The sequence below is a fragment of the Synechococcus sp. BSA11S genome (assembly GCF_014224355.1).
GTDB lineage: Bacteria > Cyanobacteriota > Cyanobacteriia > PCC-6307 > Cyanobiaceae > Regnicoccus_A.
This window is the reverse complement of record NZ_VNWP01000002.1, coordinates 1-109,084: the sequence shown is the minus strand read 5'-3', so window position 1 is coordinate 109,084 and position 109,084 is coordinate 1. Positions and strand designations below refer to the sequence as shown.

Sequence of the window (109,084 nt, the reverse complement as noted above, 5' to 3'; positions counted from 1 at the left end):
CAATGGCGAGGTCTGTGAGGTCAGCGTAGGGGGTCCGGTGCTCCAGCAGGCCCCGCAGGGCCTTGGCCTCATCGCGGCCCAGCGTCCCATCACAGGCCACGGCGGCCAGGGCGATGGCGGCGAAGGCCTTGCTGGCTTCCATGGCGGGAGATCGGAACTGCTCCCCATTCCAGCAACCCATGGCCAGGGAGGGCCCGCCGGAGACTGGAATCCGTGTCAGCGTTCACGCCAACGTCGTGGACACCGTGACCACCATGCCCACCCCGGCCCGTTTCACCCTGGCGGCAGGGCTGCTGGGGCTCGGGCTCTGTCTGCTCAATCAGCTCACGGCGCCAGAGCTGAATCCGGCCCTGGAGCGTGCCGGGGTGCTGGCGAGCCTGATGGCGGTCGGTCTGATGCTGGTGGCGGTGCTCTGGACCAGGGCCCTGCCCATCGCCCCCGAGCGCGTGGAGCTGGAGGGGGAGCAGGGGCTGGAGCTCGCCGCCGAGCTGCCGGAGGAGTTGAGCCTGGAGCTGGCCTGGGGGAGCCGCCTGCTGCTCACCGCCACTCCTGCCGCCAGCCTGCTGATCCACTGGCAGGGCAGGACCCTGCTACGGCGTGGTCTGCTGGGCCACACGCCTTTCGATCCAGGGGAGATCTGCGGCAGAGCCACGGCCAACGGCCGCGCGGTCTCGCTGGTGAACCTGAAGCTCTACCCCGGCCGTGAGGAATTCAGCTGCCTGCCGGTGGGCACACCGGCGGTGCTGGTCCAGCCGATCGGCAGCCAGGGCTGGCTGCTGGCGGGAGGCTGGTCGCCCCGCTGCTTCAGTCGCAGCGATGAACTCTGGATCGAGGGGTGGGCCGAAAAGCTCAGAACGTCACTGGAGCGGGCTGACGTCGCTCTTTCGAGGGGGGAGGCACTTTCAGCTCCGAAAACACCCGCCCCCCCGGGGTCGTGAACTCGGCCAGTCCCTTGGGGCCCACCTTCCCGAACAGCTGCTCACTGCGCGTGATCTGCTGGTTCTGATCCCGCTCCAGCTGAACGCTTCCCCGCGCCTGGATGTCCTGGGTGTCCCAGTTCCAGCGGCATTCCCTGGCCTGAAGCCGTTCACCAGGCTGGCGAAGGCGACAACCGCTGGGGATGATCGCCGTTTTCTCTGCCAGCACCAGCCGCAGGGAGTCGCCCGCCACGTTCAGCTGATCGACCACGCCGGTGAAGGGGAGAGCGGTGCTGAGGACCTGGTCCTTGGCATTCCAGCGGGTGCGCTGGGCGTCAAGCACGGCCTTGCGGGAGGGGTCCGTGAAGCGCACCGGCGCGAGCAGATCCACCACTTCCTGGCGGGTGTTCCCCTGCAGCGACGATCCCGTGACCGTCTGGACAATGCCCTTCTCAGCGGCGGGCCGCCGCTCCCCCTTCACCGGACCCGCCGCCACCAGAGCGCCGGTGTTGGCCTGCCAGTCAGCCCGGCTCGCGCGCAGATCCAGCTCTGGTTGCTGCACGCGGGTCTTGCCGCGCAACTCCAGCTTGTCCTTGTCGAGCAGGAACCGGGCCGTGGTGGCACTCAGGCGGCTCTGACGTTCGGTGAGCACGGGGCGCCGGTCGATCTCCATCAGCTGCCGGCCGGGCGTCCAGCGCACCCGATCCCCACTGATCACCGAGCCCCTGGGACCCAGCACCAGGATCCGCACCTTCCCTTCCAGCTGGATCACCTCACCATCGTTGATCACCAGGCCGCTGGTGGCCTCCACCTTGTACCGCGGCTTGCCGCCGACGTAGATCACGCCCCGGGGATCCGTGGCGCGGGCGATGCGCCGCTGCAGGTCGTAGCGGGCCTGCGGGCTGGTGAGCTCCCAGGCCGGGCGACCCTGACCATCCTGCTGGCGCAGGTTGAGCGAGCGGAACACGAAGGGCTGGGGCTCCTTGGGCTTGATCGGTTGGCGCGTGCAGCCCAGCAGGGCCACCAGAGGCAATCCGAAGATCAGGGCGCGGACCGGGGGGGCCTTCACAGCGGTCCATCCAGTTCCAGCCTGGCCATCACAGGCTCCGGCTCGGGGAGGGGAGTGCCGGCGATCAATCCCCCCCAGCCCAGGCGCTGCTGCCACGGGGCGGGACCGCCAGGACCAGGGCCTGGAGCTCCGAGAGAGGAATCACTGGGGGCCGGGGGCTGGTTGAGCTGAAGCAGCATGCGGGTGGAGAGATCGGGCAGGATCGGCGCCAGCAGCAAGGCCACCAGCCGGGCGGCCTCCAGCACCGCATAGAGGTCGTCAGCCACCTGCTGCCGCTGGCCCTCCTGCTTCATCCGGCTCCAGGGGGCCTGGTCGTTGAGGTAGCCATTGGCGCTGATGGCGAGCTGCAGGGAGGCTGCGGCGGCCTGACGGAAATCAAGCCGTTCCAGTCCCTCGATCACCTGCTGCCGGGCTGTGTCCGCCGCCAGGGCCAGGGGATGGCTCCCGTCGAGCCCATCACTGGGTGGCGGAACCGCCTGATCGAACCAACGCCTGGCCATTGAGGAGGTGCGGTTGAGCAGGTTGCCGATGGTGTTGGCCAGATCGTTGTTGACCAGATCGCTGAAGCGCTGCTGCTGCACATCGCCGTCGTCGCCGAAGGGAATGTCGCGAAGCAGGTACCAGCGCACGGCATCGGGACCGCAGCGCTCCAGCAGCTCACCAGGATCAAGCACGTTGCCCAGGGATTTGCCCATCTTCTGCCCCTCCCGGGTGAGAAAGCCGTGCCCGAAGACCCGCTCGGGCAGCTCAAGACCTGCCGAGAGCAGCATCGCCGGCCAGTAGACCGCGTGAAAGCGAAGAATGTCCTTGCCGATCACGTGGATGCTTGCCGGCCAGCCCCGCTGGCTGAGGAGCCCCAGGTCGGGCGGATCGCCCGGCTCCAGCAGAGCGGTGAGATAGCCGAGCAGGGCGTCGAACCATACATAGAACGTGTGGCCGTCGTGGCCGGGAACGGGAATTCCCCAGGGCAGATCCAGCCGGGAGATGGAGAAATCGCGCAGCCCCTGGGCCACGAAGTTCTCCACTTCGCGGCGGCGGCCGGCAGGAGCGATGAAGCCCGGTCGCTGGATCAGCTCCTCGATGGCCTGCTGGTAGCGGGAGAGCCTGAAAAAGAGGTTGAGCTCATCGCGCCACTCCAGGGGTCGCTGGTGGGTGCCGCACTGGGGCGCTCGGGCCTCGGGGGGATCCTCCTTGAACTCTTCACAGGCCACGCAGTACCAGCCCCTCTGGCGCCCTTCCACCACATCGCCGGAGGCTTCAACCCGCCGGAAGAACTGCTCCACCAGCAGACGGTGGCGCGGCTCACTGGTGCGGATGAAGCGGTCGTGGCTGATCTGCCAGCGGTCCCACAGGGCCCTGTACTGATCACTCACCTGGTCGCAGTGGGCCTGGGGGGTGAGACCGGCCGCCTGGGCGGTGCGCTGGATCTTGAGACCGTGCTCATCACAGCCGGTGATGAACAGCACCGATCGGCCCATCAGGCGCTGGAAGCGGGCCAGCGCATCGCAGGCCAGCGTGGTGTAGGCGCTGCCGAGATGGGGCTTGTCGTTGACGTAATAGAGCGGAGTGGTGAGGGTGTAAGTCATCGGCGGTGGTGAAGGGCCCGCTGCGCCGCCAGAGCGGCCCTGCGCCGGGGCCGGATCCTACCGAGTGCCATCCCAGCCCATCCTCAGGGGGGTGCGGGCGGATCGGCACAATCGAGGTCGTGGAGTCGGCCACCCCGATGCGAGCACGAGACGATCAGGCGGCCGTGGTGGTCTGGGGTGGCGGCAGTGGCGGAGTGGCGGCCGCCCTGCAGGCCGCCCGTGGCGGCGCCGACACGCTCCTGCTCACACCAGGACCCTGGCTGGGGGGCATGGTGAGCGCGGCGGGGGTCTGTGCGCCCGATGGCAACGAACTCAGCCCCTGGCAGAGCGGACTCTGGGGCGCCCTGCTGCGCGCCCTGCAGCGGGAGGAGCCCGAAGGTCTCGATCACAACTGGGTGAGTTGTTTCGGCTGGAGGCCAGCCAGCGCCGAGCGGGTGCTGCGGCGCTGGCTGGCTGCCGAACCGCGGTTGCGCTGGTGGAGCGGCTGCCGTCTGAGGCAGCTGGAGCGCACCGGCTCACGGCTGACGGCGATGGAGCTGGATCACCAGGGCGAGCTGGTGCGCCTGAGCCTGCAGCTGGTCATCGACGGCAGCGATCGCGGGGATCTGCTGCCGCACGCGGGCGTGCCTTTTCATCTGGGCTGGGACGCCAGCGACGACTGGGGGGAACCCAGCGCACCCACCCGCAAGCGGCTGAACACCGATCCGTTCTTCCAGCACCAGCCGGTGCAGTCCCCCACCTGGGTGGTGCTGGCCCAGGAGTCGAAGGGGCCCTGTCCAGGCGGGAGCACTCCTGCGGCCCCGTTCGAGCGGGCCACCGAGGCATTCGGACTGGAGCGCACCCTCAGCTACGGACGCCTGCCCGGTGGGTTGGTGATGCTCAACTGGCCACTGCACGGCAACGACTGGCACGACGGCCTGGAGCGGGCCTTCAGCCCTGATCTCACCGCCCAGGCGGAGCTGGCGCGAGCCATGCAGCAGCACAGCCTGGCGTTTCTCGGCGCCCTGGGGGAAGCCTCCGGCGGCTGGCTGCAACCCGCCGGTGTGTTTCCCGAGGCCCCCGGGGGAGGCTCAGCGCTGGGAGGACCATCGCCCCTGGCCCTGATGCCCTACTGGCGCGAGGGCCGGCGGCTGGTGGGCCACCGCCTGGTGCTGGAGCAGGATCTGCTGCCCCTGGCGCCTGCCGGGCTCAGAGGCACCCCCGACGACGACGGGGCCTGGATCGGGCCGATCCCCTTCGATGGGGAGGGTCGCTGCAGCTCGATCGCAGTGGGCAACTACGCCAACGATCACCACTACCCTGGCGACGACTGGCCTCTGGCCCCCAAGAGCTGCCGCTGGGGTGGCCGCTGGAGCGGTACGCCGTTCATGGTTCCCTACGGAGCCCTGGTGAGCGCCGATCTCGACAACCTGCTGGCGGCCGACAAGGCCATCAGCTGCAGCCACATGGCCAATGGCGCCACCCGGCTGCAGCCACTGATCCTGAACATCGGCCAGGCCGCCGGGGCGGCGGCGGCCCTCTGCTCAGGCTCCGGCACGGTTCCGGCCACCCTCGACGTCCGTCATCTGCAGGAGGCACTGATCAGCGACCCCCTGGCACCGGCCGGGCCGATGCCCCTCTGGGACACCCCCTGGCATCACCCGGACTGGCAGCGGCGCCAGCGGCGCGCCCTGCTGGATCCAGCGCTGCTGCAGCCGCGGGGGACCCTGGCGGCAAGCGAGCCAGCCAGCCCCTTCCAGGCCCCGGAGGAACCCCATGAGCGGGTCTTCGATGGCACCCTCGTGCCCGATGGAGACGGTGGGTACACCCTTGAAAGCGAACACCGCGCCTGGCCGCTGATCAGCCTTGAGCCTGGCCTGCACCACTGGCTGCAACAACAGGAGGCTCCCAGGCCGGTGCGCCTGATCGGCGTTGCCAATCCCTGGGGGCCCTGGCTGCGGGTGTCGCGGCTGGAGGCTTGATCGGTGCAGGCTCAGCGGGCCTCCAGCCGCAGCAGATCCGAGAGGGAATCCACCTGCTGGACCTGAACCGTGAGTGCATCCCCCGGCTGACACAGCTCCGGTGCCCGCACGGCCTGGTCCATCGCCAGTGACTCCAGGTGAACCAGGGCCAGGCGGTCCTGCTGGCGCAACCAGCGCAGAAAGACAGCGGGCCAACGCTCGCCGCGATGCTGCTCGAACCAGACCTGCTGCCAGTGGCGCTGATCCTCACGGCTGATCTGGATGCCTTCGCGAATCACCGGATCAAGCTCCTCCAGAAGCTCCCCCATCCGGGCGGCGTCGAGGGGCTGATCGCCGGTGAGGGTGGCGGCCAGCTGGCGCTGGGCCACCAGATCGGCGTAGCGGCGGATCGGCGAGGTGGCCTGCACATAAGACGGCAGCCCCAGGCTGAAATGGGGGCTCACTGCTGCGCTCGTGCAGCCGCGGCTGAGGCAGCGGCGCAGGGCCGCATGGCGGACAGGCCCCTCCTGGAGACTCTGCAACTCACTCTCGGGTGGCAACTCGCTCACCGGTTGGCCGCGAAAGGGCATGGCCAGGCCGAGGTCGACGGCATGGGCAGCCACCACAGAACCGGTGAGGATCATCGCTTCGGCCACCAGGGCCCGAGCCGGCGAGGGATCGGTGATCTCCAGTTCAGCGTGCTCGTCGCGGCAGAGAATCCGTCCCTCGCTCTGCTCCATCGAGAGGGCCCCGCGGGCCTCCCGCCAACGGCGACGGCACTCCAGCAGCCCCTGCAGCTTGGCCAGGTCGGGCTCCTCGGGCGGAGCCATGTCGATCAGGGCATCAGCATCGCCGTAGGTGAGGCGGTAGGTGGGGCGGATCCAGCTGCGCAGCAGCTCGTGGCTGGCCACGCTGCCATCCTCCGCCAGCTCGACCGCGCAGCTCCAGGCGGCACAGCGATGCCCCTGGCGCAGGCTGAAGGGACCCACCGCCAGGGCCAGGGGGAACATCGGCACCACCCCTGAGGCCAGATAGAGGCTGGTGCCACGGCGCCGGGCCTCCAGATCGAGGGGGGAGCCGCTGGCCACCAGGCGGCCGGGATCGGCGATGTGAACCCACAGCCGCAGGCCGCCCCCCGCCAGGGGCTCCAGCGACACGGCGTCATCGATTTCCTCGGTGTCGGCGTCATCGATGGTGTAACTGCGCAGGGCGGTGAGATCCCGCCGGGTCTCATCGCCGGGTTGATCCTGCTCGGCCTGAGCCAGCAGGCCCTCGGCGTCCTCCAGCAGGGCCGGCGTGAACCCCTGGTCCCAGACGCTGCTGCGCAGAGAAGGCAAGGCATGGGGCTGCCACTGGCCCAGGTCCACCAGCAGACGGCGCACCGGTCCTGGTTCGGCGGCGCACTGGGCCTGCTGCAGGCCGCGACGCAGCTCCGGATCGGACAACGCCTCGATCTCACCGCCGGCGAAGGCCAGCAACTGCTGCAACTGCTCAACCTGGGCGGGGGCGAGATCGGAGGTCTCCAGAGGCGTGCGTTGACGCAGCAGGGCGTGCCACTGCTGCACCCGTCGCTGCTCGAGCGCCTGTCGGTGACGGTCGTGACGGAGCTGGCGGAGATCACGCAGGGAACGGGGATGCACCCGGCCCTGGCGCCAGCGAAACAGGTGCTGCTCTGGCTGGTGCAGCCAGCACCAGCAGGCGGCCCGGGCTGCCGGACTGTCGCCGCCGGCCACCAGTTCGGTGAACTCCGCCAGGCTGACCCCCTCCTCGGGTGGCGCCTCCACCAGCAACAGCCAGGCGGCACCGAGATCGTGGCGACCGGGGGAAGCGGAAGCCAGGACCGATGGCTCCAGCAGCCAGGGGGATTGATCCAGACGGACTGGCGGCTCATGCACTCCCGGCAGGGGGGCCACCAGATCCAGCTGTCGCAGGGGGACGTTCTGGGAACGGGCGTCCCAGCCCGCCCTGAGACGGACACGGCTGCCGTTGATGGCTTCGATCAGAGCCAGTTCCGGCCCCTTCGAGCCGATCAGACCGACGAGATCACCCGGTTGCAAACGCCATGCTCCTCAGGGGCAGGGAAAGGGCGGCTCAGCCTTCGGGGTTCACGAAGGGGAGCAGGGCCACGATCCGGGCCCGTTTGACGGCGTTGGTCAGGTCCCGCTGCTGCTTGGCGGTGAGACCGGACAGACGGCGGGGAAGGATCTTGCCGCGCTCTGTGATGAATTTCTTGAGCAGATCGATGTCCTTGTAGTCGATCGGATCACCGGGCTTGATCGGTGAGAGGCGCTTCTTGAAAAAAGAACTGGACATGGGTGGACGAAAACGGACAGGGGACGGAAGGACGAGCTGCTGGGGTCAGCGCCGACGGCGACGACCCGGGGACCTCACTTGATCTCTTTGTGGACCGTGCTCTTGTTGCAGTGAGGGCAGAACTTCTTCAGCTCCAGCCGTTCAGTGGTGTTGCGGCGGTTCTTCTCTGAGGGGTAACGGGACACCCCAGGAGAGCGCTTGGCGGGATTGGACCGGCATTCGGTGCACTCGAGAGTGATCACGATCCGGACGCCCTTGTTCTTGGCCATGGGAAGGACGTGCGCCGCTAGATGCGAGGCGTAATGACAATCCGACACCCTACCCTCCCGGGCTCCGGCATTCCGATCCTTAGGATCTGGGCCTTGATCGATGCAGGCGGATGCGGGTCTCGCTCCAGTGGTTGCGGGAACTGGTCTCCTGCGATGGTCCGGTTCAGGAGCTCGCCGAGCGCCTGTCCATCGCCGGCTTCGAGGTGGAGGCGATCGACGACCTCGCCAGCCAGGCCGAGGGCGTGGTGGTGGGCTACGTGGAAGACAGGCAGCCCCACCCCGATGCCGATCGGCTGAGCGTCTGCCAGCTGCGGGTGGGACCGGCCAGCTCCGGCGAGCCCTGCTTGCAGGTGGTCTGCGGGGCCGCCAATGTGCGTGCCGGCATGCATGTCCCGGTGGCCCTGGTGGGTGCTCATCTCAGCGCCGTGGATCTGACCATTCAGGCCAGCGAATTGCGGGGTGTGACCAGCACCGGCATGATCTGCTCCCTCAAGGAGCTGGGCCTGGCCGACAGCTCAGACGGCATCGCCGTACTCGATGAACTCCTGGAGGCCGTGCCGCCCGTGGGCACGCCTGTGGCGGCCTCTCTGGGCCTCGATGACCAGGTGCTGGAGCTGGCGATCACCGCCAACCGCCCCGACGGACTCTCGATGCTGGGCATCGCCCGGGAGGTGGCGGCCCTCACCGGTGGCCGGCTCAGCCTGCCGCCCGCCGCGCCGGTGATCCCCGCTGAGCCCCTGCCCGTGGGAGAGGCCAGCGCCGCTGCGATCGAAGCTGGCGGCCTGTTCAGCCTCACCGCCCTCACGGGTGTGCGGGTGGAGCCCTCGCCACCCTGGTTGCAGCGTCGCCTGGAGCGGGCCGGTCTGAGGCCGATCAACAACGTGGTCGACATCACCAACCTGGTGATGCTGGAAACCGGGCAGCCCCTGCATGCCTTCGATCAAGGACGCCTGGCAGCCCTGGGGGGCAAGCCGGCGGACCCGGCGGCCCTCGGCCTTCGCCCCGCCCGGGCTGGCGAGAGCTTCGACGCCCTCGATGGCTCCAGCCATGCGCTCAGCCCCGAAGCGCTTGTCGTGACCTATGGGGATCGGCCGATCGCCCTGGCCGGGGTGATCGGTGGCGCCGAGACAGCGGTGCATCCCGGCAGCGACGCCCTCTGGCTGGAGGCGGCCATGTTCAGCGCCGAGGCCGTGCGCCGCAGTGCCCGCAGCGTGGGCCTGCGCACCGACGCCAGCGCCCGCTTCGAGAAAGGCCTGCCGAGTGAAGTCACGCTGACGGCCGCCGACCGGGCGGTGCAGCTGCTCCAGGAGCTGGCGGGAGCCCGGGTGGAAGGTCGCTGGCTGCACCGGCGTCCCCACCAACCGGCGCCACCCCTTCAGCTGCGGCGCGATGCCCTGCACAATCTGCTTGGTCCGGTGCTGATGGACGGCCTGCAGGAGGATCTGCCCGACGGTCGTATCGAGCAGACCCTCACCGCCCTGGGCTGCAGCCTCGTGGCGGAGAGTGAGGGCTGGCTGGTGACGGTGCCCCCATCCCGCTCCATGGACCTCACCCGGGAGGTGGATCTGATCGAGGAAGTGGCCCGGCTGGTGGGCTACGACCACTTTGCCAGTCACCTTCCCGACCCGATCGAGCCGGGGGGGCTCGAGGCCGGGCAACAGGCGGAGCGGTGGTTGCGCCAGGCGCTCTGCCACGCCGGGCTGCAGGAAACCTGCGCGTTCTCCCTGGTGCCAGCCCAGGGATTGATGGATCATCCTCCGCGGCTGGGCCTCACCAATCCCCTGCTCACCGACTACGGCCACCTGCGCGACAGCCTGCTGGATGAATTGCTGCTGGCGGCACGGCGCAACCTGCAGGCCTCGATGCCGGGTTTCTGGGCCTTCGAGATCGGACGGGTCTTCCAGGTCGAGGGGGAGAGCCTCAAGGAGCAGGCCGAGCTGGCCGGGGTGATCTGCGGCGAGCGACGCTCGGAGCTCTGGAGCAGCGGCGGCAAAGGGCGCAGCCTCGACTACTTCGAAGCCCGCGGCATGCTGCAACAGGCCCTCGCCGCCCTGAAGTTGCCTTGCGAGGACCGGCCAAGCGGTGATCACCCCCTGCTGCACCCAGGCCGCTCGGCGGAGCTGCTGGTGGAGGGCCGGGTTGCCGGCTGGTTCGGTCAGCTGCATCCCCAGCGGGCGGAAGACCTCGATCTGCCGGAGGCCACCCACCTGTTCCAGCTCGCCCTATCTCCCCTGATCAGTGCCGCCACCCGGCGCAACCGCTGGCAGCCGGCCTTCACTCCCTTCGCCACCGTGCCGGCCTCAGAGCGCGACCTGGCCCTGGTGGTTCCCGATACGGTCACCGCCGCCCAGCTGCTGAGCGCGATCCGCAAGGCGGGCAAACCATTGCTGGAGAGAGCGGAACTGATCGATCGCTACCAGGGCAGCCAGGTGGAGGCGGGCAGCGCCAGCCAGGCCTTCCGCCTGCGCTACCGCGACGCCCGCCGCACCCTCACCGAAACGGAGGTGGAGCAGGCCCACACCAAGATCCTGGGGGCCCTCCAGAAGCAGTTCGGGGCTGCCAGACGCTCCTAGGGCTGTGAGGCCCGCGCCGCCCGGAGCTCAGCCGGTCGGTGTCTCCCAGGTTCGCTCCAGCACGGCCAGGGCTTCCACATGCTGGGTCTGGGGGAAGAAGTCGATGGGCTGAACCCGCTGCAGGCGCATGGTTCCCGCTGCCGTGAGCCGGGCCAGATCCCTCGCCAGGGTGGCAGGGTTGCAGCTCAGGTAGGCCACCCGCTCGGGTGGCGAAGCCAGAATCGCTTCGCAGACCCGCTCCGGCAGACCCTTGCGCGGCGGATCCAGCAGCAAGCCATGGGCGCCCTCGAGGGCTTCAGGCAAGGCCAGGGCCACATCGGCAGCCTCGACGGTCAGGCCATTGAGGCCGTTGAGACCGGCATTAAGCCGGGCCTGCTCCACGCTGGAGGGCTGCTGCTCGAGACCCAGCACCCGGGCGCCGGCGGCGGCCAGGGGCAGGCTGAAGGTGCCGATCCCGCAGTAGGCATCCACGAGGTTGCGGCCAGGGGACGGGCGAAGGACCTCGATCAGCAGGGGCACCAACCGCTCGGCCTGGGCGGTGTGAACCTGGAAGAAGGTGTCGGGCCCGATCCGGAGCTCAAGACCGGCGAAGCGGTCGTTCAACCATGGGCGGCCCGCCACGACCACCGTGCGCGGCCCCATCAGGGTGTTGGTGGGCAGGGGCTGGATGTTCAGACCGACGCCCACCAGCTCCGGCCAGCGCTCCATCCAGATCTCCGCCATCGCCGCCAGATCGGGCAGATCGCTGTGGCTGCTGATCAGGGTGAGCAGCACTTCACCGGTGTGGTGCCCGACCCGCAGGGCCAGGTGGCGCAGCCCCCCCCCTTCGCTGAGATCCACATCCACCGGCCAGTCGCTCTGCTCGAGATCACGCTTGAGGGGGGCGATCAGGCGATCGATGCGGGGATCGAGAACCGGGCAGCGGTTCATGTTCACGATCCGGTGGGTGCCGCTGCGGTAGAAGCCGGCCCTCAGCTGACCATCAGGGCAGCGTTCCAGGGGAATCGTGGTGCGGTTGCGGTAGCCCAGGGGGGTGTCCGAGGCCAGGATCGGCTCCACCGCGAGGCCCTGGCCGCCGATGCGGCGCAGGGCCTGCTGAACCAGATCCTGCTTCCAGATCAACTGGGCCTGGTCCTGGAGGTGCTGGACCCCGCAGCCTCCGCAATCCGAGGCAAGGATGCAGGGTGGCTGGCGCCGCTCCGGGGCATCGTTGCGCCGCTCAAGGGGATGAGCCACCAGATGGCGCTGGGCCCTGTGGTGCACCCTGGCCAGCACCCGCTCCCCAGGCAGGGCCTCGGGGACGAAGACCACCAGGTCGCGACCTGACTCCTCGCTCGAGCTGATGCGTGCCACCCCCTGGCCGTGATGGTTGAGGCCGGAAATGCACAGATCCAGGTCCGTACCTGGGACCGGCAGGGGAAGTCCCATCTGGATCGGAGCGCCTTGGACGTTGAGCAAACCCTAGATGCAAAGGGGCGTTACATCTGAAGACGTCCTCCGGCGCGGAGCATCACGGCTCGATAAAGTCATCAGGCGCCTGGTGTCCTTGATGAGCGTCGTTCGGGATCTGATCCTCCAAGCCGATGATCAGTTGCGGTATCCCAGCGGCGGAGAACTCCGCTCGATGGCGCAGTACCTCTCTGGAGGCCCCCAGCGCATCCGCGTGGCCCGCGCCCTCGCCGAGAACGAGAAAAAAATCGTCGATGAGGCGGCGCGCCTGCTGTTCTCACGAAAGCCTGAATACGTGGCCCAGGGCGGCAATGCCTACGGCCAGAAGCAACGGGCCCAGTGCCTGCGTGATTTCAGCTGGTACCTGCGCCTGGTTACCTACGGAGTTCTGGCAGGCAGCACCGAGAAGATCCAGGAGATCGGTCTCAACGGAGCCCGCGAGATGTACAACAGCCTCGGAGTGCCCATGGCGGGCATGGTCGAGAGCATGCGCACCCTCAAGGAGGCCTCCCTGGCCCTGCTCTCCACTGATGATGCCGCCAGCGCTGCCCCTTACTTCGACTACCTGATCCAGGGCATGCAGACCCTGGGCTGAGCCAGACCTTGCCCCCTGCTCACGCACCAGCGGAAGCGCTGCTCAACCAGCGGCCAGGGGGCTGATCCCAAAAGCCCTTGCATCCGTGGCCCAATGAATTGGCGATGGACTGGAGCAGCCACGAGGCCCTTGGCCGAGCCTGCCAGGGGACTCACTTGTGTCTTGGCACAGAACTAGATGTGTGTCTCACGTGAGACCCCTGAACTCACAGGATGACCTGACCTGGCGGCAGCCGGAAGCCTGCGTTGAGCGAAGACCTAGGGGCCCAGGCCAGTACCACCCCTCGCCACCCCGACATCGGACGATCTGACAGCGATCAGCGCAGGCCAGACACGCTTGAGGCCAGAGCGTTGAGAGCGTCTCAATCAAGACTTCCACTGCGTCCAGAGTAGAGACACGGTCGAGACCATTGCACAATTCCAGCCCGGCGCCCTCTCGGAAGCGACGGACAAGTCCCTGATGGCTTCGGCTGCATCGAACGGCATCCGCTGGCTCGGGTAGCGGATGAGAGGCCGGATCACCAAGGCAGGGTGCTCAGGCAAGACCAGACTCTGGACTCAGCGCAGGTCTCATAAAGGACTGCTCAGTCCTGAGTTGGACCGAATTCAGGTCCAAACTCCGCTCACAGATGAGACACCAGGGACCAACAACACGCGAGCCTCAAAGGCCGTGTTTTCAGCTTCCGCCCAGGACCCGATTCATGACCCCTGCAACCAGAAATGATGGCGTACCTGTGTCTGCAGCAGGTACGCAGGAAAGAAAACACCTGCCACCACAGGCTTCTTGCGCTGCTTTGCGCCCCTGGAATGCCTGTCCAGGCCCGACTGGACACAGCCGTTCCCATGACCGCTGAGAACAGGACCGAAGGCGCGGAGCCAGCTCCAAATCCAGCGAGACACACCATCAGTCGCATTCGGGTCTCGCAGCCGGACCAGACAAGAGTCTTGGATGAGAAGAGCGGACCAGGAGCACGAGTGGGTTCAGGCCGGTCGGCGGTAGAGCTCCTTGAGCAACTGATACGCCTCGTTGAGGCGGCGCATCGCATCGGCACTCCCACCGGAATCCGGGTGGTGACTCATGGCCTGCTCGCGGTAAGCCTCGCGGATCTGGTTGAGGCTGAGCTTGTGCCCAGGCGCCGTGGGCAAGGCCAGCACCTTCAGGGCTCCCTGCAAGGTCATCGTGTGCTCCAGGGTCTGGAAGGAGGTTCCCCGTCGTCGCCTGCGGAAGCGATGCACAAACCGGCGGATCAAGGTGGGCACCCGCAGCGTCAGGGTGTCAGTGCTGAAGGGGTCCTCGAGCAAGCCTGCCGCCACGATCACCCGGTTGAAACTGGGCGGCCCCGCTGGCCAGCCGCTGACGAACCCGGTGACCCACTGTTCGATCAGGGCCCAGGTGAAGGGCCGTCCTTCCGCCTGATCCGACTGGACCCAGATGTCCCGGGCCAGCCAGACCATGGCGGCTTCCAGCACGGCCTCGTTGGCCACCGTGCCGTAGAGGCTGAGCCAGTGCTCCTCGGCGGCCAGCAGTGCCTGATCCAGTTCTGATGTCTTGACGGCAGGAAGCGGTTCCCCCTGGGCCGCCGGCCTGGGATGCAGGCTGCGGCGCAGGCGCGCCGATGACTGCCTGACGAAGCCCGGCAGATCGATTCCGGCTGGGCCCTGAGCTTCGCGCAGCTCCTGGATCTCTGGGTTCCGAGGGCGTCTGGGAGGGATCTGCAGGGAGGAAGGCCCCAGGGGGTCGCTCGCTCGTGCGGCAGAGGAGGCCTCACCTGCCTCAGCAGGCCCATCGGGTTCCTCCAGCTCACCCAGCCCATCCAGTCCCAGCTGACCCTGATCAGGGGAGATCAGTCGGTTCTCCTGACCTGTGACCAGGACGAGGGCCCGGCAGGAATCCAGCTCCTCCTCAGCACCGGTCTCCTCCCCATCCTGGTCACCGTCCTGGCCATCGGTACCAGGGAACAGATCATCCAGCAGACGCTCCAGCAGGGCTCCGCGGCTGCGGTGGCCGAGCTGCTTGCACAACTCATCGATCTGCTCCACCTGGGCGACGGGGAGGATCAGTTGAATGCGCTGGCGATCCGCTTTCGTGTCGTCGGGTGCCACGGCAACCTGATCAGGACGGGCTAGCGGCCCATCAACTGCCTGAGGAAGCGTTGCTGAGCCTGGGCGGCCTCGCGGTAGCGATCCCGCAGCTGCTGAGTCTCCTGGGGGGAGGCCGAAGGAGTTGTGCCCACGGGCACTTCCGCCAGGGAGGGAGAGGCCGGGGGGGTCTGATTCAAGAACTTCAGCGGTGGCAGGGGCGGCAACCAGGCCGGGATGATCGGCGGCCGGGGCAAGGGTGGCGGAGTGGGCCGTGGGGCAGCGCCGGCGGGTTTGACGGGGCGCCTGACGGGCCTAGCAGGGGCCGCAGGAGTCGGCGCGGTGGCCTGGGCTGGTGGGGTCGGGGTCACCACGGCGGGCAGTGTCGTCGCTGGCTTGGTCTTGCGCTTGGCTGCGGCCGCTTCAGCGGCAGCCCGGGCGACGGCCACCTGCCGCTCCCGCTCGCGCAGCTGCGCGAGCTGATAGGCCGGCACAACGCTGAGCAGATGTCCAGGGGTGGCATCGGCCGGGTACACCATGCTCACCTTGACCCTGTTGTTCACCCCTGGTCGCAGGTTCAGCTGCCTGAGGGAGAGACTTTCGCCAGAACGCATGCCCACGTGCACTTCGCCGTAGCCCTCGTCGGTCTCGATCCCGATCGATCCCCGAAAGGCGGTGAACTGAGCGCCATCGGCGGTGGGATGGCTGAAGACCAGCTCGTAAGGGCCAGCGCCCTTCAGATTCAGCTCGACATCGAAGCGGACGCCATAGGTCCCGACATTGTCGAGAGAGGAATCGATCATGCGGCTGGCCAGGGCATTGACCTGAACATCACCGGTGCCGAAATGGTGCCGGTTGGTGCTGGTGAAGGGAACGTGCAAGGGGGACTGGTTGAGGTCATGGCTGAGGCTCGCTTGAAAGGCATCGCCGAGAGCCACCCCACCGACCCGTGAGAACACCTGTCGGTTCCGGATCTTGGGAAGCATGCTCAGGTAGGTGCGCCCGGGTGCCAGCACCCCCTGATCGAGCACCGCGAAGAGATCGGCATCGCTGCGGGGATCCTCGGCAGCCACGACGGCCATCTGGAAAGGCCCGTCACTGCGGCCGCTCAGAAGTCCGTTGGCGATTCCCCTGGCTGGGAGCTGAGTGTGGAAGAGGACGGCCCGGCTGTTCGCGGGAATGGTGAAGCGCTCAGGCAGTTTCGGATCGAGCTGGTTGCGCAGCATGATCACGGCAGTGGCGTCACCGGGACCGGTGTTCCAGGGCCTTGGGCCCAGCGGCTTGACCCCCATCAGGTGGTTGGCCAGATAAGGCGCCTGGAAGCTGTTGCGCACCGCACCGCGATCGAATTCCAGGGTGACCGGCTGGGGGCCTGGGTTGATCACGATCGTGGCCAGGGTGAGCTGCCCGCGCACCAGGCCATAGCCCAGACGGGTGGCGTCCTCCGGGTAATACTTGTGGTGCATGTGCAGGCCAAAGTCACCGTTGAAGGTGAAGGTGGCATTGCGCAGGCTCTGGCGGTTTTCCCTGGCGATGGCTGATCCAGGAGCCGTGTTCACCAGAATCCCCGGGCCGAACACTTCCTCGGGCTGGTTGGAGTGCAACACCGGCACAGCGTTGAAGCGTCCCCGCAGAGGCCGTGCCGCCTGACCGGCCATCAGGGGCACAGCGGCGGCCTGGGCAGCTGGCGCCACCAGAACAGCACCGGAGAGACCGGGAAGAATGGCGACGGCGGCGAGACCAATGGGACCTGGATTTCTCACGCTGATTCTCGGCTGGGACGGGATAGCTGGTTGGCGCGGATCGCTCCTCGTGGCGGCGGGTCCGGACCCTTGGCCATCGTGAAGTCTCGCTGACCCTGCGATGCAGCCCCCGGCGGGGAGGTGACATCACATCAGGGGTGGACCGCTCGCTAGAACCGACCCTACCCGCGACATTTTCTCATGTTTCCGCCGTTGCCCTGCTTCGGGGCTTCCTGCTGCGACCCCGCCACCAGCCGTCGTCAGCATCAGGAGCGCAAGCTGCGCATGCTCACGTACTGGCGAGACGGAATCGAGCGGCAACTGGCGGCGGTGAGTGCCGCGATCAGCACGCTGGAGAAGCAGATGGACCGCGATGGGGCCCCGGAGCAGGGCTGAAGCCCAGCCCCTCCCTTTCCAGCTGCTGACGCAGGGTGTCGAGCGCGCGGGCCAGCAGACGGTGAACGGTCATCGGGCTGACCTGCATCAGGCGGGCCGTGCACCTGAGGCTCTGACCGGCCAGCACCACCTCCCTCACAACGGTGCGCTGGCGCTGATCGAGCTGAGCCAGCATTCCAAGAATCCGCTCAGCCATCTCGGCGGCATCAGGATCGTGCTCCGCTTCGGTTTCGGGGGCGGCAAGCTGCACCTCCTCCGCGTCCAGGCTCACCAGCCGTCCCAGTTGGCGCAGTTGCTCAAAGCGGCGCCACTGGGGTTCGCTCAACCCCAGCAGCTGGCGCAGACCGGAGTGTTCCATCGACTCCAGGGGGCTGGCGGGGCTGCCGGCGGGGCTTTGCTCCAGTCGGCGCAGGCGGTCTTCCAGCTCCTTCTGCCGACGCGGAAGCCGGATCACCGGGGCCTGGTCGCGGAGGTAGTGGAGGATCGCTCCGCGGATGTGATGGCGAGCGAAGGCCTCAAACGGGGTGCCCTGATCGCTCCTGAACAGTTCAGCCGCCCGCAGCAAGCCCAGCAGACCCACCTGGGTGAGATCGTCGCGCCCCTCCCTGCAGAGGGTGCTGTAGTGATGGGCGATCGGGCGCACCAGCTCCAGGTGCCGGGCCACCCGATCGTTGCGTTGGCGTAGACGCCGGTTCAGGGCAGAGCGGCGTGTGCGGGGTTGAAGCAGGGAAGAGCTGGTCATCGGACGCGTGATGGTGGATGTATCTGGAGCGATAGAGGGAGCCGCAACGCCAGGTCGCCGCTCCTTTTCCAGATACGGACCGACAACCGGATTCCAGCAACCGTGGAATCACTGAATCCTCCGCAAGACTCCCGTCAGCGCTCAGCCCTCAGATGGGAGGCGTCAGGACCTCAGTCCCTGCCGCCACAGCCCGCAACAGGGACCAGGGGCCCTCGCGCTGCAACCAGGCCAGGTCCGAGCGCTCGCTCAGCAGCAGATATCCCGCAAACCCCAGACCATTGACGCTGAACCCGGCCACGTGTTCCCGCTGCCGACGCACCGTGAGGAACCAGTGGTCACTGAAGATCAGGTTGTAGGGATGGAGGGGCCTGATGTCGCTGACGGGGTCGCCGAGACCGAGCTCCAGGGCATGGGCCTGGTACGTGGACGCCAGGTCCTCGGCGCACTCCCCTGGCCGCCGGGGGCTGAGCCGGTAGGCCCAGGGCCAGGATTCCCCATCTCCGGCCGACTGAGCCCTCAGCAGCCCGTCCAGCGGACAGACGATCTGGTCGCTGTGGCGAGGAAGCAGCTGCAGGTGACGGTGGGGCTGACTGGCGCCGGCCTCGGCGCAGCTGTTGAAGAACCACAACCCGCCCGTGTCGGCATCCACCCTGGCCACGGCCGCCCAGTCGCCGCTCTCCAGCCAGCTGGACTGGGGCGCATAGTCCTGGGTGATCAGAAGCACATGGCCCGCCTGGACCGGATACTTGTTGAGCAGGAGCAGATGGCTGTCCCCCAGCAGGCGCACCTGGAGCTGGGGGTCCCAGGGGTGGAAGGGGTTGGGCTTCGGTCCCGAGGCCCTCAGGTGCTTCGGGGTGGCCGAGAGCAGCCGGCGAAGGTGAAACGGCTCCCAGCCCTGGGGGGGAATCCACTCCGTTTCCAGGGGAACGAGACTGCCGCCCTCGAGGGCCCCACGGCTGCGCTCCAGCGCCTCGCTCCAGATCCGCTCAGCCCGCTCCACCGATCTGCAACCGCGCCAGGGAGGCTCCCGGGTAGTAGTGGCCGAGGATCTGGTTATAGGGCTGGCCCTGACGGGCCAGTTGCTGGGCACCCTCCTGGCTCATGCTCGCTCCCAGATGGCCATGGGCTTCCACGGTGATCTGGGAATTGGCGGCATAGAGGCTCTCCACAATGCCCCCCTGGTAACTGAGGATGAGGCCGTTGGTGCGCTGGGTGGCTTCGCGCGTCCGCGCGCTGACCGATTCCAGCCCCCGGTAAGCCTGCCAGCGGGTCGTGTCCCCCAGGTGCCAGTAGCGGTTGGCGGGCCGTGCCAGATGGGCCAGGGCATAGGAGCGGGCCGCCACCGCCTGGGCCTTGAGGGCTTCCATGGACCAGGAACTGGGCATCTCGGCCCCCACCACCGAGGCGATGTAGCGCTCCAGGGGCAGGTGGTTGATCGGGGTGATGCCGCCGCCCTCACGCAGCAGGCGCAGCCGTCCCTCGTAGGGGAGCCCATTCACCAGCAGGGCGTGGCCGCCAGCGCTCTCCAGCCAGAGATCCGCACTGCTCTGAGCGCTCCAGTTGACCGGTTCCCCCCCGCTGCCTCGAAGCAGGACCCGACCCTCACCATCCAGCAGGCGCCAGGGGCCCCCGGCCGAGAGCGTGGGCCGACCGGCCTGGCGCAGGAGGGCCACCCGCGCTTCCAGGGGCACGGGACGACCAGCGGCCGGCTCCGCAAGCGCCAGCTCCCCGCGGGGAGAGGGTCCCGATGGAGGCGGGGCAGTGCTCACGTCGGCACGACGCGCCTGAATCTCCTCCAGCTGCCGGGCCTCGGCCTGACGGTCGGGGTCGTCGGCAGCGGTGGCCGGCAGCAAGGCCTCCATCACCTTGGCATCGAGGCTCGAGCGGGGCTCGGTGAAGGATTGCTGGGCCAGGAAGCCAAGGCCCAGGGCCACCACACTCAGGGGGGCGGTGACCAGAACGCGGTTCAGGCTGGTCCGGGGAGGCAGCAGCTCCAGTCCACGGGTTCGGCAGCGTCGACACCAGCGCTCAAGCGGCCATCCCACAGCAGTTGCCCCGAACCCGACAGGCGGATCATGCCTGAAGACAGCCGATCGCACACCATTCCGCCACCCCGGGGAGAGGGTTGCCAGCCCACGACCCGCTCGCGGCCCAGCAGATCACACCACCAGGGGGCCACCAGGGCGTGGGCCGAGCCGGTGACAGGGTCCTCATTGATGCCGAGGCCCGGTGCCAGGAAACGCAGCTGATAGTCGGCCTTGAGCCCCTGCAGGGCAGGGGCATCAGCGCTGTCCCCCAACGCCTGCATCAGAACCAGACCCTGGCGCAGCTCACCGGACAACTGCCCCGCGAGGGCGTCCCCGTCAAGGGACGGCAGGTCGAAGTCCGGCGGCAGCAGGGCCACCCGGTAGCCCAGGGCCGAGCGCCAGCTGCGCAGCGGCTTCATGCCAAGCAGAGGGCCCAGCTCGACGGACAAGGGTGACGGCTCCAGACCCGCGGAGGGGAGCACCAGCTGGGCGCAGCCCGCGGCGGCCGGGCTGAGGCTCACCAGCAGCGGCCCCGAGCGGCTGTGCAACCGAGTGGTGCCGCCGGGCTGCAGGAGGCCCCAATGGCCCAGGGCCAGGGCAGAGGCCAGGGTGGCATGGCCGCAGAGCGGCACTTCACAGCTCGGGGTGAACCAGCGAAGGGCCCACTCTCCTGCGGCTTCAGCCTCAGGCAGAAGGCCCTCGAGAGGCAAAAGAAAAGCCGTCTCCGACTGCCGCAGCTGGGCAGCCACCGCCTGCATCCAGCCGCTCGACGCTGGCCGCGCCAGGGCCACCACAGCGGCTCCATTGCCCTGAAGCGGCCTCTCGGCGAAGGCCGTGATCAGGACGGCAGGCAGACCACCGTCGTTCATCGCTCCTCGGGCTTGAGATCCCGGTCCATCAGGGCGCGGACGGCCTCCTGGGGGGTGAAGCGGCCCTCGATCAGGCCAACCACCTGGGCGCAGATCGGCAAAAGGGCCTCGCCTCCATCGGCCATGGCGAGAGCCGCCACGGCCGTTGATGGACCCTCCACCGTGGCGCCGATGGCCTGGATCGCCTGCTCGGCGGTGAGTCCTTCGGCGAGGTGCACACCGAAGCGATGGTTGCGGCTGAGGCGACTGTTGGCCGTGGCCAGCAGATCCCCCAGTCCGGCCAGGCCGTAGAGGGTGTCGGACTCACCACCCAGCTGCTGGCTGAGGCGGCCCATCTCCGCCAGCCCGCGGGTGAGCAGAGCGGCCTTGGCGTTGGCACCCAGGCCCAGGCCGTCGCAGACTCCCGCGGCCACGGCCATCACATTCTTGAGGGCACCGGAGAGTTCGGTGCCGATCGGATCGGTATTGGTGTAGAGGCGCAGCTGCTGGCTGCTGAGTTCCAGCTGCAGGGCCTGGGCCAGATCGGAGTGGGACGAGGCCAGCACACTGGCCGCAGGCAGACCGCCATCCAGCTCTCCGGCCAGGTTCGGCCCACTCAGCACCAGGCTGCGGATGTTGGGGATCGAGCGCTGCCAGAGCTGTGAGGCGGTGAGCCTGAGACGATGGTTCAGGCCCTTGGTGCAGCTGATCAGGGGCAGCCCCGATGGCCACTGAGAGGAGAGCCGCTGGGAAAGCTCCGGTACGCCGGCCATGGCGACGGCGCACAGCATCAGATCCTGATCCGCCAGCAGGTCGGCAGGATCACCCCCGTCGCGGCGTGACCAGCCGCTGAGCTGGTGGCCAGCCTGCCGGAACACCTGGTGAAGGGCGCGGCCCCAAGCCCCCTGCCCGAAGATGCCGATGCGCAAAGCCATCGGCCCATCATGGGCCACCCTCCCTGTTGGTCCCGCCGATGTCCATGCCCCCCGAAGGAGCACCGGCTCCTGAAGCCGGCCTCGATCTGGCCCACTGGCAGGGGGATGCCCTGGTGGTGGGCTGCGGAGGCATCGGCATGGCGTTGCTCCAGGCTCTGTCCCAACGGGCCCCAGGGCTGAGGCTCTGGGGCACGAGCCGGCGGGAATGCTCCCCAGGAAGGCTGATGCCACCAGGTCGGGTGCTGCCCCTCGACCTCACAGACGACACCAGCCTCTCGGCCTGCGCGAAGCAACTGCAGGCGGAGGATGTGCGCCTGCGGCTGGTGATCAACACCGCCGGCTTGCTCCATGACGGCGGCCTGCGACCGGAGAAACGGCTGCAACAGCTGGAGCGCGTCTCCCTCGAGCGTCTGTTCAGCGTCAACGCCTACGGCCCGGTGCTGCTGGCACGGGCCCTGGAGCCCCTGCTGCCCCGCCAGGAGCCCGTGCACTTCGCCAGCCTTTCAGCGCGGGTGGGCAGCATCGGCGACAACCGGCTGGGGGGCTGGTACGGCTACCGGGCCGCCAAGGCGGCCCAGAACCAGCTGCTGCGCTGCCTGGCCCTGGAATGGGAACGACGGCTGCCCCAGGCCTGCGTCACCTTGCTGCATCCGGGCACCACCGCCACGGCCCTCTCCGCACCTTTCCGCCGCTCGGTGCCGGCGGAGCGACTGTTCAGTCCGGAGCGGGCCGCCAACCACCTGATCGACGTGCTGGCGGCCCAGACGCCCGCCCACTCCGGGCGTTTCCTGGCCTGGGACGGGACGAGCATTCCCTGGTGACCATTCAATACTGAGGGCTCAACCCTCGGGCGCAGGGGCCTCGCCGAAAGACTGGAGCAGCTCCAGAGGGATCAACTCCAGGGTGGACGCTTCGGTGGCCTCCAGCCGCACCGGTGGAGCCACGCCGTCGTCGTGGGCCTCCAGCCAGCGGGCGGCACAGACACACCAGTGGTCTCCGGCCTTGAGGCCGGCAAATCCATAGGCGGGCCTGGGGGTGCTCAGATCATTGCCCTGGGACAGGGAGTAACGCAGAAACAGGTCGGTGACGACGCAGCAGACCGTGTGGCGTCCATGGTCCGAGGGATCAGTGCGGCAGTGGCCATCGCGGAACCAGCCCGTCATCGGCTCACAGCCACAGACGACCAGAGGCTCTCCCAGCACATTCCGCGTTTGAAGACCTGGGGCCGACGACGACTGATCCACGTGAAATCCAGGACATGACAGCTGAGTCTGACCATTCGCAGGCACGAAATCCAGCCGGGAGGTTGACGGATTCGGGGGGGCAGGCGTTAAAGGTCATTGAGCCGTGGTGCTGGAAGGCCTCCTTCTGCCGCCCTTCCGCCTTGCCTTCACACCTTCATGAGCTGGGATTTCGCCGAAGATGCTGCCTTCATGGCCCTGCATGACGCCTTCAGGGAAAGCGGTGAAACCTCCGCGATGGAATTCCTCGCCCATGGCGAAGGCGCCTTTCACTTCCAGGAACTCCTTCAGAATGCAGCCGGTGAAGGATTCGATCTGAGCGACTCCACCGATCTGGAGGCTTTCCAGCAGGAGGTGATCGACAGCCTGGAGTCCCTCTGAGCTCCAGTGCCGGGCCAGGCAGCGCAATGGCGCAGCCTCAGCCGTAGAAGAAGTCGATCTCCTTGGACTTGAGCCCTTCCCAGCCGGCAGCCTTGAGACGAGCGTCAAGGCTGGCCTGATCCAGGTGCTTCGAGCCGGTCTTCACCACCCGGTTGCGCATCGACTTGCGCACGCCGCTGCGGGCCCGCTGCGATTCGAGCAGCATCACCTCGTTGTAGAGGCTGAGCATCTCGGCAGGGATGGGACTCCCATCGAGATCGACGCCCGCGGCAATCGCCGCATCAACACCATCGGGACCGGCAATCGCCATGGAAAGACAGGCAAGGACCCCCTCAGCCTGCCATCGCCTCGGACGAGCGGCCTTCAGCGGCCTCAGGCACTGAAATAGCGGGCGCGGCTGTGCACCGCCACCAGGGCCGTGGTGCTCTGCTCGGGCTCAAGCTGATCGCTTTCGTCCATGCTCAGTCCGATGCTGCCAGCATCGAGCCAGGCCAGCTGCTGCCGGGAATCGGCCACGTTGGGGCAGGCCGGGTAGCCGAAGGAATAGCGGCTGCCGCGGTAGCGCTGGGCCAGCACGTCGCGCAGGGCCGAGGGTTCTTCTTCGGCGAAGCCCAGCTCCCGGCGGATGCGGGCGTGGGTCCACTCCGCCAGCGCCTCGGCCATCTGCACGCCCAGCCCGTGGAAGTAGAGGTAGTCGGTGTAGCGATCGGCGGCGAAGAGCTCACGGGCGAAGGCGCTGGCCTGTTCTCCCATGGTCACCGCCTGCATCGGCAGCACATCACTGGGCCCGCCCTCCCTGAGATCACGGAAGAAATCGGCGATGCAGTAGCGGTTGCCGCCCCGCTGACGGGGCAGTTCGAAGCGGCCGAGCACCCGGGTGGTGTTCACGGGATCAAACACCACCAGCGCATTGCCATCGCGGCCGCAGGGGAAATAGCCATAAGCGACCCGGGGCGTGAGCAGGGCCTCCCGCTGGCAACGCTCGATCCAGCTCTGCAGCACCGGCTCGGCCTTGTCCACCAGCATCGCCTCGTAGGCCTGACGGCTCTGGTCCTGGCTCTTGCGCAGCTGCCACTGGCCGGCGAAGAGGGCGTTGCGATCGAGGTAGGCGAACACCTCATCGAGCGGAATCTCACCCTCATGGATCAGGCGACTGCCCAGAAAGGGAGGTTCCACAGCGGGCTCCTCCGGCACCGCCGCGGAGCGATCGCTGGTGATTTCGGGGGCGCCGGATTTTGCGGGCGTGGGCTGATCGTCCAGACTTACCCCTTCAGCGGCAGTGGCTCTGGGCTCAGCCGCTGGCTCGAGCTCCACCTCAAGGCCCAGACCCGCAGGGGCACCGGCGAGGAATCCGAGCTGGTCATCCCACTGACCGGCCTTGCGGGCATCCGAGAGCGCATCCATGAAGCGCAGATCGGCGAAGGCATCGCGGCCATAGATCACCTGGCCGTTGTAGACGGAGCGGCAATCCTTCTGCACGAAGCGGGGAGTGAGGGCTGCTCCGCCGAGGATCACCGGAGCGGTGATGCCCGCCTCGTTGAAGGCCTGGAGATTGTCTTTCATGAATGCTGTGGATTTCACCAGCAGCCCACTCATGGCGATGCAGTCTGCCTGGTGCAGCCGCTGGGCTTCGATGATAGCCTCCACCCCCTGCTTGATGCCGAGATTGATCACTTCATAACCATTATTCGTCAGGATGATGTCAACCAGATTCTTCCCGATATCGTGCACATCGCCCTTAACGGTGGCGATCAGGAATTTTCCCTTGGCACTGCTCTCTCCCTCCACCTTCTCCATGTGGGGCTCGAGATAGGCCACCGCCGCCTTCATCGTTTCAGCGCTCTGAAGCACGAAGGGGAGTTGCATCTGTCCGGAGCCGAACAGCTCCCCCACCACCTTCATGCCATCGAGCAGAAAGGTGTTGATGATCTGAAGCGGTGGGTGGTTGGCCATGGCCTCCTCAAGGGCAGGCTCCAGTCCGATGCGCTCGCCATCGATGATGTGTTGGCGCAGCCGTTCCTCCACGGGCAGATCGGCCAGGCTGGGCCCCGATGCCCTGGCCTCCTTGGCGCTCACCCCCTCAAACAGTCCAGTGAGAACCGTGAGCGGGTCGTAGGTGCAGATCGCGCCCACCTGCTCCGACTCGAAACGACGGCGGTCGTGGATCAGATCCCGGCAGACCTGCTGATGCTCCCCGCTGATCTTGGCAAGCGGCAGGATCTTGGCAGGGCTGACGATGGCGGCATCCATGCCGGCTTCACAGCAGTCGTGCAGGAAGACGGAATTGAGCACGATCCGTGCGGCGGGGGAGAGCCCGAAGCTCACATTGCTCACCCCCAGAACCACATGAACTCCGGGCAGGCTGGCGCGAATCCTGCGGATGGCTTCGATCGTGGCGACGGCATTGCGGCGGTCTTCCTCGATGCCTGTGGAGATGGGCAGAGCCAGGGGGTCGTAGAAGATCTCATGGGCCGGAATTCCATACTCGAGGGCGTCCCGGTAGGCCCGTTGGGCAATGGCGAATTTCCGCTCAGCTGTGCGGGCCATGCCCTCCTCGTCGATGGTTCCCACCACCACGCCCGCGCCATAGCGGCGAGCCAGATCCAACACCTTGAAGAAGCGCTCATCGCCGTCTTCGTAGTTGGTGGAGTTGAGGATGCACTTGCCTCCAGCCACCTTGAGGCCGGCTTCCATCTTCTGCCACTCCGTTGAATCCAGCATCAACGGAAGATTCACATTGGTGACCAGGCGACTGACCAGGTCGTGCATGTCTTTCTCGCCATCGCGGCCGACATAGTCGACGTTGACATCAAGAACATGGGCATTCTCCTTGATCTGGCCCCGGGCGAGGGCCACCAACCCATCCCAGTCCTCGGCATTGAGCAGATCACGCGCCTTTCGAGAGCCGCTGGCATTGAGCCTCTCGCCGATGATCAGGAAGGAGTTGTCCTGGTGATACGGCGTGATGCCGTAAATCGAGGCCGCCGCCGGTTCGCACTGCAGGGCCGGCCGCTGCCGCCGTTGCTCCGGCAGCCGCACCGGGCGGGGTCTGGGGTGGAGATCCACCGCCAGCTCGGCGAGGGCCGCAATGTGGCTGGGGGTGGTCCCGCAGCAACCACCGATCACCTGGACCCCCAGATCCTCAACGAAATGCAGCAACTGCAGCCGCAGTTCCAGGGGGGTGAGACGGTAATGGGCCACGCCTCCCACGTTCTCCGGAAGTCCGGCGTTGGGAATGCAACTGATCACGAACGGACTGTGCTCGCTCAGGTAGCGGATGTGCGCCTTCATCTGCTCCGGACCGGTGGCGCAGTTGAGCCCGAGCACATCGATCGGGAAGGGCTCCAGGATCGAGACCACCGCGGCGATGTCCGAGCCCACCAGCATCGTGCCGGTGGTTTCCATCGTGACCGAAACCATCAACGGCCTGCGCTCGCCCGCCGCCTCGAAGGCCTCCTCCAGTCCCTGAAGTGCCGCTTTGATCTGCAGAACGTCCTGGCAGGTCTCCACGATGAACAGATCGACATCGCCGGCCAGCAATCCCGCCGCCTGCTCACGGAAGGAGGCCTTCATCGTGTCGAAGTCGATGTGGCCCAGGGTGGGCAACTTCGTGGTGGGGCCCATCGAGCCCGCCACGAAACGGGGCTTGGTGGAGGTGCTGTAGCGGTCGGCCATCTCACGGGCCAGCACAGCGGCCCGCTGGTTGAGGGCGAAGGCCTGATCCTCGAGTCCGTATTCCGCCAGCACAATCGAGGCGGCACCGAAGGTGTCGGTTTCGATCACATCGCAGCCAGCCTCGAGAAACTGACGGTGCACCGCCTGCACGACATCAGGGCGGGTGATCACCAGGTTCTCGTTGCAGCCCTCGAGGGCTGCGCCGCCGAAATCCTCGGCATTCAGGTTCATCTGCTGCAGCGAGGTGCCGGTGGCGCCGTCAAAAACCAGCACAGGACGGCCAGGGCCATGGAGGCGCTCCAGAAACCCGATCCTCTGGGTCCCCGTCATCGCTGCCGCCGCCGTCCCGCCTGCCAGTGCCGTCATCGCGTGATCGTGCCAGCAATCACTCTAGAAATCAGTCGCGCAGGCGGATGCGGGTGACCCAGTGGTCATAGCCGGGGTCGTTGCCCATGGTGATCCGGGTGAGACGCTCCCGCAGCAGCTCCATCACTGGGCGCTCCGTGGGCAGATCGGTGGTCTCCACGCGGCGCACTGGAGTCACCCGGGCCGCGGTGCCGCTGAGGAACACCTCCTCGGCCACGAACAGCTCGGTCTTGTCGACCGCCCGCTCGATCACGGGGATGTCGAGGGAGCGGGCCAGTTCCAGAATGCTGGCGCGGGTGATGCCCTCGAGGATGTCCTGGTCGACCCCGGGGGTGATCAGCACGCCATCGCGCACGATGAACAGGTTCATGCCGCTGGCCTCGCTGACCTTGCCGCGGCTGTTGAGCAGCAGGGCCTCGTCGAAGCCGCTCTTCACCGCCTCGGTCTTGGCCAGGGAGCTGGTGATGTAGGCCCCGCTGATCTTGCCGCGCAGGGGCAGGGAGCGGTCTTCCTGGCGGGTCCAGCTGCTGACACGGCAGCTGACCCCATCGGGGGAGAGGTAGTCCCCCAGTTCGATGCCGTAGATCAGAAAATCGGTCTCGATGTCGTGCAGGCGCGGCGCGATGCCGAGATCACTGGTGTAAACGAACGGCCTCAGGTAGATCGGTGTGGTGGGTCGGTTGGCCTGAAGGAAGGCTTCGATGGCACTCAGGATCGTGCTCTCGTCCAGTTCCGTCAGCAGCAGGCGGGCGCTCTGGCTCAACCGGCGGGCGTGGCGGTCGGCACGGAAGAGCAGGATTTCAGCCGGATCGGCTGGATTGGGCAACGCCCGCATCCCCCCGAAGGCCCCGGTGCCGTAGTGCAGGGCGTGGGTGGCCACCGAAAGGGTGGCCTCCGCAAACGGAACGCAACCGCCTTGGAACCAGGCATAGGGAAGAAACTTCTGCATGCGGAGACGCTTGGGATGGGGGAGGGGCGGGCGGCACCGCACCGTGGACGGGCCTCGATCTTCTCACCGTCAGGAACGAGGATGGATCGATGCATCGGCTTGCGGCAGTTCCCGGCGCCTTCGGCGAAACGGATGGTCCCCTCTTCGTGGAGCAACCCTCCGCGCCCCTGTTGCTGCTCAGCAGCGCCGACACCGACCTGACCACCCTGGCGGGCCTGCTGGGCGATGAACCGACGCTGCTCAGCCAGGAGGTCCGCGGCCTCAACCTCGCGGCCCTGGATCACCCGGCCGTGATCGACCACTACCTGGCCTCCAGCCTGGAGGCCACCCAGCTGGTGCTGGTCCGCCTGCTGGGGGGACGGGGTCACTGGAGCTATGGCCTCGAGCAACTGCGCCACTGGGCGGACGGCCCTGGCCGCCAGCTGATCGTGGTGGCGGGCACCAGGGAGGAGGAGGGCGACCTGGAAGGCCTGGGCAACGTGACTCCAGCCCTGGCGGTGGCGATCGGCCGCTGCCTGCGGGAAGGGGGTCGCGTGAACCTGCGCCGGGTGCTGCTCTGCCTCGCCGCCCTGCTGGATGGGAAGCGGCCGGAGCCGCCCCTGGTGGTCCCTCTGCCCGATCCCGCCCCCCACGACTGGCGGGCGGATCCCGGACCCCGCATCGGCCTGGTGCTTTACCGCGCCCTGCTGCAGGCGGGCGACACGGCCCTGGCGGAGGCCACCCTGGCCGCCCTGCGCCGACGGGGCCTCTGTCCCAGGGCCCTCTGGGTGAGCGGCCTGCGCGAGGCCGGGGTGCAGCGCGGTGTGGCCGACCTGCTGGGGCGCGAAGGGGTACAGGCTGTGCTCTGCACCACCTCCTTCGCCTCGGTGCAGTTCGAGGAGGCGGGCCTGGGCGCACCGCTCTGGGAGGCCCTGAACGTGCCGGTGCTGCAGTTGCTCTGCAGCAGCTCCAGCCGCGAACGCTGGGAGAGCAGCAGCATCGGCCTGGGACCGCTCGACCTGAGTCTGCAGGTGGCGCTGCCGGAGCTTGATGGTCGCCTCACCACCCGGATCGGGGCGTTCAAGCAGGCGGCGGAGCGGGCCGATGCCCGGCTGACCACTGCCCTGCATCGCTACGTGCCGGATGAGGAGCGCCTCGACTGGATCGCCCATCTGGTGGGGGCCTGGGTGAGCCTGCGGGAAACAGCCCCTGCGCAGCGGCGCCTGTCGCTGGTGCTCGCCAACTACCCCACCCGCAACAGCCGCCTGGCCAACGGCGTCGGCCTGGATACCCCCGCAAGTGCGGCGTCCATGCTGCATTGGCTGGCCGCCGCCGGTTACCACCTGGGGGAGGGGGAGGCAGCCCTGCCGCACGATGGCCAGGAGCTGATCGAGCGGCTGCTGGCGGGCCGCAGCAACGATGCTGAGAGCGGCCACCGGCCACCCCTGGACCACCTCCCCCTGGCCACCTATCACCGCTGGTACGGCGGCCTTCCGCAGGAGGGACGGGAACTGATCGAGCGGCGCTGGGGCCCCGCCGATCAGGACAGTGGACTGGAAACAACCCCGAGCGGAGCCGGTTTTCCGATCCGGGGTCTGCGCTTCGGCCACGTCCATGTGCTGATCCAGCCGGAGCGGGGCTACGACCGCGACCCCAGCCTCAGCTACCACAGCCCGGATCTGCCGCCCACCCACGCCTACCTGGCCCAGTACCTCTGGCTGCGGGAGGTGGAGAGATCCCAGCTGGTGGTGCACGTGGGCAAGCACGGCAACCTGGAGTGGCTGCCCGGCAAGGGACTGGGGCTCTCAGGCCGGTGTTTCCCCGAATGGGCCCTGGGGCCCATGCCCCACCTCTATCCCTTCATCGTCAACGATCCCGGCGAAGGGTCCCAGGCCAAGCGCCGCGCCCAGGCCGTGATCCTCGACCATCTCACCCCACCCCTGGGCCGGGCGGGGCTGCACGGACCGCTCCAGGCCCTGGAGGCCCTGCTCGATGAGTACTGGGAGGCGTGCCAGCTGGGCAGCGAGCGGAGAGATCCCCTGCTCCAGCGGCTGGCCGAGACCCTCGAAACCCTGGAGCTGCCGCTGGAGGCCGGCGATCTGGAGGGCCGCATCGATCGGGCCGATGGCTACCTCTGCGAGCTCAAGGAGGCCCAGATCCGAACCGGCCTGCACACCTTCGGCCGGCTGCCCTCTGAGGAACCGCTGCTGGAGCTGCTGCTGTGCCTGGCGCGGCCGCCCCTGGCCGAAGGGCCCGGGCTGACCCAGGCGCTGGCCCGGGACCTGGGGCTGGCGCTCGACCCCTGGGCGGACCCGGAGGAGGAGCCCCTGGATCCGGTCGATCGGCAGCTGCTGCTCTCAGCCGTTGCAGCACCGGAGCCTGCCGACGGGGCCTGTCGCCGGATCGGTGATGGGGTGGCCCTGCTGGAGGACTGGGCCCTGCAACTGCTGCGGCCTCTGCTGGTGGAGCCCCTGGCGGCTCTCCCCCCCTGCGGCGCCATCACCCGCTCTGTGCTGGAGCGGGTCCGTGGCGATCTGCTCCCTCGACTGCTGCGCTGCGGCGAGGCCGAACAGCAGGCCTTTCTGGCGGGGGTGGCGGGGGAGCGGATCGCCGCCGGGCCTTCCGGAGCTCCCACCCGCGGCCGACCCGACCTGCTGCCCACCGGCCGCAACTTCTACAGCGTCGATCTGCGCGGACTGCCCAGCGAAGCGGCCTGGGACCTGGGCCGGCGCAGCGCCGAACTGCTGCTGGAGCTGCATCTGCAGGAGGAGGGCGACGACCTGCGCCACCTGGCACTCTCGGTCTGGGGCACCGCCACCATGCGCAACGGCGGGGAAGACATTGCCCAGACCCTGGCGCTGATGGGTGTGAGGCCCGTCTGGGATGGACCCACCCGGCGGATGGTGGACCTGGAGATCATCCCGCTCTCCCTGCTGGGGCGCCCCCGGGTGGATGTGACCCTGCGCATCTCGGGGCTGTTCCGGGATGCCTTCCCCCAGCTGGTGGGCTGGGTCAACCGGGCCACCGCCCTGGTGGGGGGCCTGCAGGAACCGGAGCCGGACAATCCCCTGGCGGCAGCTCTGCGCCGCGAGGGCCACTGCGCGAGGGTCTACGGATCAGCCCCCGGGGCCTACGGCGCTGGACTGCAGGGGCTGATCGACAGTGGCCAGTGGGAGGAGCGCAGCGATCTGGGCGAGGCGTATCTCAACTGGAGCGGCTGGCGCTACGAGGGCAGCGGCGAGGCGATTGCCGACCGCGGCGGGCTGGAGCAACGGCTGCGCCAGGTGCAGGTGGTGCTGCACAACCAGGACAACCGGGAGCATGATCTGCTGGATTCCGACGACTACTACCAGTTCCAGGGTGGGCTGAGCGCGGCCACCGAGCGGGTGCGGGGGTCAGCTCCGGCCCTGTGGTTCGGCGATCACTCCCGACACCAGCGACCGCGTGTTCATCGGCTGGAGCGAGAACTCGACAAGGTGCTGCGCTCGAGGGTGCTCAATCCCCGCTGGATCGAGGGGATGCGCGCCCATGGCTACAAGGGGGGCTTCGAGCTGGCCGCCAGTCTCGATTACCTCTTCGCCTACGACGCCAGCACCGGTCGGGTGCCTGACTGGAGCTACGCCGCCATCTGCGACACCTGGCTGGGGGATGAGGAGATGCTGGCCTTCCTGCGCCAGGCCAACCCCTGGGCCCTGCGCGACATGGCCGAGCGACTGCTGGAAGCCCACAACCGCCAGCTGTGGGAAGGGGCAGGCCCGGAACAACTGGAGCGGCTGAGGCAGCTGGTGCTCAGCAGTGAGAGCCTGGTGGAGGGTTGAGGCTGCAGATCAGGAATTGATCTCCTTGGCCATGTCCTTGAACGGGTCGATGGCACCGGGCTTGGCCTGCTGGCGGCTGATGGCCGGCTGGCCTTCGCTTGAACTGCCGTCGGGCTTGCGAGCGGCGGGCGCTGTACCACCAGCGGCGTTCACACCACCCACGGCGGCACCACGCAGCCGATTGCTCAGCTCGGCCGAGCTCATCTTCTCGACAAAGGTCTTCTTGACCGGCTTGGGCACTCCGCCACTGGGGCTGGTGGTGGCAGTGCTGACCTCGGTGCCGGGGAGGCCGGTGCTGGCTTTCTCGAGCCGTGCGGCCATCGAATCCACTTCCTGGATCATTTCCTTGCCGCCGGGGTTGTCGGCGTTGCCGGGGAAGGTGTGGCGGATCTTGTTCGAACGGCGCATGAACTTGACATCGCCCAGGCTGCTGGAGGCGTCTGGATCGAGGTAGAAGCTCTCTTCCTGCTTCGCCTTGGCCGGTTTCTCCCTGGCGCCCTTGGACGAAAAGGCTCCTTCGGAGCGGTTGCCGAGCAGACGATCAAGCAGACCCATGGTCAGGGAACGGAAACCTATGGATGAGCCTAGCGGCCACCGAGCCCCAGCCCATGGGTATCGGTACCGCAACTTGTCAGCAATCCCAGCCGACTCAGCTGGGCCGCGATCGCATCGCACACCAGAGGAGACGGGCGCCAGCGCTGCCCTTGTTCGTAGTCGTAGAAGGCCTCGGCGCCATCGAAGCCCAGCTCGGCCGCCGCGGCGATCAGGAGGTGATAGGGCAGCCGATAGCGGGCTGGGTGGGCCAGCAGGGCCAGTCCGCCGGCGGCATGGATCGCCCGGCGCACGGCCCCGGCCCGCAGCGCCTTGCCCACCACGGCGCTGCCCTCGAGGTAGGGCCCAAGGGCGGGGTGATCCGGGTCGAAGCCAAGGCCGAGCACATGAACCAGGCAGCCTTCCAGCAGGCAGCTGATCTCCACCCCGCTCCAGAGGGTGGGAACCCCCAGGCCCCGCTCCCGGTGCAGCGCCAATCGTCGGCGAAGCGGTGCAAGGGCCGCGACGCTGTGGTGATCGGTCACCGCGAAGTGCTCAAGACCCAGATCCACCGCCTGGTCAGCCAGCCCCTCCGGCTGGAGGCTGCCGTCGCTGCAGATGGTGTGGCAGTGAAAATTGAGCCGCCCGGGGCAACAGGAGGCACCCACCCCCCGGAGCACGGGCACCAGAGGATGCTCAGGCGCCACCGGCGAGGGCCTCCTGCTCCAGGCGCAGCCGCCGCCAGCGGGCATAGAACTGGATCGAGCCGGCCATCGCCACCACCAGGGCCACCAGGAACCAGGTGGCCGCTCCGGTGGGGAACTGCCCCTTGAACACCACCAGCATCACCACCAGCACCAGCATCAGGGTGGGCAGCTCGTTGAGGGCCCGCAGCTGCCGGCCGCTCCAGCGGCAGGTGCCCTGGCTCAGCTGACCCATCAGGCGATAGCAGAACCAGTGATAGACGAGCAGGGCCACCACCACGGCCAGCTTGGCGTGCATCCAGCCCTGCTGCAGCCAGGCTGGCTGGGCGATCAGCAAGCCCGCTGCCATGACCACGGCCACCACCATCCCCGGGGTGGTGATGATGCCGGCCAGCCGGCGCTCCATCAGGGCGTACTGCGCCTGGAAGGCGCTGCGCACAGGGTCCTCCAGCCCCTCGGCCTCCACGTGATAGATGAACAGCCGCACGAGGTAGAAGAGCCCGGCGAACCACACCACGACCCCCACGATGTGCAGGGTCTTGAACCAGAGATAGGCCTCCGGGGGCAGGGCCGGGAGCGTCATCAGGGCAGGAAAGGGCAGTGCCTCAAGTTAGGGGAATCCGCCACCGGGCTTGGCGGGCTCTCGATCGGAGCATGCCGCGACGGCGATGGCTGAGAACAGGCTGGGTCAGCCCCGGCCGACGAGCCCCTTGAGCGGCTGGCTCGAGGATTCGCCGCCGGAATCCTGCTCGTGGTCCCCGGGATGGAAGTAGCTCCACACCTGCTGGGCCAGGGCCGGACCCACCCCTGGGGCCTTGGCGATCTGCTCGGGGCTCGCCAGCTGGATGGCATCGATCGAGCGGAAATGGGCCAGCAGGTCCTTGACCCGCTTGGGACCCAGCCCCGGAATCTCCGAGAGCCGCGAGCGCTTCATCCGCTCCCCCCGCTGCTGGCGGTGGAAGCTGACCGCGAAGCGGTGGGCCTCGTCGCGCAGCCGCCGCAGCAGCAGCAGCCCCAGCTGGTCGGGCTCGCTCTCCAATGGCTGGCTGGCACCGGGCAGAAACACCTCCTCCCGCTGCTTGGCCAGGGAGCAGACCACCAGCTCCTCGTGCAGATCCAGCTCGCGCAGGGCCTCCATCACCGCCGAAAGCTGGCCCTTGCCGCCATCGATCATGACCAGATCAGGCCAGTCGCCCAGACCGCCGGTATGCAGGGCGGTGTCGGTGCTGCGGCGCAGCTGCCCCAGGTCGGCCCCCTCGGCCTTGGCCTCCGACCAGCGGCGAAAGCGGCGGCGCATGATCTCCGCCATCGCCATGAAGTCGTCGCTGTGGCCGGCGCTGATGCTGCTGCTCTGGATCCGGTACTTGCGGTAGTGCTGCTTGGCCGGCAGCCCGTCGACGAACACCACCTGGGAGGCCACCGCATCACTGCCCTGGATGTGGCTGATGTCGTAGCCCTCGATGCGGCGGGGCGGCTGGGGCAACTCCAGCAGCTGGGCCAGATCTTCATTGGCCAGCTGATGCTGCTCGGCGCTGCGCTGGGCCCGGCTGAGCTCGAAGGCCGCGTTGCGCTCCACCAGTTCGATCAGCTCGGCCTTCGCCTGGCGCTGCGGGTGCAACACCCGCACCTTCCGGCCCCGACGTTCGCTCAACCACTCCTGGACAAGCTCCTGATTGGGCAGGGTGACCTGCACCAGCACCTCGGGGGGAATCTCCACCGGCTCCACCTGGGCGTAGTGCTCCTCGAGCACCCGCTGCAGGATCGCCCCGGGGCTGGCGATCGAGGCCTCCGCCGTGTAGCCCAGCCGTCCCACCAGCCGACCGGCCCGCATCTGAAAGAGCTGCACCGCCGCCAGCCGGTGATCGGCCGCCAGGGCCAGCACATCCCGTGACACCGAGGCGTCGGGAAGGGTCATCTTCTGCTCGGCCGTGAGCTGCTCGAGGCCCTGCAGCTGATCGCGCACCCGGGCGGCCTGCTCATAATCCTGACGCTCGGCGTAGCGCTCCATCTGGCCGCGCAGCAGCTCCAGCAGCTCATCGCTGCGACCCTGGAACACCATCGCCACCTTGCGCAGCGTCTGCTGATAGGCCTCGGGGCTGATCTTCTCCTGGCACACCCCCGGGCAGCGGCCGATGTCGAAGTTGAGGCAGGTGCGATCGCGGTAGAGGGGCTGGGGCCTCTGGCGCAGGGGAAACACCCGTTTGACCAGAAAGAAGGTGCGCCGCAGCAGGCCCACGTCCACATAGGGTCCGTAGAAACGGTCGAGCGGGCTGCGCAGGCGCCGCCGCCGGGTGATGAAGATGCGCGGGTAGGGCTCGCTCCAGGTGATGCAGAGGTAGGGGTATTTCTTGTCGTCCTTGAGCAGTACGTTGAAGTGCGGCTGGTGGGCCTTGATCAGGTTGGACTCGAGCGCCAGCGCCTCGGCTTCACTGTCGGTGACGATGAATTCGATCTCGCAGACCTGACGCACCATCAGATGGATGCGGGGGCTCAGATCATGCGAATCGCGGAAGTAACTGCGCACACGGCTGCGCAGGCTCTTCGATTTACCGATGTAGAGAATGCGGTCATCGACGTCGCGCATCAGGTAACAACCCGGTTCGGCGGGCAGCTCCCTGAGGCGCTGGCTGAGGCGATCGGGATCGGTCAGCAGGGGCTGGGCGATGCGGCCCATGGCGGCTGACTCCGGGGCCCGGCTCAGCCTCCGTACTGCCAGCCGGTGGGACCGAGCTCGAGGGCGGCTCCGTCGCGCTGCAGCACGGCACTTTTCACTTCCGCCACGAACACGGTGTGATCGCCATGGGCCACCTCACCCACCAGCTCACATTCGACGGCGCCGAGAGCAGCCTCCAGGATCGGCAGACCGAGGGGACCCAGGGTGTAGGGAGCGGCGTCGAAGCGGCCACCGACTCCGTTCTGGGGCTTGAAGAAGACCGCCGCCAGGTCCTTCTGGTCGGCCGCGAGCACGTTGAGTGAAAAGCGCCGGGTGCGCTGGATGATGCCGTTGCTGGTGGAATCGGCCCGCACGGCCACCACCACCAGGGGTGGTTCGAAGGAGCCCTGGGTGACCCAGCTGGCGGTGAAGCCGTTGACGGTGTCGCCCTCTGCCACGCCGCAGATGAACAGCCCGTGGGGGATCTTGCGCAGCAGTGTTTTCTTGGCGGCGGCATCGAGGCCGCCACTGGCGGGGCTGGTGGGAGCGTCGGTGGCCATCTGCCCTGTCGCGGTCGATACCCTGACTTTAGGCAGTGCCATCGCCTGCAGCGGCATCGTCCATAGGATCCGCGCCAACGCTTCCCTGCAGGGGGCCCCATGACCGACCTCCCATGAAGGCCCTGTATCCCGGAAGTTTCGATCCCCTCACCCTGGGCCATCTGGACCTGATCGAGCGGGCCGAGCGGCTGTTCGGAGAGTTGGTGGTGGCGGTGCTGCAGAACCCGAGCAAGCAGGCCAGCTTCCCCCTCGAGCAGCGGCTCAGCCAGATCCGCCAGGCCACGGCCCACCTGGAGACAGTCGAGGTGAGCTGCTTCGACGGCCTCACCGTCGACTTCGCCAGACGCTGCGACTCCACCGTGATCCTGCGCGGGCTGCGGGCCATGAGCGATTTCGAGTTCGAGCTTCAGATCGCCCACACCAACCGCAGCCTGGCCGCGGAGGTGGAAACCCTGTTCCTCGCCACGGCCGCACACCACAGCTTTCTCAGCAGCAGCGTGGTCAAGGAAGTGGCCCGCTTCGGTGGGGATGTGCGCCACATGGTCCCGCCAGGAGTGGCGGATGACCTCGCCAGGCTCTTTAATCGGTAATCCTCTGCCCCGTTGAGATGGCCGACACTCGGATCAGCGTGCTGGATCAGATCGACCAGCTCGAAGAAATCGTGTTGGAGGGCAGCCGCATTCCCTTCAGCGGGGGCCGCCTTGTCAATGAGCAGGACGCGATCGAGCTGATGGACGCGGTCCGTGAGGCCATGCCGTCGCAGCTGGATCAGGCCGAGGAGTTGCTGCGCCAGCGGGAGAGTTTCATTGCCCAGGCCCGCCAGCAGGCTGAGGAGATCATCGGCCGGGCCCGCCAGGAGCGGGAGCAGCTGATCAATTCCGCCGCCGTTCGCCAGGAGGCCGAGCGTCAGGTCACCGAGCTGCGCGAGCAGGCCCGGCAGCAGTGCGAGCAACTCCTGCTCTCGGCCCGGCAGCAGGTGGCCCAGACCGAACAGGAGCATCAGACCCGGCTCGCCCAGACCGAGCAGCAGTTCAGCAGCCGCCGCCAGCAGCTGGAGCAGGAGGCCATGCAGCGGCGACAGCAGCTCGACCAGGACTTCTCCGAGATGAAGCGCCAGCTGAGCGAGCAGCACGAACGCTCCCGCCAGCAGAGCCTGCAGGAGCTGGAGAAGATCCGTCAGGAAGGGCTTCGCATCCAGCGCGAAAGCCAGTCGGAAGCCGAGCGCCTCCACAACGACGCGCTGCAGTTCCGCCAGCAGACCCAGCAACAGTGCGAGGCCCTGATCAGCCGCACCCGCCAGGAGGCCACCACGGTGCAGGACGGCGCCAACCGCTATGCCGAGCAGGTGCTCACCGAACTGGAGGGGCGACTGGGAGAACTGAGCAAGGTGGTTCTGGCCGGACGCCGCGAACTGGTTCGTATCCAGAGCACCGAGGTGTCGGCGTCGGCCGAGAGGAGCCCCGCGGCACAACCGCCCGCCGGTGAGCAGGCGGCCGTGCCGATCAGCCGCGCCCGGCGAGCCGCCTCACGGCTCAGGCAGGTGGCTGGCAGAGGTTGATGTTCTGCACCTGACGCAGCACCCTCCCGATGGTGGTGTTCGGAGTCCGAGCACCATTCGAGATCAGGCTCACGTAACGGGGTCCATCACTCGTGCTGAGCACGCCACTGATCGAGCGCACCCCGGTGAGGGTGCCCGTCTTGCCGCGAAAGCGGCCCGCCAGGCTGGTGCCCTTGTAGAGATTGCGCAGGGTGCCCCGCTGACCGGCCACCGCCATGGAGGCCATGTAGTACCCGGCATAGGGGTGCTGCCCCATGGTCAGAAGCAGGGAGGTCACGAAGCGGCTGGTGAGCCGATTGGCCCGGTCGAGGCCGCTGCCATCGGCCACCCGGATGCCCTGCAGAGACAGGCCCTGCTCGGCCAGCCACTGCATCTGGGCCTGGCGGCTGACGGCAAGATTCCAGCTGCCGCTGGCCTGACGCATCAGCACTTCGGCGGTGAAGTTGTGGCTTTCGGTGTTGGCCAGGCTGAGCAGGTTGTGCATCGGAGCTGAGGGCTCCTCATGGATCAGCACGGCATCGCTGGAGAGGGGTGCGTCGGGGGACACCACCGTCATCTGAATGGCCTTCCCCCCCTGGCGCACCAGTTCCCGGTTGAGCAGAGTGCGCAGCCGGGAGGTGGGGTTGGCCACCGCCATGTTGATGGCATTGCTGGTGAGGGCCAGGCGGGTGATCGGAGCGCCGTAGGCATAGGCGCGATCACCGGGATGCCAGCCCTGGGGCCACCAGGCCTGGGGTGGCATCTCGGCCAGTTGGAGCCGCACCGCGCTGGGGGGGGCTCCATCGGCACCCCCGGAGCCGAGAGCCAGCTTGGCGAAGCGCTGCAACTGGGGCAGGGCAAGGTCGGGATCGCCTTCTCCGGTGAGCCGCAGGGTCCCATCGGAGAGGCGCCAGAGGCGGGTGGTGAGGCGATAGTCAGGGCCGAGACGATCCAGAGCGAAGGCCGTGCTCAGCAGCTTCTGGTTGGAGGCGGGCACCCTCGGTTGCAGGCCGTTCACATCGGCCAGCAGCCGGCCGCTGCCATCGGCCACCGACACACTCCAGACCCTGGCTTCACCCCCCAGGCTGGCCTGGACCCGTTGCTGCAGGGCCGGGCAGCTCACCTGGCTCTGGAGCCGTGGCAGTCCGGCCGCTGCCGGGGAACCGGGAAGCCGGGCCAGGGGGTCGGCAGCCAGCACGGGCAGTCCTGGCGCCAGGGCCAGGCCGAAGGCAAGGGCCCTGACCAGACGCCGAGGGGCGCGACGGGTCTGGGGTTGGGAGATCATCACCATCATCTCAGGACTCACCAAGGACAAGACCACTGACAGAACCATTGAGGCGGTAGTTGCGACCCTCAAGCTCGATCGGGGCTCCGATCTTGAGGTTCTGGTTGCCGAAGACCACCCCGCCTTCGGTCTTCCGGCCCTGGCCCTCGAGAACGAAGCGGGCATCCAGGGAGCCGACCCTGGCCTGGTTCGGATCCTCGGCGGTCACGACGCTCCCGTCGGGTTGCAGGGCCACCAGCCTGCGCTGCAGCCGCTCCAGATCTTTGAGCTTCACGCTGCCGTGGGGCTGATTGCGGATCACGATGCTGACCTTTCCCTCCTCACGGGCCGCGGCGATCAAGCCATCGGGATCAGCGGAGGGAATCCCGCGCACGTCGACGATCACTGTCACCGGCTGCATCGCTCCGGTGGCGGTGGCCACGGCACCACTGAGTTTCGGGCTCCAGACAACACCTGCGATGGCCAGCAGCACGGCGCCTGCGGCGCCGATGTCGACCAGCCCCCAGCGGGAGGACCCACCCGGCGCCGCGGGGGTTGACTCAGGGGGCATGGGCAAGGGGCAGACGCGCAACTTTAAGGAGCCTTCACCGCTCCGGCCAGGGGGGGTCAGTTGCGCAGGCTGCCGATGAACCGGTCGAGGGCCTGCAGACCCGCCACCACATCGGGGCCGTCCTCGGAGCTGAGGGCCTCAGCCTGCTGTTCCGCATCGGGCTTCTGCTCGAAGCTGGCGGCTGGACGGTAGCCGTCGGGATCCAGGCGATAGAGCTCCCATGGACCGGGAAATGCGAAGCGAAGGGCGCCGCAGTCCAGAGGCAGAAGGGCATAGGCCGCTTGCCAGGAGGCGAGAAACCCGCGCCGGCGCTCGCGGGCCACGCTGCCGATGCCCACGGCGGCGTCCTCCAGGCGTCCGTTCAGCAGCACCACCCCGGCGGGATGGGCCTGACAGAGACGCTCCACCTCCTCGTACTCGGCCTGGGCGGGCTCCACCATGATCAGCAGGTCGGCGGAGGGGGGATCACTCTGCTGCTCCTGGCGCCGCAGCTGATCCCCGAGCGAGCCCAGATGCGGCGCCAGCTCAGGGGCATCGCGCCGGGCCAGGGCGGCGGCACCGGCGTCAGGGAAGAGCAGGCGCACAGGCCGCTCCGTGGGATCCAGGGCCGCCAGCAGCCTCAGGGCCAGGTGCAGCACCTTGAGACCCTCGAAGCGCAGCTCCACCGTCCAGCGCCCGCGGGGGGTGTCAGCGAGGGCCGCCGCCAGGGCTGAGAGGGCCTCAGCTTCGGCGCTGCGCAGATCGGGAGGGAGCACGCAAAGGCACGGCAAAGCTCGGCGACCCTACCCAAGGTGGCCGTCGACCACAGCCTGCCGGGCCCGCTCGAAGCGGACGGGCACCGCGTCGAGCTGATTGGAATCAAGCCAGGGGCCCAGGCTCAGGCGCAGGCCACTGGCGGCCAGTTCCGGGTCGTAGCCCATGGCCATCAGCACCGGACTGGCGCCGGCGCGCCCCCCCTGACAGGCACTGCCACTGCTGACAGCCAGCCCCTGGCGCCAGAGGGCCTGCACCAGACGGCGACCTGGCAGGGGGCGCCCGGCACCATCCCGCACCACCAGGCTGAGGTGGTGGGGCAGACGCTCATCGGGGCAGCCACTCAGCTCCACACCGCCCAAGGCCAGCAAGGCCTCCAGCAGGCGGTCACGCCATGGCTGCAGCGGATCCCGGCCGCCGTGCAGCGCCAGCCGCTGCTGGGCCAGCCGCAGGGCCTGGGCGAATCCAGCCGCCAGAATCACCGGTTCGGTCCCGGAGCGCAGCCCCCCCTCCTGGCCGCCGCCTTCGAGCAGCGGACGCAGTTCCAGGCCGGGACGGGCCAGCAGCGCCCCGATCCCCCGCGGTCCCTGCAGTTTGTGGGCGGTGAAGCTGAACAGATCCACCGGCAGGGCAGTGAAATCAATGGGGCGGTGGCCCACCACCTGAACGGCGTCGCTGTGCAGCAGCACGCCGGCACGGCGGCAACGCTCTCCGATCGCCTGAAGGGGTTGAAGCGTGCCCACCTCGCTCTGGCCCCAGATCACGGAGACCAGCCGCGTGGGGGGCTCCAGCAGGGCCTCCAGGCGATCCAATCGCACCCGGCCGACAGGATCGACCGGAAGCCGCTCCAGCGACCAGCCCGAACCGGCCAGACGCTCGGCCGCAGCCTGCACCGCCGGATGCTCCACCGCCGAGATCAGCAGCCGGCCGGGGGGCAGGGCCGCCGCCGCCCCGAGCAGGGCCAGGTGGGCAGCCTCAGTGCCCCCCGAGCAGAATGTGAGCTGCCGGGGCTCGGCACCGAGCAGGGACGCGATCACCTGGCGGCTGCGCTCCAGCGATTCAGCTGCCCTCAGCCCATAGCCATGCAGGCTGGAGGGATTGGCCCAGGCGGTTCCCGTGGCGGCAGCCATGACCTCCAGCACCGTTGCGGCAGGAGGGGAGCCGGCTGAAGCATCGAGGTAGAGCTCCTGCGCTGCAGAGCCCTCGGGCAGGCTCCGGGTCACTCGGCCCGGGGCCCGGAGCCAGCGCCGTCGCGGCTGAAGCGGGCCTGGGTGCGGGCTTCCAGCGACTGGGTCGCCAGGGCAACCAGATCATCGAGCGAACGGCTCTGCAGCAGCGCCTCCACCCGGCGACGGGCCTCGGCACTGGGGCAGTCGTCGGGCCGCTGGCAGCCCTCCACGCAGGCGATCGCGCAGTTGATCGCGCAGTTGATGTCTTCTGGCTCAGCCGGCCGCGGCGTCTCCGGCCTGGTGGCGAGCTCAGCAACGCCTTCAGCGGTGCTGTCCGGCTGCACGGCGTTCTCCGCCGCAGGCGCCAGCACCCCATCAAACACCGGTTCGGCAGGCCCGGTCATGAACAGATGGTTCGACTGGGAATCCCAGTCGATCCAGAGAGACCCGCCGGGCAGATCCAGACGGGCCGAGCGGGCGCTCAGGCCCAGGCGATGGCAGGCCACGAGGGTGGCGCAGGCCCCGGTGCCGCAGGCCAGGGTGGGGCCAGCCCCCCGCTCCCAGACGCGCATCACCAGATGGTCGGCGCCGAGCACCTGCACGAAATGAACATTGGTGCGGGCCGGAAAAGCAGGATGCACCTCCAGCAGGGCGCCGAAACGCTCCAGATCCACGCCCTCCACCGCCTCCACCGGAATCACCAGATGGGGATTGCCCATCCCGGCCGCCGCCCCCCCGAAGCGGGTCCCCTCCACCTCCAGGTCCCCCTGGGGCAACCCCGCCGGGCCGATCGGCAGGGTGGTGGGTACCTGGTCGGGCACCAGGAACGGCTCGCCCATGTCCACGCGCACCGTGCCGTCGCTGAGCAGTTCCGGCACCATCCGACCGGCCATTGTCTCCACCTGCCAGGTCCGGCCCGGTTGATCTCCGTCGCTGTCGGCCAGAAAACGGGCCAGGCAGCGGATGCCGTTGCCGCACATCTCCGCTTCGCTGCCGTCGGCATTGAAGATGCGCATGCGCAGTTCTCCATCCCCAATCGGGGGGAGCGCGAGAATCACACCATCGCCGCCCACGCCGAAGCGGCGGTCGCAGATCCTGCGCACCCGCTCGGGGTCGAGCCCGAACACCTCCCCTGGATCAGCGGCCTCGCGACCGTCGAGCATCAGAAAGTCGTTGCCCAGCCCCTGGTACTTGCTGAATGCCAGCACGGCTCCGCTCTCGATCGACATAGCCTGAATCCTATGGAGAGTCACAACCTGGATCCAAGCCTGCCTGGCGTACGCCAGCTCCAGAACTGGGTCCGTCAGCGCACGGCTCTGCGGGTGCGATTCCCGGGTGGAGAGCAGCTCGAAGGCTGCCTCGATTGGCAGGACCCCGAGTTTCTTGCCCTGCGCCCCGCGAACGCCCATCAGCCGGTGCTGATCCGCCGCTCCGCCCTCGACACCATTCAGGCGCTGGAATGAACCCGATCTGATCGCCCCATGGAGGTGTGGCACGATCACAATCACGCACTCAACGGCTGATGCGAACCGGCCGACTCCGGAACATGGCCGCGTCCGACTCCCATCCCAACGCCGGCAACAGCCCGGACGCCAACCGCTACCGCCCAGAGGCGATCGAGGCCGGCTGGCAGCGGAGCTGGCAGGAGCAGGGACTGCACCGGACACCCGAACCCAGCGATGACGGCGAGGGCAGCGGTGACGGCGAGACGTTTTATGCCCTCTCGATGTTCCCCTACCCCTCGGGGAACCTGCACATGGGCCATGTGCGCAACTACGTGATCACTGATGTGATCGCCCGGGTGCAGCGTCTGCGGGGGAGTCGGGTGCTGCATCCGATGGGCTGGGACGCCTTCGGCCTGCCGGCGGAGAATGCCGCCATCGAGCGGGGCGTGGATCCCGGCGACTGGACCGATGCCAACATCGGCCAGATGCGGGCCCAGCTCCAGCGCCTCGGCCTCTCGATCGACTGGGACCGGGAGCTGGCCACCTGTCATGCCGACTACTACCGCTGGACGCAGTGGCTGTTCCTCCAGTTCTTCGAGGCGGGCCTGGCCTACCGCAAGGAAGCGACGGTCAACTGGGATCCGATCGATCAGACGGTACTGGCCAACGAGCAGGTGGATGGCGAGGGCCGCTCCTGGCGCTCCGGGGCCAGGGTGGAGAAGCGGCAGCTGCGCCAGTGGTTCCTGCGCATCACCGACTACGCCGAAGCCCTGCTTGACGATCTCCAGCAGCTCGATGGCTGGCCGGAGCGGGTGCGCACGATGCAGTCCAACTGGATCGGGCGCTCGGCCGGGGCCCAGCTGCACTTCCCGATCGTGGCGCCAGCGGCGGCCGCCGGCAGCGCAACGTCGATCACGGTCTTCACCACCCGACCCGACACCGTCTATGGCGTGAGCTACCTGGTGCTGGCCCCGGAGCATCCCCTGGTGGCCAGCCTCACCGCCCCTGAGCAGCGCCTGGCGGTGGAGGCCTTCTGTGATCTGGTCAGCGCCCAGAGCGAACAGGAACGCACCGCCGAGGATCAGCCCAAGCGGGGGGTGCCCCTGGGCGCCAGCGTGCGCAACCCCTTCAACGGCGAGACGATCCCCATCTGGATCGCTGATTACGTGCTGGCCGACTACGGCACCGGCGCCGTGATGGGGGTCCCCGCCCACGACCAGCGGGATTTCGTGTTCGCCCGCCAGTACGAGCTGCCGGTGAAGCGGGTGATCGTGCCCGAGGGCGCCCACGAAGAGGCCTACGACGGTGGCGCCTGGACCGGAGGGGGGTGCCTGGTCCATTCCGGCCCCTTTGACGGCCTCGATGCGGCTGAAGCCCGTGCCGGGATCGTGACCCTGGCCGAAGCGGAAGGCTGGGGTGAGGGAAAGGTGCGCTACCGGCTGCGCGACTGGCTGATTTCCCGCCAGCGCTACTGGGGCTGTCCCATCCCCGTGATCCACTGCGAAAGCTGCGGTGTGGTGCCGGTGCCGGCGGAGCAGCTGCCGGTGGAACTGCCCAGGGATCTGGCCTTCAGCGCCAAGGGCGGCTCACCCCTGGCGCAGCTGGAGAGCTGGGTGACGGTGCCCTGCCCCTGCTGCGGCCAGGCCGCCAGGCGGGAGACCGACACGATGGACACCTTCATCTGCTCCTCCTGGTACTACCTGCGCTACAGCGATCCCCACAACACCCGCCTGCCCTTCGAGCGGAGTGCTGCCGACCGCTGGTTGCCCGTGGACCAGTACGTGGGCGGCATCGAGCACGCCATCCTGCACCTGCTCTATTCCCGCTTCTTCACCAAGGTGCTGCGCGACCGTGGCCTGCTGAGCTTCGATGAGCCGTTCCAGCGGCTGCTCACCCAGGGCATGGTCCAGGCCATCACCTACAGAAATCCCCAGACGGGCCGCTACGTGGCCCCGGCGGATGTGAGCGATCCCGCCGATCCCCGCGATCCGGCCGATGGTGAGCGGCTCGACACCTTCTTCGAGAAGATGTCCAAGTCGAAGCACAACGGCGTCGACCCCTCCGTGGTGATCGACCGTTATGGAGCCGACACCGCCCGCATGTTCATCCTGTTCAAGGCACCGCCCGAGAAGGACCTGGAGTGGGACGACGCTGACGTCGAAGGTCAGTTCCGCTTTCTGCAGCGGCTGTGGCGGCTGGTGGACGGGGCGGTGGCCCGTGGACTGAGCCTGAGGGCCGCCGCGGCTGGGCCCGCCGAGGCGAGCACCCCAGGGGAGAAGGAGCTGCGAAGGGCCGTGCACACCGCCATCGCCGCCATCGACGACGACCTGGCCCCGGGGCGTTACCAGTTCAACACCGCCGTCTCGGAGCTGATGAAACTCAGCAATGCCATGGCGGCTCAGCTGGAGGCCGCGGCCGAGCCCGTGGCCATCGAAGCGCTCAGGGCCCTGGTGATCCTGCTGGCCCCCTTCGCGCCCCACCTGGCCGAAGAGCTCTGGCAGCGGCTGGGTGGAGCCGCCAGCGTGCATCGCCAGCGCTGGCCCGTGGCCGATCCCGCCGCCCTGATTCAGGACACGGTCCCCCTGGTGATCCAGGTGAAAGGCAAGGTGCGGGGCCAGCTGGAGGTGCCGGCCGATGCCGATGCCGCCACCCTGGAGCGGCTGGCCCTGGAGAGTGAGATCGCCCTGAGGTGGCTGGAAGGCCAGCCTCCCCGCCGCGTGATCGTGGTGCCCGGCAAGCTCGTGAACCTGGTGCCCTAGCCCAGGGGAATCAGGGCCGCCGCGTGGTGCCGCAGGTGGTCCTCGATGAAGCTGGCGATGAAGAAGTAGCTGTGGTCGTAGCCCGGCTGGAGCCTCAGCTGGAGCGGGTGGCCGGCGGCGTGGGCGGCAGCCTCGAGGTCATCGGGTCGCAGCTGACTCTCCAGGAAGGGATCGTCGAGTCCCTGGTCGATCAGCAGCGGCAGCCGCTCCGGCGCCGAGGCGATCAGCTCGCAGGCGTCCCAGGAACTCCAGTGGGTGCGATCGGGGCCGAGGTAACGGCTGAACGCCTTCTCCCCCCAGGGGCAGCAGCTCGGATGAGCAATCGGTGCGAAGGCCGAAACGGAGCGGTAGCGGCCGGGGTGGCGCAGGGCAGAGACCAGGGCGCCATGCCCCCCCATCGAATGGCCACTGATGCCGCGCAGCCCGTTGAGGGGAAGCTGGGCCTCCAGCAGCGCCGGCAGCTCCTCCACCACGTAATCGTGCATGCGGTAGTGGCGCTCCCAGGGGGGTTCGCTGGCATTGAGGTAGAAGCCGGCCCCATGGCCGAAGTCCCAGGCTCCGTCAGGATCTCCAGGCACCTCAGCGCCACGGGGGCTGGTGTCGGGAGCGATCAGGGCCAGGCCGAGGCTGGAGGCCAGGCGATGGGCGCCAGCCTTCTGCATGAAATTCTCATCGGTGCAGGTGAGCCCGGAGAGCCAGTACAGCGCCGGCACGGAGCCGCCGGCCAGGGCCTGGGGAGGCAGGTACACCGCCAGGGTCATCTCACAGGCGAGCGCTGCCGATTGGTGCCGGTAGCGCCGATGGGCACCCGCAAAGCTGCGGTTCTCACTCAGGAGTGTGAGCACGGGGGATCTCCCTCAAGGGTTGAAGTGGATCACCGAGCGGATGCTCTGACCGGCGTGCATCAGATCGAAGGCCCGGTTGATCTCCTCCAGGGGCATGGTGTGGGTGATGAAGGTGTCGAGCGGGATCTCACCGCTCTGGAACCGCTCCACATACCCCGGCAATTCGGTGCGGCCCCGCACCCCACCGAAGGCCGAGCCACGCCACACACGGCCGGTGACGAGCTGGAAGGGGCGGGTGGCGATCTCCTGGCCGGCGCCGGCAACGCCGATGATCGTGGATTCGCCCCAGCCCTTGTGGCAGCACTCCAGGGCGGCCCGCATCACCTGGACATTGCCGATGCACTCGAAGGAATAATCCACCCCCCCATCGGTGAGATCGATCACCACCTCCTGAATCGGTGCACCCCATGCGCTTGGGTCGAGGCAATCCGTGGCACCGAGCTGGCGGGCGATCGCGAACTTCTCGGGATTGGTGTCGATGCCGATGATGCGGCTGGCGCCGGCCATCACCGCACCGATGATCACGGCCAGGCCGATGCCCCCCAGACCGAACACGGCCACCGTGCTGCCTGACTCCACCTTGGCGGTGTTGAGCACGGCGCCGATGCCGGTGGTGACCCCGCATCCGAGCAGGCAAACCTTCTCCAGGGGAGCCTCCTTGTTGATCCTGGCCACGGCGATCTCGGGCACCACGGTGTATTCCGAGAAGGTGGAGGTGCCCATGTAGTGGTGAATCTGGCGGCCGGCCCTGGAGAAGCGGCTGGTGCCGTCCGGCATCAGGCCCTTGCCCTGGGTGCCGCGGATCGCCTGACAGAGGTTGGTCTTGCCGGAGAGGCAGAAGCTGCAGGACCGGCACTCGGGTGTGTAGAGGGGAATCACGTGATCCCCCACCGCCACGGAGGTCACGCCAGCCCCCGCCTCCTCCACGATCGCGCCGCCCTCATGGCCGAGCACGGCAGGAAAGAGCCCTTCCGGATCCTGACCCGAGAGGGTGAAGGCATCGGTGTGGCACACCCCGCTGGCCACCACCCGAAGCAGCACTTCACCGGCGGCCGGCGGAGCCACCTCGATCTCGGTGATCTCCAGGGGCTGGCCCGCGGCCCAGGCCACCGCAGCGCGGGAACGGATCATGGCCGCAAAGGTGCGGAACCTAGCAACGGGACCAGAGCCCCTCGACCCTGCTCATAACTTCTTGAACGCGAGCCCCGACGGATCGCTCCAATCGCCCTCGGCGCCATAGCCGCGGGCATTGCCGCAGAGGTGGCGCAGGATCCAGAACGCCGCTTCCGGGCTGGGCAGCTCCAGCTCCGTCTGGATGGTTTCCAGGGAGCGGGCCTGCCCGTCAGCCAGCAGGGCCTCCAGCCGGCTCTGGAGCTCGAGGATCGTGGCAGCGGCCTTCTTGCCCGCCTCCACCCCTGGCTGGTCATAGGCGTTCACGTTCACCAGCTCGGCATAGAGGCCGACGGCCCGCTCGAACAAAGCCACCAGCGCCCCGAGGCCGCGGGCGTCAAAGCGGCGCAGACTGATCGAGAGGCTCTGGCGACCCCCTTCGCTGAGGGCGGAGCGGGTGCCCTGCAGAAATCCATCAAGGAAGTCGCCCGGGTATTCCCCGCCAATGGGGGCCAGATCAGCTGGATCGTCGAGTGCTTCGATGAAGGTGACGAAGAAGTTGTCGACACCGTCGCGGAGCTGCTGCACGTAGGCGTGTTGATCGGTGGAGCCCTTGTTGCCGTAGACAGCGATGCCCTGGTGCACCTGGCGCCCATCGCGGTCGAGCCGCTTGCCCAGCGACTCCATCACCAGCTGCTGCAGGTAGCGGCTGAACACCTCGAGCCGGTCGCGGTAGGGAAGCACCACCATGTCGCGCTGTCCGGCTCCGCCGCCGGCCACATGCCAGGCGGCGGCCATCAGCGCTGCGGGATTGTCGCGCAGGCGCCCCACACGGGTGGCCGCATCCATGCGGGCCGCCCCCTCGAGAAAGCCACGGAGGTCGGCACCGATCAGGGCTGCAGGCAGCAGACCCACGGCGCTGGTGATGCTGGTGCGTCCCCCCACCCAGTCGAACATGTCGAAGCGGGCCAGCCAGCCCTCCGCCTCGGCCCGCTGATCCAGCTGAGAGCCCACCATCGTGACGGCAACGGCCTGCTGAGCCCAGGTCCCGCCGAGGGCCTCGAGGCGGGCGCGGGCCTGCTCCATGCCCAGGCGAGGCTCGGGCGTGCCACCCGACTTGCTCACCACCACCACCAGGGTGGTACGCAGCCGATCCCCCAGGGCCGAGAGGGTGCGGCTCATCCCCTGGGGATCGACGTTGTCGAAGAAGTGAAACGGCAGCCCCACCCCCTCTTCCTCGAGGGCGCGCAGGATCAGCAGGGGACCCAGCCCGGATCCACCGATGCCGATCCAGAGCACATCGGTGAAGGGCGTGTCCGACGGCGCCGAGCAGGCTCCACTGATCACCTGCTGGCCGAAGTGGGCGATGCGCTCCACCTCCGCCTGGATGTGGGCCGCCGCCGCCGGATCGGGCGCCAGCTCAGGGCTGCGCAGCCAGTAATGACCCACCTGGCGGCCCTCATCCGGGTTGGCGATCGCCCCGGATTCCAGGGCCTGCATCGCTGCGAAGGCACGATCAAAGCCAGGCTCAAGAGCCTCGAGGTGCGCCTGGTTGAGCGCCATGCGGCTGACATCGACCCAGCAGCCCAGGTCGTCGTGATACCAGAGCAGAGCGCAGAAGCGCTGCCACTGCACCTGGGGCTCGTGGATGCTGTAATCCGGGAGCGTCGTCATGCGCGCGGTTTCACGAATCGGCTGCCGAGGCTGAACCTATCCGTGGAAGGGCCCCCAAGGAAGCTCAGGGGTGGCATGCCACACCGAAGCCAACCGGATCGGCACGCATGGTATGGACGAAAACACAAACGCCCCCCCCGATCTGGTCGTCCCTGGGGTAGCCGGTACTGTTCATGAACGGTATGAATCCCAGTATCTCCTTGTCGACGCGCCCTGCGATCACGTCGCCCTCCCCCTGGAGCGGGTCGAGGCGCTGGGCTGTTGGCTGCGCCGCCACTGTTGCACTGCTGAGCCTTTCAGCAGGTTCCCCCCGGCGAGAGCTCCCAGCAGCAGGTTTGCTCACAGAACCCGGGCTGACCGCCAGCCTCACCACCGACAGCAGCGATCCCGCAGCCTTCACCAGCGAAGGCCAGCGCCCCGATCCCCTTGACTTCACCCCTGAGGAACTCAAGGAACTGCAGCGCCGCTTCGGTGTGCACGGACCGCAGGCTCCTCTCGCCCAGCTCTTCACCCACGGACTGGATCAGCTCACCCCCCTGCGGGCCCGCACGGTGGAGAAGCTGGAGGAACTGCGGCCCGTCATCCTGCTGGAAAGCCGCCGCCACCACATCAACCCGATGCTGGTGGCGGCTGTGCTCTTCGATGAGATTCAGCACGCCAAACCAGGAGAAGATCTGCCGCTGGCGGCTCAGTCAGGGTTGTTCAGCACCCATGGCCCCGCCCAGCTCGGCATCGGCGAGCTGATTCATCAGGGTCTGCTCCCCCCCGATCCCAGCGCGGACCAGATCCAGACAGCGCGGCTGGAACTGCTCGACCCCAACCGCAACGTGACCCTGCTGGTGGGCAAGTTTGCGCGTCTCAGCCGGGACCTGGGCTTTCCAGCTGGCCGCACCCTCCAGGCCAGCCGCAGTCCCCGGGATGCCAAGGCGCTGGCCACCCTGGCTTACCTCCACAACGGCAAGCTCGATTACCCCGCCCGGATCCTGAGCTACATGCAGGATCCGGAACTGCATGCGCTGATCTACTCCGAGCGCAAACCCCAGCTCTCACCGCTGATCTAACCCTCTGCTCCGTCCTCAGCAGAGCTGAGAGAGGGCCCCGAGTCTTCTTTTGAGGGCCTGCCAGTCGAAGCTGCGCGGATCCGCCCGCTCACCGCCGAGATCCACCTGACGGTGGGTGGTGATGTGAGCCGCAGGAATCGCGAAGCGCCGCATCCAGTCAGTGAGCACCAGGGCCAGGGCGTCATATTGCCTCGCGCTGTACCCGCTGTGGCCAGGGTCGTTGTCTTCCCCGTCGAGGGGGGTTTCCAGGCTGATGTGCAACGCGAAATTGTTCACCGAGCCCCCCACGCGCGGATTGGTCACGACCCACCGTCCGTTGAAGGCCGAATTGCCCGCCCCGAAGGCCCGCTGTTCGGGATCGAGAACATCGATCACCTGGCCATCGCCCCCGATCAGGGTGTGGTAACTCACCTGGTCCTCGTCCCTGGGGTGGGGGGTCTGGAAGGTGCGAAGGGCTGAGCCCACTCCATAGACGGTTTCATGAAGCACCACCACCTGAGGTGTGGGGTCAATCGCATGGCCGAAGGCGTCACGCTCGAAACGGACCCCGTAGTTGCTGGGGTCGATGGGAATGCGCTGGCGGCGAGCGGGCAAGGCCGCCAGCTCAGCCTCCAGGCGCTGGCGCAGACGTGGATCACGGTCGAGGCACTCGCGGCCCAGGGGACTGACCCAGGCCGGCCGCGGCGGCGGCAGTGGCGCAGGCCGTCGGGGCTGTGGCTGGCGCGGCGTGGTGGCGGGCTGGGTGACCTGCTCGAGCAGCTGCAGCAGGGAGGGACGGCTGGCGGTCTCGGAGCGAGCAGTCACCTCGCGGGCCAACCAGCCCAGGCCCCCCAGGCCCAGCACGGCCCCGGCCCCCACCAGTCCCAGGGCGAGAGGGTTGGCGCGCAGTCGCTCCATCAGGTTGTTCAACATGGCACCAGAGCCAGCCACTGACGCCGTCGCTCCTGAGCTTCAGAGCTGGCCTGGGGGTCCACCAGCAGCCGCCAACGCTCGATCGCCGGGGCTGCGGCGGTGATCGTCAGGCTGCGCAGACACCCCCGCCTGCAAATGGTGAGCACCTGGGGCTGCTGGGCCACCAGGATCGGGGCGAGATCCTCTGGCTTGCGCAGTCGCAGGCCCTCAAGAGCGATCAACTCATCACCGACCAGCAGGCCGGCCTGCTGGGCAGGCCCATGGCGCTCCACCCGAACGACTTCAAGGGCACTGCCTTTGATGGCAGCCTTCAGGCCCGGATGGGGAGCCGAGGCCAGCTGTGGCTCCAGCTTCAGGCCCACATCCTGGAGGTAGGACGGTAGATCCGGATCCTCGCAGCCCTCCAGCCAGGTGGGGAGAAGATCGGCCAGCCGGGAGGAGCGGGCGGCGAAGGCCTCGATCAGATCCCGCTCCCGGTAGCCCCGTCTCCAGCGTCCCAGGCGGGCCCAGAGGTCGCGCAGCACCTGGGACAGGGATGATCCCGAACGACGCAATTCCAGATCAAGAACCAGAGAAAGAATGGCCCCCTTGAGGTAGTAACTGATCTGGTTGTCATCACTGTTGGCCTCACGCCGGTAGAGCTTCACCCAGGCCTCCTCGGCGCTCTGGCGCAGGCTCTGGCCATGCAGACGCCCAGGAGTGAGCAGGTAACGGCTGAGATCGGTGCCAAGGTCGTGCACGACCTCGTCTTCGCTCGTCACTCCAGCCAGCTGGGGGAGAAGCTGATCGAAATAGCTGGTGACCCCTTCGGCAAACCAGAGTCCAGGCACGATCACAGATCGGTCGTAATCGATCGGGCTCAGGGATGCTGGCCTCAGGCGCCGGACATTCCACTGATGCAGATATTCGTGGGCCACCAGTTGCAGCAGCTGGCGATAGCCCTCGGGCTTGAGCAGGGCCTGACGACCGAACTGCAGCACCGTCGAGGTGTCGTGCTCAAGACCGCCGTAGCCCTGATCAAGCAGATGCAGCACGAACAGATACTCCGGCGCCGCTGGCCTGGGCTCCCCCATCAACCGACAGCAGGCCTCACACACCGCCGCCACGTCCTGAAGCAGGGTCGGATGAGCCCTGAGCAGGCTGTCTGGCGGATCCCCAGCTGAGCCTGAAGGCTCTGAGCCAGCCGACTGGCGGGGGGCGGTGGCGTCCCAGCAGACCCAGCGGTGCGGCACGCCGGCCACGTTGAAGTGATGGGCCCGGTGCGGGCCCGCCTCCACCGGGGTGTCCACCAGCTGATCGAAGTCAGCCGCCAGCCAGCTTCCATCAGCCTGCCGCGGCAGGGGCACGAAGGCCTCCCAGCCCGAAGGCAGCCGCAGGCTCAGCCGGTGCGCGGCCCAGCGCTCTCCCTCCACCTGGAGCACCAGGCCCGCAAGGGCCAGGAAGCCGTGGTCGCCATCGAGGTGGCAGGTGCGCACGCTCAGATCAGCGACCAGCACGTCGTAGTGGAGCTCCAGGGGATCCAGGCAGGGCAGCTCCAGCCGCCATCCGGCCGGGTCGGTGCGGATTGCCTGCACCTGGTCCGCTCCCTGACGCACCATCAGCGCTTCGAGGTGACGGACGTAGTCGCGGATCAGGTAGGACCCTGGAGTCCAGGCGGGGAGCCTGAGCCTGAGCACCTGTGTGGCTGGTGTGCAGCGGAGGCTGACATGAACCAGATGGCTGTGGGGTTGGCTCAGATCCAGCGAAAGGTCAACCACCTGGGGGTTCAGGACACCAGCTCGATCGTGGCCATCGGCAGCTGACGGGCCGCCTCCTGCAGCGCCACCCGCGCGGCGTAGCGACGGGTGAGGTGTCCGAGGAAGGTCTGCAGGGAACGGGAGCGGCTCAGACGCTGGAGATCTCCGAGCAAGGCGAGGCTGCCATCGCTCTGACGGCGCCAACCGATCCAGTGCTCGCCCGCGAAGCGCACCATCAGATCCACAGGTGTGCGCTCCCCGGAGAAGCCTTCGAGCAGGCCGCCACGGATCGGTTCACGGCCGAGATCAGCCAGTGATGCAGCCAACTGATCCAGATCCTGGATCACGGTTGGCAAGATGGAGAGATGGGACAAGACGCCAGTGCCCGCTTCGCCAGACCCTAGCGATCCGCCCGGTTGTGTCCAGTGGCCGTTGGCACAGCCCTGGCCCCTGCAACCACACGAGCTGCGGCTTGGGGTGATGGCCTCCGGCGAGGGCTCCAACTTCGAGGCGCTGGTGACGGCCTGCCGCCAGGGGCCCCTGCGGGGCCGAGTGCTCCAGCTGGTGGTGAACAATCCCGGCTGCGGCGCCCAGCGCCGGGCCGAGAGGCTGAACATCCCCTGCACCGTGGCCGATCACCGCCTGCACCGTCGCCGGGAAGATCTGGATGGCGTCCTGATCGAGACCTTCACAGCCGCCGGGGTGGATCTGGTGGTGATGGCCGGCTGGATGCGGATCGTCACTCCGCGGCTGATCGGCGCCTTCCCCTCACGCCTGATCAACATTCACCCCTCGCTGCTGCCGAGCTTCCGGGGTCTTGATGCCGTGGGGCAGGCCCTCGCCGCCGGGGTGACCCTGAGCGGCTGCACAGCCCACCTGGTGACCGAAGACCTCGATGGGGGTCCGATCCTGGCCCAGGCCACCGTCCCCGTGCTCAACGAGGACGACAGGATGACTCTGGCAGCCCGGATCCATACGCAGGAGCATCGTCTGCTGCCGCTGGCCGTGGCCCTTGCCGCTGAGCGGCTCAGGGATAGAAAGGCAGGAGCGGCAGGCCCGTCGGCGCCGGCAGTCCGGCCATCACATTGAGGCACTGGATCCCCTGGCCGGCCTGACCTTTGACCAGGTTGTCAACGGCACTCATCAGGATCAGCTGCCCGGTCCGCAGGTCAACCTGCACCGAGAGCAGGGCGCGGTTGGTCTGGCGCGTCCACTTGGTGGAGGGATAGGTGCCCACCGGCAGGACCTCCACGCAGGGGCTGTGCCGGTAGGCCGCCTGCAGCACGGTGGTGCAGTCGTCGGCGGTCAGGCCCGGATCCCGCAGCCGTCCGTAAACGGTGGCCAGCAGTCCCCGCACCATCGGCATCAGATGCGGCGTGAACTGCAGCTGAATGGGTTGTCCAGCCAGGCGACCGGCGATCTGCTCGATTTCGCTGGTGTGGCGATGGCCCACCACGCCGTAGGGAGCCACGGCCTCAGCCGCCTCAGCCAGCAGCAGGTTCTCCTTGGCGGCGCGGCCGCCGCCGGAGGTCCCCGTCTTGGCATCGATGATGATGCCGCTGGGATCGATCAGACCCTGCTTGAGAAAGGGCAGCAGGGGAAGCAGGCTGGCGGTGGGGAAGCAGCCTGGAGCCGCCACCAGCCGCGCCGCGGCGAGCCGCTCCTCCTCCCACTCCACGAGGCCGTAGACCGCCTCGCTGCAGAGGGCCTCATCGTGGCGTTCGAACCGTTCCGCCTCGCTGGAGTACACCTCCTTCCACCGGGCCAGGGAGCGGTAGCGGTAGTCGGCGGAGAGATCGACCACCTTCACCCCACGCTCGAGCAGGGCCGGCACCAGCTGGGAGGCGAGTCCATTGGGGAGACTGAGCACCGCGAAGTCGGCCTCCGCGGCGATCGCGTCGGGATCGGGCGTCCGCACCACCGGATTGCCCTCAAGGGGCAGGAAGGGCACCAGTTCGCTCCAGGGGTGGCCAGCACTTCGCTCTCCCCCCAGATAACTGACCACAAACGCGGGGTGATCCTGAAGAAGGCGCAGGGTCTGAAGGCCGCCATAGCCGCTGGCGCCGATCACCGCGACGCGCCGGGCTGCTGTGGGGCTGACCATGCAGTGGTGTCTGGGGCGCCGATCGTACCGGGCACCCCGTCACGTTGTGCCCCTAACTGATAGAGAATGCTGACCACCCGGTCCAGATGTTCTGACTGTTCGCTCCGAGCCTTCCGCTCCCCTCGCCAGCACCGCTGACGCTCCCCCAAGTCTGGATCCGGGCCACGATCCGATCCGCTTCGATTCGATCGCCGATGCCCTCGCCGGCATTCGCAACGGCGAGATGATTGTTGTCGTCGATGATGAAAACCGTGAAAACGAAGGGGATCTGATCTGCGCGGCCCAGTTCGCCACGCCCGAGCAGATCAACTTCATGGCCACCGAGGCCCGCGGTCTGATCTGCCTGGCGATGGAGGGCGAGCGTCTGGACGCTCTCGAGCTGCCGCTGATGGTCGACCGCAACACCGACAGCAACCAGACCGCCTTCACCGTCAGCGTCGATGCCGGTCCCGAGAACGGGGTGAGCACGGGCATTTCCGCCGACGATCGGGCCCGCACCATTCAGGTGGCGATCCATCCCGCCAGCCGGCCGTCGGACCTGCGCCGTCCGGGCCACATCTTCCCCCTGCGTGCACGCCAGGGAGGGGTTCTCAAGCGGGCCGGGCACACCGAGGCGGCCGTCGATCTGGCGCGGCTCTCCGGGCTTTACCCCGCGGGGGTGATCTGCGAGATCCAGAACCAGGATGGCTCGATGGCCCGGCTGCCTCAGCTGGCCCTCTATGCCCGTCGCCACGGTCTGCGTCTGATCAGCATCGCCGACCTGATCAGCTACAGGCTCGAGACCGAACGCTTCGTGCGTCGCCAGGCCGAAGCTCTGATGCCCAGCGCCTTCGGGGAGTTCAGGGCCATCGGTTATCGCAATGAGCTCGACGGCAGCGAGCATGTGGCGATCGTCAAGGGCCGACCCGAGCGGGCCAGCGGACCTGTTCTGGTGCGGGTGCACTCGGAATGCCTCACCGGCGATGCCTTCGGCTCGCTCCGCTGCGACTGCAGGCCCCAGCTGGAGGCGGCTCTGCGCATGATCGAGGCTGCCGGAGAGGGGGTGGTCGTCTACCTGCGTCAGGAGGGACGGGGCATCGGACTGATCAACAAGCTCAGGGCCTACAGCCTCCAGGATGGCGGCCTCGACACCGTCGAGGCCAATGAGCGGCTCGGCTTCGCGGCCGACCTGCGCAATTACGGCGTCGGGGCTCAGATCCTGAGTGATCTGGGGGTTCACCATCTGCGCCTGATCACCAACAATCCGCGCAAGATCGCTGGCCTGGGGGGCTACGGGCTGCAGGTGGAAGACCGGGTACCGCTGGTGATGGATCCAGGCCAGCACAATGCCGCCTACCTGCTCACCAAACAGACCAAACTCGGTCATCTGATGCAGGGTGCCCCGGACCGGGAGAGCACCGGAGCGGGCGGGCCCACAGCCGTGCTCTCCTGGAGCGGCGCGAGCCTGGCACCCGAGCAGGCGGAAGCCGACCACTGGCCCCAGCTGCGCCGCTGGGCGGGTGAGCGGGAGCTGGAACTGCGGCGGGAGGAGCATCCCCGGCTGCTGGCCCTGCTGGGCCAGCCGCAGCTGTCGCTGTTGCTGGCCCAGCCACCGGGGCGGGATCGGGAGCTGCGCAAGGCCGATCTGGTCTCAGCCCTGAAGCTGATGGCCGGCTGGTCTGGCTCGCGCTCGGTGAGCCTTCTGCTGGCTCCCGATGCCCAGCGCAGCGCCCACCCCAGCGCCACCCTGGAGCCCGAGCGCCGCCCTCTGCAGGAGCTCAGTCAGGAGAGCCCTCAGCTGGCCACGACACCCGGCGCCTTCGTGCAGTGGGGCTGAGCCCTTCAGGGCAGGATCGTCACCTTCGTGATGCGTGTGCCTTTGCGGATCGCCCGCACCACGTCCACATCCGAGGCCTGACCGAAGACGGTGTGGACCCCGTCGAGATGGGGCTGGGCGTCATGGCAGAGGAAGAACTGGCTGCCACCGGTGTTCTTGCCGGCATGGGCCATCGAGAGGGTTCCGGCCTGATGCTTGCGGCTGTTGATCTCGCAGGGAATCATGTAGCCGGGACCACCGGTTCCCGGCATCCCACTGGCACCGGGGCGGGTGTTGGGACAGCCCCCCTGGGCCATGAACCCATCGATGACCCGGTGAAACGCCAGCCCGTCATAGAACCCCGATTCCGCCAGCTTGACGAAGTTCGCGACGCTGCCGGGGGCGTCGGCGTCGAACAGTTCGAGTTCCACCGTGCCCGCCTCGGTCTCCATCAGGGCTTTGGTCATGGGAGTCAGAGCAAAGGCGGACTGTATCCACTCTCGGGTAGAACGGTTCCCGGTCCTGCACGGGGCTTTCCCCTCGGTCAGTCACGCCCATGAGCCCCAATGCCCCCACTTCGAGCCCGGGCCTCGACCTGGGCTGCGCCCGCCTCGGGGTGCTCGGTGGCAGCGGGCTCTATGCCATCGACGGGCTGGAGGACGTCCGCGAACTGACGGTGGACACCCCCTTCGGCCCGCCATCGGACACCCTGCGGCTGGGCCGCATCGGGACGCTGGAGGTGGTCTTTCTGGCCCGCCACGGCCGTCACCACACCCACCTGCCCACGGAAGTGCCCTACCGGGCCAACCTCTGGGCCCTGCGCTCCCTGGGGGTGCGCTGGATCCTCTCCTGCTCGGCCGTGGGCTCCCTGCAGGATCCCCTGCGCCCCCTCGACATGGTGGTGCCGGATCAGTTCATCGACCGCACCCATGCCAGGCCCGTGAGCTTCTTCGGCGACGGAGCCGTGGCCCATGTGGGCATCGCCGATCCGTTCTGCCCGAGCCTGAGCAGGCTGCTGGCCGATGTGGCCGAAAGCCTGATGCCAGCAGGGCGCCAGCTGCACCGCCGCGGCACCTACCTCTGCATGGAAGGCCCCGCCTTCTCCACCCGGGCGGAATCGAACCTCTACCGCAGCTGGGGCTGCTCGGTGATCGGCATGACCAACCACAGCGAGGCCCGCCTCGCCCGGGAGGCCGAGATCGCCTACGCCACCCTCGCCATGGTCACCGACTACGACTGCTGGCACGCAGATCACGCCTCGGTCACCGTGGACCTGGTGATCGAGAACCTGCGCGCCAACGCAGCACTGGCCCAGCAGATCGTGGCGGTGGCGGCCGAGCGGATCGATGCCCAGCGGCCCGCCAGCAGCTCCCACAGCGCCCTTCGCGATGCCCTGATGACTCCTGTGGAACAGGTGCCTGCAGCCACCCGCCGCAAGCTCGACCTGTTCACCTCCCCCTATTGGGGCCCCTTCGAGACGGCCCCGACGCCGCAGGGCTGATCACGCCAGCGGAGCACCGAGCTGCTCCAGAGCCTGCCGCACCTGGCCGTCATGGGCGCTCAGGGCCTCATCGGCCTTCTCGGCGCTCAGCCCGGCGGCAGCCATCACCAGGGCGCGTTTGACCGAACCGCCGGCCTGGGCCAGCAGGGCGTAGCCCTGCTCCCGGTCCACCCCGGCCAGGTCCCGAAGGATGCGCAGGGCGCGGTCCTCCAGCTTGCTGTTGGTGACGGCCACATCCACCATCCGGTTGCCGAACACCTTGCCCAGGCGCACCATCACCCCGGTGGAGAGGATGTTCAGGGCCATCTTGGTGGCCGTGCCGGCCTTCAGACGGGTGGAGCCGGTGAGCAGCTCCGCTCCGGTGACCAGGCGGATGTCGATGGCGCAGGGCATCGGCGCCTGCTCGCTGGGCACACAGGCCATGGCGATCGCCAGGGCTCCGATGGCGCAGGCATGCTCCAGGCCGCCCAGCACATAGGGGGTGGTGCCGCCGGCGGCGATGCCCACCAGGGCGTCGGCAGAGGAGAAACCCCGTTCGATCAGATCATGGCGGCCGGCTTCGCGCAGATCCTCGAGGCCTTCGGAACTGCGCAGCAGGGCCGGGGCTCCACCGGCCAGCACACCCTGCACCAGCTCCGGGGGGGTGCAGAAGGTGGGGGGACACTCGGCCGCATCGAGCACACCCAGCCGGCCGGAGGTGCCGGCACCCAGGTAAAAGAGACGCCCGCCGGCGCGCAGGCGGGCGCTGATCGCCTCCACCGCCTCGGCCAGGGCCGGAGCCGCCGCCTCCATCGCCAGCAAGGCCTTTTCATCCTCCCGGCAGAACAGATCAACCAGTTCGCCGGAGCTGAGCTGATCGAGGCGGGCGCTGGCGGGATTGGCCTGCTCGGTGAGCAGGTGGCCCCGATCGGGGGCAGCGGAGACAGGCAGGCCGGGGCTCGGTTCAGGAGGGGTCACAGCAGACCCTCCAGGCGGCGGCGGAAGGCTTCCAGCTCGGCACTTTCGGGACTTCCCTCACGGCCGGGCTCCTGGGGCGCCCCAGGGGGTTGGGATTCCTCCCGCCAGTGGGTCAGATCCATGTTCCGCTCCGGAGGGGCGATCAGCAGGCGCTCCTCCGCCGAGCTGGGCAGGAAGCCGGAGGGCACGAACCGGGCTTCATAGCCCGCCTGTCCGCAGAACAGCTCCATTTCCTCCCGCTCGATCGCCTCCACGCTGGGAACCGGAAAGTCCTGGGCCTCGAGCAGACCCGCATAGCGCTCGGCGTCATCCCGCTCCTCGAACAGCAGCACCACTGTGCGGCCATTCAGCTCGAGGGAGTGAATGCCTTCGTTGTCGGTGCCGGCTTCGAACAGCAGCACATGGACGGGCATGAAGCGAACCAATCCCAAGCGGTGAGTGTGCCATTGATTGTCGCGTGCTCCCAAGCGCCCCTCAAGCATCCCGGGACAATTCCTCCAGCCGGCGGTACAGGGCCACTTCGGCATCGCTGAGCTGCTCGGGCAGCACGATGCGCAGCTCCACCAGTTGATCACCCCGCCGCTCACCCTGGCTCAGGCCCAGACCTCGCAGGCGCAGCAGCCGGCCGCTGGATGAGCCGGGGGGCACCGTGAGCTGCACCCGCCCCTCGAGGGTGGGCACGACAACCTTGCAGCCCAGGGCCGCTTCGGCCGGCGACAGCTCCAGGGTGTAGAGCACCCGCAGGCCATCGATGCGCAGTCCATCGGCGCGACGCACCCTCAGCTGCAGGAAATGGTCGGAACCGCCGGGGGCGACACCGGCCAGGCGCAGACGCCAGCCATCCCCGGCCAGGGGAGGTGTCCAGACCTCCACCGCCAGACCACCTGGAAGTTCCAGCTCCAGCCGGGTGCCGGCGAGGGCCTGCTCGGGGCTGAGATCCACCTCGGTCTCAAGGTCGCTGGTGGCCCGCACCGGTGATGGCGGCGGTGGAGCGTGGGTCACCTCGAACCCGGGTCCCTCAGGCTGCTCGCGCGAGTCAGGCCGCCGGGGATCGGGATCCAGGTCGGGATCGAGGTCGGGATCCAGCTCCGGATCAGGCTCGCGGCGGTCCTGCTGCCGCGATGGACGCCCGAACAGGACATCGAGGTAGTCATCGAACTCAGGGAAACCGCTGGCGAATGGATCAGCGCGCTCGGTCCGCAGGGAACCGGGGTCGCGTCCCGACTCCCAGGCCTGGCGCCGGCGTGGATCAGAGAGAACGGCATAGGCCTCGTTGACCCGCTTGAAGCGCTCCTCCGCCACGGGGTCGTTGCCGTTGAGATCCGGATGCCAGCGGCGGGCCTGCTCGCGAAATCCGCGCTTGAGGGCCGCGGCGTCGGCCCCCGGGCTCAGCCCGAGGACCGCCCAGTGGTCGTCTCCGACCGTGGCGGTGGGGCTACGGCTCACGGCCCTCAGTCCTCAGCCCAGGGATCATCCGACCTGGGGCGCAAGGGTGCCGGCCTGGCCGAAGGCTGGTAACGGTCAGGGGGCGGACTCTCCAGCCGCGAACGCTCCAGCCGTGGGCTCTCCAGTCTGGAGGGCTCCAGGCGAGGGTTCTCGTATGAGGAATAACCATCCTCCTGGTAACCGCCATAACGGGAGGGTGGACTCCAGGGATCCCCTCCCCAGCGCTCGTTGGGTCCGGGGCGGGAGCGGTCCCATTCGTCCCAGTCGTCCTCATCTGAGAACAGGTCGTCCTTGATCGACCCCAGGGTGTTCTTGAGGCCCTGCAACGGACCTGATTCCGACTTGCGTTCGCTGATCAGACGGCGGTTGAGGCCATAGAGGGCCTCCTGCAGCTGACTGACGGCCAGGTCGAGTTCCGCCGGATCGGCATCATCGAGCAGCACCTGCACCTCCTGCAGGGCCATCTCCACCGAGCGCTGCTGTCGCTCAGCGCCATAGGGGCCGAGCTCGAGGGCGGCATCCCGCAGGCGGCGCTCCGCCTGGGCCACAAGGGTCTGAGCCCGGTTGAGCCGATCGACGGCCACCCGCTTGCGCCGGTCGTCGGCGGCCTTGCGCTCCGCCTCCTCCAGCAGCGCCTGGATCTCCTGTTCGCTGAGGTTGGAGCCGCCCTGAATACTGACGCTCTGCTGGCGGCCGGTGGTGCGGTCGGTGGCCGACACCTGCAGCAGGCCGTTGGCGTCGATGTCCAGGGAGACCTGCACCTGGGGAACCCCCCGGGGTGCCGGCGGAATTCCCGAAAGCCGGAAGCGCCCCAGTGATTTGTTGTCGGGCGCCATCTGGCGCTCCCCCTGGAGCACATGGATCTCCACCGCCGACTGGTTGGCCTCGGAGGTGCTGAACACATCCGAGCGGCGCACAGGTATGGGGGTGTTGCGGGGGATCAGCACCTTCATCACCCCGCCGATGGTTTCCAGACCGAGGGAGAGGGGGGTGACATCGTTGAGCATCAGATCGCGCAGATCGCCCGTGAGGATGCCGGCCTGCACCGCCGCGCCGATGGCCACCACCTCATCGGGATTGACCGACTGGCAGGGTTCGAGAGGGATCAAGGTACGCACCATCTCCTGAACCATCGGCATGCGGGTGCTGCCGCCCACCAGCACCACGTCGTCGATGTCGTCGGCGGTGAGGCCGGAATCCCGCAGGGCACGCTGCACGGGCCGCAACAAGCGATCGAGCAGATCAGGGCAGAGGGACTCGAAGGTGCGCCGCTCCAGGCTGGTTTCGATGTGGAGGGGACCGTCAGGCCCGGTGGCGATGAAGGGCAGTGAGATGGGGGTGGTGGTGACACCGGAGAGTTCCTGCTTGGCCTTCTCTGCGGCCTCGCTGAGCCGTTGGAGGGCCTGGCGATCCCGGCGCAGGTCGATCTGATGCCTGGCCTCGAAGGCGTCGGCGAGCCAGTCGACGATGCGCCGGTCCCAGTCGTTGCCACCCAGCTGGGTGTCACCACTGGTGGCCTTCACGTCGAAGACACCGTTCGCAATGCGCAGCACCGACACATCAAAGGTGCCGCCGCCCAGGTCGAACACCAGCACGCGCTTGACGGCACTGCGATCGAACCCATAGGCCAGGGCCGCGGCGGTGGGCTCGTTCAGGATCCGCTCCACCGTGAGCCCCGCCAGGCGGCCGGCATCCCGGGTGGCCTGACGCTGGGCATCATTGAAATAGGCGGGAACGGTGATCACCGCCGCTTCCACCTCCTCCCCGAGGTAGGTGGCGGCGTCGTCAACCAGCTTGCGCAGAATGCTGGCCAGCAACTCCTCGGGGGCGTATTCACGCTCGGTGACCGGGCAGAGGATGCGCACGTTGCCCTGGTCGTTGGCCCGCACGGTGTAGGGAACCGCGAGGCTGCCCTCATCGAGTTCGTCCCAGCTGCGGCCGATGAACCGTTTGAGGTTGGAGAAGGTGTTGCGCGGATTGAGGACCAGCTGGCGACGGGCGAGCTGCCCCACCAGCAGCTCCTGGTCGCGGCTGAAACCCACCACTGACGGCGTCGTGCGGCCACCTTCCGCGTTGGCGATCACCTGGGGACGGCCGCCCTCCAGCAGCGCCACCACCGAGTTGGTGGTACCGAGGTCAATGCCAACGATCCGGCCCATGCAGCCTCAAACTGAAGCCCCAAACTACCGGCTTCCTGGCCGTGGGTCCGTGGCGAGGCACTCCCCCGGAAAGGTCGGAAACGCATGAGTGTTAAAGCGTTCTTAGTGGTCGTGGGCCTCGGGCGAGACCTAAGTTCTGGACCCAGGAGGTAAGAGCCGGCCTCCCGACTTTCCTTACGGCCCCCATGGTGATGCGATCGGAAACGGGTCAGGATCAGTTCACTCTGCGACGCCGCCCATGGTCCGAGCGCAGCATCGACGGCGGATTCAGGCTGCTCACGATCCTGCTGGCCTCCCTGGTGGCCGTGGTGCTGCTGGGCATCTTCCTCACGGTGTTCAACGGTGCCCAGGAGGCGATGGCCAGCTTCGGTCTCTCCTTTCTTGTCACCTCGGGCTGGAATCCCGTCAACAATCAGTACGGGGCATTCACCGCGATCTACGGCACCTTGGTGTCATCCCTGTTGGCCCTGTTCATTGCCGTGCCCCTGGGGGTAGGCACAGCCATTTTCATCACCGAAAACCTGATCCCGCGCACCTGGCGGGAGGTGATCGGCGTGATGGTGGAATTGCTGGCGGCGATTCCCTCGGTGGTGCTGGGTCTGTGGGCCATCTTCGTGATGGAGCCGTTGCTCAGGCCATTCCTGAATTTCCTTCACCAAAGCCTAGGCTGGTTCCCCCTGTTCTCAACCGTGCCCAAAGGACCCGGCATGGCGCCGGCGATATTGATCCTCGTGGTGATGATCCTGCCGATCATCACAGCCATTTCCCGCGATGCTCTCAATCAGGTCCCCCAGGAGCTGCGCCAGGGGGCCTACGGCGTGGGCAGCACCCGCTGGATCGCCATCTTCAATGTGATCCTGCCGGCGGCCATCTCCTCGATCATCGGCGGGGTGATGCTGGCCCTGGGCCGGGCCATGGGCGAAACCATGGCTGTGACCATGATCATCGGCAACTCGATGAACTTCAGCTGGTCACTGCTGGCCCCGGGAAACACCATCTCGGCCATGCTTGCCAACCAGTTCGGTGAGGCCGATGGCATTCAGGTCTCAGCCCTTCTCTATGCAGCTCTGATCCTGATGCTGATGACCTTTGCCGTGAACATCCTTGCCCAGTGGATCGTTCGCAGATTCAGCCTGAGCTACAACTGAGCAGCCCGCCATGACCCTCAGCACAGCCACCCTTCCATCACGCTCACTGCGCTTCAACCCGGGGCTGAAGCGCAACCGAACCGACAGACTCTTCACCGCGATCGCCGCGCTGTTCAGTCTGATCGCGGTGCTGCCCCTCGTCCTGGTGCTGATCTATGTGCTGATCCAGGGGGGCAAGCTGATCAGCATCAGCCTGTTCACCCAACTGCCACCGGCCCCGGGCCTGGAAGGCGGGGGAATCGCCAACGCCATCATCGGCACCTTCCTGGTCACCCTCGTGGGCTCCATGATCGCCATACCCGTGGGCGTGGGTGGAGGGATCTACCTGGCGGAGTATGCCCGCAGGGGCTGGTTCTCCCAGTTCATCCGGCTCGGCAACGACATCCTGGCCGGAGTGCCCTCAATCATCTGCGGGGTCTTCGTGTACAGCGCCATCGTGGCCACCCGTCTGTTCTTCGGCCAGTCGTACACCGCCATGGCCGGTGGCATCGCCCTGGCGGTGTTGATGCTGCCAACGGTGATCAAAACCACCGACGAGGCGCTCAAGCTTGTGCCCCAGGAGCTCAGCTGGGGGGCCATCGGCGTCGGCGCCTCGAAATTCGTCACGATCACAAGGATCACGCTACCCAGCGCCTTCACCCCGATGGCCACCGGCGTAGTGCTGGCCATCGCCCGAGCCGCCGGCGAAACGGCTCCCCTGATCTTCACCGCCCTCTTTTCACCCTTCTGGCCCGAGGGGTTGTTCAACCCGATCGCCTCGATGTCGGTGTTGATCTTCAACTTCGCGATCATGCCCTACGAAGCTCAGAACGCCCTGGCCTGGGCCGCCTCCTTCGTTCTGGTGATCCTTATTCTTGGCGCCAATCTCCTGGCCCGCTGGATACGACGGTTCACCTCCAGCTAGCCCCAGGCGCGGATACCACCCATCCCTTCCCAACTCTGCCATGACCAGCACCCTCAACCAACCGAGCACCAGCGGCACCCTTCCCAGCTGCCTCAGCCTGGAGAATGTCACCATCAGCTATGGAAGCTTCGAGGCCGTGCGCGATGTCTACATGGACATCCCCCGCAACAGGGTCACCGCCTTCATCGGCCCGTCCGGTTGCGGTAAATCGACGGTGCTGCGGGCTCTCAACCGCATGAACGATCTGATCGAGGGCTGCAGCCTGCGCGGACGGGTGGTGTTCGACGGCCAGGACATCTACGCCCGTGAGGTGGACCCTGTGGAGGTGCGCCGCCGCATCGGCATGGTGTTCCAGAAACCCAACCCCTTCCCCAAGAGCATCTACGAGAACATTGCCTTCGGAGCCCGGATCAATGGCTTCAAGGGAGACATGGATGAATTGGTGGAGCGCTCCCTGCGCAAGGCCGCCATCTGGGACGAAACCAAGGACAAGCTCAAGGAGAGCGGAAACGCCCTCTCCGGAGGCCAGCAGCAGAGGCTCTGCATCGCCCGGGCCATCGCCGTGGAGCCTGAGGTGATCCTGATGGATGAACCCTGCTCGGCCCTCGACCCGATCTCCACGCTCAAGATCGAGGAGATGATGCATGAGCTCAAGAAGAGCTTCACCATCGTGATCGTCACCCACAACATGCAGCAGGCGGTACGGGTTTCGGACTACACGTCCTTCTTCAATGCCGAAGCCGTGGAAGGCGGCAGCGGCAAGGTGGGCTACCTGGTGGAATTCAACGACACCGAGCGCATCTTCAACGCCCCGGTGCAACAGGCCACCCAGGATTACGTCACCGGCCGCTTCGGCTGAGGAGCAGGGCAGCGATGGATCTCTCGGGCCGCATCACCCGGTGCTGCGGTGCGTTCACCTGTGCCATAGGGCTTCCCCCACCAGCAGGCCAAACCATCAAGAAAAAAGCCGGCTGTTGAAGCCGGCTCGTTGGTTGGAAGCGGAGAGGGAGGGATTCGAACCCTCGATAGAGTTGCCCCTATACAGCATTTCCAGTGCTGCGCCTTCGACCACTCGGCCACCTCTCCAGGGGCTGTCATGGGGCAGGTGGCAATGTAGCAGTCAGCCCAGAGGGTCCTACCCCGTCCAATGACACGAAGCTTCCCAATCACGGTGCACTGGCGTCAGGAACATCGGGTGATCCGATTGGAGGTCCCCGAAGGGGAGTACATCCTGCGCAGCTTCGAGGCCCAGGGGGAACCCCTGCCCTTCAGCTGTCGCAATGGCTGCTGCACCACCTGTGCCGTGCGCGTGATCTCAGGCGACATCGATCAGCAGGAAGCTCTTGGGCTCTCCCAGGAGCTGCGACGGCGGGGCTATGGCCTCCTCTGCGTAGCCAGGGCCACCGGTCCGCTGGAGGTGGAGACCCAGGAGGAGGACGAGGTGTATGAGCTGCAGTTCGGCCGCTACTTCGGCCGCGGAAAGGTGAAGCCTGGTCTCCCGCTTGACGAGGAATGATGAAGCCAGCCCAACTCTGCCGTTTCCGAAGCCCGTGAGCAGCCTCTCCGAGCAGGCCCTGATCGAGTCAGCCCTGAACAGCGCCGAGCTCGAGCGCCTCGCCGCCGTGGCCAGAGAAGCCGCCACGGCCGGCGCCGGGGTGCTCGCCCATCACTTCGGCCAGCTGGAGCAGATCCGCGAGAAGGGACGCGCCGGTGATCTGGTCACGGAGGCCGATCTGGCGGCGGAGCAGGCGGTGCTGGCGGTGCTTGAGGCCCACACCCCGGAACTGGGGGTGCTGGCGGAGGAAAGTGGACGTCGCAACACCGGATCGGATCTGGAGTGGTGCGTGGACCCCCTCGATGGCACCACCAACTACGCCCACGGTTATCCCTTCTTCGCCACATCGATCGGGCTCACCTGGCGGGGCACTCCCCTGCTGGGGGCCATCAGCGTTCCGGTCCTCGATGAACTCTTCTGGGCTGCTCCCGGGCTGGGGGCCTGGTGCAACGACCGCCCCTTGCGGGTGAGCGGCTGCCGCGACCTGGCGGCGTCCCTGCTGGTCACGGGATTCGCCTACGACCGCCAGAGCCAGCCCGACACCAATTACACCGAGTTCTGCTGGTTCACCCACCGCAGCCGCGGTGTGCGCCGCGGCGGGGCGGCAGCGGTGGATCTGGCCTTCGTGGCCGCCGGCCGGCTCGACGGCTACTGGGAGCGGGGCCTCTCCCCCTGGGATCTGGCCGCAGGTGTGGTGCTCGTCGAGCAGGCGGGCGGGGTGGTCAGCCGATACGACGGCAGCACCGCTGACCTGGCTGAAGGTCGGCTGATCGCCTGCACGCCTGGGGTTCAGGCGGCCCTGATCGATGGGCTCGCCCACTGCAGGCCCCTGCCCGGCCACCTGTACGGAGCCCCGGAGCTCGACCCCTGAACCCCCGGCCAGCCCCATCCGGCCCCCGTACGGCCGGTCCATAGGATCCAGGAACTCCCTTCCACCAGCTGCTCTGCGCCCATGGCCCTGCAACCCGCCGCCGGCGCCAGGGATCTGCACCCGCGACAGGTGGACCGCAACCGCCAGCTCTGCCAGCGCCTGGCGGCGGTGTACCGGCTGTGGGGGTACCGGGAGGTGGCGCCGCCGATGGTGGAGCGCCTCGACACCCTCGAAGCCGGTGGCGGCATCGCCGAGCGCGACGTGGCCCGGCTGATCGCCGAGGAGCCCCTCGGGCTTCGGCCGGAATTGACGGCCTCGATCGCCCGGGCCGCCTGCACGCGCCTGGCTGATCGGCCCCGTCCGCTGCGGCTGTGGGCCGAGGGCAGCACCTTCCGCACCTTCACAGGTGATGGCGGCGGCCAGCGTCTGAGCGAGCGTCTCCAGAGCGGCGTCGAGCTGCTGGGGGTCCGCTCCGCCGCCGCAGACGCCGAACTGATGGCCCTGCTGCTCGCCTGCAGCGAAACCCTCGGCCTCCAGGCCAGCCATCAACCCAGGTTGCTGGTGGGCCACCACGGCGTTCTCTCCGCCCTGCTCGAGGACCTGCCCGCCGCCCATCGCCCCAGGGCGCGCCAGGCCCTCTCGGGGTTCGATCCCCTGGCGATCGCCCGTCTGCCCCTGCCCCAGGCCCAGATCGATCGGCTGCAGGCGCTGCTGCGCCTGCGCGGAGAGCCGACGGTGGTGCTCCCCCAGCTGCGACGCCATCTGGGGGAGAGCCCCCTGATCGACGAGCTGGCTGGCTCCCTGGAGATCGTGGCCCCCACGGCCGCACGGCTGGGCATCAGCCTGCAGCTCGATCCCAGTTTCCAGCCCCATTTCGACCTCTACGACGGCATCGTGCTCAAGCTGGTCTGCCTGGGAGCCGAGGCACCGGTGGAGATTGCCAGCGGCGGCCGCTACGACGCCCTGGTGGGTCGTTTCGGAGCAGAGGCGACCGAGGCGGCCGGGGTGGGCTTCGGCTTCTCGATCGAGGACATCCGGGATCTGCTGCTCAGGCCCGGCAGCCGCGATCCGGCCGGCCGGCCGGTGCTGGTGGCCTACGGCAACCACTCCAGCCTGGCCAGGGCCCTGGACTGCCTCGCCCGCCTGCACGACAAGGGCCAGAGCGCAGAACTGCTCCCCGATGCCTGTCCCAGCAGGGATCAGGCCGAAGCGGCCGCCCAGCGCCGGGGCTGCTCGGCCCTGGAGTGGCTCCACTGAACGGCCGCGTCAGGTTCAGCCGGCAGCGCCCTGACGCGGCGAATTTCTAGGATCCACATTCGCAGCTTTCAGCAGCCATGGCCCACAGCATCGTCACCGACATCTGTGAGGGGGTGGCGGATTGCGTGGATGCCTGCCCGGTGGCCTGCATCCACCCGGGTCAGGGTGCCAATGCGAAGGGCACATCCTTCTACTGGATCGATTTCGACACCTGCATCGACTGCGGCATCTGCCTGCAGGTGTGTCCGGTGAGCGGCGCGATCCTGCCTGAGGAGAAGCCAGGATTGCAGAAGGGCGGCTTCCAGTAGGTTTCAGCCGGCGAAACTGTTCCGATGGCCTGGACTGGCTGCTTCAGGCCTCGCCCCGGCCCAGGCAGGCTGCCCGGCTCAGACCCCCAGGGGCAACGGCAGCCGGGGGACCTTGAGGCTGCGCCGTGAACTGGGCAAGTTCTGAGCAGGCTCTGAGCCGGGAATCCCCCACAGCGAGAAAGAAACTGGTTCAGCCGTCCCCCCGGCACCATCGCCCTGACACACGGCGACCAGCGACCAGACCGACGTTGACAGCGAACCCGGACCGAGCTAGTACACCTGTACTTGCCACAGGTGCCCTTGACCGTCGCTTCCCCCTATGCCGTCTTTCGCGCTGCGGATGAGCCCTGGCTCAGCGAGACGCCGCCGCGCAGACCCAACCCACGCCGCCACACCACCCGGGTCACCAAAGCCGCCGTGCAGCCGCCCCCCTGGGAGAGGCTGATCCAGGGTGAGCTGTTCGCCGGGGGCCTCCTGCCCTAGTGGGGGACGGTTTCCTGCCCATGGCGCCCCCTTGGCGGGACCCCCTGCCGGGATCGATCCTGAACGGCACGACGTTGCCAGTGGGACTGTGCTTCAAGCCGAACAGGGCCAGATCCAGATCCATACCGAAAACATTTTCCCGATCATCAAGAAAGCCGTCTACAGCGGTCATGAGGTGTTCCTGCGGGAACTGGTGAGCAACGGGGTGGATGCCATCAGCAAGCGCCGCATGGCCGCCATGGCCGGCGACTGCAGCGAGGGCGACGAGGGCAGGATCCAGATCCGCATCGACCGCGAGGCCAAGACCCTCACCATTTCCGACAACGGCATCGGCATGAGCGCCGAGGAGGTGAAGCGCTACATCAACCAGGTGGCTTTCTCCAGCGCCGAAGACTTTCTCGAGAAGTACAAGCGCGAAGAGGAGGCGATCATCGGCCATTTCGGCCTTGGGTTCTACTCCAGCTTCATGGTGGCGAGCCAGGTGGAACTGGTGACCCTCAGTGCCCGCGAAGGGTCCGAGGCCGTGCGCTGGAGCTGCGACGGCTCCCCCAACTTCAGCCTCGAGGCCGCCGAGCGCAGCGAACCCGGCACCGACGTGATCCTGCACCTGATGGAGGAGGAGCTCGAGTACATCGAGCCCGCCCGCCTACGCACCTTGATCACCACCTACTGCGACTTCATGCCCGTGGAGGTGCAGCTGGAGGGCGAAACCGTGAACAAACGGGAGGCGCCCTGGCGCAAGAGTGCCCGCGACCTCAGCGACGACGACTACATCCAGCTCTATCGCTACTTCTACCCCTTCCAGGGTGACCCCCTGCTCTGGGTGCACCTCAACACCGACTACCCCTACACCCTGCAGGGCATCCTCTACTTCCCGAAGATCACCGGCCGGGCCGACTGGGAGAAAGGCGAGATCCGCCTCTACTGCAATCAGGTCTTCGTGAGCGACTCGATCAAGGAGGTGGTGCCCCGCTACCTGCTGCCACTGCGCGGCGTGATCGATTCCCCCGACATCCCCCTGAACGTGAGCCGCAGTGCCCTGCAGACGGACCGCAGGGTGCGCTCGATCGGTGGCTTCGTTGCCAAGAAAGTGGGCGACCGGCTCAAGGAACTGCACCGCGATGAGCCAGCCCGTTATGCCGAGATCTGGGAAGGGATCGCTCCCTTCATCAAGATCGGCGCCATGGAGGATGAGAAGTTCGCCGATCAGGTGGCCGAGCTGATCCTGTTCGGCACCACCGCGGCCGCAGCGGAACCCGACCCGATCGCGGTCGGCGAGAAGGCCTACACCACCCTCTCCGGCTACCGCAGCCGCCTGAGCAGCGCGGAGGAGCAGCGCATCCTCTACTGCACCGATGAAGCCGCCCAGGCCGGGCCGCTGGCCCTCTGGCAGGGGCAGGGGGCCGAGGTGCTTCTGGCCGACACCCTGATCGATGCCCAGTTCATCCCCTGGCTGGAGGACCGCCACGGGGAGCTGAAATTCCAGCGGGTGGACGCGGAACTCGATGCCAGCATCCAGGAGCAGGACAGCAGCTTGAGTGATGCTGACGGCACCGACAGCTCCGAGAAGTTACGGGAGCTGTTCAGGGGTGCCCTGGCCAACGAGAAGGTGACCATCCAGGTCCAGGCGCTCAAGGGGGAGAACACGCCGGCGGCCCTGATCCTGCTGCCGGAGCAGATGCGCCGCCTCAACGACATCGGCGCCCTGATGGAGCAGCGCCTGCCCGGACTGCCTGACCACCATGTGCTGGTGGTCAACCGCCGTCACCCCCTGGTGGCTGGCCTGCAGAAACTCTCCAGTGGCGCCGTGCTCACGGGTGTGGGCACAAGCTCCCCCAGCCAGCAACTGGCCGAGGAGATCAGCTGCCACATCTATGAACTGGCCCGCCTGGCGGTGGGGGGCCTGGAGCCGAACCAACTGGCCGGTTTCCAGCAGCGCAGCGCCGACCTGATGGGCCGGCTGATGGAGAAGGGCCTCGGCTGAATGCGCTGGATGGGGGCCACGCCCCCTTTGTTAAGATGATTTCTTGGCAACATCCCGGATTTCTGGTGGTTGCCTGTTCCCTGCGTATCGGCTGGATTCATGTCCCGGGTTTGTCAGCTCACCGGCAAGCGCGCCAACAACGGCATGGCTGTCAGCCATTCCCACGTGCGCACCAAGAAACTTCAACAGGTCAACCTGCAGGAACGCCGTCTCTGGTGGGCTGAAGGCAACCGTTGGGTGAAGCTGCGGGTCGCCACCCGCACCCTGCGCACCATCCAGAAAAAAGGCCTTGGCGCCTACGCCCGCGAACTGGGCATCAACCTGGCCAAACTCTGAGCTCCCTCCGAGTCTGCGCCCAGTGAACCGTCGCCAACTCCTGGAAGGAGCGATCGTTCACGCCCGCGCGGCCATGGCCCTGTCAGGCCTAGGAGCTGCTCTGCTCTCCTGGCCGCGCAAGGCCCGGGCCCTTGGCGGCAGTCTCCCCTCTCTCGGTGAGCCGGCCCCCGAGTTCCGTCTGCCCGGTTTCGGCCCCGGACTGGATCCCTCAGGCAGCCTCGGGCTCAGTGACCTGCATGGTCGCTGGCTGGCCCTCTATTTCTATCCCAAGGATTTCACCGGGGGCTGCACCCTGGAGGCGCGAGGCTTCCAGAGGGATCTTGGAGAGTTCCAGGAGCTTCACTGTGATGTCGTGGGCATCAGCGCCGATGATCTCGAGGCCCATGCCTCCTTCTGCGACAGCGAAGGGCTGGTGTTCCCCCTGCTCTCCGATCCCGGCGGGGTCGTGAGCCGGCGCTACGGATCCTGGATCGCCCCCTTTTCCCAGCGGCACACCTTCCTGATCGACCCTGAAGGAGTGCTGAGGGCCCGCTGGGTGGCCGTTCGCCCCCTTGGCCACAGCCGAGAGGTGCTTGATCAACTGATCAGCCTTCAGCTCTGAGCGCCCGAAGGCTCCAGAAGCCGGTCATCCCGTGAATGCCTGGAGCAGGTTTCCACTTCGCGGCAGCGTTGTTCACTCTGGGCAGTCTCTGCGCTGAACAGAGCCCGCTCAGCGGCCCAGCCAGCGGCCCAGCAGATCACCATGCACAGCGCTGGCCCGGCGCAACCGCTCCACCACCAGCGGCTGGGGCGGCTGATCCAGCTGCAGCCTCCAGGTCTGGGCCAGCCCGTGCCACTGCTCGAGGGCCGCGTGGGTCTTGGACTGATCCAGTTCGAGGCAGGGGCAGGCCAGGGCTGTGGCTGCAGCGCTCACCTTCGGGTCATAGCTGAGCGCCACCAGGGGGGCACCGGCAAGAGCCGCCACGATCAGCCCATGCAGCCGCATCGAGAGCACCAGGCCGGCCTTGCTGAAGATGGCCATCGCCTCCCCGGGAGTGGCCACCTGCACTTCCCGGCTGCGCAAGGCCAGCCGCTGGGGCAGCAGAGCCTGGCTCGCAAGCTGGGCGAGCAACCCACGGTCCTGATCGCGGTGAAACGGCAGCCAGATCACCTCCCGGTCCGCCGCCGCCGCCACGGCGTCCAGGGCTTCAAGCAGGGGCTTCCAGTCTTCGCCCTGGAGCAGTGATGTGGGCCTCCAGCAGAGCACCAGCGGACCCTGGCGACCGTGCCAGGGCTGCGGTGTCAGCGACCAGACGGGATCACTGCCCAGCAGGCCCCCATGTCCCCAGGCTGCGGCGAGAGCTGCTGACTGGGGATCACGCCAGCTGCTGGCCTGCACCAGAGCCAGCAATCGCCGCACCAGCAGGCGGCTGCGCCGACGCCGCAGGGGGCCGAGCCCCTGGCCCCAGAGCAGCACCGGCTTGTCCTGAAGCCGAGCCGAAACGATCAGAGCAGCGTAGTACAGAAGGCTGCGGAAGCTGGTGGCGTCCTGAAGCAGGCTGCCGCCTCCGAGGACGAGGGCATCACAACTGCCCAGAGCTCGGCGCACCGCCTTGAACTCGCGCCTGGGGCAGGTGCGCACCCCCAGGCGCTGCTGCACTTCACCCTGATCGAACGCGGTGACGATGGGCTCACACCCCTCGGGCAACTGAGCCAGCAAGGCGGCGAGCAGGGCATCGTCTCCCAGGTTGTGCTCGCCGTAGTACCCGCAGAGCAGCGGATGAACCCCCTTCTGGGCTGGCTCCACCAGACACCCGCTGCGATCTTCAGAGACGTTAGGGGAGCAGCCCGTGGCGGCAGGCACTGGCACGAACTCACCGAGAACGTGGCCAAGCCGGTTACTTGCTGTTACAGTTTGCGCAACACTGCTTTACAAGTGATGACCACCTCCGATTCCCGCTTCGGCTTCGTCTCCTTCGCTGAAACCTGGAATGGCCGTCTGGCCATGCTCGGCTTCGTGATCGGCCTGGCCACCGAACTGCTCACCGGCCAGGGCATCCTCAGCCAGATCGGCCTGGGCTGAACCAGCCAACCTGAATTTCATCAACCCTGTCCGTCTTGCGGGCAGGGTTTTTTGTTGGATCTGCTCCCCCGGAGCCTTTGGCCTGGCCAGCACCTGGCCGCAGGTCAGCCTCGGAAGTCCGTAAATTACGGCTCCACGTGTGTGCCGGGCGCCATGCATGCCCTTTCACTGCCCACCTGGTGGATCCATGTGGCCTCGGTGCTGGAGTGGATGCTGGCGATGGCCGCCGTGATCCACTGGGGAGAGCGCCGCGGAGAAGCGGAATGGCGCTGGCTTGCCCTGGCCATGCTGCCGGCCCTGGTGAGTGCAATGGCGGCCTGCACCTGGCATCTGTTCGACAACCCCCTGGAGCTTCAGGGTCTGGTGGTCTTCCAGGCCGGCACCACCCTGCTGGGGAACGTGGCCCTGGCCGCGGCGGCCTGGAGGCTGCTGCCTGAGGGGAGCCGGCCATGAGCCCGTTGTTGTTCGGCAGCAGCGGCGGGTCCTCCATGGGCTGGCTGGCGTCCCTGGCATCGGTCGACCCTGGTCCCCTGTTCGTGCTCTCCCTGCTGCCCTATCTGGCCTTCCTGCGCTGGGCCCGACGCAGCGATCGCTTCCCCCCACTGGCCCTGCGGGGCTTCCAGTTCACGCTGGTGTTCGTGGCCGTCACCATCGTTGCCGCAGTGGTGGCGGAGCAACGCTTCGGCCAGCAGCTGGCCGATGTCGATCTGCTGCACGGAGGGGCCGAGTCCTTCCTGACCTTGGCCAACCTGCTGGTGCTCTGGGGGTTCAGCCGCGGAGCCGAGCCGTCATCCGGGCCTGAGCAGTGAACAAGTCTTAAGCGTCGGTGAACACCCAGCGGTTCCCCCAGAGGATGGGGCGTCAGTTTTTGATCGACCATGATCGCTCCTCTTCTCGCCATGGCGCCCGCCTCGCTGACCTGGTCGCCGAAGGTGGCGTTGGTGATGATCGTGTGCAATGTGATCGCCATCGGCATCGGCAAGGCCACCATCAAGTACCCCTCCGAAGGTGCCCAACTGCCCAACGCCCAGTTCTTCGGCGGCCTGAGCCACGCCTCGCTGCTGGCCACCACCAGCCTGGGGCACATCTTCGGCATCGGTGCCATCCAGGGTCTGGCCTCACGCGGCGTGCTCTGAGCACAGGCGGCCACACCCTCACCCAGTCAGAGAGTGTTCAAGGGCGGGCCATCACCCGCCCTTTTTGCTGAGCCTCAGATCATCTGAGCGAGTGTCTTGAGACAGTGGTTCAGACCACCACCGGCTGACGGCGGACGCCGAGGGCAAAGCGCTGAAGGATGCGCTCGGCCATCTGGGGCGGAGTGAGGCCCAGGGCCTTCTTGCTTTGCGTGGGGCTGGCGTGGTCCACCAACTGATCGGGGATGCCGATCCGGAACACGGGAACCATCACCTCGTGGTCGTTGAAGCATTCCACCACCGCCGCGCCGAATCCCCCGGGCAGTGCACCTTCTTCCATGGTCACCACCCGGCCGATGCGGCGGGCCAGGGGCAGAATCAGGCTTTCATCCAGGGGGCGCAGGAAGCGGGCGTTGACCACAGCGGCCCGGATGCCCTGCTCCTGCAGCAGACCGGCGGTGGCCATCGCTGGTGCCACCATGGCGCCATAGGCCACGATCAGCAGATCATCGCCATCGGCCAGCTGCTCGCCGCGGCCGATCTGAAGGGGCTCCCAGCCTTCTTCCATCAGGGGCACCCCCTCCCCTTCGCCCCGTGGGATGCGAATCGCGCAGGGCCCGTCATGGCCGATCGAGGTGACGAGCATGCGCTGCAGCTCGGCCTCATCCTTGGGGGCCATCACCGTGAAATTCGGCACGGCCCGCAGATAACTGATGTCGTACTGGCCCTGGTGGGTGGGCCCATCGGCACCAACGATGCCCGCCCGATCCAGCACGAAGGTCACGGGCAGTTTCTGGATGCCCACGTCGTGGATCAGCTGGTCGTAGGCACGCTGGAGGAAGGTGCTGTAAATGGCCACCACCGGCTTGAGCCCGGCCGTGGCCATCCCGGCCGCCATGGTGACCGCATGCTGCTCGGCGATGCCGACATCGAAATACTGCTTGGGCAGAGCTTTCTCAAGCAGATCGAGGCCAGTTCCGGTGGCCATGGCCGCGGTGATCCCAACCACGGTGGGATCCTGTTCACAGATCCGCACCAGGGTCTGCCCGAACACCTTGCTGTAGCTGGGGGGTTTCGGCTTGCTGGAGGGAAAGGCCTTGCCGGTCTTGAGGTCGAAGGCCGACTGGGCGTGGTAGGCCACCTGATCGGCCTCCGCATAGGGATAACCCTTGCCCTTGGTGGTGGCCACATGCACCAGCACCGGCCCCTCGCAGCGGTGGGCGGCGGTGAAGGTGCGCACCATCTCGGAAATGTCGTGGCCGTCGATCGGGCCCATGTAGGTGAAGCCCAGCTCCTCGAACACCGCGCCCACCTTGGGCACCGCCAGCCGGCGCATGCTCTCCTTGAGCCGCTCCAGCTCGGGAGGCAGCTCGCCATGCATGAAAGGGAGGTGCTTGAAGGCCTCCTCAGCGCTGCCGGAGAGGAACTGCAGCGGCGGGCTCAGCCGCATGCGGTTGAGATAGGTGGAGAGGGCTCCCACCGGCGGCGAGATCGACATGTCGTTGTCGTTCAGCACCACCAGCAGCGGGGTCCGGGGCAGGTGCCCAGCGTGGTTGATCGCCTCGAGGGCCATGCCACCGGTGAGGGCGCCATCGCCAATCACCGCCACGCACTTGAACTCCTCGCCACGGCGGTCGCGGGCCAGGGCCATGCCCAGGGCCGCCGAGATGCTGGTGGAGGCGTGACCTGCACCGAAGTGGTCGAAGCGGCACTCGCTGCGCTTGAGATAACCGGCCACACCGCCCTGCTGGCGCAGGGTATGGAACTGGTGATACCGCCCGGTGATCAGCTTGTGGGGATAGGCCTGGTGACCCACGTCCCACACCACCCGGTCCAGCTCCAGGTCGAGGGTCTGGTAGAGGGCCAGGGTGAGTTCCACCACGCCCAGGCCCGGGCCGAGGTGGCCTCCGCTGGTGGACACCACCTCCAGATGCTTCTCACGAATCTGACGAGCGATGGCTTCAAGCTCGCCGATGCTGAGGCCATGCAACTGGTTGGGATGGCTCAGCTCGCTGAGATGCATACCCTGATCAGATCTGAGAATTCAATCTAGGTCCTGCCTCCAAAGGAGTGGGGGCAACAGTCACCTTTCCTGAAGCCGACCCTCCAGAGGCCCGGCACACTGGGGAGATGGACGACACAGTGCAGCGCATCCTGCGGGCCAGGGTCTACGACGTGGCGATCGAGTCGCCGCTGGATCCGGCCCCCAACCTCTCGCGGCGGCTGGACAACACCGTGCTGCTCAAGCGTGAGGACCTGCAGCCGGTGTTCTCCTTCAAGCTGCGCGGCGCCTACAACCGCATGGCCCAGCTCGGGGCCGACGAGCTGCAGCGGGGGGTGATCGCCGCCAGCGCCGGCAACCATGCCCAGGGGGTGGCTCTTGCAGCAGATCGGCTGGGCTGTCACGCGGTGATCGTGATGCCGCTCACCACCCCCGCCATGAAAGTGCGGGCCGTGGCCGCCCGCGGGGCCGAGGTGGTGCTGCACGGAGACACCTACGACGAGGCCTGCCACCAGGCCAGGGTCCTGGAGCAGGAGCGGGGCCTCACCTTCATCCATCCCTTCGACGATCCGGAGGTGATCGCCGGCCAGGGCACGGTGGGCCTGGAGATCCTCCGCCAGTGCTCGGCTCCACCCGATGTCATCTATGTGGCTGTGGGCGGTGGTGGCCTGATCGCAGGCATCGCCGCCTTCATCAAGAACGTCTGGCCCGAGGTGGAGGTGATCGGCGTCGAGCCGGTGGATGCCGATGCCATGACCCGCTCCCTGGCGGCGGGCCGGCGGGTGAGCCTGGAGCAGGTGGGGCTGTTCGCCGATGGGGTGGCGGTGCGCCAGGTGGGCGTGCACACCTTTGAACTGGCCCGGCGCTATGTGGACGCCATGGTCACGGTGGACACCGATGAGATCTGCGCGGCGATCAAGGACGTGTTTGAGGACACGCGCTCGATCCTCGAGCCGGCAGGAGCCCTGGCGGTGGCCGGCATGAAGGCCGACGTGCAGCGGCGCGGACTGAAGCGACGCACCCTGGTGGCCGTGGCCTGCGGCGCCAACATGAACTTCGATCGGCTGCGCTTCGTGGCCGAGCGGGCGGAGCTGGGGGAAGAGCGTGAAGCAATGCTGGCGGTGGAGATTCCCGAGCGACCCGGCAGCCTGCGCCAGCTCTGTGAGCTGCTGGGCTCCCGCAGCCTGACCGAGTTCAGCTACCGCATGGCGGACCACCGCCTGGCTCACATTTTCCTGGGAGTTCAGATCGACGGGCGCCGGGACACCGAGGCTCTGATCAGCAAGCTCAGCCAGGGTGGCTTCCCCTGCCTCGACCTCAGCGACAACGAACTGGCCAAGCTGCACCTGCGTCACATGGTGGGCGGGCGCCTGCCGGAGGCGGCCTGCCGCGCCGGGGCTGCCCTGCCTCGGGAACTGCTCTATCGCTTCGAGTTTCCCGAACGGCCTGGCGCCCTGATGGCCTTCGTCAACGCCCTCCACGCCAACTGGTCGATCAGCATCTTCCACTACCGCAACCAGGGGGCCGACGTGGGCCGCATCGTGGTGGGGGTTCAGGTGGAGGAGCGGGATTCCGAGGAGTGGGACCGCTTCCTCTCCGGCCTGGGGTACCGCCACTGGGACGAGACCGGGAACCCGGCCTATCGGCTGTTCCTCGGCCCCGCCAGCCAGCCGGTGCCGGCCCTGGCCTGAGGCTCCCCCTGGTCAGCTGCGGTACCGTGCGACCAACGATGGGCGGCGGCGAGCATGTCCAGCGAATCCCTGTCTCTGCCGGCCCGGCTTGAGGCCATCCTTTACCTCAAGGGCCGCCCGCTCAGCCTGGGCGAGCTGGCCGAGATCGCTTCGGCCGGACTGAGCGATCCGATCGAGCGGGGCGAGGTGGAGCTGGCCCTGATCACCCTGATGGCCGACTATGCCCACCGGGACACGGCTCTGGAAATCCGCCAGGAGGGTCAGCGCTTCAGCCTGCAGCTGCGCGACAGCCATTCCGATCTGGTCCAGACGCTGCTGCCGGTGGACCTTTCCACCGGTACCTTGCGCACCCTGGCCACCGTGGCCCTCAAGCGGCGCATCCTGCAGTCGGATCTGGTGGAGCTGCGCGGATCTGGCGCCTACGACCACATCAAGGAGCTGCTGGCCCAGGACTTCATCGAGCGGCGGCGACAGAGCGACGGCCGCTCCTTCTGGATCAGCCTCAGCGACAAGTTCCACCGCACCTTCGCCGTCACCCGGCTGCAGGAGACCCCTCCAGCCATCCAGGACAGGACAGGGGGCAACGAAGCTGCATAGAGTCGGATGACGTCACTTCAGGCCTTGTCCATGTCGATCCTGAGCCAGATCCTGGCCGTGCTGGCGCAGACCCTCAGCATCTACAGCCTCGTGCTGCTGGTCAGGGTGCTGCTGAGCTGGTTCCCCAACCTCGACTGGAGCAACCCTGTCCTGAGCACGGTGAGCTCGATCACCGACCCTTACCTCAACGCCTTTCGCGGCCTGATTCCGCCCCTGGGAGGTCTTGATCTCTCGGCGATCATCGCCTTCATCACCCTCAGCCTCGTGCAGGGGCTGCTGGGCAACCTCAGCGGTTCCCTGATGGGTGGTTTCGGCTACTGAGCGGACCTCCTGGGGCCGCTCAGCCCGGATCGAGCAGGGCCTGCTCCAGCGGCAGCAGCTCATCGCCTGAGCCGGCACGCACCCGCACCGGGGCGTTGAAGCCTCTGGCCTTGGCATGGCTGACCCTCAGGGGACCGGGGGTGCCTGCCGGCACCGCCAGGCGCAGGGCGAAGCTGGAGTTGCCCGGGGGGACATCGCCGATCGAACCAACCCGGGTGCGGTTCTGAAGCACCGGCTCACCGCTGCGGTCACTGATCACGGCGAACAGATCCGCGTCGATCACCGGCTGGGAGCGCGGGTTGCTGACCGTGCCACGCAGGGCATAGCAACGGGCCCCACTCGGACGTTTCAACTCTGGCTGGGCTCCGGGATCATCCGCCGGGCAGGGCTCCAGGCGGATCTCACTGACGGCCAGGTCCAGCGCCCAGGCTGGTGCCGCCGGGACCATCAGCAGCAGCAGGGCCAGCGCCAGGGCCAGCACCTTGGGCAGGCTCCGGACCCGGCCCCCTGAAGCGGGCCTGGGGGAGGGTGGTCTCAGGGCATTCTTCGCAAGGGGCATCCGTTGGGCCAGGCGAGGGGGATCTGAAGAGAATGGCTTCAAGGCCGGCCCTCAGCGGTGATCGCCGCTGCCTCCGAGAGTGTTGCGTTCGGCCCGGGCGGCCAGCTTGGCCAGGTTGCCCCGGGCAACGGCCTCCAGATCAAGCCCCAGTTCACTGGCCAGCTGGGCGACGTACCAGAGAACATCACCCAGTTCGAGGGCCAGATCCGCCACCAGCGGAGGCTCGAACACCCCGCCCCGATCGCGCAGCACCTTCTTGACCTTGTCGGCCACTTCACCGGCCTCACCGCAGAGCCCAAGGGTGGGATAGATGGGATTGGAGCCCACCTGGGGGTAACGGGCCGTGGTGCGTGCCTGGCGCTGGTACTGGTTCAGATCCATGGGTTCGGCACCATCGGTGGCAGGAGCGGGGCGGGACCGGATGGTAGTTTCCGCCTGAACCTTCGGCCTTTCCGATGGCGCAGCCCGATCTGTCGCGTCGCACCAAGATCGTGGCCACCATCGGTCCAGCCACGGAGTCCCCCCAGCGACTGCGGGACCTGATCCAGGCCGGGGCCACCACGTTTCGGCTCAATTTTTCCCACGGGGACCATTCCGAACATGCCGCACGGATCGCCACGATCCGTCAGGTGGCCCATGAGCTGGGCATCCATGTGGGCATCCTCCAGGATCTGCAGGGTCCCAAGATCCGCCTGGGCCGCTTCGAAGGCGGTCCGATCACCCTGGCCAACGGCGACCACTTCGCCCTCACATCCCGGCCGGTGAGCTGCAACCAGAGCATCGCCACCATCACCTACGACCGCCTGGCCGATGAGGTCACAGCAGGCAGCCGCATCCTGCTCGACGACGGCCGGGTCGAGATGGTGGTCCGCTCGGTGGACATTCCCGAGCAGACCCTGCACTGCACCGTTGTGGTTGGCGGGGTGCTCTCCAACAACAAGGGGGTGAATTTCCCCGACGTGCAGCTCTCGATCCGGGCCCTCACCACCAAGGACAGGGAGGACCTCAGCTTCGGCCTGCAGCAGGGGGTCGACTGGGTGGCCCTCAGCTTCGTGCGCAACCCCTCCGACATGCAGGAGATCCGCGAGCTGATCAGCAGCCAGGGGCACAGCACACCTGTGATCGCCAAGATCGAGAAGTTCGAGGCGATCGACCAGATCGATGCGATCCTGCCACTCTGCGACGGCGTGATGGTGGCCCGGGGCGACCTGGGGGTGGAGATGCCCGCCGAGGAGGTGCCCTTGCTCCAGAAGGAGCTGATCCGCAAGGCCAACACCCTGGGGATCCCGATCATCACCGCCACCCAGATGCTTGACAGCATGGCCAGCTGCCCGCGCCCCACCCGGGCCGAGGTGAGTGACGTGGCCAATGCCATCCTCGATGGCACCGACGCCGTCATGCTCTCCAACGAAACCGCCGTGGGTGACTACCCCGTGGAGGCGGTGGAGACCATGGCGCGCATCGCCCGTCGGATCGAGCGCGACTATCCCCGCAGGGTCGTGGACAGCCACATCGCCTCCACCATCCCCAATGCGATCAGCCAGGCGGTGAGCACGATCGCCCGCCAGCTGCAGGCCGCCGCGATCCTCCCGTTAACCAAGAGCGGGGCCACGGCACGGAACGTCAGCAAGTTCCGCCCCTCCACCACGATCCTGGCGATCACCAGCGAGGTGCAGGTCGCCCGCCAGTTGCAGCTGGTCTGGGGGGTGAACCCCCTGCTGATCGGCCACCAGAAGTCGACCACCAGCACCTTCACTCTGGCCATGGGCGTGGCCCAGGAGAGGGGCCTGCTCAGGGAGGGCGATCTGGTGGTTCAGACCGCAGGCACCCTCTCCGGAGTGAGCGGCTCCACTGACCTGGTCAAGGTGGGCATCGTCTCGGCGGTGCTGGGCCGGGGCCTCGGCATCGGCAACGGCTCGGTGAGCGGCCGGGTGCGCGTGGCCACCAACGCCGAGGAAGCGGCTCGGCTGGAGACCGGAGAGATCCTGGTGGTGCGCGAAACCACCGCCGCCTACCTCGATGCCATCCGCAAGTCCAAGGGGGTGATCGCCGAAGAAGCCGGCTGTGACAGCCATGCTGCGGTGATCGCGCAGCGGCTGGGGGTTCCCGTGATCGTGGGCGTGGCCAACGCCACGTCCGACCTGCGCCTTGGCGAATTCGTGACCCTGGAGGTGCGCGAAGGGATCGTGCACCGCGGTGCCCGCAACCACACCCAGGCTGACCGCAGCGAAACGATCCTCTGAGACAGAGTTCTCGTTATCGGCCTGAATCTCCGGGGCCGGCGGGTCAATCCCGCCGGCAGCAGCCACTGCTGGCCATGATGCGGATCTGAACTCTGCTGGTGGCCATGGCCTCGAAACTGCCCATGGCGGAAACCGTGGGGATGGCCCTCAACACCCTCAAGGCCAACAGGCTGCGCAGCCTGCTGACCATGCTGGGGATCGTGATCGGCAACGCCTCGGTGATCACCCTGGTGGGGGTGGGCAAAGGGGCCCAGAACCTGGCGGAGGGCCAGCTCAACACCCTGGGGGCCAACGTCCTGTTCGTGGTGCCCGGTAACAACGACACCCGCCGTCAGGGAATCCAGAATCCGCGCACCCTTGTGCTGGAGGACGCCGAGGCGATCGCCGAGCAGGTGCCGAGCGTGCGCCGTGTGGCTCCCCAGATCACGATCAACGAGGTGGTGCAGTCGGGGGGAAACAGCTCGAACGCTTCTGTTTCGGGGATCACGCCCGAGTTCCTGCCGGTGCGTCGCTTCGAGATCGCCCGGGGCCGATTCTTCAGCGAGGACGACATCAATGGGGCCCGCAACGTGGCAGTGATCGGCCCTGATCTCAAGCAGAAGCTGCTGCCCTCCGGCTCCGCCATCGGCCAGACCCTGCGCATCCGCGATCAGTCCTTCGAGGTGGTCGGTGTGATGGCCGCCAAAGGTGCCGCCTTCGGCACCAACCAGGACGAAGCCGCCTACATCCCCCTCTCAACGATGGTGAGCAAGCTGAGCGGCCGGGATCCCACCTATGGGGTCGTGCTCACCTTCATCAGCGCTGAAGCCCGCGACGAAGCGAGCACCAGCGCGGCCAAATTTCAGATCACCAACCTGCTGCGCCGCCGGCATCGCATCCTCAGAGAAGACGATTTCGCCGTGCGCTCCCAGCAGGACGCCCTCTCGATCGTGGGCACGATCACCGGGGGACTCACCTTGATGCTGGGGGCGATCGGCGGGGTTTCTCTGCTGGTGGGCGGCATCGGCATCATGAACATCATGTTGGTGTCGGTGAGCGAGCGCACCCAGGAGATCGGCCTGCGCAAGGCCGTGGGTGCCCGCAGTGGTGATGTGCTGCTGCAGTTCCTGGTGGAATCGCTGGTGCTCGCCAGCCTGGGGGGGCTGATCGGCAGTGCTGTGGGCCTGGGAACGGTGGCGGCCGTCAGCCGCTTCACGCCCCTGCCGGCGGGCATTGACAGCAGCAGCGTGCTGTTCACGGTGGGACTGTCCGGATCGATCGGGCTGTTCTTCGGGGTGGTGCCGGCACGCCGGGCCTCGCGCCTGGATCCGATCGTCGCCCTGCGCAGCCTCTGATGACACGGATCCTGCGGAACCACCAGGGTGCCGGCCCCGGTGGCTCATCAAGAAAACCTTAAGAAAGCTGAACGGTGCTGACCGTGACCAAAGACCTGGGGGGATGGTGGCTTGATGGTTGAATCCCGACGAAACTCCTCCCTTGGCCCTGCTCTCCTGCGGTTATCGCAATTCCAGCGACCGTATGGTGATCCTGCGTTCCTGCGGGCCCGGCGACTTCTACCTCGAGCGGGTGATCTTCCCCTTTGAACTGCTGAGTTTCCAGGCCCCCAAGGGAGCGGAACTGGAAATCTGGACCCACGGCCTGGGGGGACCTGAACTGCTGGAAACACTGCCGAGCGCCGACCTGCTGATCGAGCCCCCCGATCTCGACACCATCCAGGAAAGCGACGACCCTGCCTGGCTGAGCATCAGCTGAAGCTCTGTCACCGAAGCTCGCGGCTGAAGGTAACCATGACAAGCTGAAAGCCATGGCGCGGCGGCCGGGAACCCTCGGCTGAGGATTGCGCGCTTTACACTTGTTAAAAATTCCCTCAGCCATGAATCAGCGCTGGCGTCTGTTCGCTCTCTGGCTGCTCCCGATCGGAGTGGCCCTGTTCCTTGGCTGGCAGGTGCTGGGGAACGGCGGCGCCAGCCGGTTCACACCTGAGGGTCGCACCGGCGCCGTGGCCCCGCGCAATGCGGCCGTGGCCCGCATGAGCTACGGCCGCTTCCTCGACTACATCGAGGCGGGGCGGGTCACAGCGGTGGATATCTTCGATGGGGGCCGCAGTGCCGTGATCGAGGCGGTGGATCCCGACCTGGACAACCGCGTGCAACGGCTGCGGGTCGATCTCCCTGGCCTGGCACCCGAGTTGATCAACAACCTCAAGTCGCAGGGGATCAGCTTCGACATCCACCCCCCTCGCACCACCCCTCCGGCTCTGGGAATCCTCGGCAACCTGCTCTTCCCCCTGCTGCTGATCGGATCCCTGATCTTCCTGGCGCGCCGATCGTCCTCCATGCCCGGCGGACCTGGTCAGGCCATGCAGTTCGGCAAGACCAAGGCCCGTTTCGCCATGGAGGCTGAAACCGGCGTGATGTTCGACGACGTGGCCGGGGTGGAGGAGGCCAAGGAGGATCTCGAGGAAGTGGTCACCTTCCTGAAGCAACCGGAACGCTTCACCTCCGTGGGCGCCAAGATTCCGAAGGGCGTGCTCCTGGTGGGTCCTCCCGGTACCGGCAAGACCCTGCTGGCCAAGGCGATCGCCGGTGAAGCCGGCGTGCCCTTCTTCTCCCTCTCGGGCTCTGAATTCGTGGAGATGTTCGTGGGCGTCGGCGCCAGCCGCGTGCGCGACCTGTTCAAGCGGGCCAAGGAAAACAGCCCCTGCCTGATCTTCATCGATGAAATCGATGCGGTGGGACGTCAGCGGGGTGCCGGCATCGGTGGGGGCAATGACGAGCGGGAGCAGACCCTCAACCAGCTGCTCACCGAGATGGATGGTTTCGAGGGCAACAGCGGCATCATCATCATCGCCGCCACCAACCGCCCCGACGTACTCGATTCGGCGCTGATGCGTCCTGGCCGTTTCGACCGCCAGGTGAGCGTCGACGCGCCGGACATCAAGGGACGGCTCTCGATTCTCAAAGTTCACTCCCGCAACAAGAAGCTGGCCGAGGATGTGTCCCTCGAGGCCATCGCCCGGCGCACCCCGGGGTTCACTGGCGCCGATCTGGCCAACCTGCTCAATGAGGCGGCCATCCTCACCGCCCGCCGCCGCAAGGAGGCCACCAGCCTCGCTGAGATCGATGATGCCGTGGATCGGGTGATCGCCGGCATGGAGGGCAAACCCCTCACCGACGGTCGCAGCAAGCGGCTGATCGCGTACCACGAAGTGGGCCATGCCCTTGTCGGCACCCTCGTCAAGGACCATGACCCTGTTCAGAAGGTCACCCTGGTTCCTCGCGGTCAGGCCCAGGGTCTCACCTGGTTCGCCCCCGACGAGGAGCAGATGCTGGTCAGTCGCGCCCAGCTCAAGGCCCGCATCATGGGAGCTCTTGGTGGCCGTGTGGCTGAAGACGTGGTCTTTGGCCACGCCGAAGTCACCACGGGCGCCGGAGGCGACATCCAGCAGGTGGCCAGCATGGCCCGCCAGATGGTGACACGGTTCGGCATGAGCGATCTGGGGCCTGTGTCCCTGGAGGCCGGCAATCAGGAGGTGTTCCTCGGCCGCGATCTGATGACCCGCAGCGATGTCTCCGACTCCATCTCACGGCGCATCGACGAGCAGGTCCGCAGCATCGTGGACCTCTGCTACCGCGACACCCAGCAGTTGGTCTCCAGCCATCGTGACTGCATGGATCGACTGGTGGAGATGCTGATCGAGAAGGAAACTCTCGATGGCGATGAGTTCCGCGCCGTGGTGGCCGAATTCACGACCATTCCCGAGAAGGACCGCTTCTCGCCCCTGCTGCCCGCTTCCTGAGCTTGTGCAGCCCGCCGGCCCCGGAGGGCGCGGGTCAGGTTCTTAACCAAACCTTGCCCCGCACGGTTGAGGTCTTTGCTTAACCTGTGTCATTGCGCATCCAGATTTTGAGCAGCACCCGCTCTCCGATGGAGTCGTTCAGTGCCTATCGCGGCGACGACTGGAGTCCGCAACGGCTGGCTTTTCACCAGAATCTGGAGCGTTTTGCTGATCGCGTTGGCCTGATCGTTGGTCTGCAGAGCAACGGCAAACTCAACCAGGATCAGGCTTACGATGAGATCCGCAAACTCTGGAAAGAACTAGAAGGCAGCAAGAACGGCCTGCAGATCTCAAGTGAAGAGTGATCAGCAAGGCTGAATCACTCAGAGCGGCCGGACTGGACGCTTTTCAATCACCTTGTCGATCAGTCCGTAGCTCACGGCCTCTGCAGGCGACATGAAGAAGTCTCTGTCAGTGTCCAGCTGAATGCGATCCAGGGGTTGGCCGGTACGCTCGGCGAGTTCGCGGTTCAGTTTGTCCTTGAGGAAGAGAATTTCATCCGCCTGAATGCGGATGTCGCTGGCCTGGCCGCGGGCACCACCAAGGGGCTGGTGAATCATGATCCTGGAATGATGCAGGCTGCTGCGCTTGCCCTTGGTACCTGCGGTGAGCAGAAAAGCTCCCATGCTGGCGGCCAGGCCCACGCAGACCGTCTGCACATCCGGCTTGATGTGCTGCATCGTGTCGAAGATGCCGAGGCCGTCGTAGACGGATCCTCCGGGGGAATTAATGTAGAGAAAAATATCCTTCTCCGGATCCTCCGCCTCCAGAAAGAGGAGTTGCGCCACGACCCGGTTGGCAGACTCTGCAGTCACGGTCTCGCCCAGAAAAATGATCCGCTCACGCAGGAGCCTGGAGTAGATATCAAAGGCGCGTTCACCCCGGCCAGAATCCTCAATCACGATCGGGATCATCGGCGGCGGCAGAGCAACTGCGGCGATCCTACCGAGGTCGGTGCTCGCGGCGCCCGATCGCCCCGGGGGGGTGCAGCGCTAATGTCCAGGCATTCGTGCGGATGAGTGTGAGCGCCTGCCTCACCGTTGCTGACAGCAAGCGTGCCTTCCACGCAGCCTTTCCCTATGTGATCGGTCCTCTGTACCGGCGCATGGTCGATGAGCTTCTCGTCGAGCTGCATCTGCTCAGCCGGCAGAGCGGATTCCGCAGCGACCCGCTGTTCGCGGTGGGGCTCACCCAGGTCTTTGATGGTTTCGCCAAGGGCTACAGGCCGGAGCAGCAGCGTGAGCCCCTGTTTGCGGCCCTCTGCGCCTCCTCGGGCTTCGATGCCGAGCGGATTCGCGCCCAGCATGACGCCGCCGTGGCAGCGGTGGGAGAGCACAGCCTCGAGGAAGTGAAGCAATGGCTGGCCCAGCGGGGCGAGGGGGCCCCTGAGCTGATCGCCGGGGTGCTGGCCGGTATCGACAGGCCCGATTTCCACTACTCACGCCTGTTCGCCGTGGGGCTGCTCAGTTTGCTGCAGCGAGCCCGTGGCGCCGAAGCCGTGGAACCCCAGGCCCTCAGGGAGGCCGCCCATCAGATCGGTGAGTCCATGGGTCTGATGAAGGAACGGGTCGACAAGGACCTCAACCTCTACGCGAGCACTCTGGAGAAGATGGCCCAGGCCGTCGAGCTGATGGAGGAGACCCTTGCGGCGGAACGCCGCCGCCGGGAGCGTCAGGCTCAGGAGAAACTGGCGCCCCCCGCCACCGCCAACCCCACCGGGGAGAGCCAAGGCGAATCCGGAACCTCGGCTGAGGCCACCCCTCCCACTGCCCCCCAGGGGGGCTGAGGATCCGACACCGACAGGGGCCTGCTCAGCGCTCGCCCGGCTGAGGGGGATCCTTCGCCTTCGGTGCTGGGTTCAGTGGGGAGATCCTTGGCGGGCTCGCCGGGGAGAGCTCCAGACGCAAGGAACCCCACAGCCACGACAGCCCGGACCCGCTGCCCTGGGAGCTGCCGGCCCCTGATCTGGACGCTCCCGCCGGAGCGGAGACCATCTCCAGTTGGCTGGAGCGCCTGGCCACCGCGGGCAGATCCGGGGGCAGCAAGCCAAGCTCGGAGAGGGCTGAAGGCCTGGCCCGCAGACTGAGCCCCCCACCCGCCGGAGCCATGGCCGCTGGGAAGCGCTCTCCCCCCGGAAGCCCGGCGCCGAGCACGAACAGCAGCTCAGGGGCACCACCGGATGCCGGCACCACCCAGCGCCAGCCGCCCAATGGAGTGCCGTCTTCGCGCAGCCAGAGGCTGCTGGGCAGCTTCGCCTGCACGGCGCTCGCCCCGGACTTGCCGGTGCTGGAGCGCTGATCGCTCAGACCCTGGCTCTCCAGGGCCTGGCGCAGCGTCGCCAGCCAACCTGTCCAGCCTGAGCGGTCCTCGCCCACCGCCAGTTGCAATTCCAGAGAGGCCAGAAAGGGGCCCTTGGACTGGGGCCTGAGCCTCAGCAGGAACGGGGTGCCCTTCAATCGCTCCAGGGCCGTCTGGTCAAGGCCATAGCGATCCATCAGCGGCTGCCGGATCACGGCGTTGCTGAGCAGGGCCTCCAGCAACTGATCAAGCCGTGCCCCGGCCACCTCCAGCAGCAGATTCTCCGGCAGGGGCTCCCGGCTGCGGGCCGGCTCAGGAGGCTGCGGCGATGCCGCTACCACCGAATCTGGCTTGGCACTGGCCTCTCCCTGCCAGTAGAGGCCATCAGCCTCGGCGCTGACTGTGAGACAGCCCTGCTGGAATCCCTGCAGAAGCGGGGCGAGGTCACCCGAGATCTGGGCCAGGGCCAGCTTGGTCCAGACCACGGCCTGGCGACTTCGCAACAGGTTCACGCAGCGTTGCTCCAGGCCGCGGGGCGGGCGGGAGGTGCGGGTCAGTTGCTGCTGGAGGGTCTGCTCGGAGAGGGGATCGGGAGCGATCACCACCAGATCGTCCACCCGCAGGGCCCCCTCCGGCAGGGCCATGCTGGCCTGAGGGCCGAACAGCCGGGCCGGCACCACCAGGTGGGCGGACCCTTCCCGGCCCCAGAACTGCCACCAGGGTCCCCGCTGGCGGGCCCAGAGCCTGGCGGCCGGCTCAGCTCCAAGACGCTCCTGCCACAGGAGGGGCACCGGCCGCACATCAGTCGACTGAAAGCTCTGAACCAGCGTGGCCATCGCCACCACCCGCTCCAGCCCCTCGGCGTTCGAGCGGGGAAAACGGTGGAGCTGGCTGGCCGGGGCGAGCACCAGCAGAGCGATCACGGCCGAGGTGATCGGCAGAGGCCCAAGCCGAGGAGGCCAGGGCAGACCACCCTTCCAACGGGGCAGGGAGAGGGTCATCAGTGGGGGGAGGGCATGACAGACAGCGTGGTGCGCCACCGTGCCCAGGAGTCATCTGGAGCGGGCTTCAGCCAGCTCGGCGGGTGATTCACGAACCAGGGGGCCATGGATGCAGGCGGGCCTCGCCCGCGTCACCGCCGACCGGAGGAGAGACGACCGGATGCCGGGCGTGAGCCACGGCTGGCTCGGCGACGATCACGCCACTCGACCGCTGAGAGATAGATCACTCCTCCCGTGACGAAGACCAGCAGCACAGAGGCGGTCAGCGCCAGGACATTGGTGCTGGTGAGTGGGAGTTCAGGCATCCGGGTGAGAAGCGATCCCTTGGTGGATCAGAAGTTGATCGTGCCGTCGCCGTTGCGACCCCAGACGACCATGGCGATCGAAAAACTGAAGAGGGCAGCCAGGGAAGCCCAGGCGAGGGTGATGAGCATGGGGGCGCCCCAGCAACGGTTATCGAGAGTTTACCTAGTGTGAGTCGCCACCAGCCGCAGAACAACGATGGCAACCCCGGGAGCCCAGACGATCCCGGCGGGAATCCGCCTTCGCCAGCCCTATCCCCACTTCAGGGTCGTGGTGCTCGACGACGACGTCAACACGTTCCAGCACGTGGTGAACTGCCTGGTGCGCTACCTGCCGGGCATGGGACCCGACCGCGCCTGGGAGCTGGCCCATCAGATCGATCGCGGGGGTTCCGCGGTGGTCTGGAGTGGGCCCCAGGAGCAGGCCGAGCTGCACCACCAGCAACTGGGCCAGGAGGGCCTGACGATGGCCCCGCTCGAGCGGGAGTGATTCGGGACGCTCAGGCCCACCCAAGGCTCAGGCCAGCCCCGGCAGCGCCTCCTCCTGCGGACGGACGGTGAACATCAGCAGGTTGCGCACCTGCAGGCTCAGAGCCCTTCTGTCGAGCACGTAGCTGAACAGCCGCCCGGAGCAGACCGCCAGGCCGCTCACCTGCCGGCGCAGGGGCTGGGCCATGGTGAGCACCTCAACGGCCTCGCCGAGTTGCCGGCTGAGCTCGAGGCTGAGCGATGTGCGTGTCAGGTCCACCGAGGCTCGGCGAGGCCCTCTTGTCTTAGCCAGCCCACCTACAGTTGACCATTGGGGAGAAATACCCATGGGTCGGGTTGTGATCACCCACAGCACCTACCTGGAGGGCCTGATCCCCGTACTCAAGGTGCTGGCCCGGGAGGAAGGCATCGACACCATCACCCCGGCCGTGATCAGCCGGGTGAAGGGGCACAGCCCGCGCCTGCGGCTGCGGGTGTCGATCCCGATCAACGGAGGGTTCAAGCTGCTGGCCAGGCGCGGCAGCACCGCCCAGGAAGTGTTCGTGGTCACGTCCTGGCCGAGAGACCAACTCCAGGAGTGTCTGGATCGCCTCTGCCGGAAGGGATGAAAAGGGTGAACCGCTGTGCCGTCTTGCCCCAGTGTTCGACCTGGTAGTACCAGAGGGGCAGTCAAAGTGGGGTTTCGTTTCCGGCAACGAGGCCGGTGTACGTCACCGTCACGACAGACCACCCACGTCGAAGAGGGAGTCAGATCAGAAACTGTGAAAGGCAGTCACCAACACAGCAGTCCTTGCAAACTCTAAGGGGTCCGCTCCGGTGGCAGCGGCCAGATCGCGCGCACCTCAGCCAGACGGATTTCTGCCTCAAGGGCCCGCTCGGCTGCGTCCGTGGCCTTGAGCACCAGGGTGATGTGGCCCAGCTTGCGCCCAGGCCTGGCCAGACGCTTGCCGTACCAGTGCAGGCTGGCATCGGGCAGAGCCTCCAGAGCCTGGCGTTGCCTGGCGTAGGCCGCGGTGGAGGTCTCGAAGCCCAGCAGGTTCACCATCAGCGCGCCGTTCAGCTCCATGGTGATGTCCCCCAGGGGTTGCCCTGAAACGAGGCGCACCTGCTGGGCGAACTGACTGGTGCGGGTCGCCTCGATCGTGTAATGGCCGGAGTTGTGGGTCCTTGGCGCCAGCTCGTTGATCAGCAGCCCTGAAGGTCCGTAGAAGAACTCGATCGAGAGCACTCCCACATACTCAAGGGCGGCCAGCAGCGAGGCCGCCACATTGCGGGCCCGGGCCTGCACCGCCTGGTTGGCGGCGGCAGGGGCCAGCACCCAGTCGCAGACCTGATCGTGCTGGTGGGTCTCCACCAGGGGATAGCACTGCACCGCGCCTTGGTGGTCGCGACAGGCCACCATGGCCAGCTCCTGCTCGAAGGCCACCAGGTCCTCCAACAGCCAGAGGCCAGGATCCACCGACTCGATCAGGGCCTCCAGCTCCTGCTGACTGCGGATCACCCGGGTACCGCGGCCGTCGTAGCCCCCCCTCGCCGCCTTGGCCATCAGCGGGAAGTCAAACCCCGCCGGCAACTGCGGCGTCAGGGGTGGCTCCGGCTCCTGCTCTCCGCCGGCGTCCTGATCGGCCTCGGCCTGCATCGCTTCATCCTCCTCAGCCGGTGCCGGGGGGATCAGCACCTGCTCGAGTGGAAACCAGCGGGGCGACGGCAGGCGCAACCGCTCCAGCAGCAGTCGCTGCTGACGTTTGCAGACCAGATCCGCCAGGGACTCCAGGCGGGGGATGAACACCACACCCTGCTGCTCGAGCGGGGCGAGGGCGTCGAGATCGAGCCATTCGTTCTCGAAACTGATCGCCGAGGCCTTCTCGGCCAGGCGGCGGGTGGCCTCCAGATCATCAAGAGGGGCACGCACCACACTGCTGGCCAGCCGGGCGGCGGGATCGGTGAGAGCGGGGGTCTGGACGTGGAGCTCAATGCCCTGCTCCCGAGCTGCCGCAGCCAGCATCCAGGCGAGCTGGCCGCCCCCCACCACCCCGATACTGCCGCTCATCCCTCACCTCCAGGACGACACCCCACAGGGGCCGCGTGCCGATTGAGCAGCTTGCCACTCCCCTGACCAGCGGCGTGGACGCCCTCAGCTGAAACTCTTGTCCCCCACCGCCAGGAAGCGCAGCAGGCTGAAGATCAGCACGATCAGGAACAGGGCAAGACCCACCGTGCAGGCATAGCTGATCTCCAGCTCGGAAAAGGCCTGGTCGTAGACGTAGTAAACGAGGGTGCGGGTGGACTCCGCCGGCCCCCCCTGGGTCATCAGATACACCTCCTCGAACACCTTGGTGGCGGCGATCGCGGAAATCACCCCCACCAGAGTGAGGTAGGGCCTGAGCAGGGGCAGGGTGATGTCGAGATGGCGCCTCCAGCCCTCACTGCCATCGAGGGCAGCGGCTTCATAGAGCTCCGGAGCAATGCCCTGCAGGCCCGAGAGAAAGATCACCATGTAATAGCCGAGGCCCTTCCAGAGGGTCACAAGCATCACGGCGGGCAGGGCCAGCCAGGGGGTGGTGAGAAAGCCGATCGGCGTGAAAGCATCCCCCAGCCAGGCCGCCAGCCAGCCGTTGACCAGGCCATTCTCGGCGTACAGCCAGCGGAAGGCGATGGCCGCCACCACGATCGACACCAGCACCGGGGTGTAAAAGGCGGCGCGGAACAGGTGGATCCCAGGCAGCTGGCGGTTCACCAGCACGGCCAGGGTGAGGGACCCCAGCACGATCGGAGGCACCACGCCGATCAGATAGAGGAAGGTGGTGATCAGCACCTGCAGGAAGACCGGGTCGGCCAGCAGGCGGCGGATGTTGGCCAGACCGACGAAGCGCAACGGCTCGCTCACGTCGAGGCCGGTGGCGGTGAAGCTGATCACCAGGGCCATCGCGGCCGGAATCAGCACCGAGACGCTCAGCAGCAGCAGAGCCGGGCTGAGAAAGCCCCAGGCCGTGGCGCTGCGTCCCAACCAGGCGGGAGACCGGCGGACCGGAGGGGCGGAAGAGCGGGAACCATCCATGGCGCCATTGTGGGATGAACCTTGACGGGACCACGGCCGTGCAGAGCAGCTTCAGCGGCAGCGACCCGCTGCAGGTGCTGCGTGAGGTGTTCGGCTACGACCACTTCCGTGGTCCCCAGGAGGCGATCGTGCGCCATGTGATCGCCGGAGGATCAGGCCTGGTGCTGATGCCCACAGGCGGAGGCAAATCGCTCTGCTATCAGGTGCCGGCCCTCTGCCTGGAGGGCCTGGCGGTGGTGGTCTCCCCCCTGATCGCGCTGATGGATGACCAGGTGCAGGCCCTGCGCCAGGCCGGGGTGCGGGCGGCCGCCCTGCACTCCGGCCTCACCGGCGAGGCCGCCAGCGCCCTCTGGCGCTCTCTCCACCAGGGCGGACTGGATCTACTCTACGTCTCACCTGAGCGCTTGCTCGCCGGCGATCTGCTCGAGCGGCTGCAGGAGAGGCCCCTGGCCCTGTTCGCCATCGACGAGGCCCACTGCGTCTCGCAGTGGGGCCACGACTTCCGCCCCGAGTACCTGCAGCTGAAGACCCTGGCCCAGCAGTTCCCGCAGGTTCCCCGGCTGGCCCTGACCGCCACCGCCGATCCCCGCACCCGCGGAGAGATCATCGAGCGCCTGGCCCTCGAGCAGGGACGGGTGTTCCTGGCCAGCTTCGACCGCCCCAACATCCGCTACCTGCTGCGGCCGAAACAGGAGTCCAGGGAGCAGCTGCTGGCATTCCTGCAGGACTTCCGCGCTGAAGCGGGGATCGTGTATGCCCGTTCCCGCAGCCGTGTGGACCGCTTCGCCGCCCTGCTGCGCGATGCCGGCCACGACGCCGTGGCCTACCACGCCGGGATGGATGCCGGCCAGCGCTCCGGCGCCCTCAGCCGCTTCCGCAACGACAATGGCGTGGTGGTGGTGGCCACGATCGCCTTCGGCATGGGCATCGACAAACCGGACGTGCGCTTCGTCGCCCATCTGGATCTGCCCAAGAGCCTGGAGGCCTACTACCAGGAAACCGGCCGTGCGGGCCGGGACGGTCTGCCGGCCACCGCCTGGATGGTGCATGGGCCAGGGGATGTGCCCCAGCTGCGTCGTTTCATCGAGGAGTCTGATGCCGAGGCCGGCCAGAAGCGGATCGAGCACGGCAAGCTCGACGCCCTGGTGGGCTTCACCGAAGCGCCGGGGTGCCGCCGCCAGTTGCTGCTGGCCCATCTGGGCGAAACCCTGGCCGAGCCCTGCGGCAACTGCGACCGCTGCCTCGAGCCCCAGGTGCTGGAAGACCGGACCGTGGCGGCCCAGATGGCGCTCTCGGCCGTCTACCGCACTGGCCAGCGCTTCGGGGCGGCCCACCTCACGGATGTGCTGCTGGGGGCCGACACTGCCCGGGTGCGCTCCCTGGGCCACCAGAGCCTGAGTGTGTACGGCATCGGCAAAGAGCTGGACCGCGACCAGTGGCGCACACTGCTGCGGCAGCTCACCAGCCAGGGATGGCTTGAGCCGGTGCCCGACGGCCGCGGCGGTCTGCGCTGGGGAGAAGAAGCCCGCGTGCGGTCCCTGCTGCGGGGGGAGCTGACCCTGGAGCTGCCCGCCACCCCGCCACGCCTGGAGCGGAAGCAGGCCGCGGATCGAAGCCGCAGCGGACGGCAGCCTCAGGCCCCGAGGGCAGGCGGAACAGCTGAACTGGCGGCCGATCCCGGCCTGGTCGCGGCCCTCAAGGACTGGCGCCGGGGACAGGCCCGTGATCAGGGCGTGCCCCCCTATGTGGTGTTCCACGACCGCACGCTGGTGGAGCTGGCGGCCAGGCGACCCGGGGAGCTGGCGGAACTGGAGCAGGTGAGCGGCATCGGCGCGGCCAAGCTGGAGCGTTACGGCGCGGCGGTGCTGGCGGTGATCCAGGGCCATGGGGAGATGGAAGCCCAGGCCTAGCCTGAGGCATCAGTCAGTCGGGTCGGGCCCAGCGATGATCCCCACGCTTTCGATCGAGCCCAGCGGGCCCGCCAGCGAGACCGTTGCCGGCCTGCGCCTCCACACGATCGAGGTGACCCTGAGCAGCCATCCCTACCCCGTGGTGATCGGCGATGGCAGCCTCGATCAGCTCGGCCCGCTAATCCGCTCCCGTGGAGTGGCGGCGGGCACCAAGGTGCTGGTGGTGACCAACCCGGTGGTGGAGGGCTTTTATGGCGGCAAGACCCTGGAGAGTCTGCGTATGGCCGAGCTGGATCCCGGCCTGCTGGTGCTCGAGGCCGGGGAAGACCAGAAGACTCCCGCCAGCGTGGCCCTGATCCATGACGCGGCCCAGGCCAGCCGGCTGGAGCGGGGCTCCCTGATCGTGGCCCTCGGCGGCGGCGTGGTGGGGGACATGGCGGGATTCGCCGCCGCCACCTGGCTGCGGGGCATTGCCGTGGTGCAGGTGCCCACCACGTTGCTGGCGATGGTGGATGCCTCCATCGGCGGCAAGACAGGCGTGAATCATCCCGGTGGGAAGAACCTGATCGGAGCCTTCCACCAGCCCAGCCTGGTGCTGATCGATCCGAGCACCCTGGTCACACTGCCGGAGCGGGACTTCCGCGCTGGCATGGCCGAGGTGATCAAGTACGGCGTGATCGGCGATCCGGAGCTGTTCGCCGAGCTGGAAGCCGCCGGCGACCTCTCCAGCCTGGAGGGGGTGGGCGAAACCCTGCTGCAGACGCTGCTGGAGCGATCCGCGGCAGCCAAGGCCCGCGTGGTGGCCGCCGATGAGCGGGAAGGTGGACTGCGCGCCATCCTCAACTACGGTCACACCCTCGGCCATGTGGTGGAAACCCTGTGCGGATACGGCACCTACCTCCACGGGGAGGCGGTGGCGCTGGGGATGGTGGCAGCCGGCGAGCTGGCCGCGGCGATGGGCCTCTGGAGCGACGCCGATCAGCAGCGGCAGTGCGCCGTGATCGCCAGGGCCGGCCTGCCCATGCGGCTGCCTTCCCTTGACCCGGAGGCGGTGCTGCGCACCCTCCAGAGTGATAAAAAAGTGAAGGATGGGCAGGTGCGTTTCGTGCTGCCCAGCGCCATCGGCCGGGTAGAGATCCGCAACGACGTGGGTGCTGAACGGATCCGAGAGCTGCTCAGATCCAGCGGAGCGGAACAGGGCTGAGGGCTCGGGATGCGGCTTGACTCCGCTTGCGCCGCATCAGCCTCCCTCGCCGCCCTCACCCCCTTCATCGGGCTTCATGCCGTCGTGATCTCCCGACTTCTCGCTCTCGGGGCTGCTCATCGACGGCTTCTCCATCTCCGTGGAGCTTGGGCTGGGCGTCTCGGCCATGCCCGGGGGTGCCCAAACACCCGGTTGCACCGGGTGGAGCCGGTGCGGGAAGGAGTGCGCCTGGCGGCGATGGGCTGGATCCAGAGCCGGGTGCGCCGGGACGACCAGCGGGAGCTGTTGTTCGAGCTCGACACAGCGCGGCGGGCGATCTTCCAGCGCGATGGCAAAGATGAGGTCTTCGATCTGGTCAGCCTCAGCTGTACCAACCTGCTGCGCCAGTGGGGGGAGTGACCCGCACACCCGGGGGGGCCATGCTGAAGCACCAGTCCCGATCCCCGCTCTGCCATGTCCCAGGACCAACTCAGGGCCTTTCTTGCACGGGTGCAGGACGATGGTGAACTCAGGCGCCTGGTGCTGAGCGCATCGACCGCCGATGACGTGGCCAGGATCGCCGCGTCCCTGGGCTTCGACGTCTCCGGGGACGAAGTGTTGCGTTCCTCCGGCCAGCGCATCGGCAGGGTGACGATCACCAAGCAGGACATGCCGGGCGAGTACAGCTGAGGGGCAACCCCAGCCGACTGCAGCGGTGATCCGGTTGCGCCGGCGGAGACGTTGCGGGGATCCGATGCAAAGATGCAGTTGGATCGGCATGTCACGATGACGATGCCTTCGGGCAGGAGCTCGGGGTGGTGGTTCACTCCGGGCTCTTCCACCCCACCACGGCAGGCGTTGTTCCCCTCAGAGGCGCAGCACCAGGCCATCCCTGCGGTGGAAGTCAGGCTGATCACCAGGATGGGTCACAGCCCAGTGGCTGAGCCGCCCCTGGCGCCGCTCAATCACCACACAGACCCCGGCTTCAAGGGCTGAACCCGCGGCTTGAAGGTCGTCGGGCAACATCCAGGCCAGCGCCAGCTCAAGCGCTGCGGGCTTCCGCCTGAACCCGAAGGGCAGGTCCTGCAGAGAGGGCTCTGGCTCCATCCCCCGGCGGTAGCCGCTGAAGCGATACACATTCCAGTGGCCACTGGGGGCGAGGTTCACTTCCCGGTACACCGGCTCCGCCTCTGCGCCCAGGAACAGCTCGAAGCAGGTGCTTCGCCAGAGATCATCGCGGCGCTCAGGCCGGGGTGAGGGCTCAGGCACCACCACCGAGGCGAGGTCGCCGCTCAGACGCAGATGCAGCTCCAGGATCTCCCTCCCACGTCGGATCCGCCCCGTCAGCGCCAGGCCAGCCTCTGGATCGAAGGGTTGAAGGACAAAGGACCGCCAGGGCATCTCAGCGTGCTCAGCGGTGGGTTCGCTGCCGGGAGTCTTCATCGCATCGCCGCCACAACGGCCTGAATCGCAGCGTCCTGCTCCTCGATACTCTGCGTCAGCTTGAACTGCACCCGAGCCCGGCGCAGATTATGGCCGCGATGGCGGGTCTTGAAATAGACGTCCCCGGCCAGGTGATCGGTGAGGAAGCGCAGTCCGAGTTCGAAGCTGATCAGACGGATGGCGGCAGGGATGTGCCTGTAGTCGGCGTCGGTGAGGAAAGAGCTGGCCACACTGCCGTACCCCTTCAGCAGCAGGTCGCAGAGACCCACATCAAAATGCACCGAGCGCCAGTCGTCGGCCTCTTCACCCAGGGGATTGCAGGCCGAGCGCAGACAGTCGCCGATGTCGTAGTGCACCAGGCCTGGCTTGACGGTGTCGAGATCGACCAGGGCAACGGCCCGATCAGCCTGGAGATCAAGCATCACATTGTTGATCTTCGGATCCCCGTGAATCGGACGCTGGCGAAGCTCTCCACTGGCCTTGGCCTGCTCCAGCACCGGCACCAGGGAGCGTCGCTGCTCCACGAAGGCCAGGCAATCGTCCAGCTCGGGATCGCCATGGGAGCTGAGCTGGCCCAGCACCTGATCAAAGTGGCGCAGATAGGAGGGGGTGATATGAAAACCCTCCAGAGTGTCGGCCAAGTGTTCCACGGGCAGATCACTGATCAGCCGGTGGAACATGCCCAGAGCGAAACCGATTTCGCGGGCGTGGCCGCTGTGCCCGATCCGCTCCAGCGACTGGGCCCCCTGCACATAGCCCAGGGCTCGCCAGAAATTCGAGCCCTCCCACACCCAGGGGCGTCCATCCGCACGGGCCGGAAACACCCGCGGCACCTCCCAGCGGCGGCCTGCCAGCTCCCTGGGCGGTTCGCGCATCCGCCGGGCCACATGGTCACTGAAGGTCACCAGGTTGCCCATCACCAGTTCGGGACGGGTGAACACCTGGGTGTTCACCCGCTGAAGCACGGCGGCGGGACGGGCGGTGTCGCCCAGGCGCACCAGATAGGTGTCGTTGACGTTGCCCTGCCCCAGGGGTTCGATGCCGCTGATCGGACCGCCGAGCTCAAAGCGCTCCGCAATCGCCCTGAGTGCCGGGAAATCGTCGCCCCTGGGCTGCGCCGGATCAGTCATCGCAGCGGCAGGAGTTCCCCAGGGGCCAGGTGGGCGGAACCGTAGCAGCGCCCCAGCTCTGGCTGGGGCTCACTCGTCAGCGGGGATCAGCACGGTGGTCTGGAGGCTGTCGGTACCGAGATGGTCGGTGATCACCCAGACGCACAGCCCCTGCCCAAGGTGATAAACACTGCGCAACCGGCCGCATTGGTGATAAGCCGCGAGCGTGTTGGCCCTGGCATCGCGGGCATCCACCTGGCCCCAGTCGCCCCGGCGGTGGCGAGCCACCAGACGTTGCAGCGTTTCCAGATCCAGCCATTCCCGCACCTGCGGGCTGACGTGCACAGGGCCGAGCACCAGACGGGCACTCATGGAGCCGGCCCAGAACACCGGCGAACACCACAACCCCGGCAGCTGCTCAAGGGCGGCCAGCTGCGGCGGTGGACACACCCGCCAGAGTCGGCATCACCGTGGTGATCTGACCCACCCCAAGCCCCAGGACCAGGAGGCAGACGACCAGTGCCGCCAGACTCCCCAAGGACACCGCGAGGGACTCGGAGCGTCCTGATGCCGTGATCGTGCTCCCCCCCTCTTCCATCGCTTTGCCTGGGATCACCTGCACCAGTGTGATGCCGGCGGACCGGGCCGGCTCCCAGCCGACAAGCTCCTTCATGCCGGTGGCCCAGGGCCTCAGACGCCACGGTTGGCCGGCGGCGGCGCGCTGGCGGGGAAGCGCTGCAGATACAGGGCCACCGGGATCGGTCTGGTCTGGGCATAACCCACGGGCAGCCAGAGGTCACCGGCCGAGGAAGCGAAGTGGATCTCCCAGTGGTACAGGGCCGTGTAGGCGGCCGGATCGTCACGCAGCAGGGCCGCGTAATGGAGAACGGCCTTGCCGTAATAGTCGCTGTTGTTGTAGCCCCAGAGCCCCTTGCGAATGTCTTTCAAGCCCCCCCGACGCACGAGGTAGCGAGCCGCGGCATGGATCGAATCGTGGGGATCGCGGATGTCCCCCTTGCCGATGCCAGGCTCCGCCCAGGTGGTGGGAAGGAACTGCATCGGCCCGCGGGCGTCAGCCACCGAAACACCGTCGATGCGCCCCATTCCGGTCTCCACCAGGTTGACGGCCGCCAGCACTTCCCAGTCGATGCCGGTGGCCGCCGCCGCGCTGCGGTAATAGCCCAGCAGATTCTCCGCCGGTTCAGGTGCCACGATCCGCCAGGCCGGCAGGGTGGCGCTGCCCTTGCGGCCACGGCGCATCGACAGGAACGCCCGTCGGGCCCCCAGGTGATGGTCGAGCACCGTTTGCCAGCGCGCACTCAGAAGGGGCCGAACCTGATTGGCCAGGCCCTCCCTGACGGCGAGCACCCGCAGGATCACCTGGTGTTGATGGCCAAGGGCAGGCAATGCGTCAGCAGGGGTGTCGGAGGAGCGCAGGGCTTCTTCGAGCGACACCAGCAACTCAGCCACGGCTTGGGGATCGCCGGGCACCTCCGGATAGTGACGACCCTCGGCCGTCTGGGGCAGGCCCGGCTCAGGCGGCAGCGGAACCGTGGCCGGGGCTGGCGGTGGTGGGGCGGCCACAGCCGCCCGGGCGGGACCCGGCAGCCGTGGTCCGGACGCCGCCACCGCCAGGATCAACAGCACCGGCAGTCCGGTCAGACCCAAAACACACCATCGACGGAGGGGAGCGGGCATGGCGGGAGCTGGCGGCTTGTCGCAGCCAGGACGTTATCGGTGTTCGGGCCGATCTGGTCCGTTCAGGGGGCGACCCCGAGCAGGACACCGATCAGGGCTGTGGCCGCCATCGCCATCGCCCCCCAGACGGTAACCCGGACAACGGCGGTGCGCACCTGGGCGCCACCGGCCCGGGCGGAGAGGCCACCCAGGACCCCCAGGAAAAGCAACGAGGTGAGCGAGACCACCGCCGCGATCCGGGAGGCAGGCAGCAGGGAGGCCGTGGCCAGAGGCAACGCCGCCCCGATCGAGAACATGGCCGCCGACGTGAGGGCGGCCTGAACCGGGCGTGCCTTGAGGCTGGCGGTGATGCCCAGCTCATCGCGGGCATGGGCACCAAGGGCATCGTGGCGGGTGAGCTGCAACGCCACCTCCTGGGCCAGGGAGGGCTCGAGGCCCCGATTCACGTAGATGCCGGTGAGCTCGGCCAGTTCGGCGACAGCATCATCGGCGAGTTCCTGGCGCTCCCGGGCCAGGTCGGCTCGCTCGGTGTCGGCCTGGGAGCTGACCGAGACATACTCCCCGGCAGCCATCGACATCGCTCCGGCCACCAGTCCGGCCGCCCCAGCCAGCATGATCGCGCCGTGGTCGGCCTCGGCCGCCGCCACCCCCACCAGCAGGCTGGCGGTGGAGACGATGCCGTCGTTGGCCCCGAGTACCGCCGCCCGCAGCCAGCCCACCCGGTCGGTGCGGTGCCTCTCCGGATGGCGCGAGTCATCAATCTCTCGTTGCTGTGCCACGTGTGTCGACGTCCGAAGCCAGGGGCAGGCCGCAGCACGGCCATGCCTCAGCTTGACGCTTGCGGCGTCGCCATCGCTGTCAACTGGACGCCGAGGTGTAGTAGCGCAGGGCATGGCGCCACAACCCACGGCTGAGGCCCAGGGAGAGGGTCGCCATCCCCAGGCTGGCCAGCACCCAGGGGAGGGTGGCCCGGCCGAGGATGGCTTCCGCCGGCACGGTGGTGAGGAACGCCACCGGCAGCACCAGGGTGAACAGGGTGCGCAGCAGGGGGGGGTAGGCGCTGACGGGGAAGCGGCCCGCCACCAGGGTGCTGCGCAGCACCTCAGTGGCATTCCACACTTTCACGAACCAGATGCTGGTGGCCGCCAGCACGAACCAGAGGCTGTAGAGGATCAGGGCGCTGCACAGCAACAGCCCGGCAGTCCCCAGCACGGTGATGGGCGCCGGGGCAGCGCCTGCCCGACCAGCCGCCACCACGATCAGCACCACCCCCGCCAACAGCCCCGGCAGGCCCCAGGGGGAAAACGTGCGGGCCGACAGCCAGAACTGACTGTCGATCGGCTTGAGCAGCACGAAATCGAGGCTGCCGGTGCGCACATGGTTCACGATCTCCCCAAGGTTGGGCTGCAGCAGGGTGCTGGTGACGCCATCCAGCAGCGTGTACATCCCGAGCACCACCAGGGCCTCGTTCCAGCTCCATCCGCCGAGGCCATGGCCGCGGCCGTAGAAGAGCGCGAGCAGCACCAGGCTTCCCGCCAGGTTGCCCAGCACGGAGAGCAGTTCGATCAGCGCGTTGGCCGGATACTCCAGTTCCGCTGCCAGTGCCGACGTCCAGAACGCCCGCAGAGTGCGCAGGTAGCGGGCCATCAGGCCCCCATGGCCGCATAGCGCCGCAATCCGGCTCGCCAGAGCAGCAGGTAGAGGGGCAGCAGAAGGCCCATCCAGGCGGCCATGGTCGCCAGGCCCCCCAGCAGATCCACCTCGCCACCGGAGAGCAGCCGCGCCGGGAACGACACCATCGAAGGGAATGGGGTGGCCCCCGCCAGGCGGCGCAGACCGGGGGGGAAAGCCTCCAGGGGGGCCACCAGTCCGGAGAGGAACAGGTAGGGAATCAACAGCAGCCGATCCAGGGCCGCCGCCCGCTCGCTCCAGAAGCAGGCCATGGTGATCACCGACTGCAGCAGGAAGCGCAGCAGAAAGGCCAGCTGGGTCACCAGCAGGCCCAGCAGCAAGCTGGAGGGAGGAGGCCAGCCACTGGTGCCTGCGCCCAGCAGCCAGACCACCAGCACGATCGCCAGCACGAAGGGCACCCGGGTGGCCTGCTCAGCGATGTGGGCGGCCAGGTAGCGCCAGAAGGGGTGCAGCGGTTGCAGCAGGTAAGGGGACAGGCGTCCCTGCAGGGCATCTTCCTCGAAGACATGGATCACCCACACCACGGTGAACTGACGCACCACGAAGGCCGCCAGGAAGTAACGGTTCAGGGCCGCCGGGCTGAGGCTGAGTTCCCCGGCTGCCCCCGCACCGCTCCAGAGGGCCAGCATGATCAGGGGCAACAGCCCGGAGAGGGCCCAGAGGGCAATCTCGGCGCGGTACTCGAGCATGTAGGCGTACTGCACCGAGAGCAGCACCCGCGCCAGGCGCAGGGTCCGTTTCATCCCACCGCCCCCTCGCGGAACAGGCGGCCGATGATCTCCTCCACCGGTGGATCGTTCACCTCCAGATCGAGCACGGGAAAGGTGGACAGCAGCCGGGAGATGGTGGCCGTGAGCTGATCCCTGGACACCAGCAGCCGCACCCGGTGACCCGCCAGGGATTCGATTTCGCCGAAACCAGCGAAAGCCTGAGGTGGATAGACCTCCCCCAGATCGCAGCAGACCTCCCGGTAGGGGGCGAGCCGCTGGGTCAGCTCCTGCAGGCTGCCGTCGTAGAAGAGTCGGCCCCGGTGGATCAGCAGCACCCGCTGGCAGAGGGCGGTGATGTCGCCCATGTAGTGGCTGGTGAGCAGCACGGTGGCACCCGTGCGGCGGTTGTAGTCAGCGAGGAACTCACGCACTCGTGCCTGGGCATTCACATCCAGCCCGAGGGTGGGTTCATCGAGGAAGAGAACGGCGGGGCGATGCAGCAGAGCCGCCAGCAACTCGGCCTTCATGCGCTGGCCGAGGGAGAGCTTGCGCACGGGCCGGCGCAGCTCCTCTCCCAGCTCCAGCATCTCGGCCAGTTCATGGATGCGCCGGCGCGCCTCGGCTTCGCCGATGCCATAGACCGCCGCATTGACCCGCAGGGAATCCAGCGGAGGCAGATCCCAGATCAACTGCTGCTTCTGCCCCATCACCAGCGTGATCGTGCGCAGGAAGGCCGCCTGGCGGCGAAAGGGCATGAAGCCGGCCACCGCCACCGCTCCGGCACTGGGCTCGATCAGCCCGGTGAGCATCTTGAGCGTGGTGGTCTTTCCGGCGCCGTTGGCCCCCAGGAAGCCCACCACCTCACCGGGCTCGATGCTGAAGCTGACGTCCCGCACGGCTGGAATGTCCTTGTGGCGCCGGGCCACGAAATGGCGCAGGGTGCCGCCCAGGCCCGGTTGCTTGTCGGCCACCCGGAAGCTCTTGCCAAGCCCACGGGCATGGATGATCGACATCTCAGCCCACCCCCTGAGCCGAAGCGCCCTGGGCTGAAGCGATGGGAGATCCTCCGCGGCCCCTCAATCGTCTTCCTCGTCCTCGAGCAGCAGGGAGTGGAAGGCGGTGTAGAGGTCGGGGTGCTCCGCCGCCAGCCGGGGATCGGCCCGCGGAGTGGTGCTGCGTCCAGGCCCCGGGCGGCGGGTGGCCTCGGCGGCTGGGGCAGCGGACTGCCCAGAAGAAGGAGCGCGCCGCTCCCTGGCCTGCTGCGCCAACCGGCTCTCCTCGAGGCTGCGCAGACGGTCCATCAGGTGGGGCGGAACGGTGCCGTCGGGGCTGACTTTCATCAGCTCTCTGAAGAGCTGCTCCGGGTCGCGCTCCAGCTCCACCGTGTGGCGTTTTTCGCTGGCCCTGGGCTTGGCGCCGGCGGATGGCGTCGGTTCCGGTGCCGGCAGGGGCTGGGGCAGCTGGCGACCGAGCTCGCGCAGGCGCTCGAGGCTGTGGGCGTCGAAGCTCATGGCAGCTTGAACAACGGGGTCAGGGACAGCTGAGGGTGTCGCGGGTGTCGCGGCCCGTGACGGGATTGGTGCCGCTGGCGATGGCACACAGGGATGTGAGCACATCGGAGCGCAGGGGCACGTTGGTGAAATCGGCCCCCTCGATGGCCACGTTGACGAACTTGGTGTTGAACGCGAAGGCATCTTCCAGCACGGCATCGCGCAGGTCGGTGCCCTCCAGCACCGCCGAATCCAGGGTGGCCTCCCGCAGATCTACGCCGTGCATGTCGGCGTCCTGGAGTTTGGCGCCGAACAGGCTGGCGTTGCGCATGTCCGCCCCTGAGAGGTTGGCGTCGCGCAGATTGGTGAGGTTGAAGGTGACCCCGCGCAGGTCGCCGTCGTGGAAATCAGCGCCGATCAGCACCTGCTTGGCGTAGTCCATCGCCGCCATGGCCGGAGCCGCCGGCTGCAGCAGCAGCAGGATCGCCAGAAGCCCCCCGCCCATCCAGGCCAGCAGGCCTGAGACCAGCGAACGCAGCGGGGCAGCCATGGCAGGGAAGGGACAGCAAGGGAACCCTAGGAAAACCGGGTGACGCTCCCCATGGCCCTGAGCAATACGCAACGCACCAGAAGCCGCAGCGCCCTCCCCGGGGCCTGGGCGGAGCAACGGGCCTGGCGTCTGCTGCGGCAGCGGGGCTGGCGACTGCTCTCCAGCCGCTGGCGTTGCCGCTGGGGAGAACTCAAACTGCCTGCTCTCCAATGCGAACATGTGAGCACACCGCCGCCCTGGAAGGGCAGGCGGCGGCGGCATGAGACGTGGAAGCCTCGGCAGCAGCTACGCCTGGCGCATCAGGCGTGCCGCTCACCGCGAAATCTCCCGCCAGCGCCGCCGCCCTGCCCCTGTGAGGCATCGCCCTGCACCATCGGCTCCAAGCACCCTGCCGGCGCCCCTGCTGCCCGCTGCGGCGGCACTGCTCCTCCTGTTCCTGCTGCTGCTGCTTTTGGTGGTGGCGATGCTGTCATGAGCAGCCGTGGTCCGCCTTTTGCTCCAGACTCAACCCCACCCCAAACGGAGCCCGCGAATGCTTGATGACCAGCTCGATTTCATCGGCACTCGCGTCTTTGCCCATCACCCGCATCACATCAGCCAGCGTGATGCCGCCTTCAGGCTCAACCCCACCGCTGCGCTGAAGCACTACTGCCAAGGCGGCGACCTGAGTAGCGAACTGATGGGACTGAAAGATGCCCTGGACATGCTTGAAAACATAACCCGTACTGATAGACTTTCAACCATCAAAAACAACGAACCATGCAATCATCCAACTACTCCAGCGTCATCGAATCTGCATCCCTTGAGGAGCGACAGGTCGTAGCCCTGGAACGCAGCGCCGCTGCCCACGAACGCACTGCTGCAGCAGCAGAAGCTGCTGTCACTCACCTCAAGGCGATTGCATTTGAAACTGGTACACCGCAGTATGTGTTGACTGCAATCGACAAAATCCCTGAAGTGCTGGAGGTTTACCTTCTCAACATTGTTGAGCAGTTGAAAATGAGGTAGGCGGCGGTGTTGCTGCTGAGCCCCTGCCCGTTACGGGTGGGGGCTTTTGCTAGGAGCCTGCTGTGCATAGAGCGCTAACACGCCTGACGGCGACTGGCAGGGTGACTCTTGATTCCTTAGTCAAGGGGCTATCCGAACTCTTCACAGACAACTGACTCTGCATGTTCGCTGGCGTGATCAAGCAGCTGGCAAGGCCCCCTGTCGGAAACAGTCTGAGAATCTGATCACGAGTCGCCACGGTGAACCGGCAGGTCACTACGCCGGATCAAGAAGGGGTAGGCGCCAGGGATCTGAGTCACATGACCCTTCGGGACGTTCGGCACCTAGGTGCTAGACGTGACCGCAACCAGGCACAACTGGGTACAAACAAGACTCGTATGTGACAGTCAAGACTCGATCCTGGTCTGCAGGAGTGTATAATCATCTGCTTTAATGAAGGAGAATTCAGTGATTAAAAAAATCTTAGCCCCTTCACTGGCCGCTTTTGGATTAATACTGGTTACGCCTGAAGCCTCTCGCGCTCTCGTCGTTACTGTTAGCGGTGTAAGTTACGAATTAACTACACAAACTGATAGCTTTAAGAACCTTCAGCCCCTTTTGGAGGTTCAGCCATTTTGGGGCAATGCCAACCTTGCAGGTGATTTAGCCTTTAACGCTTGGAATAGTGGCGCGAACCGAAATGATCCTTTTTTCACCACCAGTACAAACCCAAATAACTCACCAACGAACGCCCCATACTTTGCTTATGCTACCTTTGGAAGTGGCGGTCAACAAACAGTCAACTATGCAGACATAGCTGAGTTTGTCCCAGGTTTAAATGCGAATTCTAACCGTACATGGGCTGTCGTACAGGGAGTAGTCCCAATTCCAGCGCCGCTGCCTCTCTCCGCCCTGTTCGGTTTCGCCCCTGCCCTCGCCTATATCCGCAGGTACCGCCTCCGAAGAAACGCCTTAGAGCTAGCAAGCTGCCAGTCATCAGCGCAGTTCGCTGAAGGAAAAGGCCGTTGATTCTGACGCCCTGCCGACAGGTGGGGATTTTGTTGGCTGGTTACGGGGTGTTGGGTTCGTGCAACAAAGACCTAGCACCGGCATCGGTATTCGAACCCCGGAGTGGCGACCTCCAGGCTGCCGGGAACGAGGCGCCAGTTCTGCGAACTCCACGCTGGGCGCTTCTCCAGGCGACAAGGCCCTCCGGTCATGCATCGACCTCTGCATGAGATGAGGAGACCGCCCATCCTCTGCACCTTGACGGCCTGACAGGGATCGTCGTCGCTCACTGAGCTCCTCCAGGGGAGGTTCTCGGGCAACCCCCCATTCGTTACTGTCGGACCTCCAGCCGTGGTTCCTCCGGTCGGCGTGCTGCCGGCGCCAGGTGTGGTCGTAGTTCCGCCAGTAGGGGTTCCAGTGGTCGTGCTGCCGGGCAGTTCACCCTCTCGATAAACGAGGAGCCCACGACCACCAGGGGACGTCGGCGGTTCCCGCTCGATGTATCCCCTGGTCTGCAAACGCCAGGTGTACTCCCACAGGATGCGGTCTCTGCAGCGATCGATGACCCGCCCCCTGAACGTCAGATCGATGTCAACTTGAACCCCCACCTCCAAGCCCAATCCCGGAAGGTCGTACCCCTGGTACTCACACCCATCGTCTCGCTCAGGTAGGTACTTGTCCTCTTCCCTGTTGCCCTGCCGGCGGCGCCTTCCGTACTCGAAATCCGGTTGCCGTTTCCCATCGATCTCGAAACGAGTTGGGCTCAGGGTCTTGCCCCTAGGAAGGAGAAGCTCGCGGTCTTTCCATTCGCCATTGCTTTGGCGTTCCCGAAAGTAGCCCTTGATCTCCTGCTGGTATTCGCAGCACTTGCAGTGCTGCGCGAAGTCAGCCCGAATCTTGAACTCGTGTACGAGGCGGCCCCAATCCTGATCGTTCTCTGGATTCAGAAGGACCCATCCATCTTCCCCAAGGATGATCCTCGGTTGAGAGACCAGCTCGCAGGCTTCATCGTTTTCATTACCTTCGGGCTCTTCTGGTGTCACGTCTTCCGGCCCGTCGCCGCCCGGCGGCGTATCGGTGGAACCGCGCAGAAAGTCACGCAGGGCATTCCAGAACTTCTGGAGTAGTTCGACCAGGCCCGCGAAGTCGCCGAACACCTTCAGGATCTTCATGAGCAGGGCGATGAATCCCATCAGGAACAGGATCAGAGGCAGAAGCCACCAGTACTTCAGCCACCACCTCCAGTCACGGTCTTCCGGGAGCGTCAGCGTGTCCCCGCCTTCTCCCGCCGGCAAAGGCTCTGCGCTCTCCGGAGTGTCCGGGTCGCCGACGTCGGGTGCCCCAGCCGATGGGTCAGGCAAGCCGGATGGTTCTTCGGGTTCCGGGGGTTCGCCACCTTCCTCGGGCTCCTCCAGGGGTCCGTCCATCGGGCTGGTTTCATCGGCGGGGGCCGGTTTCCATTTGGGGTTTTTTCCCCCCCCTGGATCGGGATTCATAGGGGGAGGCCAGCAGAGGGGCATGCCGACGGGGGGGGGGGGGGGGGGCCCGGGCGGCCCCCCCCCGGGCCGCCCCGGGGGCGGGGGGGGGGGGGGGGTTTTTGCTCCCTCGGCGCCCCGCCCCCCCCCCCCCCCCAAACCCGCCTTTTCCTGCTCAGCCTGCGCCAGGCCCTCACCGCCGATCCCGCCTGGGATGGGCGGCGCTTCAGCGCAACCCCCGAGCAGGGCCTGCGC

At 67.3% G+C, this 109,084-nt stretch carries 114 protein-coding genes, 1 tRNA gene and 1 other RNA gene (1 of these 116 cut by a window edge); 49 read left to right on the top strand and 67 right to left on the bottom strand.

Annotated features, from left to right (window positions below; translation table 11 throughout):
- Positions 1 to 142 carry the beginning of a tellurite resistance TerB family protein gene (locus tag FPZ61_RS02390; protein WP_185464552.1) on the bottom strand. The gene continues 266 nt to the left of window position 1, outside the view, so 142 of the gene's 408 nt are visible here — the first part of the coding sequence; the start codon lies at positions 140 to 142; the stop codon falls past the left edge of the window.
- A gap of 94 nt (positions 143 to 236) precedes the next feature.
- Between FPZ61_RS02390 and FPZ61_RS02385 the strand changes: the two genes are divergently transcribed.
- The gene (locus FPZ61_RS02385; RefSeq protein WP_370594260.1) at positions 237 to 938 is read left to right on the top strand and encodes a cofactor assembly of complex C subunit B; all 702 of its coding nucleotides are present in this window, start codon (positions 237 to 239) and stop codon (positions 936 to 938) included.
- On the opposite strand, the gene lptC is transcribed toward FPZ61_RS02385, so the two are convergent.
- Complete coding sequence (gene lptC / locus FPZ61_RS02380; protein ID WP_185474732.1) at positions 850 to 1,986, bottom strand: LPS export ABC transporter periplasmic protein LptC; 1,137 nt, start codon at positions 1,984 to 1,986, stop codon at positions 850 to 852. The two genes, FPZ61_RS02385 and lptC, sit on opposite strands and share 89 nt — an antisense overlap.
- Positions 1,983 to 3,572: a methionine--tRNA ligase gene (gene metG / locus FPZ61_RS02375; protein WP_185464554.1), complete on the bottom strand. Its 1,590-nt coding sequence runs from the start codon at positions 3,570 to 3,572 to the stop codon at positions 1,983 to 1,985. Before metG ends, lptC begins: the two co-directional genes overlap by 4 nt.
- A gap of 137 nt (positions 3,573 to 3,709) precedes the next feature.
- On the opposite strand from metG, the gene FPZ61_RS02370 reads away from it, so the two are divergent.
- A complete protein-coding gene (locus FPZ61_RS02370) occupies positions 3,710 to 5,533 on the top strand; it encodes an FAD-dependent oxidoreductase (protein ID WP_185464555.1) in 1,824 nt (607 codons plus the stop codon).
- Between the two features lie 11 nt (positions 5,534 to 5,544).
- On the opposite strand, the gene FPZ61_RS02365 is transcribed toward FPZ61_RS02370, so the two are convergent.
- The 3 genes from FPZ61_RS02365 to rpmG form a co-directional block, all read right to left on the bottom strand.
- Positions 5,545 to 7,569 carry a ribonuclease catalytic domain-containing protein gene (locus FPZ61_RS02365; protein ID WP_185464556.1) on the bottom strand — a complete coding sequence of 675 codons (2,025 nt, stop codon included), beginning with the start codon at positions 7,567 to 7,569 and terminating at the stop codon, positions 5,545 to 5,547.
- Positions 7,570 to 7,603: 34 nt separating this feature from the next.
- Positions 7,604 to 7,825, bottom strand: a complete 222-nt coding sequence (rpsR, locus tag FPZ61_RS02360; RefSeq protein WP_185464557.1) for a 30S ribosomal protein S18 — start codon at positions 7,823 to 7,825, stop codon at positions 7,604 to 7,606.
- A 74-nt stretch (positions 7,826 to 7,899) separates the two neighbouring features.
- Positions 7,900 to 8,094 carry a 50S ribosomal protein L33 gene (gene rpmG / locus FPZ61_RS02355; protein WP_185474731.1) on the bottom strand — a complete coding sequence of 65 codons (195 nt, stop codon included), beginning with the start codon at positions 8,092 to 8,094 and terminating at the stop codon, positions 7,900 to 7,902.
- Positions 8,095 to 8,204: 110 nt separating this feature from the next.
- On the opposite strand from rpmG, the gene pheT reads away from it, so the two are divergent.
- On the top strand, positions 8,205 to 10,667 hold the full coding sequence (gene pheT, locus FPZ61_RS02350; protein WP_185464559.1) for a phenylalanine--tRNA ligase subunit beta: 2,463 nt from the start codon (positions 8,205 to 8,207) through the stop codon (positions 10,665 to 10,667).
- 27 nt (positions 10,668 to 10,694) lie between these two features.
- On the opposite strand, the gene rlmD is transcribed toward pheT, so the two are convergent.
- Positions 10,695 to 12,095 carry a 23S rRNA (uracil(1939)-C(5))-methyltransferase RlmD gene (gene rlmD, locus FPZ61_RS02345; RefSeq protein ID WP_185464560.1) on the bottom strand — a complete coding sequence of 467 codons (1,401 nt, stop codon included), beginning with the start codon at positions 12,093 to 12,095 and terminating at the stop codon, positions 10,695 to 10,697.
- Positions 12,096 to 12,216: 121 nt separating this feature from the next.
- On the opposite strand from rlmD, the gene apcD reads away from it, so the two are divergent.
- Positions 12,217 to 12,711, top strand: a complete 495-nt coding sequence (apcD, locus tag FPZ61_RS02340) for an allophycocyanin subunit alpha-B (RefSeq protein WP_185464561.1) — start codon at positions 12,217 to 12,219, stop codon at positions 12,709 to 12,711.
- A 980-nt stretch (positions 12,712 to 13,691) separates the two neighbouring features.
- On the opposite strand, the gene FPZ61_RS02335 is transcribed toward apcD, so the two are convergent.
- Both FPZ61_RS02335 and FPZ61_RS02330 read right to left on the bottom strand, forming a co-directional pair.
- Positions 13,692 to 14,813 (bottom strand): J domain-containing protein, encoded by a 1,122-nt coding sequence (locus FPZ61_RS02335; RefSeq protein ID WP_185464562.1) that lies wholly within the window; start codon positions 14,811 to 14,813, stop codon positions 13,692 to 13,694.
- A gap of 20 nt (positions 14,814 to 14,833) precedes the next feature.
- The gene (locus tag FPZ61_RS02330; RefSeq protein WP_185464700.1) at positions 14,834 to 16,447 is read right to left on the bottom strand and encodes a DUF3370 family protein; all 1,614 of its coding nucleotides are present in this window, start codon (positions 16,445 to 16,447) and stop codon (positions 14,834 to 14,836) included.
- Positions 16,448 to 16,732: 285 nt separating this feature from the next.
- Here FPZ61_RS02330 and FPZ61_RS02325 point away from each other — a divergent pair, with 285 nt between their 5' ends.
- On the top strand, positions 16,733 to 16,927 hold the full coding sequence (locus FPZ61_RS02325; protein ID WP_185464563.1) for a sigma factor SigF: 195 nt from the start codon (positions 16,733 to 16,735) through the stop codon (positions 16,925 to 16,927).
- On the opposite strand, the gene FPZ61_RS02320 is transcribed toward FPZ61_RS02325, so the two are convergent.
- The 5 genes from FPZ61_RS02320 to FPZ61_RS02300 form a co-directional block, all read right to left on the bottom strand.
- Positions 16,875 to 17,669, bottom strand: a complete 795-nt coding sequence (locus tag FPZ61_RS02320) for a sigma-70 family RNA polymerase sigma factor (RefSeq protein ID WP_185464564.1) — start codon at positions 17,667 to 17,669, stop codon at positions 16,875 to 16,877. The two genes, FPZ61_RS02325 and FPZ61_RS02320, sit on opposite strands and share 53 nt — an antisense overlap.
- Positions 17,670 to 17,817: 148 nt before the next feature.
- The gene (locus FPZ61_RS02315; RefSeq protein ID WP_185464565.1) at positions 17,818 to 18,669 is read right to left on the bottom strand and encodes an ATP adenylyltransferase; all 852 of its coding nucleotides are present in this window, start codon (positions 18,667 to 18,669) and stop codon (positions 17,818 to 17,820) included.
- Positions 18,656 to 19,714, bottom strand: coding sequence for a SpoIID/LytB domain-containing protein (locus tag FPZ61_RS02310; protein WP_370594259.1), 1,059 nt, complete (start codon positions 19,712 to 19,714; stop codon positions 18,656 to 18,658). The genes FPZ61_RS02315 and FPZ61_RS02310 overlap by 14 nt, the downstream gene beginning before the upstream one ends.
- Positions 19,636 to 20,565 (bottom strand): PhzF family phenazine biosynthesis protein, encoded by a 930-nt coding sequence (locus FPZ61_RS02305; protein ID WP_185464566.1) that lies wholly within the window; start codon positions 20,563 to 20,565, stop codon positions 19,636 to 19,638. Before FPZ61_RS02305 ends, FPZ61_RS02310 begins: the two co-directional genes overlap by 79 nt.
- The gene (locus FPZ61_RS02300) at positions 20,562 to 21,479 is read right to left on the bottom strand and encodes an NAD(P)H-dependent glycerol-3-phosphate dehydrogenase (RefSeq protein ID WP_185464567.1); all 918 of its coding nucleotides are present in this window, start codon (positions 21,477 to 21,479) and stop codon (positions 20,562 to 20,564) included. The genes FPZ61_RS02305 and FPZ61_RS02300 overlap by 4 nt, the downstream gene beginning before the upstream one ends.
- 38 nt (positions 21,480 to 21,517) lie before the next feature.
- Here FPZ61_RS02300 and FPZ61_RS02295 point away from each other — a divergent pair, with 38 nt between their 5' ends.
- Entirely contained in the window at positions 21,518 to 22,300 is a 783-nt protein-coding gene (locus FPZ61_RS02295; protein ID WP_370593332.1) for an SDR family oxidoreductase, read from the top strand.
- A gap of 18 nt (positions 22,301 to 22,318) precedes the next feature.
- On the opposite strand, the gene FPZ61_RS02290 is transcribed toward FPZ61_RS02295, so the two are convergent.
- The gene (locus tag FPZ61_RS02290; RefSeq protein WP_185464703.1) at positions 22,319 to 22,681 is read right to left on the bottom strand and encodes a DUF2237 domain-containing protein; all 363 of its coding nucleotides are present in this window, start codon (positions 22,679 to 22,681) and stop codon (positions 22,319 to 22,321) included.
- 198 nt (positions 22,682 to 22,879) lie between these two features.
- On the opposite strand from FPZ61_RS02290, the gene FPZ61_RS02285 reads away from it, so the two are divergent.
- Entirely contained in the window at positions 22,880 to 23,101 is a 222-nt protein-coding gene (locus tag FPZ61_RS02285; protein WP_185464568.1) for a hypothetical protein, read from the top strand.
- A 37-nt stretch (positions 23,102 to 23,138) separates the two neighbouring features.
- On the opposite strand, the gene FPZ61_RS02280 is transcribed toward FPZ61_RS02285, so the two are convergent.
- The 3 genes from FPZ61_RS02280 to FPZ61_RS02270 all read right to left on the bottom strand — a co-directional run bounded on the left by FPZ61_RS02280 (position 23,139) and on the right by FPZ61_RS02270 (position 28,091).
- Positions 23,139 to 23,411, bottom strand: a complete 273-nt coding sequence (locus tag FPZ61_RS02280; RefSeq protein WP_185464569.1) for a DUF4090 family protein — start codon at positions 23,409 to 23,411, stop codon at positions 23,139 to 23,141.
- Positions 23,412 to 23,473: 62 nt separating this feature from the next.
- Entirely contained in the window at positions 23,474 to 27,106 is a 3,633-nt protein-coding gene (metH, locus tag FPZ61_RS02275; RefSeq protein WP_185464704.1) for a methionine synthase, read from the bottom strand.
- A gap of 67 nt (positions 27,107 to 27,173) precedes the next feature.
- Positions 27,174 to 28,091, bottom strand: coding sequence for a branched-chain amino acid transaminase (locus tag FPZ61_RS02270; protein WP_185464570.1), 918 nt, complete (start codon positions 28,089 to 28,091; stop codon positions 27,174 to 27,176).
- An 89-nt stretch (positions 28,092 to 28,180) separates the two neighbouring features.
- Here FPZ61_RS02270 and cobN point away from each other — a divergent pair, with 89 nt between their 5' ends.
- Entirely contained in the window at positions 28,181 to 31,888 is a 3,708-nt protein-coding gene (gene cobN / locus FPZ61_RS02265) for a cobaltochelatase subunit CobN (RefSeq protein ID WP_185464571.1), read from the top strand.
- Positions 31,889 to 31,897: 9 nt separating this feature from the next.
- On the opposite strand, the gene FPZ61_RS02260 is transcribed toward cobN, so the two are convergent.
- The 5 genes from FPZ61_RS02260 to FPZ61_RS02240 form a co-directional block, all read right to left on the bottom strand.
- The gene (locus tag FPZ61_RS02260) at positions 31,898 to 32,443 is read right to left on the bottom strand and encodes a hypothetical protein (protein WP_185464572.1); all 546 of its coding nucleotides are present in this window, start codon (positions 32,441 to 32,443) and stop codon (positions 31,898 to 31,900) included.
- A 29-nt stretch (positions 32,444 to 32,472) separates the two neighbouring features.
- Positions 32,473 to 33,171 (bottom strand): PHP domain-containing protein, encoded by a 699-nt coding sequence (locus FPZ61_RS02255; RefSeq protein ID WP_185464573.1) that lies wholly within the window; start codon positions 33,169 to 33,171, stop codon positions 32,473 to 32,475.
- Positions 33,116 to 33,706, bottom strand: coding sequence for a protoporphyrinogen oxidase HemJ (gene hemJ, locus FPZ61_RS02250; RefSeq protein ID WP_185464574.1), 591 nt, complete (start codon positions 33,704 to 33,706; stop codon positions 33,116 to 33,118). The genes FPZ61_RS02255 and hemJ overlap by 56 nt, the downstream gene beginning before the upstream one ends.
- 105 nt (positions 33,707 to 33,811) lie before the next feature.
- Positions 33,812 to 35,797, bottom strand: coding sequence for an excinuclease ABC subunit UvrC (gene uvrC, locus FPZ61_RS02245; protein WP_185464575.1), 1,986 nt, complete (start codon positions 35,795 to 35,797; stop codon positions 33,812 to 33,814).
- A 23-nt stretch (positions 35,798 to 35,820) separates the two neighbouring features.
- The gene (locus tag FPZ61_RS02240) at positions 35,821 to 36,336 is read right to left on the bottom strand and encodes a flavin reductase family protein (protein ID WP_185464576.1); all 516 of its coding nucleotides are present in this window, start codon (positions 36,334 to 36,336) and stop codon (positions 35,821 to 35,823) included.
- Between the two features lie 113 nt (positions 36,337 to 36,449).
- Between FPZ61_RS02240 and coaD the strand changes: the two genes are divergently transcribed.
- Together coaD and FPZ61_RS02230 are read left to right on the top strand one after the other, a co-directional pair.
- Positions 36,450 to 36,926 (top strand): pantetheine-phosphate adenylyltransferase, encoded by a 477-nt coding sequence (coaD, locus tag FPZ61_RS02235; protein ID WP_185464577.1) that lies wholly within the window; start codon positions 36,450 to 36,452, stop codon positions 36,924 to 36,926.
- Positions 36,927 to 36,943: 17 nt separating this feature from the next.
- Positions 36,944 to 37,894 carry a hypothetical protein gene (locus FPZ61_RS02230; protein ID WP_185464578.1) on the top strand — a complete coding sequence of 317 codons (951 nt, stop codon included), beginning with the start codon at positions 36,944 to 36,946 and terminating at the stop codon, positions 37,892 to 37,894.
- Here FPZ61_RS02230 and dacB read toward each other — a convergent pair.
- From dacB to dapF, 5 genes are read right to left on the bottom strand one after another with little or no spacing between them, the layout of a single operon-like run.
- On the bottom strand, positions 37,869 to 39,164 hold the full coding sequence (dacB, locus tag FPZ61_RS02225; protein WP_185464705.1) for a D-alanyl-D-alanine carboxypeptidase/D-alanyl-D-alanine-endopeptidase: 1,296 nt from the start codon (positions 39,162 to 39,164) through the stop codon (positions 37,869 to 37,871). The two genes, FPZ61_RS02230 and dacB, sit on opposite strands and share 26 nt — an antisense overlap.
- A gap of 4 nt (positions 39,165 to 39,168) precedes the next feature.
- Positions 39,169 to 39,708 carry a DUF4330 domain-containing protein gene (locus FPZ61_RS02220; protein WP_185464579.1) on the bottom strand — a complete coding sequence of 180 codons (540 nt, stop codon included), beginning with the start codon at positions 39,706 to 39,708 and terminating at the stop codon, positions 39,169 to 39,171.
- Between the two features lie 56 nt (positions 39,709 to 39,764).
- Positions 39,765 to 40,463 carry a DUF1995 family protein gene (locus FPZ61_RS02215; RefSeq protein ID WP_185464580.1) on the bottom strand — a complete coding sequence of 233 codons (699 nt, stop codon included), beginning with the start codon at positions 40,461 to 40,463 and terminating at the stop codon, positions 39,765 to 39,767.
- A 27-nt stretch (positions 40,464 to 40,490) separates the two neighbouring features.
- On the bottom strand, positions 40,491 to 41,684 hold the full coding sequence (locus tag FPZ61_RS02210) for a cysteine desulfurase family protein (protein WP_185464581.1): 1,194 nt from the start codon (positions 41,682 to 41,684) through the stop codon (positions 40,491 to 40,493).
- Positions 41,681 to 42,859: a diaminopimelate epimerase gene (dapF, locus tag FPZ61_RS02205; protein ID WP_185464582.1), complete on the bottom strand. Its 1,179-nt coding sequence runs from the start codon at positions 42,857 to 42,859 to the stop codon at positions 41,681 to 41,683. The genes FPZ61_RS02210 and dapF overlap by 4 nt, the downstream gene beginning before the upstream one ends.
- Before the next feature lie 12 nt (positions 42,860 to 42,871).
- Between dapF and FPZ61_RS02200 the strand changes: the two genes are divergently transcribed.
- A complete protein-coding gene (locus FPZ61_RS02200) occupies positions 42,872 to 43,093 on the top strand; it encodes a hypothetical protein (protein ID WP_185464583.1) in 222 nt (73 codons plus the stop codon).
- A gap of 83 nt (positions 43,094 to 43,176) precedes the next feature.
- Positions 43,177 to 45,834 (top strand): leucine--tRNA ligase, encoded by a 2,658-nt coding sequence (gene leuS / locus FPZ61_RS02195; protein WP_185464584.1) that lies wholly within the window; start codon positions 43,177 to 43,179, stop codon positions 45,832 to 45,834.
- On the opposite strand, the gene fghA is transcribed toward leuS, so the two are convergent.
- From fghA to FPZ61_RS02180, 3 genes are read right to left on the bottom strand one after another with little or no spacing between them, the layout of a single operon-like run.
- A complete protein-coding gene (gene fghA, locus FPZ61_RS02190; protein WP_185464585.1) occupies positions 45,831 to 46,679 on the bottom strand; it encodes an S-formylglutathione hydrolase in 849 nt (282 codons plus the stop codon). The two genes, leuS and fghA, sit on opposite strands and share 4 nt — an antisense overlap.
- 12 nt (positions 46,680 to 46,691) lie before the next feature.
- A complete protein-coding gene (locus FPZ61_RS02185; protein ID WP_185464586.1) occupies positions 46,692 to 47,810 on the bottom strand; it encodes an S-(hydroxymethyl)glutathione dehydrogenase/class III alcohol dehydrogenase in 1,119 nt (372 codons plus the stop codon).
- Positions 47,811 to 47,861: 51 nt separating this feature from the next.
- On the bottom strand, positions 47,862 to 49,463 hold the full coding sequence (locus FPZ61_RS02180; protein WP_185464587.1) for a glucose-6-phosphate isomerase: 1,602 nt from the start codon (positions 49,461 to 49,463) through the stop codon (positions 47,862 to 47,864).
- 335 nt (positions 49,464 to 49,798) lie between these two features.
- Here FPZ61_RS02180 and FPZ61_RS02175 point away from each other — a divergent pair, with 335 nt between their 5' ends.
- A complete protein-coding gene (locus tag FPZ61_RS02175) occupies positions 49,799 to 50,524 on the top strand; it encodes a helicase DnaB (RefSeq protein ID WP_255441281.1) in 726 nt (241 codons plus the stop codon).
- Between the two features lie 15 nt (positions 50,525 to 50,539).
- On the opposite strand, the gene FPZ61_RS02170 is transcribed toward FPZ61_RS02175, so the two are convergent.
- Genes FPZ61_RS02170 through FPZ61_RS02160 form a run of 3 tightly spaced genes read right to left on the bottom strand, consistent with a single transcriptional unit; the run spans position 50,540 to position 53,498 of the window.
- Positions 50,540 to 51,436: a peptidoglycan recognition family protein gene (locus tag FPZ61_RS02170; protein WP_185464589.1), complete on the bottom strand. Its 897-nt coding sequence runs from the start codon at positions 51,434 to 51,436 to the stop codon at positions 50,540 to 50,542.
- Positions 51,430 to 53,193, bottom strand: a complete 1,764-nt coding sequence (locus FPZ61_RS02165; protein ID WP_185464590.1) for a PDZ domain-containing protein — start codon at positions 53,191 to 53,193, stop codon at positions 51,430 to 51,432. Before FPZ61_RS02165 ends, FPZ61_RS02170 begins: the two co-directional genes overlap by 7 nt.
- A gap of 8 nt (positions 53,194 to 53,201) precedes the next feature.
- Complete coding sequence (locus tag FPZ61_RS02160) at positions 53,202 to 53,498, bottom strand: DUF1257 domain-containing protein (RefSeq protein WP_255441280.1); 297 nt, start codon at positions 53,496 to 53,498, stop codon at positions 53,202 to 53,204.
- A gap of 154 nt (positions 53,499 to 53,652) precedes the next feature.
- Between FPZ61_RS02160 and purN the strand changes: the two genes are divergently transcribed.
- The gene (purN, locus tag FPZ61_RS02155; protein ID WP_255441308.1) at positions 53,653 to 54,261 is read left to right on the top strand and encodes a phosphoribosylglycinamide formyltransferase; all 609 of its coding nucleotides are present in this window, start codon (positions 53,653 to 53,655) and stop codon (positions 54,259 to 54,261) included.
- Here the strand turns inward: purN and argC are convergent.
- Positions 54,200 to 55,276: an N-acetyl-gamma-glutamyl-phosphate reductase gene (gene argC / locus FPZ61_RS02150; RefSeq protein WP_185464593.1), complete on the bottom strand. Its 1,077-nt coding sequence runs from the start codon at positions 55,274 to 55,276 to the stop codon at positions 54,200 to 54,202. The genes purN and argC overlap by 62 nt on opposite strands.
- A gap of 223 nt (positions 55,277 to 55,499) precedes the next feature.
- On the opposite strand from argC, the gene ribBA reads away from it, so the two are divergent.
- Positions 55,500 to 57,092 carry a bifunctional 3,4-dihydroxy-2-butanone-4-phosphate synthase/GTP cyclohydrolase II gene (gene ribBA, locus FPZ61_RS02145; RefSeq protein ID WP_370593333.1) on the top strand — a complete coding sequence of 531 codons (1,593 nt, stop codon included), beginning with the start codon at positions 55,500 to 55,502 and terminating at the stop codon, positions 57,090 to 57,092.
- Between the two features lie 5 nt (positions 57,093 to 57,097).
- Here ribBA and FPZ61_RS02140 read toward each other — a convergent pair whose 3' ends face one another.
- Positions 57,098 to 57,538, bottom strand: a complete 441-nt coding sequence (locus tag FPZ61_RS02140; RefSeq protein WP_185464594.1) for a peptidylprolyl isomerase — start codon at positions 57,536 to 57,538, stop codon at positions 57,098 to 57,100.
- Between the two features lie 89 nt (positions 57,539 to 57,627).
- On the opposite strand from FPZ61_RS02140, the gene mtnP reads away from it, so the two are divergent.
- Complete coding sequence (mtnP, locus tag FPZ61_RS02135) at positions 57,628 to 58,572, top strand: S-methyl-5'-thioadenosine phosphorylase (RefSeq protein ID WP_185464595.1); 945 nt, start codon at positions 57,628 to 57,630, stop codon at positions 58,570 to 58,572.
- Here mtnP and murQ read toward each other — a convergent pair whose 3' ends face one another.
- From murQ to dnaK, 4 genes are all read right to left on the bottom strand, one after another.
- Complete coding sequence (murQ, locus tag FPZ61_RS02130; RefSeq protein ID WP_185464596.1) at positions 58,573 to 59,529, bottom strand: N-acetylmuramic acid 6-phosphate etherase; 957 nt, start codon at positions 59,527 to 59,529, stop codon at positions 58,573 to 58,575. It lies immediately after the preceding gene.
- The gene (locus FPZ61_RS02125; protein WP_185464597.1) at positions 59,526 to 59,942 is read right to left on the bottom strand and encodes a DUF3110 domain-containing protein; all 417 of its coding nucleotides are present in this window, start codon (positions 59,940 to 59,942) and stop codon (positions 59,526 to 59,528) included. The genes murQ and FPZ61_RS02125 overlap by 4 nt, the downstream gene beginning before the upstream one ends.
- A gap of 61 nt (positions 59,943 to 60,003) precedes the next feature.
- Positions 60,004 to 60,975 carry a DnaJ C-terminal domain-containing protein gene (locus FPZ61_RS02120; RefSeq protein WP_185464598.1) on the bottom strand — a complete coding sequence of 324 codons (972 nt, stop codon included), beginning with the start codon at positions 60,973 to 60,975 and terminating at the stop codon, positions 60,004 to 60,006.
- Positions 60,976 to 60,980: 5 nt separating this feature from the next.
- Positions 60,981 to 63,134, bottom strand: coding sequence for a molecular chaperone DnaK (gene dnaK, locus FPZ61_RS02115; protein WP_185464599.1), 2,154 nt, complete (start codon positions 63,132 to 63,134; stop codon positions 60,981 to 60,983).
- Between the two features lie 185 nt (positions 63,135 to 63,319).
- Between dnaK and pstC the strand changes: the two genes are divergently transcribed.
- From pstC to pstB, 3 genes are read left to right on the top strand one after another with little or no spacing between them, the layout of a single operon-like run.
- On the top strand, positions 63,320 to 64,282 hold the full coding sequence (gene pstC / locus FPZ61_RS02110; protein WP_370593334.1) for a phosphate ABC transporter permease subunit PstC: 963 nt from the start codon (positions 63,320 to 63,322) through the stop codon (positions 64,280 to 64,282).
- Positions 64,283 to 64,292: 10 nt separating this feature from the next.
- Entirely contained in the window at positions 64,293 to 65,186 is an 894-nt protein-coding gene (pstA, locus tag FPZ61_RS02105) for a phosphate ABC transporter permease PstA (RefSeq protein ID WP_185464600.1), read from the top strand.
- 40 nt (positions 65,187 to 65,226) lie between these two features.
- Positions 65,227 to 66,045, top strand: a complete 819-nt coding sequence (gene pstB, locus FPZ61_RS02100; protein WP_185464601.1) for a phosphate ABC transporter ATP-binding protein PstB — start codon at positions 65,227 to 65,229, stop codon at positions 66,043 to 66,045.
- Between the two features lie 140 nt (positions 66,046 to 66,185).
- Here the strand turns inward: pstB and FPZ61_RS02095 are convergent.
- Positions 66,186 to 66,272 (bottom strand) — tRNA-Ser (locus FPZ61_RS02095).
- 61 nt (positions 66,273 to 66,333) lie between these two features.
- Here FPZ61_RS02095 and FPZ61_RS02090 point away from each other — a divergent pair.
- From FPZ61_RS02090 to FPZ61_RS02055, 8 genes are all read left to right on the top strand, one after another.
- On the top strand, positions 66,334 to 66,702 hold the full coding sequence (locus FPZ61_RS02090; protein WP_185464602.1) for a 2Fe-2S iron-sulfur cluster-binding protein: 369 nt from the start codon (positions 66,334 to 66,336) through the stop codon (positions 66,700 to 66,702).
- 34 nt (positions 66,703 to 66,736) lie between these two features.
- Positions 66,737 to 67,612, top strand: a complete 876-nt coding sequence (locus FPZ61_RS02085; RefSeq protein WP_185474730.1) for an inositol monophosphatase family protein — start codon at positions 66,737 to 66,739, stop codon at positions 67,610 to 67,612.
- A gap of 81 nt (positions 67,613 to 67,693) precedes the next feature.
- On the top strand, positions 67,694 to 68,869 hold the full coding sequence (locus FPZ61_RS02080; protein ID WP_185464604.1) for an ATP phosphoribosyltransferase regulatory subunit: 1,176 nt from the start codon (positions 67,694 to 67,696) through the stop codon (positions 68,867 to 68,869).
- A 77-nt stretch (positions 68,870 to 68,946) separates the two neighbouring features.
- Complete coding sequence (locus tag FPZ61_RS02075; RefSeq protein WP_185464605.1) at positions 68,947 to 69,177, top strand: ferredoxin family protein; 231 nt, start codon at positions 68,947 to 68,949, stop codon at positions 69,175 to 69,177.
- Between the two features lie 300 nt (positions 69,178 to 69,477).
- Positions 69,478 to 69,660 carry a hypothetical protein gene (locus FPZ61_RS02070; protein WP_185464606.1) on the top strand — a complete coding sequence of 61 codons (183 nt, stop codon included), beginning with the start codon at positions 69,478 to 69,480 and terminating at the stop codon, positions 69,658 to 69,660.
- A gap of 88 nt (positions 69,661 to 69,748) precedes the next feature.
- Positions 69,749 to 71,644 (top strand): molecular chaperone HtpG, encoded by a 1,896-nt coding sequence (gene htpG / locus FPZ61_RS02065; RefSeq protein WP_185464708.1) that lies wholly within the window; start codon positions 69,749 to 69,751, stop codon positions 71,642 to 71,644.
- Between the two features lie 99 nt (positions 71,645 to 71,743).
- Entirely contained in the window at positions 71,744 to 71,980 is a 237-nt protein-coding gene (gene rpmB, locus FPZ61_RS02060; RefSeq protein WP_185464607.1) for a 50S ribosomal protein L28, read from the top strand.
- A gap of 22 nt (positions 71,981 to 72,002) precedes the next feature.
- Positions 72,003 to 72,581, top strand: a complete 579-nt coding sequence (locus FPZ61_RS02055; protein WP_370593335.1) for a peroxiredoxin — start codon at positions 72,003 to 72,005, stop codon at positions 72,579 to 72,581.
- 108 nt (positions 72,582 to 72,689) lie between these two features.
- On the opposite strand, the gene csaB is transcribed toward FPZ61_RS02055, so the two are convergent.
- Positions 72,690 to 73,766 carry a polysaccharide pyruvyl transferase CsaB gene (gene csaB, locus FPZ61_RS02050; RefSeq protein WP_185464609.1) on the bottom strand — a complete coding sequence of 359 codons (1,077 nt, stop codon included), beginning with the start codon at positions 73,764 to 73,766 and terminating at the stop codon, positions 72,690 to 72,692.
- A 132-nt stretch (positions 73,767 to 73,898) separates the two neighbouring features.
- Here csaB and FPZ61_RS02045 point away from each other — a divergent pair, with 132 nt between their 5' ends.
- The 4 genes from FPZ61_RS02045 to psaK all read left to right on the top strand — a co-directional run bounded on the left by FPZ61_RS02045 (position 73,899) and on the right by psaK (position 75,178).
- Positions 73,899 to 74,042: a chlorophyll a/b-binding protein gene (locus FPZ61_RS02045; RefSeq protein ID WP_185464610.1), complete on the top strand. Its 144-nt coding sequence runs from the start codon at positions 73,899 to 73,901 to the stop codon at positions 74,040 to 74,042.
- Between the two features lie 153 nt (positions 74,043 to 74,195).
- Entirely contained in the window at positions 74,196 to 74,495 is a 300-nt protein-coding gene (locus FPZ61_RS02040; protein ID WP_185464611.1) for a DUF2499 domain-containing protein, read from the top strand.
- Positions 74,496 to 74,530: 35 nt separating this feature from the next.
- Positions 74,531 to 74,851 carry a DUF3593 domain-containing protein gene (locus FPZ61_RS02035; RefSeq protein ID WP_185464709.1) on the top strand — a complete coding sequence of 107 codons (321 nt, stop codon included), beginning with the start codon at positions 74,531 to 74,533 and terminating at the stop codon, positions 74,849 to 74,851.
- 69 nt (positions 74,852 to 74,920) lie between these two features.
- Positions 74,921 to 75,178 carry a photosystem I reaction center subunit PsaK gene (gene psaK, locus FPZ61_RS02030; RefSeq protein WP_185464612.1) on the top strand — a complete coding sequence of 86 codons (258 nt, stop codon included), beginning with the start codon at positions 74,921 to 74,923 and terminating at the stop codon, positions 75,176 to 75,178.
- 109 nt (positions 75,179 to 75,287) lie between these two features.
- On the opposite strand, the gene dxs is transcribed toward psaK, so the two are convergent.
- Positions 75,288 to 77,198, bottom strand: coding sequence for a 1-deoxy-D-xylulose-5-phosphate synthase (dxs, locus tag FPZ61_RS02025; protein ID WP_185464613.1), 1,911 nt, complete (start codon positions 77,196 to 77,198; stop codon positions 75,288 to 75,290).
- Between the two features lie 107 nt (positions 77,199 to 77,305).
- On the opposite strand from dxs, the gene ilvA reads away from it, so the two are divergent.
- Genes ilvA through FPZ61_RS02010 form a run of 3 tightly spaced genes read left to right on the top strand, consistent with a single transcriptional unit; the run spans position 77,306 to position 79,786 of the window.
- Positions 77,306 to 78,868: a threonine ammonia-lyase, biosynthetic gene (gene ilvA, locus FPZ61_RS02020; RefSeq protein WP_185464614.1), complete on the top strand. Its 1,563-nt coding sequence runs from the start codon at positions 77,306 to 77,308 to the stop codon at positions 78,866 to 78,868.
- 54 nt (positions 78,869 to 78,922) lie between these two features.
- Positions 78,923 to 79,465: an SMC-Scp complex subunit ScpB gene (scpB, locus tag FPZ61_RS02015; RefSeq protein WP_185464615.1), complete on the top strand. Its 543-nt coding sequence runs from the start codon at positions 78,923 to 78,925 to the stop codon at positions 79,463 to 79,465.
- A 30-nt stretch (positions 79,466 to 79,495) separates the two neighbouring features.
- The gene (locus FPZ61_RS02010) at positions 79,496 to 79,786 is read left to right on the top strand and encodes a YggT family protein (RefSeq protein ID WP_185464616.1); all 291 of its coding nucleotides are present in this window, start codon (positions 79,496 to 79,498) and stop codon (positions 79,784 to 79,786) included.
- 19 nt (positions 79,787 to 79,805) lie between these two features.
- Here the strand turns inward: FPZ61_RS02010 and FPZ61_RS02005 are convergent, their stop codons facing one another.
- Positions 79,806 to 80,234 carry a hypothetical protein gene (locus tag FPZ61_RS02005; protein WP_185464710.1) on the bottom strand — a complete coding sequence of 143 codons (429 nt, stop codon included), beginning with the start codon at positions 80,232 to 80,234 and terminating at the stop codon, positions 79,806 to 79,808.
- Positions 80,235 to 80,396: 162 nt separating this feature from the next.
- Positions 80,397 to 80,726 (bottom strand): nucleoside triphosphate pyrophosphohydrolase family protein, encoded by a 330-nt coding sequence (locus tag FPZ61_RS02000; protein ID WP_185464617.1) that lies wholly within the window; start codon positions 80,724 to 80,726, stop codon positions 80,397 to 80,399.
- A 74-nt stretch (positions 80,727 to 80,800) separates the two neighbouring features.
- Between FPZ61_RS02000 and pyk the strand changes: the two genes are divergently transcribed.
- From pyk to FPZ61_RS01975, 5 genes are all read left to right on the top strand, one after another.
- Complete coding sequence (gene pyk / locus FPZ61_RS01995) at positions 80,801 to 82,588, top strand: pyruvate kinase (RefSeq protein WP_185464618.1); 1,788 nt, start codon at positions 80,801 to 80,803, stop codon at positions 82,586 to 82,588.
- Between the two features lie 104 nt (positions 82,589 to 82,692).
- Positions 82,693 to 83,922: an ABC transporter permease gene (locus tag FPZ61_RS01990; protein WP_185464619.1), complete on the top strand. Its 1,230-nt coding sequence runs from the start codon at positions 82,693 to 82,695 to the stop codon at positions 83,920 to 83,922.
- Between the two features lie 142 nt (positions 83,923 to 84,064).
- Positions 84,065 to 84,340, top strand: coding sequence for a DUF1830 domain-containing protein (locus FPZ61_RS01985; RefSeq protein ID WP_185464620.1), 276 nt, complete (start codon positions 84,065 to 84,067; stop codon positions 84,338 to 84,340).
- Positions 84,341 to 84,461: 121 nt separating this feature from the next.
- Complete coding sequence (gene ftsH, locus FPZ61_RS01980; RefSeq protein ID WP_185464621.1) at positions 84,462 to 86,387, top strand: ATP-dependent zinc metalloprotease FtsH; 1,926 nt, start codon at positions 84,462 to 84,464, stop codon at positions 86,385 to 86,387.
- Positions 86,388 to 86,494: 107 nt separating this feature from the next.
- Positions 86,495 to 86,731 carry a hypothetical protein gene (locus tag FPZ61_RS01975; RefSeq protein ID WP_370594258.1) on the top strand — a complete coding sequence of 79 codons (237 nt, stop codon included), beginning with the start codon at positions 86,495 to 86,497 and terminating at the stop codon, positions 86,729 to 86,731.
- A gap of 18 nt (positions 86,732 to 86,749) precedes the next feature.
- On the opposite strand, the gene clpP is transcribed toward FPZ61_RS01975, so the two are convergent.
- Complete coding sequence (clpP, locus tag FPZ61_RS01970; RefSeq protein WP_185464623.1) at positions 86,750 to 87,340, bottom strand: ATP-dependent Clp endopeptidase proteolytic subunit ClpP; 591 nt, start codon at positions 87,338 to 87,340, stop codon at positions 86,750 to 86,752.
- Positions 87,341 to 87,441: 101 nt separating this feature from the next.
- Here clpP and psb29 point away from each other — a divergent pair, with 101 nt between their 5' ends.
- The gene (gene psb29 / locus FPZ61_RS01965) at positions 87,442 to 88,212 is read left to right on the top strand and encodes a photosystem II biogenesis protein Psp29 (protein ID WP_185464624.1); all 771 of its coding nucleotides are present in this window, start codon (positions 87,442 to 87,444) and stop codon (positions 88,210 to 88,212) included.
- Between the two features lie 25 nt (positions 88,213 to 88,237).
- Here psb29 and FPZ61_RS01960 read toward each other — a convergent pair whose 3' ends face one another.
- From FPZ61_RS01960 to petN, 3 genes are all read right to left on the bottom strand, one after another.
- Positions 88,238 to 89,725 carry a hypothetical protein gene (locus tag FPZ61_RS01960; RefSeq protein WP_185464625.1) on the bottom strand — a complete coding sequence of 496 codons (1,488 nt, stop codon included), beginning with the start codon at positions 89,723 to 89,725 and terminating at the stop codon, positions 88,238 to 88,240.
- A gap of 131 nt (positions 89,726 to 89,856) precedes the next feature.
- Positions 89,857 to 90,030: a hypothetical protein gene (locus tag FPZ61_RS01955; RefSeq protein WP_185464626.1), complete on the bottom strand. Its 174-nt coding sequence runs from the start codon at positions 90,028 to 90,030 to the stop codon at positions 89,857 to 89,859.
- A 27-nt stretch (positions 90,031 to 90,057) separates the two neighbouring features.
- Positions 90,058 to 90,159 carry a cytochrome b6-f complex subunit PetN gene (gene petN / locus FPZ61_RS01950; RefSeq protein ID WP_185464627.1) on the bottom strand — a complete coding sequence of 34 codons (102 nt, stop codon included), beginning with the start codon at positions 90,157 to 90,159 and terminating at the stop codon, positions 90,058 to 90,060.
- A 67-nt stretch (positions 90,160 to 90,226) separates the two neighbouring features.
- Between petN and clpS the strand changes: the two genes are divergently transcribed.
- Positions 90,227 to 90,517, top strand: coding sequence for an ATP-dependent Clp protease adapter ClpS (clpS, locus tag FPZ61_RS01945; RefSeq protein WP_185464628.1), 291 nt, complete (start codon positions 90,227 to 90,229; stop codon positions 90,515 to 90,517).
- Between the two features lie 27 nt (positions 90,518 to 90,544).
- Here the strand turns inward: clpS and FPZ61_RS01940 are convergent, their stop codons facing one another.
- Positions 90,545 to 90,775 (bottom strand): hypothetical protein, encoded by a 231-nt coding sequence (locus FPZ61_RS01940; RefSeq protein ID WP_185464629.1) that lies wholly within the window; start codon positions 90,773 to 90,775, stop codon positions 90,545 to 90,547.
- A gap of 67 nt (positions 90,776 to 90,842) precedes the next feature.
- Here FPZ61_RS01940 and FPZ61_RS01935 point away from each other — a divergent pair, with 67 nt between their 5' ends.
- Positions 90,843 to 91,124: a DUF2103 domain-containing protein gene (locus FPZ61_RS01935; RefSeq protein ID WP_185464630.1), complete on the top strand. Its 282-nt coding sequence runs from the start codon at positions 90,843 to 90,845 to the stop codon at positions 91,122 to 91,124.
- A 3-nt stretch (positions 91,125 to 91,127) separates the two neighbouring features.
- Here the strand turns inward: FPZ61_RS01935 and ssrS are convergent.
- The 3 genes from ssrS to FPZ61_RS01920 form a co-directional block, all read right to left on the bottom strand.
- Positions 91,128 to 91,309, bottom strand: a non-coding RNA gene (gene ssrS, locus FPZ61_RS01930) — 6S RNA.
- Between the two features lie 6 nt (positions 91,310 to 91,315).
- Entirely contained in the window at positions 91,316 to 92,566 is a 1,251-nt protein-coding gene (locus FPZ61_RS01925) for a 5-(carboxyamino)imidazole ribonucleotide synthase (RefSeq protein WP_185464631.1), read from the bottom strand.
- An 84-nt stretch (positions 92,567 to 92,650) separates the two neighbouring features.
- Positions 92,651 to 93,574 (bottom strand): carbohydrate ABC transporter permease, encoded by a 924-nt coding sequence (locus FPZ61_RS01920; RefSeq protein ID WP_185464632.1) that lies wholly within the window; start codon positions 93,572 to 93,574, stop codon positions 92,651 to 92,653.
- 14 nt (positions 93,575 to 93,588) lie between these two features.
- On the opposite strand from FPZ61_RS01920, the gene recQ reads away from it, so the two are divergent.
- Positions 93,589 to 95,484, top strand: a complete 1,896-nt coding sequence (recQ, locus tag FPZ61_RS01915) for a DNA helicase RecQ (protein WP_185464633.1) — start codon at positions 93,589 to 93,591, stop codon at positions 95,482 to 95,484.
- Between the two features lie 34 nt (positions 95,485 to 95,518).
- Positions 95,519 to 96,688 carry a 3-dehydroquinate synthase gene (gene aroB / locus FPZ61_RS01910; protein ID WP_185474729.1) on the top strand — a complete coding sequence of 390 codons (1,170 nt, stop codon included), beginning with the start codon at positions 95,519 to 95,521 and terminating at the stop codon, positions 96,686 to 96,688.
- A 36-nt stretch (positions 96,689 to 96,724) separates the two neighbouring features.
- Here the strand turns inward: aroB and FPZ61_RS15430 are convergent, their stop codons facing one another.
- Positions 96,725 to 96,856, bottom strand: coding sequence for a hypothetical protein (locus tag FPZ61_RS15430; protein WP_255441278.1), 132 nt, complete (start codon positions 96,854 to 96,856; stop codon positions 96,725 to 96,727).
- Between the two features lie 33 nt (positions 96,857 to 96,889).
- On the opposite strand from FPZ61_RS15430, the gene FPZ61_RS01905 reads away from it, so the two are divergent.
- Together FPZ61_RS01905 and FPZ61_RS01900 are read left to right on the top strand one after the other, a co-directional pair.
- Entirely contained in the window at positions 96,890 to 97,087 is a 198-nt protein-coding gene (locus FPZ61_RS01905; RefSeq protein WP_370593336.1) for a hypothetical protein, read from the top strand.
- A 54-nt stretch (positions 97,088 to 97,141) separates the two neighbouring features.
- Complete coding sequence (locus FPZ61_RS01900; RefSeq protein WP_185464635.1) at positions 97,142 to 97,357, top strand: Nif11-like leader peptide family natural product precursor; 216 nt, start codon at positions 97,142 to 97,144, stop codon at positions 97,355 to 97,357.
- Between the two features lie 177 nt (positions 97,358 to 97,534).
- Here FPZ61_RS01900 and FPZ61_RS01895 read toward each other — a convergent pair whose 3' ends face one another.
- The 11 genes from FPZ61_RS01895 to FPZ61_RS01845 all read right to left on the bottom strand — a co-directional run bounded on the left by FPZ61_RS01895 (position 97,535) and on the right by FPZ61_RS01845 (position 105,359).
- Positions 97,535 to 98,068, bottom strand: a complete 534-nt coding sequence (locus FPZ61_RS01895) for a DOMON-like domain-containing protein (RefSeq protein WP_185464636.1) — start codon at positions 98,066 to 98,068, stop codon at positions 97,535 to 97,537.
- 38 nt (positions 98,069 to 98,106) lie between these two features.
- Positions 98,107 to 99,240, bottom strand: coding sequence for a phosphotransferase enzyme family protein (locus tag FPZ61_RS01890; RefSeq protein ID WP_185464637.1), 1,134 nt, complete (start codon positions 99,238 to 99,240; stop codon positions 98,107 to 98,109).
- Positions 99,241 to 99,309: 69 nt separating this feature from the next.
- Entirely contained in the window at positions 99,310 to 99,669 is a 360-nt protein-coding gene (locus FPZ61_RS01885; protein WP_255441277.1) for a hypothetical protein, read from the bottom strand.
- Complete coding sequence (locus FPZ61_RS01880; RefSeq protein WP_185464638.1) at positions 99,638 to 99,892, bottom strand: hypothetical protein; 255 nt, start codon at positions 99,890 to 99,892, stop codon at positions 99,638 to 99,640. Before FPZ61_RS01880 ends, FPZ61_RS01885 begins: the two co-directional genes overlap by 32 nt.
- A gap of 17 nt (positions 99,893 to 99,909) precedes the next feature.
- Entirely contained in the window at positions 99,910 to 100,917 is a 1,008-nt protein-coding gene (locus FPZ61_RS01875) for a lytic transglycosylase domain-containing protein (protein ID WP_185474728.1), read from the bottom strand.
- A 62-nt stretch (positions 100,918 to 100,979) separates the two neighbouring features.
- The gene (locus FPZ61_RS01870) at positions 100,980 to 101,696 is read right to left on the bottom strand and encodes a VIT family protein (protein WP_370593337.1); all 717 of its coding nucleotides are present in this window, start codon (positions 101,694 to 101,696) and stop codon (positions 100,980 to 100,982) included.
- A gap of 79 nt (positions 101,697 to 101,775) precedes the next feature.
- Positions 101,776 to 102,564: an ABC transporter permease gene (locus FPZ61_RS01865; protein ID WP_185464641.1), complete on the bottom strand. Its 789-nt coding sequence runs from the start codon at positions 102,562 to 102,564 to the stop codon at positions 101,776 to 101,778.
- Complete coding sequence (locus FPZ61_RS01860; RefSeq protein ID WP_185464642.1) at positions 102,564 to 103,352, bottom strand: ABC-2 family transporter protein; 789 nt, start codon at positions 103,350 to 103,352, stop codon at positions 102,564 to 102,566. Before FPZ61_RS01860 ends, FPZ61_RS01865 begins: the two co-directional genes overlap by 1 nt.
- Entirely contained in the window at positions 103,349 to 104,326 is a 978-nt protein-coding gene (locus FPZ61_RS01855) for an ATP-binding cassette domain-containing protein (RefSeq protein ID WP_370593338.1), read from the bottom strand. Before FPZ61_RS01855 ends, FPZ61_RS01860 begins: the two co-directional genes overlap by 4 nt.
- Positions 104,327 to 104,395: 69 nt before the next feature.
- On the bottom strand, positions 104,396 to 104,830 hold the full coding sequence (locus tag FPZ61_RS01850) for a hypothetical protein (RefSeq protein WP_185464644.1): 435 nt from the start codon (positions 104,828 to 104,830) through the stop codon (positions 104,396 to 104,398).
- 19 nt (positions 104,831 to 104,849) lie between these two features.
- Positions 104,850 to 105,359: a pentapeptide repeat-containing protein gene (locus tag FPZ61_RS01845; protein WP_185464645.1), complete on the bottom strand. Its 510-nt coding sequence runs from the start codon at positions 105,357 to 105,359 to the stop codon at positions 104,850 to 104,852.
- A gap of 259 nt (positions 105,360 to 105,618) precedes the next feature.
- On the opposite strand from FPZ61_RS01845, the gene FPZ61_RS01835 reads away from it, so the two are divergent.
- Complete coding sequence (locus FPZ61_RS01835) at positions 105,619 to 105,834, top strand: hypothetical protein (RefSeq protein ID WP_185464715.1); 216 nt, start codon at positions 105,619 to 105,621, stop codon at positions 105,832 to 105,834.
- Here FPZ61_RS01835 and FPZ61_RS01830 read toward each other — a convergent pair.
- Positions 105,829 to 106,014: a hypothetical protein gene (locus tag FPZ61_RS01830; protein ID WP_185474742.1), complete on the bottom strand. Its 186-nt coding sequence runs from the start codon at positions 106,012 to 106,014 to the stop codon at positions 105,829 to 105,831. The genes FPZ61_RS01835 and FPZ61_RS01830 overlap by 6 nt on opposite strands.
- A gap of 104 nt (positions 106,015 to 106,118) precedes the next feature.
- Between FPZ61_RS01830 and FPZ61_RS01825 the strand changes: the two genes are divergently transcribed.
- Both FPZ61_RS01825 and FPZ61_RS01820 read left to right on the top strand, forming a co-directional pair.
- Positions 106,119 to 106,367 carry a hypothetical protein gene (locus tag FPZ61_RS01825; RefSeq protein WP_185464646.1) on the top strand — a complete coding sequence of 83 codons (249 nt, stop codon included), beginning with the start codon at positions 106,119 to 106,121 and terminating at the stop codon, positions 106,365 to 106,367.
- A gap of 432 nt (positions 106,368 to 106,799) precedes the next feature.
- Positions 106,800 to 107,375 (top strand): hypothetical protein, encoded by a 576-nt coding sequence (locus FPZ61_RS01820; RefSeq protein WP_185464647.1) that lies wholly within the window; start codon positions 106,800 to 106,802, stop codon positions 107,373 to 107,375.
- 71 nt (positions 107,376 to 107,446) lie between these two features.
- On the opposite strand, the gene FPZ61_RS01815 is transcribed toward FPZ61_RS01820, so the two are convergent.
- The gene (locus tag FPZ61_RS01815; protein ID WP_185464648.1) at positions 107,447 to 108,781 is read right to left on the bottom strand and encodes a hypothetical protein; all 1,335 of its coding nucleotides are present in this window, start codon (positions 108,779 to 108,781) and stop codon (positions 107,447 to 107,449) included.
- Positions 108,782 to 109,084 lie beyond the last annotated feature (303 nt).

Excerpts from the sequence above, each read along its gene's own strand:
- metG (WP_185464554.1), bottom strand. The coding sequence starts at position 3,572 with ATGACTTACACCCTCACCACTCCGCTCTATTACGTCAACGACAAGCCC.
- FPZ61_RS02370 (WP_185464555.1), top strand. The coding sequence starts at position 3,710 with ATGCGAGCACGAGACGATCAGGCGGCCGTGGTGGTCTGGGGTGGCGGC.
- rpsR (WP_185464557.1), bottom strand. The coding sequence starts at position 7,825 with ATGTCCAGTTCTTTTTTCAAGAAGCGCCTCTCACCGATCAAGCCCGGT.
- rpmG (WP_185474731.1), bottom strand. The coding sequence starts at position 8,094 with ATGGCCAAGAACAAGGGCGTCCGGATCGTGATCACTCTCGAGTGCACC.
- pheT (WP_185464559.1), top strand. The coding sequence starts at position 8,205 with ATGCGGGTCTCGCTCCAGTGGTTGCGGGAACTGGTCTCCTGCGATGGT.
- rlmD (WP_185464560.1), bottom strand. The coding sequence starts at position 12,095 with ATGGGACTTCCCCTGCCGGTCCCAGGTACGGACCTGGATCTGTGCATT.
- apcD (WP_185464561.1), top strand. The coding sequence starts at position 12,217 with ATGAGCGTCGTTCGGGATCTGATCCTCCAAGCCGATGATCAGTTGCGG.
- FPZ61_RS02330 (WP_185464700.1), bottom strand. The coding sequence starts at position 16,447 with ATGGCCGGTCAGGCGGCACGGCCTCTGCGGGGACGCTTCAACGCTGTG.
- FPZ61_RS02325 (WP_185464563.1), top strand. The coding sequence starts at position 16,733 with ATGTTTCCGCCGTTGCCCTGCTTCGGGGCTTCCTGCTGCGACCCCGCC.
- FPZ61_RS02320 (WP_185464564.1), bottom strand. The coding sequence starts at position 17,669 with ATGACCAGCTCTTCCCTGCTTCAACCCCGCACACGCCGCTCTGCCCTG.
- FPZ61_RS02305 (WP_185464566.1), bottom strand. The coding sequence starts at position 20,565 with ATGAACGACGGTGGTCTGCCTGCCGTCCTGATCACGGCCTTCGCCGAG.
- FPZ61_RS02300 (WP_185464567.1), bottom strand. The coding sequence starts at position 21,479 with ATGGCTTTGCGCATCGGCATCTTCGGGCAGGGGGCTTGGGGCCGCGCC.
- FPZ61_RS02295 (WP_370593332.1), top strand. The coding sequence starts at position 21,518 with ATGTCCATGCCCCCCGAAGGAGCACCGGCTCCTGAAGCCGGCCTCGAT.
- FPZ61_RS02285 (WP_185464568.1), top strand. The coding sequence starts at position 22,880 with ATGAGCTGGGATTTCGCCGAAGATGCTGCCTTCATGGCCCTGCATGAC.
- FPZ61_RS02280 (WP_185464569.1), bottom strand. The coding sequence starts at position 23,411 with ATGGCGATTGCCGGTCCCGATGGTGTTGATGCGGCGATTGCCGCGGGC.
- metH (WP_185464704.1), bottom strand. The coding sequence starts at position 27,106 with ATGACGGGGACCCAGAGGATCGGGTTTCTGGAGCGCCTCCATGGCCCT.
- FPZ61_RS02270 (WP_185464570.1), bottom strand. The coding sequence starts at position 28,091 with ATGCAGAAGTTTCTTCCCTATGCCTGGTTCCAAGGCGGTTGCGTTCCG.
- cobN (WP_185464571.1), top strand. The coding sequence starts at position 28,181 with ATGCATCGGCTTGCGGCAGTTCCCGGCGCCTTCGGCGAAACGGATGGT.
- FPZ61_RS02260 (WP_185464572.1), bottom strand. The coding sequence starts at position 32,443 with ATGGGTCTGCTTGATCGTCTGCTCGGCAACCGCTCCGAAGGAGCCTTT.
- FPZ61_RS02255 (WP_185464573.1), bottom strand. The coding sequence starts at position 33,171 with ATGCCCGCTGGCGGCGGCTGCGCCTGGAGCAGGAGGCCCTCGCCGGTG.
- hemJ (WP_185464574.1), bottom strand. The coding sequence starts at position 33,706 with ATGACGCTCCCGGCCCTGCCCCCGGAGGCCTATCTCTGGTTCAAGACC.
- uvrC (WP_185464575.1), bottom strand. The coding sequence starts at position 35,797 with ATGGGCCGCATCGCCCAGCCCCTGCTGACCGATCCCGATCGCCTCAGC.
- FPZ61_RS02240 (WP_185464576.1), bottom strand. The coding sequence starts at position 36,336 with ATGGCCACCGACGCTCCCACCAGCCCCGCCAGTGGCGGCCTCGATGCC.
- coaD (WP_185464577.1), top strand. The coding sequence starts at position 36,450 with ATGAAGGCCCTGTATCCCGGAAGTTTCGATCCCCTCACCCTGGGCCAT.
- FPZ61_RS02230 (WP_185464578.1), top strand. The coding sequence starts at position 36,944 with ATGGCCGACACTCGGATCAGCGTGCTGGATCAGATCGACCAGCTCGAA.
- dacB (WP_185464705.1), bottom strand. The coding sequence starts at position 39,164 with ATGGTGATGATCTCCCAACCCCAGACCCGTCGCGCCCCTCGGCGTCTG.
- FPZ61_RS02220 (WP_185464579.1), bottom strand. The coding sequence starts at position 39,708 with ATGCCCCCTGAGTCAACCCCCGCGGCGCCGGGTGGGTCCTCCCGCTGG.
- dapF (WP_185464582.1), bottom strand. The coding sequence starts at position 42,859 with ATGTCGATCGAGAGCGGAGCCGTGCTGGCATTCAGCAAGTACCAGGGG.
- FPZ61_RS02200 (WP_185464583.1), top strand. The coding sequence starts at position 42,872 with ATGGAGAGTCACAACCTGGATCCAAGCCTGCCTGGCGTACGCCAGCTC.
- leuS (WP_185464584.1), top strand. The coding sequence starts at position 43,177 with ATGGCCGCGTCCGACTCCCATCCCAACGCCGGCAACAGCCCGGACGCC.
- FPZ61_RS02185 (WP_185464586.1), bottom strand. The coding sequence starts at position 47,810 with ATGATCCGTTCCCGCGCTGCGGTGGCCTGGGCCGCGGGCCAGCCCCTG.
- FPZ61_RS02180 (WP_185464587.1), bottom strand. The coding sequence starts at position 49,463 with ATGACGACGCTCCCGGATTACAGCATCCACGAGCCCCAGGTGCAGTGG.
- FPZ61_RS02170 (WP_185464589.1), bottom strand. The coding sequence starts at position 51,436 with ATGTTGAACAACCTGATGGAGCGACTGCGCGCCAACCCTCTCGCCCTG.
- purN (WP_255441308.1), top strand. The coding sequence starts at position 53,653 with ATGGCCTCCGGCGAGGGCTCCAACTTCGAGGCGCTGGTGACGGCCTGC.
- argC (WP_185464593.1), bottom strand. The coding sequence starts at position 55,276 with ATGGTCAGCCCCACAGCAGCCCGGCGCGTCGCGGTGATCGGCGCCAGC.
- ribBA (WP_370593333.1), top strand. The coding sequence starts at position 55,500 with ATGATTGTTGTCGTCGATGATGAAAACCGTGAAAACGAAGGGGATCTG.
- FPZ61_RS02140 (WP_185464594.1), bottom strand. The coding sequence starts at position 57,538 with ATGACCAAAGCCCTGATGGAGACCGAGGCGGGCACGGTGGAACTCGAA.
- mtnP (WP_185464595.1), top strand. The coding sequence starts at position 57,628 with ATGAGCCCCAATGCCCCCACTTCGAGCCCGGGCCTCGACCTGGGCTGC.
- FPZ61_RS02125 (WP_185464597.1), bottom strand. The coding sequence starts at position 59,942 with ATGCCCGTCCATGTGCTGCTGTTCGAAGCCGGCACCGACAACGAAGGC.
- dnaK (WP_185464599.1), bottom strand. The coding sequence starts at position 63,134 with ATGGGCCGGATCGTTGGCATTGACCTCGGTACCACCAACTCGGTGGTG.
- pstC (WP_370593334.1), top strand. The coding sequence starts at position 63,320 with ATGGTGATGCGATCGGAAACGGGTCAGGATCAGTTCACTCTGCGACGC.
- pstA (WP_185464600.1), top strand. The coding sequence starts at position 64,293 with ATGACCCTCAGCACAGCCACCCTTCCATCACGCTCACTGCGCTTCAAC.
- pstB (WP_185464601.1), top strand. The coding sequence starts at position 65,227 with ATGACCAGCACCCTCAACCAACCGAGCACCAGCGGCACCCTTCCCAGC.
- FPZ61_RS02090 (WP_185464602.1), top strand. The coding sequence starts at position 66,334 with ATGACACGAAGCTTCCCAATCACGGTGCACTGGCGTCAGGAACATCGG.
- FPZ61_RS02080 (WP_185464604.1), top strand. The coding sequence starts at position 67,694 with ATGGCCCTGCAACCCGCCGCCGGCGCCAGGGATCTGCACCCGCGACAG.
- FPZ61_RS02075 (WP_185464605.1), top strand. The coding sequence starts at position 68,947 with ATGGCCCACAGCATCGTCACCGACATCTGTGAGGGGGTGGCGGATTGC.
- rpmB (WP_185464607.1), top strand. The coding sequence starts at position 71,744 with ATGTCCCGGGTTTGTCAGCTCACCGGCAAGCGCGCCAACAACGGCATG.
- FPZ61_RS02045 (WP_185464610.1), top strand. The coding sequence starts at position 73,899 with ATGACCACCTCCGATTCCCGCTTCGGCTTCGTCTCCTTCGCTGAAACC.
- FPZ61_RS02040 (WP_185464611.1), top strand. The coding sequence starts at position 74,196 with ATGCATGCCCTTTCACTGCCCACCTGGTGGATCCATGTGGCCTCGGTG.
- FPZ61_RS02035 (WP_185464709.1), top strand. The coding sequence starts at position 74,531 with ATGGGCTGGCTGGCGTCCCTGGCATCGGTCGACCCTGGTCCCCTGTTC.
- psaK (WP_185464612.1), top strand. The coding sequence starts at position 74,921 with ATGATCGCTCCTCTTCTCGCCATGGCGCCCGCCTCGCTGACCTGGTCG.
- dxs (WP_185464613.1), bottom strand. The coding sequence starts at position 77,198 with ATGCATCTCAGCGAGCTGAGCCATCCCAACCAGTTGCATGGCCTCAGC.
- ilvA (WP_185464614.1), top strand. The coding sequence starts at position 77,306 with ATGGACGACACAGTGCAGCGCATCCTGCGGGCCAGGGTCTACGACGTG.
- scpB (WP_185464615.1), top strand. The coding sequence starts at position 78,923 with ATGTCCAGCGAATCCCTGTCTCTGCCGGCCCGGCTTGAGGCCATCCTT.
- FPZ61_RS02010 (WP_185464616.1), top strand. The coding sequence starts at position 79,496 with ATGTCGATCCTGAGCCAGATCCTGGCCGTGCTGGCGCAGACCCTCAGC.
- FPZ61_RS02005 (WP_185464710.1), bottom strand. The coding sequence starts at position 80,234 with ATGGTCCCGGCGGCACCAGCCTGGGCGCTGGACCTGGCCGTCAGTGAG.
- FPZ61_RS02000 (WP_185464617.1), bottom strand. The coding sequence starts at position 80,726 with ATGGATCTGAACCAGTACCAGCGCCAGGCACGCACCACGGCCCGTTAC.
- pyk (WP_185464618.1), top strand. The coding sequence starts at position 80,801 with ATGGCGCAGCCCGATCTGTCGCGTCGCACCAAGATCGTGGCCACCATC.
- FPZ61_RS01990 (WP_185464619.1), top strand. The coding sequence starts at position 82,693 with ATGGCCTCGAAACTGCCCATGGCGGAAACCGTGGGGATGGCCCTCAAC.
- ftsH (WP_185464621.1), top strand. The coding sequence starts at position 84,462 with ATGAATCAGCGCTGGCGTCTGTTCGCTCTCTGGCTGCTCCCGATCGGA.
- clpP (WP_185464623.1), bottom strand. The coding sequence starts at position 87,340 with ATGATCCCGATCGTGATTGAGGATTCTGGCCGGGGTGAACGCGCCTTT.
- psb29 (WP_185464624.1), top strand. The coding sequence starts at position 87,442 with ATGAGTGTGAGCGCCTGCCTCACCGTTGCTGACAGCAAGCGTGCCTTC.
- FPZ61_RS01960 (WP_185464625.1), bottom strand. The coding sequence starts at position 89,725 with ATGACCCTCTCCCTGCCCCGTTGGAAGGGTGGTCTGCCCTGGCCTCCT.
- FPZ61_RS01955 (WP_185464626.1), bottom strand. The coding sequence starts at position 90,030 with ATGCCTGAACTCCCACTCACCAGCACCAATGTCCTGGCGCTGACCGCC.
- petN (WP_185464627.1), bottom strand. The coding sequence starts at position 90,159 with ATGCTCATCACCCTCGCCTGGGCTTCCCTGGCTGCCCTCTTCAGTTTT.
- clpS (WP_185464628.1), top strand. The coding sequence starts at position 90,227 with ATGGCAACCCCGGGAGCCCAGACGATCCCGGCGGGAATCCGCCTTCGC.
- FPZ61_RS01935 (WP_185464630.1), top strand. The coding sequence starts at position 90,843 with ATGGGTCGGGTTGTGATCACCCACAGCACCTACCTGGAGGGCCTGATC.
- FPZ61_RS01925 (WP_185464631.1), bottom strand. The coding sequence starts at position 92,566 with ATGAGCGGCAGTATCGGGGTGGTGGGGGGCGGCCAGCTCGCCTGGATG.
- FPZ61_RS01920 (WP_185464632.1), bottom strand. The coding sequence starts at position 93,574 with ATGGATGGTTCCCGCTCTTCCGCCCCTCCGGTCCGCCGGTCTCCCGCC.
- recQ (WP_185464633.1), top strand. The coding sequence starts at position 93,589 with ATGAACCTTGACGGGACCACGGCCGTGCAGAGCAGCTTCAGCGGCAGC.
- aroB (WP_185474729.1), top strand. The coding sequence starts at position 95,519 with ATGATCCCCACGCTTTCGATCGAGCCCAGCGGGCCCGCCAGCGAGACC.
- FPZ61_RS15430 (WP_255441278.1), bottom strand. The coding sequence starts at position 96,856 with ATGGCCGAGACGCCCAGCCCAAGCTCCACGGAGATGGAGAAGCCGTCG.
- FPZ61_RS01900 (WP_185464635.1), top strand. The coding sequence starts at position 97,142 with ATGTCCCAGGACCAACTCAGGGCCTTTCTTGCACGGGTGCAGGACGAT.
- FPZ61_RS01895 (WP_185464636.1), bottom strand. The coding sequence starts at position 98,068 with ATGCCCTGGCGGTCCTTTGTCCTTCAACCCTTCGATCCAGAGGCTGGC.
- FPZ61_RS01890 (WP_185464637.1), bottom strand. The coding sequence starts at position 99,240 with ATGACTGATCCGGCGCAGCCCAGGGGCGACGATTTCCCGGCACTCAGG.
- FPZ61_RS01880 (WP_185464638.1), bottom strand. The coding sequence starts at position 99,892 with ATGAAGGAGCTTGTCGGCTGGGAGCCGGCCCGGTCCGCCGGCATCACA.
- FPZ61_RS01875 (WP_185474728.1), bottom strand. The coding sequence starts at position 100,917 with ATGCCCGCTCCCCTCCGTCGATGGTGTGTTTTGGGTCTGACCGGACTG.
- FPZ61_RS01865 (WP_185464641.1), bottom strand. The coding sequence starts at position 102,564 with ATGGCCCGCTACCTGCGCACTCTGCGGGCGTTCTGGACGTCGGCACTG.
- FPZ61_RS01860 (WP_185464642.1), bottom strand. The coding sequence starts at position 103,352 with ATGAAACGGACCCTGCGCCTGGCGCGGGTGCTGCTCTCGGTGCAGTAC.
- FPZ61_RS01850 (WP_185464644.1), bottom strand. The coding sequence starts at position 104,830 with ATGAGCTTCGACGCCCACAGCCTCGAGCGCCTGCGCGAGCTCGGTCGC.
- FPZ61_RS01845 (WP_185464645.1), bottom strand. The coding sequence starts at position 105,359 with ATGGCTGCCCCGCTGCGTTCGCTGGTCTCAGGCCTGCTGGCCTGGATG.
- FPZ61_RS01835 (WP_185464715.1), top strand. The coding sequence starts at position 105,619 with ATGAGACGTGGAAGCCTCGGCAGCAGCTACGCCTGGCGCATCAGGCGT.
- FPZ61_RS01825 (WP_185464646.1), top strand. The coding sequence starts at position 106,119 with ATGCAATCATCCAACTACTCCAGCGTCATCGAATCTGCATCCCTTGAG.
- FPZ61_RS01820 (WP_185464647.1), top strand. The coding sequence starts at position 106,800 with ATGAAGGAGAATTCAGTGATTAAAAAAATCTTAGCCCCTTCACTGGCC.
- FPZ61_RS01815 (WP_185464648.1), bottom strand. The coding sequence starts at position 108,781 with ATGGACGGACCCCTGGAGGAGCCCGAGGAAGGTGGCGAACCCCCGGAA.